Consider the following 112,679-nt stretch of genomic DNA (forward strand, 5'->3'; position numbering starts at 1 on the left):
CGCTCGGGTAGCGCCTCGATCCGCGCTACCGCCTCTTTCCGCGTCATCCCCATGGGAACCTCAACGTGCGCACCGGCTTCCATCGTGCCCTCCCCTTGCTCGAACCGGAAAGAGCTTGCCACGGGGGTCTGACATCAGGCCGGGCGCCGGGCTGCCTGCCGGCGGGCCGACCGGCGCAACCCGGGCAACTTCCTCGGCCTTCCGCTGTTGCGGGGAGACGACGGAGGTGTCGATGCATCGGAAGCCGGGCCACGGGCGGCGGGAGAGCAGCACGCAGCAGGTGTCGGCGCGCGAGGTCGAGGTCCCCGCCCCGGAGAGGGGGGCTCGACAGGACGCGCCCACCCCGCTATACCCCGACGCTCAGCCTGAACGGATGGTCACGTACATGGAGCCCGATTCGATCCTCATCCGCGGCGCCCGCGAGCACAACCTCAAGGACGTCACCCTCGAGATCCCCAAGAAGAAGCTGGTGGTCTTCACCGGCGTCTCGGGCTCGGGCAAATCCTCGCTCGCCTTCGACACGCTCTACGCCGAAGGCCAGCGCCGCTACGTGGAGAGCCTCTCCTCCTACGCCCGGCAGTTCCTCGGGCAGATGGAGAAGCCGAAGTACGACACGATCCGCGGCCTCTCCCCCACCATCTCGATCGAGCAGAAGGCGGCCTCGTCCAACCCGCGCTCGACGGTGGGCACGATCACCGAGGTGCAGGACTACCTCCGCGTGCTCTTCGCCTCGATCGGCGTGCAGCACTGCCCCACCTGCGAGCGACCGGTGGGCAGGCAGTCGGCGCAGCAGATGGTCGAGACCATCCTCGAGATGCCCGCTGGCTCCAAGGTGCAGGTCCTCGCCCCGCTGGTGCAGAACCGCAAGGGCGAGTACCGCGAGGTGATCGAGGACGCGAAGAAGCGGGGCTTCACCCGCATGCGCGTCGACGGCCGCGTCGTGGACATCACCGCCGAGAAGGTGGTGCTCGACAAGAAGAGCAAGCACGACCTCGAGCTCGTCGTCGACCGCCTGGTGGTCAAGCCCGAGATCCGCACCCGCCTCACCGACTCGGTGGAGACGGCGCTGCGCGAGGGCAAGGGTCTGATGATCCTCGCCGACGGCGCTGCGGAGAAGGCGAACGACCGCTTCTTCAGCGAGCACAACGCCTGCCACCACTGTGGCCTCTCCTTTGGTGAGCTCTCGCCGCAGTCCTTCTCCTTCAACTCGCCGCTGGGCTTCTGCCAGGCCTGCAACGGCCTCGGCTCCAGGCCCGAGATGGATCCGGAGCTCATCGTCCCGGACCAGAGCCTCTCGATCCACGGCGGCGCGGTGGCCCCCTGGGCCAGCGGCGTCACCCGCGGCGAGGGCTGGACCGCCGATCTGGTCGAGCAGCTCGGCAAGGCCTTCGACATCGATCTCGACAAGCCCTGGGAGAAACTCCCGAAGAAGCAGCGCGACCTCGTCCTCTACGGCACCGGCGGCAAGGAGTTCACCGTCACCTGGAAGGACGCAGCGGGCTCGGGCCGGTACAAGATCGACTGGGAGGGCGTGGTCAACCAGCTGATGCGCCGGTTCAAGAACACCGCCTCGGAGCAGATGAAGCGCTACTACATGCGCTTCTTCAGCGACAAGGCGTGCTCGGATTGCGGCGGCGCCCGCCTCAAGCCCGAGAGCCGGGCGGTGAAGATCCACGGCCTCGCCATCCACGAGCTCGCCCGCCGCACCATCGGCGAGGCCCACGGCTGGGTGAAGGACGTGGAGCTGGTCGGCGCCGAGGAGCAGATCGCCAAGGAGCTGCGCAAGGAGATCCTCGCGCGGCTGGGCTTCCTCCTCGACGTGGGTCTCTCGTATCTGACCCTCGACCGGCCGGCGGGATCGCTCTCGGGTGGCGAGAGCCAGCGCATCCGGCTCGCCTCGCAGATGGGCTCCGAGCTCACCGGCGTGATCTACATCCTCGACGAGCCGTCGATCGGCCTCCACCAGCGCGACAACGGCAAGCTCCTCGCCACCCTGAAGCGCCTCCGCGACATCGGCAACTCGGTGATCGTGGTGGAGCACGACGAGGAGACGATGGAGGAGGCGGACTGGATCGTCGACTTCGGTCCAGGCGCGGGCGAGCTCGGCGGCCAGGTGGTGGCGCAGGGCACGCCGCAGCAGCTGATGCGGGACGAGCAGTCGATCACCGGCGCCTTCCTCTCCGGCCGCCGCGAGATCGAGATCCCGGCGCAGCGCCGGCCCGGCAACGGCAAGTTCATCCAGGTGCTGGGCGCCGCCGAGCACAACTTGAAGGGAATTGACGTCGCCTTCCCCCTGGGCCAGCTGGTCGCCGTCACCGGTGTCTCCGGCGCCGGCAAGTCCACGCTGGTCAACAAGATCCTCTACCCGGCGCTGGCCCGCTCCCTCCACGACGGGCGCACGCACCCGGGCAGGCACAAGGCGATCACCGGCCTCGAGTACGTCGACAAGGTGATCGACATCGACCAGAAGCCGATCGGCCGCACCCCGCGGTCCAATCCGGCGACCTACACCAAGATCTTCGACTCGATCCGCAACGTCTTCGCCGAGACGCCGGAGGCCCGCGCCTTCGGCTACACGCCGGGCCGCTTCTCCTTCAACGTGAAGGGCGGTCGCTGCGAGTCCTGCGAGGGCGACGGCGTGAAGCTCGTCGAGATGCACTTCCTGCCGGACGTCTACGTGACGTGCGAGACGTGCAACGGCAAGCGCTTCAACGACGCCACCCTGCGCGTGCGCTTCAAGGGGAAGAACATCGCCGAAATGCTGGAGATGAGCGTGCGCGAGGCGCTCGAGCACTTCTCGCTCCACAAGGAGATCGTCCGGGGGCTCACCACCCTGGCCGACGTGGGCCTCGGCTACGTGAAGCTCGGGCAGCCCTCCCCCACCCTCTCCGGCGGCGAGGCGCAGCGGATCAAGCTCGCCCGGGAGCTGGCGAAGGTCGGCACCGGCCAGACCATCTACATCCTCGACGAGCCCACCACCGGCCTCCACTTCGCCGACATCGAGAAGCTGCTGCAGGTGCTCCACCGGCTCACCGACGCCGGGAATACCGTGGTGGTGATCGAGCACTCCCTCGACGTGATCAAATGCGCCGACCACGTGATCGACATCGGTCCCGAAGGTGGCGAGGGGGGCGGCACGCTGGTGGTCGAGGGCACGCCGGAGCAGGTGGCGGCCTGCCCCGAGAGCCACACCGGCCGCTACCTGGCGCAGGTGCTGGAGAAGCACGCCCGGCGGCAGAAGCGCAGGGCCTGATTGCGCGTCGGAAGGAAAGCGCCGGCAGCGGTACGCCCCTGTCGATGGCGCTTCCCTCGGGCTGCTACGAACTAGACACAAATCGGGGCTTGACCCAGCGCCGCGAACCCCGGGGCAGTCGATGACAACGCTGATCTGGCACGCTCGCCTATTGCGCGGCCGCGGGGAATCTCACTCCGCGGCCGCGCAGACGCAGGCGCTGACGCGACACGCCGCCGCGAGCAACGGGCACCACCGTGGTTGGTCTTACCGCAACTCGAGCAGCCCCTCGCCACCGCGCGAGTGCGAAGCGTAGTCGCGAGGACTTGGACAACGACGACGCACGCCGCACTCACGGCCGCGTTAGCTCCTACCGAAGCACAGGCAATTCCTAGAACCGGTTTGGCGACGGGCGGCGCGGCACCCGCTTGGGGCGTTGCGCCGTGTCTTACGCCAACTCTACAAGGGAATGGTTGCTTCACAAAGACTCAGAGGCCAACACAGCCTCGAAGTTCGTAGGGGATCCGTGCGCTCAAGCATCCATTTAGCTGCGGTCGTCGGTTGTTTGGTGGCTCCGGCAGTCGCACATTCAGTCGGTGGGGAGCGCTCGTCCGCTTCCGGTTAGCGACTCCGCGAACCTCGGACCGGCGACGAACCCGGCGCTTGGGATGATGGAAAACAAGCCAGGACTTGCGTTCGTCGACTCGGCAACAAACGAGAACCTGCTCTGGGACCCGGCGTCCGCGACCTTTCGGCCGTTCCCAATCACCCTCGATCGCGCGGCAGCACGTTGCGTCTGGGGCGGGCAAGTCCTGTTCTGCGAGGACGATAATGACTCCATTCCGGGTTACCCGCTCGACGGTGTGCAGGCGTACGACTTCTCTCAGGCTGTGACTCAGGCGACTTGGGCGCTACAAGGCAACGGAGCACCGCAGGGGCTGGTTGAGGCTTCTGGAGACGCAGCAGTGCTGGCGCCGCCTGGCACCGGTGAAATCCGCCACCTTTCGTTCGCGTCCTCGGGCACTGCACTGCAGAGCTCCGTGGTCGCCGGGAGCTCGCGCGATGCTCATCCTGTCGTTGGCGACAACTACGTCTTCTACCAGGAGAAGGACAGCACGAATGGCGTTTGGTATCTGAAGGCTTGGGAGGTCGCGACGGCAGCCACTACGTCGGCAACTCTGGCCGAGGCTGCAACTCCGACCGACGTCGTATATGACCTCGTCTTCACAGAGACAGCTGGCGAGCCGAGCTCTCGTGACGCCGGATTCCTCTGGAATCCGATCTCGCTGCCCTTCGACGCCCCTTCTCAGGGTTGCGCTGGCTACCATGACATGAAAGTGGGCCTCAGCAACGCCGGCCACACTGGGTTCCCTGCATCCGACTTCGTGGTGGTGCGGGCGTCTGGATGCGCTGGCGGCGACAAGCTCATCGCGTTCAACAGCCTCAGCTCGTACAACCGCGCGTTTGACGTTGGTACGATCTCCTCGACGAATCCGGAGTTTGCAGTCTACGAAGACCAGATCGCCTGGATCGATCCGCTCGGGGATCTGCGATGGGTTCGGGCCGACATGGGCCAGCTCGCGGTCCTGACGAACGAGTCGGAACCCAACGACACCATCCTCATTCCCAACGCTCTCATGCCGTCGTGGTTCGGGCAGGGAATTGCAGGCAATGCCGACGTCGACTACTGGAGCTTCGAGGGTGAGGCGGGTAAGCACTACGACGTGATGACGTCGACGCAATCGCCTCGAGAGTGGTGCCAGAGCTACCCCGCTGGTGATACCTACATCACGGTCTTCGATCCGCAAGGCTACGAGCTCTTTTCGGTCGATGACGGTAACGGCTACTGCGCTGCAGCTGATTTCATTGCTGCCTCGGATGGTACCTACTACGTCGCGGTCACTGCATCTCCCAACCATACGACGACCTACACTACGGGTACCTACTATCTCACGGTTGACGTGCTGTAGCGTCTGCCAGGCGTAGGCCCGGCTTGAGCTGGGTCTACGCCTGGCTCGTCATTCGCCGAAGGGAGCTGAAGATGCCTCGCCATCCCGGCCTTTTGATCGCCCTGGCAGTCGTCCTTGGTGTCGGCTGCAGCAGCCCGCGTGAGCCCATCGACGGCTTGGCGGGTTCCGGTGGGAGTGGTGGCACCGCCGGGCATCCTGCTGGTGGTTCGGGCGGAGGAGGGATGGGCGGTGGTGGCTCGGGCGGAGCAGGCGGTGCTGGTGGAGCCGGCGGGATGATCGAGCCCTGTGGCAATGGGCAACTCGATGCGGGGGAGGATTGCGACGGCGATGACTTCGCCGGCGTCACCTGCAGCTCGCTCGGCTTCGATGGCGGCGAGCTCGCCTGTGCAACCGACTGCTCGTTCTCGACTGCAGCGTGTACTCGCACCGAGCGGTGCGACTCCGGCGTGGACGAAGACGGCGACAGCCTCGTCGACTGCGAAGACGACGATTGCTTTAATGACGCAGCCTGCCCCCGCTGCGGCGACGGCAGAATCAACCAGGACAGCGAAGAATGCGACGGCACAAACGTGCCCGCCTACTGCGCGGACTTCGGACACACGCTCGGCCGCGTGACGTGCAACGACGATTGCACCCTCGATACCACCGGTTGCGGCGACCCGGAAAGTTGTGGTTCCGGTACGGACGAGGACCGGGACGGTCTCGTTGATTGCGAGGACTCGGATTGCTCGCACCGATACGAGTGCCCGGTATGCGGAAACGGTGTGGTACAGCAAGGTGAGGGATGCGATGGATCCTTTACCGCCAGCTGCACGGAATTCGGCTTCGACGGCGGGGCGCTCGTCTGCGGAAGCGACTGCGAGTTCGACACGAGCGCCTGCCGCGACGCCATCTGTGGCGACACGCTGATCGAAGGCGCGGAGCGGTGCGACGACGGCAACACGTTGGACGGCGACGGCTGCAGCAGCGTCTGTGCGATCGAGGGCGACGTTTGCGCCGAGGCGCTCGCGCTGGCCCCCGATGCCACCATCGGCGGCTGGTCCCTCGACGGGACGACAGCGGGGCGGTTTGCCGATTATCCGGCAACCTGCGCAGACACCACCGGCGTGCCGGATGCGGTCCTCTCCTTTACCGCCCCAACCGACGGCCGCTACTACGTTGCTGTCGAGGCGGCGTACGACATCGTGCTCCGTGGCTGGCAGGACGCCTGCGACGGCCAGGTGCCGCTGCGCTGCATGAACGAAGAGGGGCCAGGCGTTGCCGAGGGCATCGAGGTCGAGATCGCCGCGGGCGAGACGGTGTACTTCGTGGCGAGCGGTATAGCCGGGCTCCCTGAAGGCGTCGCGAATAGCGGACCGTTCCATGCCACGGCAGTGCAGGTCACCTGCAACGACGGCATCATCGAAGGCTGGGAGCAGTGCGAAGACGGAAACACGGTCGCCGGCGACGGATGCAGTCCGCTCTGCCGCTGGGAAGGCGACACCTGCGCAGACGCCGTCAATCTGAATGTCATCGGCGAGGAGGAGCCGGGCACGTGGTTCTGGCGATCGACGACCCAACGCTTCTGGCCCGACTACAGCGGCAGCTGCAATACAACCGCAGCGAGGGATGGAGTCGCGCGCTTCGAGGCGCCGGCTTCCGGCCTGTATCGCTTGATGCTTCTCCCCAGCTTCGACGCGTCGCTCTACCTCTGGGACGGCGCTTGCACCCAGGCAGCGTCTGAACTTGCATGCTCCAGCGTCTCTCCGGCGCCGCCGCCCACCGGGCAGTTTGGTCCAGTCATCTTCCTCGACGTCAACCTCGCGGCCGGCCAGATCATCTATCCTGTCGTAGACGGCAATTCGACCAGCGACGATGTGTGGGGCTGGTTCATGCTTGCGATCCAACCTGTTGCATGCGGCGACGGGGTAATCGCTTACCTCGAGTCATGCGACGATGGGAACAACGTAGATGGTGACGGCTGCTCTTCTAGTTGCAGCTTTGAAGGGCAGAGTGAGACCGAGCCGAACGATTCGCTTGCGACAGCCGACCTGCTGGCGGTGGGCGAACTCGGCATGGGGACACTCGAGCAGCCCCCCGCTGTCGACGCAGACTATTGGACCTTCAACGCAACCGCTGGGCAGACGTACGACATCTGGACACGAGACAGATTTACGGGCGCCTGCGCCGAGCCGGAGCGCAACGACACACATTTGCGCCTTTACGATTCCGCCGGCGCATTCGTCGCCGAAAACGATAACATCAGTGTTACCAATCGCTGCTCGCGTATCATCTGGACGCCCCTGATATCCGGCCAGTACTTCGTCGAAGTCACCACTGCCGGCACCCCGACCATGGTCGGCCCACTCGTTGCTACCACCAGGACGTTCTACGTCCTATCTATGGACGAGCAGTGAGGCGCTGCGCGGGCCTGCACGTCGCCGCAGCGGCGCCGGGCCCGCCGTCCACCGAGAGGCCGGGCCTTGGGCGCCCTGCAAGGTGCGGCTGCGTCGGAAGGTGCCCCCGTGGGCGACCGGGCGCGTGCTGCAAGGTGGCTGCAGGTGATCACCTTCGAGGAGGAGGTGATCACCATGGCCAACGAAAACCAGCAGCAGGGACGGCCCTCGCGGGCCACACCGGAGATCCGGCAGCAGCGCCACGAGTCGCGCGCCGGCTCGACCTACAAGGCCTTCATCAAGGAGCTCTGCGCCATCGGCAACCTCGACGAGGAGTTGGCGGAGTGCGCGGCGGTCTCCGTGCTCTGCGGACTCGAGCAGCGCGTGATGGGCGAGGAGGCGGCGGACCTCGAGGCGCAGCTCCCCTCGAAGCTGCGGGAGCTCGTCACCCGCTGCGCCTTCCACGAGGGCAAGCCGCGGACGAAATTCGGCAGGGACGACTTCTTCCAGATGGTCGCCGACGACCTGAAGAAGAATGTGGACGAGGTGGAGCCGATCGTCCGGGCGGTCCTCACCACGGTGCGCGCGCAGGTCTCCGAGGGCGAAGCCGAGGACTTCGGCAACATGCTCCCCCCCGATCTGCGCTCGCTCTGGGCGCGGCCGTCCTGACGTCCCTGCGGAGGCGCCAGGTACTTTCCCGACGGCAGGAGCGGCCGCTGCGGTAGATTCCTCCGCCGTGCGTCGCTCCTCCCTGCCCCTGCTCCGCTGTCCCCGCTGCCGCCGCGGCCCGCTCCTCGCCGAAAGCGACGGCGAGGCGATCCACTTCGGCCCGGCACGTTGCGCCAGCTGCGCTGCGGTCTACCCGATCGCCGAGGGGATCCTCGACCTCGCCGGGGGCGAGACCAGGCCGAGGCGCTCCCTCGCCCAATGGCTGATGGAGTCGACCGTCGTCGCCCGTGCCTACGAGCGCAGCGTTCGCCCCTTCTTCGCCGGGCTCGACGCCGAGAGCGAGCAGCTCCTGCTCCGCGCCCTGCTCGCCCCGCAGGCCGGCGAGGCGATCCTCGATCTCTCCTGCGGCTCCGGGATCCACGCCTGCCGGATGGCCCACGACACGGGCGAGCTCCGCGTCCTCGGCCTCGACCGCTCCGCGCCGATGCTCCACGAAGCGGCCCACCATCTCACCGAGGCGGGCACCACCGTCGATCTGATCCGCGGCGAGGCAGCGGACCTGCCCTTCGGCGATGCGAGCCTCGACGCCGTGCTCAACGTCGCCTCGCTCCACCTCTACCCCGATCCCGCCGCGGTGCTGCGGCAGGTCGCCAGGGTCCTCGTGCCCGGTGGCCGCCTGGTCTGCGCCACCCTCCTCCCGGAGCGGCTGCAGCCCCTCGACCGCCTCGAGGCCCGCGCCGGCGTCCACCGCTACGACGAGACGACGCTCCGCTCGCTCTGCGAGAGCGCCGGCCTGCAGCGCTTCGAGCGGATCCGCCTCGCCCCCTGGATCGTCTTCCGCGCCGAGCGCGCCTGATCCCACCCATTGCAGCAGCTCTGCTGATGCCGCGGTGCGGCAGCGCAATGCCCTGTACCTCGGGGAGGGAAGGTGTATTGTGCGCGACACTTAAGGGGTGCCTACACACGAAGTCGTCGGTACCCCAAGCGAACGCACATCCTGAGAGGCGAAGCAGATGGCCACGAATCTGGGAAGCGGCGGCAGGATCAAGCGGCAGGACGCGCTGGACTACCACTCCTCCGGAAGGCCCGGAAAGATCGAGGTGATCCCCACCAAGGCGGTGAGCAGCGCCCGCGATCTCTCCCTGGCCTACTCGCCCGGCGTCGCCGAGCCCTGCCTCGACATCGCGAAGGACGAGGACCTCTCCTACAAGTACACCGCCCGCGGCAACCTCGTGGCGGTGATCTCCAACGGCACCGCGGTCCTCGGCCTCGGCGACATCGGTCCCCACGCGGGCAAGCCGGTGATGGAGGGCAAGGGCGTCCTCTTCAAGAAGTTCGCCGACATCGACGTCTTCGATCTCGAGATCTCCTCGAAGTCGGTGGACGAGATGTTCCAGGTGATCAAGGCGCTCGAGCCCACCTTCGGCGGCATCAACCTCGAAGACATCAAGTCGCCTGAGTGCTTCGAGCTCGAGGAGCGCCTCAAGGCGGAGATGAACATCCCCGTCTTCCACGACGACCAGCACGGCACCGCGATCATCTCCGGCGCCGCCCTCCTCAACGCCCTCGAGCTCACCGGCCGGAAGATCGAGGACGTGCGCGTGGTGGTGAGCGGCGCCGGCGCCTCGGCGATCGCCTGCTCGAAGTTCTATTTCTCCCTCGGCGTGCGGCGCGAGAACCTCATGATGGTCGACACCAAGGGTGTGATCTTCGAGGGCCGCACCGAGGGCATGAACGAGTACAAGCGCCAGTTCGCGGTCCACACCGACTGCCGCACCCTCGCCGACGCGATGAAGGGCGCCGACGTCTTCCTCGGCCTCTCGGTGAAGGGCCTCGTCGACCAGGACATGATCCGCTCGATGGCGAAGAACCCGATCGTCTTCGCCCTCGCCAACCCCGATCCGGAGATCAGCTACCCGGAGGCGGTGGAGGCCCGCGACGACGTGATCATGGCCACCGGCCGCAGCGACTATCCCAACCAGGTGAACAACGTCCTCGGCTTCCCCTTCATCTTCCGCGGCGCCCTCGACGTGCGCGCGAAGGCGATCACCGAGGGGATGAAGATGGCCGCCGCCCGCGCCCTCGCCGAGCTGGCGCGGCAGGAGGTCCCCGAGACGGTGCTGCGCGCCTACGGCGGCGAGCCGATCTCCTTCGGCCCCCGCTACATCATCCCCACGCCCTTCGACGATCGCGTGCTCCTCTGGGTGGCGCCCGCCGTAGCCGAGGCAGCGATGAAGGACGGCGTCGCCCGCATCGAGCTCGACCTGGAGGAGTACACCGAGCGCCTCCGCCGGATGCAATCGCGCTCCTACGGCGTGATGCGCGCGGTGATCGAGAAGGCGAAGAAGCAGCCGGTGCGCCTCGTCTTCGCCGAGGGCAACACCACCAAGGTGCTGCAGGCCTGCTCGATCCTCGCCGAGGACGGGATCTGCGTGCCCGTCCTGCTCGGGCCCGAGGACGAGATCCGGCAGATGATCCGGGACCAGAAGCTCGAGGAGCTCGAAGGCGTCACCGTCGTCGATCCCGACCGCTCGCCCGACTTCGACCGCTACGTCGACACGTTCTGGAAGCTGCGCGAGCGCAAGGGGATCAGCCAGCGGGTGGCGAAGAAGCTGGTGCGCACCCGCTCCACCTTCGGCTCGATGATGCTCCTCGACGGCAAGGCCGACGGCATGGTCATCGGCCACACCATGGCCTACCCGGAAGCGATCCGCGCGCCGCTGCAGCTCATCCGCACCGCCGAGGAGCGCACCGCCGCCGGCGTCTACGTGGTGGTGACCAACACCGGTTTCAAATTCTTCGCCGACTGCACGGTGAACGCCGACCCCACCGCGGCGGAGCTCTCCGACATCGCCGAGCGGACCGCGGAGCTCGCCCGCTACTTCGACGTGGAGCCGCGGATCGCGATGCTCTCCTACGGCAACTTCGGCTCCTCGCCGAGCGAGAGCCCGCGGAAGATGGCGGAGGCCACCCGGCTGCTCAAGGAGAAGCGCCCCGACCTCATGGTCGACGGCGAGATGCAGGTGGACACCGCCCTCGTGCCCGAGCTGCGCGAGGAGCTCTTCCCCTTCTCCACCCTGGAGAGCGAGGCCAACGTCCTCGTCTTCCCCAACCTCGACGCCGCCAACATCGGCTACAAGCTCCTCGCCCGCATGGCCGGCGCGGAGCTGGTCGGCCCCATCCTCCTCGGGATGAACAAGGCGGTGAACGTGCTGCAGCTCGGCGCCAGCGTCAGCGACATCGTGAACCTGGCGGCGATCACCGCGCTCAAGGCGCAGGGGCAGGACTTCAAGTTCTGATCCCGACCGCCGGCCTTTCGGCGAGAGGACGCGCCCGCAGTCGAACGGCTGCGGGCGCGTCTCGTTTTTCTGCCCGGAAATCGCATGCTTTCTTGACCCGGCGGGATCCACCGCCTAGCGTCGTGGGATCGATGAGCAAGAAGGACGTAGACGCACGCAAGGCATTGGAGATCCTCCAGGACGCAGCCCTCGATCTGCGGGCGGTGGCGGAGCGTCTCTGCGTCTCGCCCGAGGCGGTGGACGAGGCCCGTTACCTCGCCGACGAGATGGAGCAGGCAGCGGTCGACGCGATCCTCGCCATGCCCCCGGTCCTCGGCCGCGCCCTGCTCTGGGCGTCGATTCCGCGCAGCAGGCAGGACGTGCTCGCAGCGGCGGTCGCCGAGGGCGAGAAGGAAGTGCAGCGCGAGGCCAAGCGCATCGCCCACAACCTCAAGCAGAAGGGCGTGGAGATCGCGCTGCCCACGAAGGCCGTGGAGCAGCCCCGCCCCGCGGCGGAGGCGCCCGTTGCGGAGCCGCCGGTCTTCCTCTCCAGCCTCGACGGCAACGGCGAGCGCGCGGTCTTCTGGACCCGCAACCTCCCTGGCCGCGGCATCGAGCTGGCCCAGCTGGTGATCTCCGACGAGCGGGGCATCGTCGACCTGCTCCTCGGCGAGCTCTCCCGCAAGCGCTTCCGCGAGCTGGTCGACGAGCTGCCCCGGCGCGGCGGCGTCACCATCCGCGAAGTCTCCCGCGGCGACGCGCGGCAGGTCCTCGACCGCGCCCGGGTCGCGGCCCGGGAGACCGGCAACGTCCCCGCCCACTATCCCGCCTGGGCAGCGCAGGTGCTGGGGCCGGCGCCCGCGTCGGCGCCGCCGCCGCTGGCGCCGAAGGGCGAGGGGCAGCCCCTGCCCGATCCCGCCGTGCTCGGCGAGCTGGTCACCGAGAGCCACGAGCTCTTCTCCGAACCCGAGCTCGCCCGCTGGTCGCCTGGCGATGAGGCCCTCCGCAGCTGCGCCGCTGCGGTGGAAGCCGCCTCCTCGTCCAACCTCTACCTGGACGACGTGCAGCGGCAGGAGGGCGTGCGCGCCGCGATCGAGCGCTGTGCCGAGGGCTTCTTCGACGGCCGCCGCCGCACCATCTGGGCGGCACGCCTGCTGGACACCGGCAGGCTCTTCGAGGAGACGGGGCGCAACCACGCGGCGAAGATCGCCTCGGCCACCGCCCGCATCCTCGTCTCCGGCGCACCGCTCGCCGGCATCCCCTTCGCCACCCAGCTCTTCGCGCGGCTCTTCCTGAGGCAGCGCCCCGCGCAGCAGCAGCAGAGCGCGAGCTCCGTCCTGCTGCCGGGCGAGGCAGGGGTCGGGGCACCGGAGCGCACCGGCGAGACGGAGACGCCCGCCGACATCGTCATCCCCGACTGATCAGCGGTACCAGGTTTCGCCCGGCGCCCAGGAGAGGAGCAGGTCCAGGTTGTCCCGCTCCCAGGCCCTCGCGCTCTCGTAATCCGGGTAGCCCTGCTCGTCCGCACAGAACTCCAGCGTGTGCACGCACCGCTTTCCGCCCCGGCGGCTCACGCCGTGGCGGTGGTGCAGCATTTCGTGGAAGACGATCCAGGCCACGAAGAAGCGCGGCACCGCCGCCTGGTCGAGGGCCGGGTGGATCCGGATCAGCCGTGCGTCGGCGGAGTACGATCCCAGCTTGATCGATTTGCGCGGCAGCGCCGCCCGGGGCGCCGGCCCCCAGGTGATCGCGCAATCGATCTTCCCCTCGAAATGGCGCTCGTTCAGCGCCGCGAGGATCTCGTGGAGATCATGGTGGCGCCCGCGCGGCCGGATCCGCACCCGCTGCCTGCGCACGTGGGCGGGCACCCGGCGGATGAGCCGGCGGTGCCGCTGGATGAAGCGATCGAGCGCAGAGGAGGCGTCCGGATCCGATCCACGGATGTAGCGGGCGAGCGCCTCCACCACCGGGTCCGGGGCGAGCAGGAACATGTGGTGCAATCGCACCTCCAGCACGCCGTCCTGCCGGGAGAAGGAGAGCATGGTGTGGACGTTGTCGGTCACCCGCACCCGCAGCGCCTGCGCCACCCTGCCCCGCAGGCGGCGCTGGAGCGCCTCACGCCACATCGCCTCCAGGGGCGCGCCGAGAATCGCCCGCGTGCTGGCGGTCGCGCGTGCGGTGCGGCCCGGGGCTGCCGGCGCCCGGCGCCTGCGCTGCCCCCGATCTGGACGACCCGACCGTGCCATCCCTCTCCTCCATCCCCTGGAAGAAAGGGTAGGGATCGTGTCGTTCGTGCACAGCCACCTGCGCGACGTCCTCCCGCTCGGTGCCCTGTCTCCCCACCGGCCTGGCGAATGACGCCCCCTTGGGGGAGAGGGGTAGGACGACGTGGAAGGTGGAGCCCCTTCCCTCGACGCTCTCCGCCCAGATGCGGCCCCCGTGCCGGTCGACGATCTCCTTGCTGATGTAGAGGCCGAGCCCGAGGCCCCCGTAGGAGCGCGGCGTCACGTTGCTCGCGTGGAAGAAGCGATCGAAGAGGCGCGGCAGGTCGGCAGCCGGGATGCCGATCCCGTGATCCGCCACCGAGAGGTGGGCCTCCTCCCCCTTCCGCTCCAGCGCGACGGTGATCGCCCCACCTGCCGGGCTGAAGGTGAACGCGTTGTCGATCAGGATGTCGACGACCTGTGCCAGCCGGTTGCGCTCGCCTGCGACGACGAAGGCCGACGGCTCGAGGTCGAGCGTGAGGTGGTGGAGCGTCGAGCGGTCCCGGTACCCGCCGGCGGCATCCTCCACCAGCGCCCGTAGATCGACGAGCTCGCGCCGGGTGGCGAGGCGCGCCTCGCGGATCCGGGAGACGTCGAGGAGATCGTGGATGAGGCCGGTGAGCTTCTCCAGCGAGCGCCTCGCCCTGGCGAGGGCTTCGGGATCGATGCGCTGGCCTGCAGCAGCCCGCCGCTGCAGCGCCTGCAGGCGCATCGCCAGCGGCGTGAGCGGCGTCTTCAGCTCGTGGGAGGCGATGGTGAGGAAGTCGTCTCGGATGCGGATCGCCTCCTGCGCTTCGTGCAGCGCCCGTTCGCGCTCCTCCTCCGCCTCGATCCGCTCGGTCTCGTCCACGATCTGGCCGACCCACTCGCGCACGGTTCCGTCTGCCGCGCGGATCGGCACGCCGATCGCGACCATCTGCCGCCAGGCCCCATCGTGCCGGCGCAGCCGGTACCGCGCACGCGCCGGTGTCCCGTCGTGGAGCGCGCGGCTCCATACCTGCGCCAACGGCCCCACGTCCTCGGGATGCACCGCCTCCATCCAGCGGAGGCTGTGGAACGTCTCGGCGCTCTGCCCGGTGAACCGGCACCACGCCGCTTCTCCGAGCACCGGGATCCCTTCCGCATTGGTGGTGTAGATGATGTCGGCGGTCGATTCGGCCAGCACCCGCAGACGCTCCTCGCTCTGCCGCAGCGCCGCCTCCTGGCGCCGGCGCTCGGTGATGTCGGCGACGATGGCCGAGACGCCGAGTGGCGGCCTGCCTTCCGCTGCGATGGGGAAGTAGGTGACCAGCCAGACGCGGTGCTCGCCGGAGCCCGGGGTCTTCCCTTCGACTTCGACGTTGATTTCAGGCTGGCCGGTGAGGAGGGCCTGCTCGAGGTGCCGTTCGATCTCCGCGCCCAGGGTGGATAGCAGCTCCCCGGGCCTGCGGCCGATCATCTCCGCGCTGGGCATTCCGTTGATCGCGGCGAGGGCGTCGTTGGCCTCGAGGAAGCGCAGCTCCCGATCGTGCAGCGCGATCCCGACGGGCGCGTTCTGCAGCAGCGTGTGCAATTGGGCGAGGGCCTCCTCCTTGCGCGCGAAGGCGAGTCGCCGCCCCGCCTCGACCGCAGCCAGGATGAATCCGGAGATCTGGGCGAGGGAGAGGTAGGCCGCCTGGTACGTGATCCGGATCCACGGGGGGCTCTGCAGCACGATCGATTCACCCTCGAAGGTGCGCCACACGATGGCCGCGGAGAGGACGACGATCGTCCAGGCGACGCCCCGCGCGCCGAAGCGGAGGGCCGCCCAACCGATCAGCGGAAAGATGATGCTGCCCAGCAGCACGAGCTGCACGGGCGGCGCCGGGACCATGAACGAGGCGAGGGTGAGGCAGACCGCGACGACCAGCAGGGCGAGCGCCTCCGTCCTCCGCCTCGCCGGAACCCAGCGCTCCCCGGGCAGCGGTGCGGTGAGCAGCAGCGGCGCCATGGAGAGCTGCCCGAGGGCGTACGCCCCGAGCCACCCGGCGGGCCGGAAGATGGGCACCTCCCCTGGCCACAGCGCCCAGGCGACGAGGCAGAGCCCCCCGCCGACGAGCCCGGGGACGAGGACGCCGAGGAGCACCCAGGAGGCGATGTCGCGGAGGCTCTCGAGGTTCGGACGCCCGGTGTGGCGGACGAGGAGCGCGGCGCCCACGAGCGGCGGAAGGATCGAGGAGATCCCCCACAGCGTCGGCGCCAGCGGCACCGGGCCCATCTGCAGGCCGAGCAGGCCGGCGAGGAGTAGGCCGACCAGGAGCGCGCCGAGCTGCGTGCCGAGCAACGCAGGCCAGACCCGCCGGGGAGCCCGGACCAGTATGCCGAGCACGAGGCCACCTGCAGGGGCCCAGAGTGGCACGATCTCGCCCGGACGATAGGGGCCGGCGAAGGCGAAGAGGGTCAGGAGGACGTACGCCAGCGCGAAGGCGCTCGCCCTGGCCACCAGGCCCCCTCCTTCCCAGCCTCGTCTCTCCATCACCCCCCACCTGCCCGCCAACGCTATGCACGGGAGACGGCACGCGTTTCCTGCCGGAGCTCCCCGACCAGGACCGGCACGGCGGCGGAATGGACCTCCATGCTCAGCTCGTGGCGAGACTCGTCGGTGGCGCCTGCAGTTCCTCGAGCAAGGGAAGCGCCACGAAGAACGTCGAGCCCCTGCCCGGCTCGCTCCGGAGCCAGATCCGCCCGCCGTGGTTTTCCACCACGTCGCGGGTGATGTAGAGCCCGAGCCCCAACCCCCCGTACGACGAGGCGCTCACGTTCTCCGCCCGGAAGAAGCGCTCGAAGATGCGACCCTGGTCCGCAGGCGGAATGCCGATTCCCTCGTCGGATACGGCGAGGATCGCCTCACGTCCCTCCCGAGCGAGCGTGATCCCGACGCGCCCGCCGCCGGGGCTGAACTTGAAGGCGTTGTCGACGAGGATGTCGAGGACCTGGACGATCCGCTGGCGATCCCCCGCGACCAGCAGCGCCTCCTCCGGCACCTCCACCTCGAGCCGGTGCGCTTCGTCGTGTTCCCGGTAGGCGTCGGCCACCTCGCGAACCGCTTCGGCGAGCGCGAAGGGTTCCCGGCGGACGGCGAGCCGGGCGGCAGCGCGGATCCTCGAGACGTCGAGCAGATCGTCGATCAGATCCTTCAGGCGCTCCAGCCCCGCACGCGCCTTGGCGATGGCGGCGAGATCGATCGGCTCGCCGGCGACCGCGCGGCGTTCCATCGTCTGCAGCCGTGCAGCCAGGGGCGTGAGCGGCGTCTTGAGCTCGTGGGAGGCGACGCTGAGGAAGTCGTCGCGGATGCGGACCGCCTCCTGCGCTTCGGCGAGGGCCTGCTCGCGCGCCTCCTCCGCAGCGACCCGATCGGTCACGTCGACGGTCATCCCGACCCACTCCCGGATGCTGCCGTCTTCGTTGCGTACGGGCACACCGCTCGACTCGTGGGTGTGCCACCTGCCGTCTACCAGGATCCGGTAGCGGTAATTCCGGTAGGGCTTTCCCTCTCGGAGCATGATCCGCTGCTGTTCCACGGCGCGGGCCAGGTCCTCCGGCGGCATGTAGCGGACCCACCTTCCCGTCTGGAAGTCGTCGAGGGTGTGACCGGTGAGGGCCGTCCAGGCCTCCCCTCCCGACAGGGGCGCGAGGTGGGGATCGGTCACCCAGACCACGTCGGAGGTCGCCTGCGCGAGGCGGCGGAAGCGCTCCTCGCTGTGCCGCAGCTCCCGCTCCTGCCGCCGGCTCTCGCTGGCGAGGCGATCCTGCTCCGCCGCTTCTGCGATGCGAGCGGCGAGATGGGCGACGGTGGTGCGGGCCTCCGGATCGAAGGTGCCCAGCTCTGCCGGCGCCTCCACCTCGATCCCGCCCTCCTCCACCGCCCCGTGGAAGCGTTCGACGAGAACCTCCGTCGCATGCGAGGCGCTGCTCTCGTGCGGGGCGACGAATTCGCTGCCATCCAGCCGGATGACGCAGCGACGCGCAAGCAGGCGGACGATGCACGCCGCGGCCTGCTCCAACCGTTCGGGCAGGGCCGTGCGCGCGGAGAGCGCGAGCCCCACCTCGAGCACCAGGCGCTGGCGATCGGCGGCGCGCCGCCGCTCGGCGGCAAGGGCGGCGAGCAGCAGCGCGCCGATGGTGACGAGGGAGAAGTAGGCCTGGGTGTAGAAGGCGCGCATCGCGGGGAGTTCGGCGCCCGGCTCGGCGAAGGGACCACCGCCTTCCAACGCTTGCCAGCCTGCGAGAGCGCCCAGGCAGGCCATCGCCCAGGCTGCGCCGCGGGGGCCGAATCGGAAGGCAGCCCAGGCGAGGACGACCGTGCTCGAGCCGCCGAGGGCGAGCAGCTGCAAGCCGCGGGTGGGGAGGGCAAAGGTCCCCCAGGTCGCGACGAGCAACGCCACCAGCAGCAAGAAAACCTCGGGGACTCGATGGACGAAGGGGCGAGGCCACTCGCCCCGGACCGGCGCGGTGAGCACCAGCGGCGAGATGGCGAGGAGGCCGAAGGACTGCGCCGCCCACCGCTGCAGGGGCGCGAGCGGCGGCGCGTCCGCGGGCCAGATCGGCCAGACGAGCAGCAGCAGCAGCGTCGCCAGCAGCGAGGTCAGCAGCACGCCACCCGCGAGCCAGAGCAGGACCTCGCTCACCCGGCGCAGCGAGAAGGGCCGCCCACCTGCGGTGCGCATCACCCACGCACCGACCGCAGCCGGCAGGGTGTTGGCGAGCGCCCACACTGCCGCCACCGGCGCAGGCAGCGCCGGGCCCGCCAGGTGGGGCAGGCGTGCGAGGCCGAAGACGACGGCGGCCAGAGGGAGGAGCAGCACCGGCCAGGCGCGCCGTGGCGCGCGGACCAGCGTGCCCAGCGCGAGGCCAGCGGGAGGCCACCAGAACGGCGAGATCTCCCCGGCGGCGTAGGCGGTTTCGTAGGCCAGCAGCTCGAGCAGGACGTAGCCCACGACGAAGGCGCAAACCTTCGCCACCAGGCGCCATCCTGCCCAGCCTGCTTCCCGCATCGATCCCCCACCGGCCCATCGGCCGGATTGGGGCAAGCCTAAGCACGGCGCTCGGAACGGGAATCAGTACGTGTAGAAGCCCTCGCCGCTCTTCCTGCCGAGCTTGCCGGCGCGGACCATCTGCTTGAGCAGCTGCGGCGGGCGGAACTGGCTGCCGCCGAGCTCTGCGTAGAGGTACTCGCCGATGGCCATGCGCACGTCGAGGCCCACGAGATCGGTGAGCTTGAGCGGGCCCATCGGGTGGCCGTAGCCGAGCTCCATCGCCTTGTCGATCTCGGCGGCGGAGGCGACGCCCTCCTCGAGCATGCGGATCGCTTCCATGCCGAGGGCGATGCCGAGGCGCGAGGAGGCGAAGCCCGGGGCGTCCCGCACCACGATCACCTCCTTGCCCAGCTTCTCGCCCACCGCGCGAACGGCGGCCAGCGTCTCCTCGCTGGTCTGGTAGGCCTTCACCACCTCGAGCAGCTTCATCAGGTGCACGGGGTTGAAGAAGTGCATGCCGATCACGCGCGCGGGCCGCGGCAGCGCCGCGGCGATCTCGGTGAGGGCGAGGCTCGAGGTGTTGGAGGCGAGGATGGCGTGCTCGCCTGCGTGCCTGGCGCTCTCGCCGAGGACCTGCACCTTGAGCGCGAGCTTCTCGGGCACCGCCTCGATCACGAGGTCGGCGCCGCTCGTCGCCGCGGCGAGATCCATGCTGCCGGTGAGGCGCGAGAGCGCCGCGTCGCGGGCCTCGGCGCTGACCTTGCCCTTCTCCACGCCCTTGGCGAAGTTGGCCTTGATCTTCTGCAGGCCGTTCTCGACGCCTGCGGCAGCCACGTCGAAGAGCCGGGTCTCGTAGCCCGCCGCCGCTGCAACGTGGGCGATGCCGTGACCCATGGTCCCCGCGCCGAGGACGGCGATGGTGCGGATCTCGAAGGTGCTCATCCTCAGCTCTCCTTCCGCTTCTTCCGCTCGAGGAAGGCGGTCATCCGTTCGAATTTTTCGGCGCTCTCGAAGAGGATCGCCTGGCCCAGCTTCTCGATCGGCTCGGGATCGTTGCCCCGGGCGATGGCGTTGAGCGCCGCCTTGGCGACGCGCACGGCCAGCGTGCCGTTGGCGGCGATCTGCCTGGCGAGGATCCCGGCGTGGCTCTCGGCGTCACCCTCCGGCACCACGTGCTCGACGAGGCCTACCTGCATCGCCTCGTCGGCGGTGAGGACCCTGCCGGTGAAGACGAGCTCCTTCGCCTTGCCCAGCCCCACCAGCCGCGGCAGCCGCCAGGTCCCGCCTGCGGCGGGGAAGATGCCGAGGCCCACCTCGGGGAAGCCGAGCTTCGCGGTGACGCCGGCGATGCGGATGTCGCAGGCCATGGCGAGCTCGCAGCCGCCGCCCAGGGCGTAGCCCTCGATCGCCGCGATCACCGGGTGCGGGAAGTCCTCCACCCGCTGGAACATGCCCGCGTTGATCGCCCGCATCGCGTCGAGGCTGCGCCGCTCCCGGAGCTGGCCGATGTCGGCGCCGCCGGCGAAGGACTTCCCCTCGCCGCGGAGCACGAGCACGCGCACGGCGGGATCGGTGCCGAGCTGGTCGAGCGCTGCAGCGACCTCCTCGACCATGTCGAGGTTGATCGCGTTGCGGAGCTCCGGGCGCGACAGGGTGAGCGTGGCGACGCCGTCGTCGGCGACGGCGACACGGATGGTGCGGAAGTCGGTCACGATGCCCTCCCCGATCTCGGAAGGCTTCGTTTCTCGCACAGGGCAGGCGATCGATCCAGCGAGGATCGGGCGCCGGGAGCGCCGGTTATTCGAGCCCCCGCGCCCGCAGATCGGCCTCGTCCTCGCCGGCGAGATGGCCGACCTCGTGGAGCAGGGTGATCCGCACCTGCTCGCGGAGCTCGTGGAGATTGCGCGCAGCCCGGCGGAGGTTCCGGTCGAAGAGGAGGATCTCCCGGGGCTCCTCCGCCGCGATCCCGAGGGGCGGCCCGCGGAACATGCCCACCGCCGTGGGCGAGAGGGGCGGGTCCTCCGCCCGGAGATCGGCGATGTCCGGAAGCGGCGCCACCCGCACCGGCACCCTTCCCTTGCCGAGGAGGCCGCGCTCGCGCTCGGGCAGGGCCGCCACCTCCGCGTGGACGAGGGCGGCGAGCCCCTCCCCGTCGACGGCGACCGGCGGGGGAAAGCCCGCGGGATCGAGGGCGGTCGCCCTGGCGAGATGCTCTTCGGCCTCGGCCAGGCGGCCCTCGATCCGCTCGAGGGAGAGGCCGAGCAGGTGGTGCGCCTCCGCATCCTCCGGGTTCGAGGCGAGGGTCTTCTCCAGCACCTGCGCCGCCTCTTCGAAGCGGGTGAGCTCGTAGAGCGCCCTGCCGCGGATCACCTGCGCGTCCCGATCGCCTGCACGGAGGTGGAGCGCCACACCGGCGTGGACCAGCGCCGCCCGGTGGTTGCCCAGATCGGCCTGCGCCCACGCAGCGAGCCGGTGGAGCTGCACCTGCAGATCCGTCTCGGCGGGTGGGAGGTGGACGAGGCCGCGCTCGGCCCAGGCGAGGGCGGCGAGGGTGCGATCCCGGCGGAGGGGCAGGTGGTTGGCGTAGAGCTCCGCGGCGCCGGCGAGCACCCAGGGATCGTTCGGCGCCAGGGCGAGCGCGAGGGTGAAGGCGTCGGCGGCGTCGTCGAGGCGGTGGAGGTGGAGGAGCGCCTCGGCACGGAGGTGGGCGGCGACGGCGTCGTCCTCGACGATGCGCAGCGCCTCGTCGGCGCAGGCGAGCATCCGGGCGGCATCACCCTTCGCCTCCGCCTCCAGCGCGCGGTTCTCGAGCTCCTCGAGGTCGCGCTGCACCAGCGGTCCGTCGTCCTCGACGCAGCGGACGAGGAGCGGGGGCTCCTCCTGCGTGGCCTCTTCGACCGGCGCCGTGGACGGCGCTGCCGGCGCGGCCACCTGCGCCTGCTGGGGTGGACAGGCCTGCGGCGCCTCGAGCTGCGGTGGCGGCGCCTCGGTGCAGGCGGCGGCGCAGAGGAGCGCTGCGAGAAGAGAGCGATGCGGCAGGTGCGGCACGCCGCGAGTGTAGCGGCAGCGACGGTGCGATTCCACGACGACGCAGCGTTTAACGCTCGTCGTCGAGAGGCTCCTTCGCCAGCAACTCGGTGAAGGCGGTCTCGCCGGTGCGCAGGGCCCGGCGCAGGTAGGCGACGCACCAGCCGCAGTGGGTGCCGCAGCCCTCGCGGCGGGCGAGCCCCACGAGGTCCAGCCCCTCCCGCGACGCGGTGGCGATCAGCTCGGCGAAGGGCTTCTTCTCGCAATAACAACGGTCGACGTACGCCACCCCTCACCTCCTGCCAGATCGCTTGCCCGATGGACAGGGGCATGCTTGGTTGCCCCCGGTTCCCGGGAGCCGGGGCATCCGAGCGAAGGAGCAACGAGCATGCGCGCAATCGTCTTCCGCCGGCACGGCGGGCCCGAGGTCCTCGAGGAGGCGGAGGTCGCCACGCCGCACGTGGGCGCGAAGGACGTGCTGGTCCGGGTGAAGGCCACCGCCCTGAACCACCTCGACATCTGGGTCCGCAACGGGATCCCGACCATCCCGGTGGAGTTCCCGCACATCCTCGGCTCGGACGTCGCCGGCGTGGTGGAGCAGGTCGGGCCCGAGGTCCCCGCGGGGATCGCCGCGGGCATGGAGGTGATCGTCCAGCCCGGCGTCTCGTGCATGCGCTGCGCCGCCTGCCTCTCGGGCCAGGATCACGCCTGCAGGCAGTACCAGATCCTCGGCGAGCACCGGAACGGCGGCTATGCCGAGTTCGTCTCCGTGCCCCACCACAACATCGTCGCCAAGCCGAAGAACCTCTCCTGGGAGGAGGCGGCCTCGGCGCCGCTCGTCCTCCTCACCGCGTGGGAGATGCTGGTCCGACGGGCGCAGCTCCTCGCCGGCGAGACGGTCCTGATCCAGGCGGCGGGCTCCGGCGTGGGCTCCGCCGGCGTGCAGATCGCCAGGCTCCTCGGCGCGCAGGTGATCGCCACCGCGGGATCGGACGAGAAGCTCGAGCGGGCGAAGGAGCTCGGCGCCGATCACGTGATCAACTACGAGACCGCCGACTGGGTCGCCGAGGTGAAGCGCCTCACCGGCAAGGCCGGGGTCGAGGTGGTCTTCGACCACGTGGGCGACAAGACCTGGGACGGCTCGCTCCGCTGCCTGCGCAGCGGCGGCCGCCTGGTCACCTGCGGCGCCACCACCGGCTTCCAGGTGGGGATCGATCTGCGCCACCTCTTCTACCGGCGGCTCTCGCTCCTCGGCTCGACGATGGGGAGCAAAGGCGACCTGATCCGCATCGTGCAGCTCCTCGAGCAGGGGAAGCTGCGGGCGGTGATCGATCGGGTGCTCCCCCTCTCGCAGGCGCGGCAGGCCCACGAGCTCCTCTCGAACCGGGCGCAATTCGGCAAGGTGGTGCTCGTGCCGTAGGCCCTCGCCTTTCGGGCGAGCGGCGGGATGAGGATCGAGCCCCCGGGCGTTGGCGGAGCCGATGGACACGGAACGAGCGGCAAGCGAGCGGTTGCGTCTCCGCCTGGCACGAGCCGGGGCGGTGGCTTCGCTCGCCGCGGGCACGCTCGGCCTCGGCTTCTGGCTCGGCGGCAGGGACGAGCCACCCCCGGTGGTCGTCGAGATCCCTGCGCCCGCGCCGGAGCCCGAGGTGCCCCGCGGCCCCAGGGCGGTGGCGCTCCCTCTCGATCAGGTGGGCCGGCTCGTGCCCATCGGCGGCGCGGAGGCGTGCGCCCTGGGCGGCAGGCGGCTGAGCTGCACCACCGACGGCGGCAGCAGCTGGGGCGAGCCGGTGGAGCTGCCCGATCCACCCCTCGCCGTGGTCCGCTTCGCGGAGAGCCTGCTCGTCGCTGCGGTGGACGGGATGGTCTACCAGCTGCGCGCAGGGGCGGAGGCCGAGATCTGGGCGGCGCCGCCAGGCGACGTGGCGGTGGTCGACGCGACGGCACGGGACGGCACCCTCTGGCTCCTGGCCCACCGCTACGATCCGCCTGCCGACGAGCTCCATCTGCCCACCGTCGCGGAGACGGTCGTCTACACCGTGGGCGGGAGCGGCTCCCTCGAGCGCCGCGGGTCCCTCGCCGGCTACGGTGGCGAGCGCATCCTCGTCGAGCCGGACGGCGCCGTCGTCACCTGGGCGCCCTTCGATCTCCGGGCGTGGCGCTCGAAGGACAGCGGCAGGAGCTTCCGCCGCCTCTCCGCCGCGCAGCGCTTCGGCGCCGACTTCGGCGGGCTCCAGGTGGCGGTCGAGCGCAGGGCCGACAGGCTGCCGGGGCCCGGGCGCAAGGCGCGCCCCGCCTCGGCCCTCCTCGTCTCGCGGGACGGGGGCAGCTGGGAGACGGTGCTCGAGACGCCCGGCGAAATCCTCGTCGACTTCGCCGACGCCGCCACCGGCGCGGTGATCGCCAGGGGCGAGGGGCTCGCGCAGATCACCCGGGACGGCGGGCTCAGCTTCGAGGAGCTCTGGCGCGACGACCGCCTCGACGAGGCGACGGCGCTGGCCCACGTGGACGGCAGCTTCCTCGCCGCCACCGGAAGCGGCGTGGTGCTGCTGCTGCCGATCGACGAGACGAAGTAGCGCAGGGCCCTGTGGATCAGAGCAGCTGCTGGAGCGCCGCCGCGGTGGCGGCAGCTGCCGCCAGGCCGAGGATCCAGGGCGAGAGCTTGCGGCGCCAGTAGCGGCGGCGGGAGCCGACCTCGAGGGCCTCGACGTCGCTGCTCGTGAGGAGGACGGGGCGCAGCGGCTCCCGGGCCAATGCCACACCCATGGAGCTGCCCGCCCAGGCGAGGGCCTCGAGGAGATCGTCCATCGAGGCGTAGCGGTCCTCGGGATCCTTCTGCATCGCCCGGAGGATCACGCGCTCGAGCGCCTCGGGGATGTCGCGGGCGACGAGGCGCGGGGGTTTGGGCTGGGCGCTGGCGTGCTCGAGGAGGACCGCGATCGAGGACTCCGCCGTGAAGGGCGGCCTGCCACAGGCCATCTCGTAGAGCATCACGCCGAGGCTGTAGACGTCGGTGCGCGGCGTCGCCGGCTCGCTGCGCACGAGCTCGGGGGCCATGTACTGCGGCGAGCCGAGGAAGGCGCCGGACTGGCTCAGCTCCCCGTCCCCGCCGAGGAAGAATTTGGCGAGGCCGAAGTCGAGGACCTTCACGAAATCCGGCTCGTCCTCGCGGGCGAGCAGCATCACGTTCGACGGCTTGAGGTCGCGGTGGACGAGGCCGTTGCGGTGCGCTTCCCTGGCCGCGCGGGCGATCTGGTTGGCGATGCGGAGCAGCCGCGGCGCCGGAAGCGCCCCCTCCTCCTCGAGGAGCTGCGCGAGGGTCCGGCCCTCGAGGTACTCCATCGCGATGTAGAAGATCCCGTCGTCGGTCCTGCCGTAGTCGTGGATGGTCACCGTGTGCGGATGGCCGAGCCGCGCGGTGACCGAGGCCTCGAGGCAGAAACGCTTCACGAAGGCGAGGTCGCGTCCGTCGGCGAGGCCAGCGGAGAGCACCTTGAGGGCGACCTCGCGATCGAGGCCCGTCTGCACCGCGCGGTAGACCTTGCCCATGCCGCCGGCCCCGAGGGGCTCGACGATGCGATACCGACCGTCGATCACGCGGTCGACGAGGGGATCGTCGAGGCGGATCGGCGCGGCGGTGGGGCGCTGGTGCGGGAGAGGCATCACCACGAAGCATCCCGCCGTTCTGCACCCGGATGCAACCGGGAGGGCGAACCCGGACGGGTTCGAAGCGCCGAACCCTTCACGGCTCCTCCGCCGCCGCCGGCTTCCGCGGCCTGGCCCGGCGTCGTTCGGGGCCGAAGGCGAGGCCCATCTCGCCCTGGGCGACGAAGCGGTAGAGGCGCGCGGGCCTGCCGACCGCCACCCGCCTGCCGGGGGCGAGGGCCAGGGTCCCGGAGGCGAGCATCTTCGAGCGGAAGTTCCGTTTGTCGAGGCGCTTGCCGAGGATCACCTCGTAGACCCGCTGCAGCTCGGTGAGGGTGAAGGCCTCGGGGAGGAGCTGGAAGGCGATGGGCACGTGCTCGAGGCGGGCGCGGATCCGGGCCACCGCGTGGCGGAGAATCTCGGCGTGGTCGAAGCCCACCGGCAGCTTCGGCACCTCCTCGCGGACCGAGAACCAGCGGGCGTCGTCGGCGTGGATCGCCGCTGCGGCGCGGGCGGAGGCGACCAGGGCGTAGTGGGCGACGCTCACCACCCGGGCGCGGGGATCGCGGCCCACGTCGCCGAAGGTGTGGAGCTGCTCGAGGTAGACGCCCTTGAGGCCTGCCTTGTCCTGGAGCGCCCGCCGGGCTGCGGCGTCGAGGTCTTCGTCGACGCGGACGAGGGTGCCGGGCAGCGTCCAATGATCGCGGAACGGCGGCTCGCGCCGCCTGGTGAGGAGGACTTTGAGGTCCTCGTCCCGGACGGTGAGCAGCACCACGTCGACGGCGAGCGTCGGCTGTCCGCTGGCAGCCATCAGACCGCGAGGTGTACCACAGCCGGGGCGCGACTGTGGAACCCTTGACGCACGACGAGCTTGGCCGCTTGCATTCTTCGCAGCGGCCGGCTCAGCGACCGGTGAAGGTCGCCTTGCGCTTCTCGAGGAAGGCGGCCACGCCCTCCCGCCCGTCGGCGGTGGCGGCGCTGTCCGAGATGTTCTGGCGCTCCTCCTCGAGGGTCGACTCCAACGAGTCGTAGCGCCAGACCATGCGCTTGGCGACGGCGAAGGCCCGGGTCGGGCCGCGGGCGAGCTCGGCGGCCAGCGCGACCGCCTTCTCGTCCACCTCCGCCGCAGGGGCCACGGTGTGGACCAGGCCGTGGGCCTTCGCGTCCGCAGGGAGGAGGGGCTCGTTGCGGAGGATGTGGGCCATCGCCCGGTGGGGCCCGAGCGCCCGCGTGAGCTGGAAGGTGAGGCCGCCATCGGGCGTGAGGCCGATGGCGGTATAGGCGGAGACCAGCTTCGCGTCCTCGGCGCAGACGAGCAGGTCGCAGGCCAGCGCCAGGGAGAGGCCACCGCCGCCGGCGGCGCCCTTGACCGCGCCGATCACCGGCTTGGGCATCCGGGTGATCGCCGAGACCACGCCGTGGAGACCGAGGGTGAGCTCGCGGAGGAAGACGTCCACCCGGTCGCCGGCCTCGCGCATCGCGGGGATGTCGCCGCCGGCGCAGAAGGCCTTGCCGGCCCCGGCGAGCACCACCGCACGCACCGCGCTGTCGCACTGCACCTCGCCGAGGCGGGTGGTGAGCTCGCGGCAGAGATCGATGGAGAGGGCGTTGAGCGCCGCAGGTCGGTCGAGCGTGAGCCTGGCCACGCCTTCGGCGGGAAGGTCGACGAGTACGAGCGGTGCCGCTGCCATCTTGCGCTCCTGCGCCGCTGGGGGCGCGTCACTTCACGGTGAAGGTGCGCGCGGTGGGGCCGAGACCGCCGTTGCCCACCGGCGCGCCCTTCTCGTCTACCAGATCCACTTCGATCTCGTGCTCGCCAGGCGCCAGGTTCTCCCACCAGAGCGGCTGCCACTCGGTGGCGAGGTGCTCCTCGCCGTCCAACGTCCAGCGGACCCGGTAGCCGCCTTGCGAGAGCCGCACGTTGGTGAGGTAGTAGTCGAAGAGGATCCGCTGCGCCGCTTCGCCAGCGTAGCTTCCCTTCGGCCGGGACCAGGTGAGGAGCGGCGCCTCCGGATCGACGGCGTATCTGCCGTCCTCCATGCCGACCACGAAGCGGACCATCACAAAGGCGTCCGGGCTCGCCTTGATCGACTCGTGCCTGGGGCGCGACGGGAAGGCGCGGAGCAGGTGGGCGCCGGGCGCCACGTCCTCCAGCACGTAGCCCGCTCCGTCGTAGACCGCGATGTAGGGCTGGTCGTCGAGGACGAGGTGGATGTGGGCGCCGTCCTGCCAGACGGCATAGTTCTCGAGATCGAATTTCACCCGCACGTCGCCGGGCGGGACCACCTCGTTCCAGGTGGGCGAGGTGATGTCGAGCTTCACGTCGGAGAATTCTTCCGCCCAGCCCCCGAGCTCGGGATCGAGGATCTCCGCCTGGATCTCCCCGCTCGGTTCGTCGCCGGTGCCGTCGACGCGCTGCTGGCTCGCGCAGGCGGTCGAGAGGACGAGGACGGCGAGGGTGATTCCTCCCCGCTGCACGGTGCACCTCCATTCGGATGAAGATGCGACCGTGGGCACTGGGGGCTGCGGATGCAATGGCTCGGCGTGGGGTCAGCCGCGGAGCCCCACGGCGAGGCCGGCGAGGCCGGCGCCGACGAGAACGAGCGCAGCTGCCACGGCGCAGGAGTGGAAGAGCGCCAGCGAGGCGGCGACGCCGACGGCGACGCCACAGCTCGTGCAGCACGGCACACGCCAGCGGCTGCGCGGCGTCGCTGCCTCGCTCTCGATCGGCCCGTCCATCTTGCGTCCCCCCTTCTTTGGAGAGACGCGCGAGCCGGAAATTTTCCTTCGGAGGACGCTTCAGCCGTGGTGCGGCTGGGTGCGGCGGCGGTTCTGGAGGCGCTGCTCGCGGCGGGCTGCGGCGGCTGCCTGTGCGTCCCGCTCCTCCTGCGTCTCGAGGAGCAGCGGCGGCACGCTGGTGGGGCGGCCCTCGCCGTCCAGGGCGGCGAAGGTGAGGAGCGCGGAGCAGGTGTGGTGGCGCTCGCCGGTGATCGGCTGCTCCGAGTAGACCTCGACGCCGATCTCGAGGGAGCGCTTGAAGGCGGCGTTCACCCGGCCCTTGAGGTGCACCACCTCCCCCACGCGGATCGGGGCGTGGAAGTGGAGCTCGTCCATCGACGCGGTGACCACCACCTTGCGGCAGTGGCGCATCGCCGAAACCGCGGCGCAGACGTCGATCCACTGCATCACCTTGCCGCCGAAGGCGGTGCCGAGGGCGTTGCCGTCGGACGGCAGCACGATCTCGGTCATCTCGGTGATCGATTCGGTCGAGGACTTGGCCTGCTCGGAGATCTCCACCCTGCACTCCCGGTGAGAGGCCGGCGCGGGGCCGGCGGTTGCGGGAGCTATCTACCGTCCCGCTCCCGCCGGCGCTCGCCCTTTCTCGTCAGCGCCCCTTGAACTGCGGCGCGCGCTTGTCGAGGAAGGCGGCGAAGCCTTCCTTCGCGTCGTCGCTCTGGAAGAGCTGCTGCTGCAGCTCGCGCTCGAGGGAGAGGCTGCTTTCGAACGACATCTCGAGGCCGGACTGCACCGCCCGCTTGATCGCGCCGACCGCCTTCGCCGCGCGGCCCGGGGGCACGAAGCGCTTCGCGTAGGCGAGCACCTCGCCGAGGAAGGCGGCGGCGTCGGCTGCCTCGAGCTGCTTGTTGATCAGGCCGAGCTTCTCACCCTCGTCGAAGGAGAGGTTCACGCCCTCGACCATGAGCTCGATCGCCTTCGTCTTGCCCACGAGGCGGGCGAGGCGCTGGGTGCCGCCGGTGCCGGGGAGCACGCCGAGGGCGACCTCGGGCAGGCCGAGCTTGCCGCCGCCCCTGCGGGCGATGCGCAGGTCCGCCGCCATGGCGATCTCGAGGCCGCCGCCGACGCAGTGGCCGTTGATCGCGGCGATCACGAGCTTGTTGGTGTTCTCGAGGCGATTCAGGGTCTCGTTGGCGTGGAGGCAGAAGTTGTACTTGAAGTAGGGATCCACGCTCTTGAGCATGTCGATGTTGGCGCCGGCGCAGAACATCTTCTCGCCTGCGCCGGTGACGACGATCACGTGCACGTCGGCGTCGAAGCGGGCGCGGAGGATCGCGTCGTCGATCTGCCGGAACATCGGGTAGCTGTAGGCGTTGGCGGGCGGATCCTGCAGCGAGATCACCGCCACGCCGCCCTCGGCGCGGTAGCCGACCAGCTGCTCGTCGGTGGGCTTCGTCCAGTCGCGGGTGCTCATCGGCCTCTGGCTCCTTCGTGGATGCGGAAGGCCCGGTTCGTAGCACATCCCGCCGCCCGGCGGCAGCGCCGGGCCCAATGTCAGACCCCCCTGCTATGCGTGGAGTGGACGCTGGACCGGGGGGAGCAGATGGTACGAAACGGAGTCGGAACCAGGCAGCCGCCGGGGGAGGGATGAACCATGCCGTCCCTCGAGCACGAATCACTGGTGCAGATCTTCCGCAACCGGCCCGCGCTGGCGGCGGAGTTGTTGCACGCCGTCTCCGGCGTGCCCTTGCCGCGCGACGAAGCGCGGGTCGTCGAGGCCGACTTGAGCCAGGTCGTGCCCACGGAGTACCGGGCGGACCTGGTCGTCGCGCTCGGTCGCGAGCGGCGCATCATCGTCGAGGTACAACTCCGCAGGGATCCCACCAAGCGGTGGACCTGGCCGCTCTACGTCACGGCGTTGCGCGCACGTGACCGCTGCCCGGTCCACCTGCTGGTATTCACCCCGGACGAATGCGTAGCGGCGTGGGCCCGCCAGCCCATCGAGCTGGGGTTCCCCGGATCCCGGCTCGTCCCCCTCGTAATCGGCGCGGATTCACTGCCGCGGATCACCGACGTCGACAAGGCCCGCGTCGAACCCGAGCTTGCCGTGCTGTCGGCCCTCGCCCACGGCCATGAGCAAGGTGGCACGGAGGTGGCCCTCGCTGCGCTGGCTGCAGCGGCGGGCCTCGAAGACGATCGATCGATATTCTATGCTGACCTCGTCCTGCGCTCCCTGGGCGCGGCGGCACGCAAGACGCTGGAGGACTTCATGAACAGCGGGCGCTACGAGTTCCAGAGCGAGTTCGCTCGCAAGTACATCGAGGAGGGCAAGGCCGAAGGAAAGGCCGAGGGCAAAGCGGCAGGACTCGCCGAAGCCATCCTTGCAAACCTGACCAACCGGGGGCTGGCCCTCTCCGAGGAACAGCGCGCGAGGATCGCCGGCTGTTCCGACCTGGCGACGCTGGGACGATGGCTCGCCGCCTCCCTGCACGTGAACTCCGCCGACGATCTGCCGGACTGAAGTGGTGCACGTCGAGCGGCCGGGAAATGGCGGGCAGGCAGCGCCGCTGGTCAGAAGCTCCAGACGCCGTAGAGGTCCCTGCACGTGGGGCCGCACGGTCCTTCCTCGCGTTCGAATGGTCCGACGCGGGCCGTGGCAACCTGCGTCCACTCGTGCAGCGCTACGAGGTCGACCGAGTTGGCAGGACTCGAAATCCAGAGGAAGGTGGGCCGGCCCTTGGCAATGCCCACCTTCATGTCGGCGCATTCCGGCTCGCCGGACGCGGTCGGGAGCGTGACCTCGCAGGAGGAGAGAACCCGATCCCCGTGCTGCACCTCGAAGCGCCAGAGCCCCGGCTCCCACTCCGGCCGCTCGAGGTCGACCCAGGCCATGCACGACGACCCCGATGCCAAGAGCGCACAGCCCCTGGGGGCCGATGGTACCGGCTCGGCTCCGCAACCTGGAACGAAGAGCGCACCGGCAGCAACCAGCGGAAGAACCCGGCGCAGGACGAGGGAAGGCATGCAGCTTCGATGTCCGCTGCGCTGGCGGCGGATCAGGCGCGAGTGCAGATTCCGGTCGACCTGGGATGCAGACGGCGCAGCCCTCGCCCACGGACCCGCTCGTCGTCACGCTGCCGCAGGTCAGCAGCCCCCCGCGGGCCCGGATCAGAAGGCGAAGATGGCGTCGTCGTTCTTGCAGGTGCCGCAGCCCTCGCCGTTGGGCTCGGTGGTCTCGTAGTGCGGGTGGATGGAGGTGCTGCCGATCTCCACGCCCTCCCGCTCGACGAGGATGTGGACCTCGCTCGGCGAGCCGGTGATCGAGAGGACCGCGTGCCACTCGCCGGCGGCCCGGTGGTGCGGCCCCCACCCCGGCGAGGTGACCTTGTCGCTGTCGCAGGCGAGGGTCTCCCCTTCCGCCAGGGGCAGGTCCGCGGTGCAGCGCACGTGCTCGCCGTCGAGGGAGAAGCGGAAGGTGTAGGCGCCCGGCTCCCAGCTCTGGTGCACCAGCGCCACGTCGAGCGCGCAATAGGGCAGCATCGCGTTGCAGCTCTGGCCCCCGCAGCCGGACGCCGCCGCTGCCACCGCCGCGATGGACAGGCCGAGAACGACCCCGATCATCCGCTTCATCGTCTTCCTCCCGTGACCGTCCATGTTGCGCCAGCCGCAGGCGGATCAGAAGGGCGCGCCAGCACCTTCCGTATCCCTCCCCGAATACACGAACGCCCGCGCCGGCTGAAACCGGCAACGGGCGTCCGTGGCGCGAGCGGCGTCGTCGATCAGGTGAGATCGATCCAGACGCTCTTCAGCTCGGTGTAGTTGTCGAGGGCGTGCATGCCGAGCTCGCGGCCGAAGCCGGAGTTCTTGAAGCCGCCGAAGGGCATCGCCGCGTCGAAGACGTTGTAGGTGTTGACCCAGACGGTGCCGGCCTTGAGCGCCTTGGCAGCCCGCAGCGCCTTCTTGATGTCGCGGGTCCAGATTCCTGCGGCGAGGCCGTAGTCGTTGGCGTTGGCCAGCGCCGCCGCCTCCTCCACCTGGTCGAAGGCGATGGTGGAGAGCACCGGCCCGAAGATCTCCTCCCGGGCGATGCACATGTCGTTGACCACGCCGTCGAAGATCGTGGGCTTCACGAAGAAGCCCGGGCCGGCGTCGGTGTTGCGGCCGCCGCCGAAGACGAGCCTGGCGCCCTCCGCCTGGCCCTTCTCGATGTAGCCCAGCACCTTGTCGAGCTGGTTCTGCGAGATCTGCGGCCCGAGGCGGGACTTCGGGCTGAGCGGATCACCCTGCGCCGCCAGCATCTTCTCGGCGCGGCCCTTCACCTTCTCGAGGAACTCGTCCTTGATCGAGCGCTCGACGAGGAGGCGCGAGCCCGCCGAGCAGACCTCGCCCTTGTTGTAGAAGATGGCGTTGATCGCGCCGCGCACCGCTGCGTCCATGTCCGCGTCGGCGAAGACGACGTTGGGGCTCTTGCCGCCGAGCTCGAGGGTGAGGCGCTTCAGGTTGCTGGCGGAGAGCTGCATGATCCGCTGGCCGATCTTCGTCGAGCCGGTGAAGCTGATCTTGTCGATGCCCGGGTGGAGCACCATCGCCTCGCCCGCCTCGCCGCCGGTGCCGGGGAGCACCTGGAGCACCCCCTCGGGCAGCCCTGCCTCGAGGGCGAGCTCTGCGAGCTTCATCGCGGTGAAGGGGGTGAGCTCCGACGGCTTGTGGATCACCACGTTGCCGCAGGCGAGCGCCGCCGCGATCTTCCACGTCGACATCAGCAGCGGAAAGTTCCAGGGCGTGATCACACCGACGACGCCCACCGGCTCGCGCAGCGTCATGTTGAGCATGCCGGGCTTCGCGGGGATGGTCTCGCCGTGGATTTTGGTGGTCCAACCGGCGAAGTACTGGAAGATCTCCGCGGAGAGCGGGATCTCGATGTTGCGGGTCTCGGCGAAGGGCTTGCCGGTGTTGACGGTCTCGAGCTCGGCGAGCTCGTCGGCGTGCTCACCGATCAGCTCCGAGAGGCGCCAGAGGATCCGGGTGCGCTCCGCCGGGCTGATCTTCGTGGACCAGGGGCCCTGCTCGAGGGCCTGCCGGGCGATGCGCACCGCGCCGTCCACGTCCTCCGCGGAGGCGCCGTGGAAGCTGGCCACCTTCTCGGCGTTCCCGGGATAGATCACGTCCATCGCCGTGTTGGACCGGCCTGCGGTCCAACGGCCGCCGACGAGGAGCTTGCCCTCGGGGATCTTCGCGTGCTGGAGCTTGAGCGCCACGTTCCGCCTCCTGCGCGCCACCTTGCGGGGCGCTCGATGCATCGAGGTCGCTGGCGCACCGCGCCAGACCAGTCCCCCTGCAACGTTCGAAAAGGCGGGCATGCTAGCGGTCGCCCCCCACACGGTCAACGCGATGTCCAAGGCATTCGAGAGCTTGCAGAAGGAACTGGTGGCCTGCGGCCGGTGCGACCGGCTGGTCGCGTGGCGGGAGCAGGTGGGCGCCGAGAAGCGCGCCGCCTTCCGGCACGAGACCTATTGGGCGCGGCCGGTCCCCTCGTTCGGCGATCCCGCCGCCAGGCTCCTCGTCCTCGGCCTCGCCCCTGCCGCCCACGGCGCCAACCGGACCGGCCGCGTCTTCACCGGCGACGGTGATCCCCAGTGGCTCTTCCGAGCGCTCCACAGGGCCGGCTTCGCCTCGCAGCCCTTCTCCCGGGACCCGCGGGACGGCCTGCGCCTGCACGACTGCGTGGTCACCAACGCCGTGCACTGCGTCCCGCCGGGCAACCGCCCCTCCGCGACGGAGCTCGCGATCTGCGGGCGCTCGTTCCTCGACCGGGAACTCGCCGCCCTGCCCCACCTCCAGGTGGTGGTCGCCCTGGGAAGGCTCGCCTTCGACGCCTACCTCGCCGCTGCGGCCCGCCTCGGCCACCAGCCGAAGCCCCGCCCCCGCTTCGGCCACCTCGCCGCGGTGGAGGAGGGACTGCCCCACGTGCTGCTGGCGAGCTACCACCCGTCCCGCCAGAACACGAACACCGGCTTGCTCACCGAGCCGATGTTCGATCGGGTCTTCACCGAGGTGCGCCGCCGCCTGGCGTGACGGTGGTGTGCAGCACGCCTTCCGGGAAGCATCGTTTCCGGGATGCGACACGCCGGGCGCAAGAAGCCGATCGACGCACAGACCCTCGTGATCACCGGCGCGTCCAGCGGCATCGGCCTCGCCACGGCGCAGATCGCCGCCCGCAGGGGCGCCCGGGTGGTCTTGAGCTCCTTCGATCCGAAGCCCCTCGAGGAGGCGACCGAGGCGCTGCGCGACGAGGGCTGCACCGTCGCCAGCTTCGTCGCCGACGTCTCCGCCCGCACGGCGATGGAGCGGCTCGCCGCCTTCGCCACCCGGACCTTCGGCCGCATCGACACCTGGGTGAACAACGCCGGCGTCCACGTCTTCGGCAAGAGCCTGGACGTCGATCTCGAAGACGCCCGCCGGGTCCTCGCCGTGGACTATTGGGGCACGGTCCACGGCAGCAGGGCCGCCCTGCCCCGCTTGCGCGAGAGCCGCGGCACCCTCGTCAACGTGGGCAGCGTCCTCTCCGGCCGCGCGGTGCCGCTGCAGGGGATCTACAGCGCCTCCAAGCACGCGGTGAAGGCGTGGACCGACGCCCTGCGGATGGAGCTCGCGCTGGAGGGCGTGGCCGTCGCCGTGACCCTGGTGCAGCCCTCGGCGATCGACACGCCGATCGTGCGCCACTCGAAGAGCCTCATGCCCTTCCGCGTGCAGCTGCCACCCCCGATGTACGCGCCCGAGGTGGTGGGGCGCGCCATCGTCCGGGCGGCGCAGCGACCGCAGCGCGACGTCACCGTCGGGGGCGCCGGGATCTTCGCGAGCATCGGCGAAAAATTCGGCCCGAAGACCGCCGACGAGGTGATGCGCTTCAGCTTCTTCCGGCTGCAACGGGCGAGGGGGCCGGCGCGCGGCGTCGACGCGCTCCACCGCCCGCTGGGTGAAGCGCCCCGGAAGCGAAGCGGCGACGGGCGGGTCGTCCTGCGCCACAGCGCCTGGACGTGGGCCCGGCAGCATCCCGCCGTCGGCGGTGCGGTGGCGGCGCTCCTCGGCGTCGGGCTCGTCGCAGGGGTCGCCGGAAGGGAGGGCTGAGGCGATGTCCCTGAACGGCCGCAGGATCGTGATCACCGGCGCCACCAGCGGAATCGGGCTCGCCACCGCGCGCCTCGCCGCAGCACGCGGCGCCAGCGTCTTTCTCGTCTCCCGCAACGAGGAAGACCTGCGCCACGTCGCCGGGCAGATCGGCAGGCGGGGCGGCAAGGCCGCGTGGGCCCGGGCGGACGTCGCGGTTCGCGCCGAGGTGGAGGCAGCAGCAGAGCGGGCCATCGAAGCCTTCGGCGGCATCGACGCCTGGGTCAACTGCGCGGCGACGGGGCTCTATGCGCCGGTCGAGCAGTCGGACCTCGCCGACGACGAGCGGCTCTTCGAGGTCGACTTCTGGGGCGCGGTGCACGCCACCCGCACGGCGCTCTCGCACATGCGCCGGCACGGCGGCGCCATCGTCACCGTCTCCAGCGTGCTGGCCACCCGCAGCGTTCCCTGGCAGGGCGCCTACGCCGCCTCGCAGCACGCGCTCAAGGCCTGGACCGACGCCCTGCGGATGGAGCTCCGTCACGATCGGGTGCCGGTGCGCCTCACCGTCCTCCAACCGGGCGGCGTGGATTCACCCTTCCATGCCCACGCCCGAACCCCCTTCGGCAGACAGCCCATTCTGCCGAAGCCCGTCTACGCACCGGAGGTGGTGGCCAGAGCGGTGCTCCGCTGCGTGAAGCGGCCCCGACGGGACACGGTGATCGGCGGCAGCGGGCTCGTCCTCCTCGAGAAGCTCGCCCCGGCCACTGGCGACCGGCTCCTCCAGCGGGCGGTCGCGCTGCAGCTCCGGCGCGATGCAGCCGTGCAGGCGCCGGGGGACGGGCTCCACCTGCCGCCACCGCGCGAGGGAAGGGAGCGGGGCTCGGATCGCCGCGTGCTCCACCGCAGCCCGCTGGCAGCGCTCGCGCTCCACCCGATCCTCGGGCTCCTCGGCGGCGCCGCTGCCGTCGGCCTGTTTCGATCGCGGTAGGGGCCTGCGGCCCTGCCACCCGAGCGAGCAGCGCGGAGCGGAGCCCCTATCGTTTCCCCAACGGGAATCGAAAGCAGCGAAGGGGACGCACCATGAAGAAGCTCGACGAACAGACGATCGTGATCACCGGCGCCTCGAGCGGCATCGGCCTCGCCACCGCCCGGATGGCTGCGGCGAAGGGCGCCCGGGTGGTCTTGAGCTCGCGCAACGAGCCGGAGCTCCGCCGCCTGGTGGACGAGATCCGGCGCGAAGGCGGCCAGGCGATCTTCGTCGCCGCCGACGTAGGCGACGAGGAGGCGCTCCGCCACGTGGCGGACGCGGCGATCGAGGCCTTCGGCGGCATCGACACCTGGGTGAACAACGCCGGCGTCTCCATCTACGGCGGGACCCTCGAGGTGTCGATCGATGATCAGCGCAAGCTCTTCGAGACGAACTTCTGGGGCGTGGTGCATGGCTCCCGGATCGCCGTCGGCCACCTGCGCCGCAGGGGCGGGACGCTGATCAACATCGGCAGCGTCGCCTCGGAGCGCGCCCTCCCGATCCAGGGGATCTACAGCGCCACGAAGCATGCGATGAAGGCCTGGACGGACGCGCTGCGCACCGAGCTCGAGCACGAAGGCGCACAGGTGGCGGTGGTCCTGATCGAGCCCGCCTCGATCGACACCCCCTACACCGAGCATGCGCGCAACTACATGGATCGGGATCCGCAGCTGCCGCCACCGCTCTATACGCCCGAGGTGGTCGCACGGGCGATCCTCGCCAACGCGCAGCGGCCCCACGCCCGGGTCACGGTCGGCGGCAGCGCGCCGGGGCTCACCTCGCTGGGCAGGATTGCGCCGCGGCTGGGCGACAAGATCATGGGCTCGAAGGCGATGTACGAGGGGCAGCGGACCGAACACCAGGCGGGCCGCGCGGACGCGCTGTGGGGACCGCCTCGGAGCGAGGGCGAGGTCCGGGGCTACAACCACCGGGCCCTCCACCACAGCACCTATACCTGGGCCGAGATGAACCGGGGCAAGGTGGCGCTCTTCGCGGCAGCTGCGCTGGGCGGCCTCCTCGCCGCGCGAACCGCGCGATCCGCGCGAAGCTCGCGATCGGCGCCGCGCGCCGGCCGCACCGCCGGCAGCTACCGTGCGGCCCCAGCCCGCGAGCGTCCGACCGCCGCCCCCGCGGATCTCTGGCGGAGCACCTGGCACTGAAGCCGGCGCAACGGGGGGGGGGACGGCGGCGGCGCTACCTGCGTGGAGAGGGAGCGGTCGGGATCCTCCCGAGCGAGATGCCAACCCGGCGGCCCCACCACGGGGGCCTTGCGCCCGCCGAAGCGAAGTGGAGCACGGCCTGCGGCGAACGCAGGCCGTGCCTTACCATCCATCGAATGGATCACACGCGGCCCAGCGCACGGGAGCTCGAGGTGGCGGCTGCGGCGCAGCCTGCGCCGAGGCCCGCCCGCACCGCCCCCGCAGGTGAGGCTGCGGCGATGCTCCGCCGCCGCGGCTTCGCCACCACGCCGGGCGAGCTGCTCACGCCCTTCCCCCCCGATCTCGACGGCCCTGCAGCCGACCGCCTCGCCGAAAAGCTCTCCCACTACGCCTTCCGGCTCTTTCTCCGCGGCGCCCTCCACTGCGGCCCCATCTTCGACGCCACGGAGGCGACCCGCTACCTCGCAGGCCACAAGGCACGGGAGCAGGCGGAGACATTGGTGGAGCTGGGGCTCGCGGTCCACGAGGGCGGCAGCCGCTACCGCCTCCTCCACCCGGTGCCCTCCTTCGGCGGCACGCTGGAGTGGTACGTCGCTCGTGAGCTCCGGACCCGGCTCGGCTTCGACGTCGCCGTGAACCACAAATTCCGCGCCCCGGGGGTCGGCGGCGATCTCGACGTGGTCGCCGCCGCCGAGGGCAAGCTCGTGCAGATCGAGCTCAAATCCTCGCCCCCCAAGCATCTCTCGATGGAGGAGGTCCGGGCCTTCTTCGATCGGGTGCAGGCGCTCCGGCCCGACGTCGCCCTCTTCGTGGTGGACACGGCGCTGCGGCTCGGCGACCGGGTGGTGCCGATGCTCACCCAGGCGCTGCAGGATCGCCGCAGGGACGCGCCGCCGCCGCGCCGCATCGAACGGGAGCTCTGGTCCTTCGGCCCCCACCTCTACGTGGTCAATGCCAAGCCGGACCTGGTGGCGAACGTGGCCCGCTCGATCGCCGAGGGGCTGCGGGCGCTGGCGCCGTCGATCGTCTGACGGCAGCGCCCCTGCCGCGGCAGTGCGTCCCGCTGCGCGCTGTTGCAGATTGGGGCCATGACCGAAACCGACCTGACCGAGACCGAGGCATTGGCCGAACGGCTGCGCAGCGCGGACGTGGGGGAGCTCGCCCCGGAGGTTGCCCGCGACTTCCGCGAGCTCCTCGAGGACGTCCCCTGGCTGGTGGCGGAGATCCGCAGGCTCCGCCTCGGCCCGGGCAGGCTGGGGGCCCTGCTCCGCCACCGCCGGGTCGAAAAGGGCCTGGCGGTGGAGCAGGTCGCCAGGGAGGCGTCGCTGCAGCCGGCTGCGGGCTCGGTGGCGATCTCCCCGGAGGAGGTCCGCGCCCTCGAGGAGGGGATCCACCCCACCGGCCCGCGCTGGCCCGACATCCTTCGAGCCATCGCGGCGGTGCTGGGGATCCCGGCGGCGGATCTGCCGCCGGCGTGAGCCCCGGGCCGCGGGATCAGACCCGCTCGACCAGCGCCGCCACGCCCTGGCCGACGCCGACGCACATCGAGGCCACGCCGCGCCTGGCGCCCCGGCGCTTCATCTCGTGCACGAGGGTGGTGAGGATCCGGGCGCCGGAGCAGCCGAGTGGATGGCCGAGGGCGATCGCGCCGCCGTTGACGTTCACGCGGTCCGGATCGAAGCCGAGATCACGGACGCAGGCGATCGACTGGACGGCGAAGGCCTCGTTGAGCTCGACGAGATCGACGTCCGCAGCGGCGACGCCGTGGCGGACGAGGAGCTTGCGCACGGCGGGCACCGGGCCGATGCCCATGTAGCGCGGGTCGACGCCGGCGGAGGCGCCGCCCACGAAGCGGGCGATGGGGGTGAGCCCCAGCTCCTTCGCCGCCTCGGGCGAGGCGAGGAGGAGCGCCGCGGCGCCGTCGTTGAGCGAGGAGGAATTGCCTGCGGTCACCGAGCCTCCCTTGCGGAAGGAGGCCTGCAAGGTGGCGAGCTTCTCGGGGGTGGTGTCGGGCCGGGGGCACTCGTCCCTGTCGACGACGAGGGCAGGCCCCTTGCGCTGCGGGATCTCCACCGGGATCACCTCGTCCCGGAAGGCGCCCCGCTCCCACGCCGCCACCGCCTTGCGGTGCGAGTCGAAGGCGAAGCGATCCTGCTCCTCGCGGCCGATCCCGTACTTCTCCGCGACGTTCTCGGCGGTCTCGCCCATCTGCTCGAGGGGGAAGAGCGCCTCCATCTTCGGGTTGGGGAAGCGCCAGCCCAGCGAGGTGTCGAAGACCTGGCTGCCGCCGGTGGGGAAGGCGCCGTCGGGCTTGGGCATCGCCCAGGGCGCGCGGGTCATCGACTCCACGCCGCCTGCCACCACCACCTCGGCCTCACCCACGGCGATCATCCGCGCCGCCTGGATCGCCGCCTCGAGGCCGGAGGCGCAGAGCCGGTTGACGGTGACGCCGGGGACGCTCTGGGGCATCCCCGCCAGGAGCAGCGCCATCCGCGCCACGTTGCGGTTGTCCTCGCCGGCCTGGTTGGCGCAGCCGAGGATCACCTCGTCCACCCGGGCCCCGTCGACGCCTGCCCGGCGCAGCAGGCTGCCGATGGCGTGGGCGGCGAGGTCGTCGGGGCGGACCGACTGCAGCGCGCCGCGAAGCTTGCCGATGGGGGTCCGAACCGCTGCGCAGATCAGGGCTTCACGCACGTCATTGGCTCCTTGGACGAGGCAGGAGCCGGTTTTCTTAGCCCAGATCCATCCGGCGGGAAAGGCGCCACCGAGGCGGCCCGCCGCTCCCGTTCTGCAGGAGCGATTGAATCTTTTCCCCGCTTCGTGCTGTCAGAGGGCCATATGAGCCTTCGCGCGCTTGCCCTCCTCCTCCTCCTCCTGCCCGCAGCGGCCTCCGCCGCCGAGCTGCGGGTCGGCACCTCCATCGACGAGGTGACCGTCCATCCCAGCACCGCCCAGATCTCCCGGCACGGCAGGGCACAACTCCCCGCAGGCAGCGTCCGGCTCCTGGTCGACGAGCTCACCCCGCAGCTGCAGGACGACACCCTGCGGCTCTTCGCGAAGGGTGGCGCCAGAGCCCGGATCCTCGGGGTTTCGGTGGAGATGCAGCCCCAGGCGGAGAGCACTTCACCTGCAGTGCAGGCCGCCGAGGAGAACGTGCGGGACCTCGAGTTCCGGGACCGCGCCCTCGCCGACCGGCTCGAGGCCGCAGCGGAGCAGAAGAAATTCCTCGACGCGCTGCGGGCCACCTACGCGAAGGAGCGCTCGGACAACCTCCCGGTCCGGCAGGTGAACACCTCGGAGTGGTCGGCGATGGTCGACTTCCTCGGCAGGGAATATGCCGAGGTGAGCGCCACCGTCCGCACTACCACCCGCGAGCGCCTGCAGCTGCAGAAGGAGCTCGACGCCGCGCGCCGGGAGCTCGCGCGGCTCCAGTCGAAGGGCAGCCGCAGCTACAAGCGGGCGGTGGTCGATCTGCTGGTGGAGCGCGCGGGCTCCATCGACCTCGAGCTCACCTACCTCGTCCACGGCGCGAGCTGGCAGCCGGTCTGGGACGCGCGCCTCGACCCCGACGACGAGCGGCTCGACCTCGGCCTCCAGGCCCGGGTGCAGCAGCGGACCGGCGAGGATTGGGAGAACGTGCAGCTGGTGGTCTCCTCGGCGGAACCGATGCGCCGCACCACGCTCCCCGAGGTCCATCCCCTCTACCTGACCCGCAGGCCGCCCTCCCCGCCGCCCTACGCCAGCCGCCAGGCGGCCCCACGGGCCAAGGCCGAGTCGCTCTCCGAATCCGCCGGAGCGATGGACGAGGCAGAGGCCTTCGAGCCGATGCCGGCGCAGGTCCGGGTGAACCTCCTCTCCACCAGCTACACCGCCCCGGCTCGCGCCACCATCCCGAGCACCGGCGAGGCCCGCAAGAGCTTCCTCGCCTCCCATCCCCTGCAGGCGAAGCTGCGCCGGGTGGTGGCACCGTCGATCGAGGCGAAGGCCTACCTCACCGCGAAGGCGAAGAACGAGAGCGGCGCGCCCCTCCTCGCCGGCCCGATCGAGCTCTTCGTCGAAGGGGCCTTCGTGGGCAGGAGCTCGATCGGCCAGGTGGCGGAGGGCGACGAGCTCGAGCTCGCCTTCGGCCCGGACGAGCGGATCCTCGTGGAGCGCGACGTCCTCGAGCGCAACCGCGACGACTACGGCGTCTTCTCCAGGCGCGAGCGCTACACCTACAAGATCCGGACGAAGGTGAAGAACCTCTACCGCGAGCCGGTGCAGATCGATCTCGTCGAGCAGCTGCCGGTGAGCCGCGACGAGGACATCGAGGTGAAGATCCTCGAGGGCACCACCGCCGGCGGCAAGGGCGACGAGCAGAAGCCGGGCGTGCAAACCTGGACCCTCGACCTGAAGGCAGGCCAGGAGCGCGTGATCCAGACCGCCTTCGAGGTGAGCTATCCGAAGGGTGTGCCGATCTTCAACCTGCCCTAACGAGCCTTCTCGCTGGTGACCACGACCACCTCCGACTCGAGGGTGCGGTGGACGGGGCAGCGGTCGGCGATCTCGAGGAGCCGCTTGCGCTGCTCCTCGTCGAGCGGGCCCTGGATCTCCAGGGTCCGCTCGATTCGATCGATGCGGCCGGTCTGGGTCTCGCAGGTGGCGCAGTCCTCGGCGTGGACCTTTTCGTGCTTGAGCTCGACCGCCACGCGCTCGAGGGGCCAGCCCTTGCGCTCGGCGTAGAGCCGCAACGTCATCGCGGTGCAGCTGCCGAGGCCGGCGAGGAGGAGGTCGTAGGGCGTGGGGCCGGTGTCGTTTCCCCCAAGCCGCTCCGGCTCGTCCGCCTGCAAGGTATGCCGGCCCGCGCGGATTCGCTGCGCCAGCCTGCCGGCGCTGCTCTCCTCCACCCGGATCCGATCGGGCGCCACCTCCTCGCCGTCCGCCGGGGTCGGCTGTGCCGCGTGCACGCCCAGGTAGCGGCTCGCCCAGGCGGCGATGACGTGGGCCACGTAGATGCCGTCCGCGTGATCGGTGAGGAGATGGTCGGCGGTGTCGAGGGAGATGAAGCTCTTCGGATGCTTCGCCGCGTCGAAGATCCGGCGGGCATTGTCGACACCCACCACCCGATCGAAGGGCGCGTGGAAGACGAGGAGCGCCCGCTTCAGGCCGGCCACCTGCTCGAGCACCTGCTGCTCCTCCAGGTCGCGGAGCATCTCCCGCCGCACCCGGAAGTGGCGCCCGCCGATCTGCACCTCCGCCTCTCCCTCCGCCTCGATCGCCGGCAGCTGCCCGACGAAGAGGTGCTGCACGTGGGCCGGATCGCTGGGCGCGTTGATCGTCGCCACCGCCTTCACCTCGGGGATGCGCCCCGCGGCGGCCAGCACCGCCGTGCCGCCGAGGCTGTGCCCGACGAGGAGGGAGGGCCCCTCGAGGCGGGCGCGCAGGAAGTCCGCGGCAGCGACGAGATCGCCCACGTTGGACGAGAAGGTGGTGTTCTCGAATTCGCCGTCGCTGTGTCCGAGCCCGGTGAAGTCGAAGCGCAGCACCGCCATCCCCAGCTCGGTGAGCGCCGCTGCGACCCGGCTCGCGGCGAAGACGTCCTTCGAGCAGGTGAAGCAATGCGCGATGATCGCGCAGGCCACCGGCGTGCCGTCGGGGAGATCGAGCCGCGCGGCGAGCTCGTCGCCATGGGCTCCAGGGAAGGTTGCCTTCTCCGTGCGCATCCGCCGCTACCTCCTCAGCCTGCCTGCCCCCTCCACGGGAGAGGGGGCGGCGGCCTCTTTCCACGGAGCTTGTGCGGGAAACGCGCTCCACTACAATCGCGCGGTTTCGGGAGACGACCATGATTCGACGCATCCTGCTCGGCACCACCCTTGCGGCCCTCGCCGGCTGCGGCGAGCCCCCCCTCGGCGACGACGCCGTGGTGGCGCAGGCCCTCGGCGGGATCCAGCCCTCCCTCGAGGCGCAGAACGCGCTCCTCGTCGCGATGGACGACTGCCCGAGCTGCGCCAACCTGCAGGAGCTGGGCAACTACCTCGGCGCCACGCTGGGGAGCTGTGCCCGCGTCGAGGCGGTGTCGAAGGCGGAGAGCGCCTGCACGAAGATCGCGGGCAGGAGCGCCGCCAGGGTCTCCCTGAACGGCTGCGACTTCGAGCTGGGGCGCCCGGTCTCCGGCACCCTGGTCGTCACCCAGGCCGACGGCAGCGTGATGCGCTACTTCGAGACCGACCTCTCCACCGGCGACCACGGCGTGGTCTCGTGTGGCGAGGTGAGCGGCGCCGGCGGTGGCCACAGCCTCGCCTTCGACGCGGTGGCCCACGGGCCCACCGGAGGCGACGTCCTGCTCTTCTGGTCGGGGCCGACCTCCGCCGACGCGCAAGGGACCTTCGTGCGCAGCGGCAGCGTGAACCTCCAATTCACCGGCGGCGACGGCGTCGGCTACATCGTCGAGGCGGAGGCGAGCCAGCTGAAGCGCGCCGCGGGACAGTCCCTGCCCCACGCGGGCTCGATCGCGTTCCAGGGCCTCGAGGGCATGGCGAAGATCGAGTTCGGCGCCGAGTCGCCCACCACCGGCGGGATCCGGCTGACCCGCTCGAACGGCGTGGTCGAAACGGTGGTCGTCGCCCGCTGACGGGTAGGATGGCTGCCATGCACCCTGCCCTCACCAGCGCCTCCTGCCCCGGCTGCAACCGCCCCCGGGGCGACGGCCCCGAGTGCCCGCATTGCGGGCTGATCTACGCGCGCTGGCGGCAGCGGCCGGTGGCGGAGGAGCTGGCGGAGCGGCGGGTCCACCTCTCCCTGCAGCAGCGGCAGCGGCTCTTCCTCGGCCTGGCGGAGGCGATCCACGCGGGCCTCGCGCCGCTGGCCTTCGTCGAGGCGGCAGCAGGCGCGCTGCCCGCGCAGCTGGTCGCCTCGCTGCGGTCGGAGTTCACGGTGGGCACGCCGCTCTCGGCGACGCTGGGGCGCCTCGGGATCCTCGCCGGCGCCGACCTCGCCTTCCTGCAGGCAGGGGAGATCCAGGGGACGATGCCCGCGACCCTGCGCCTCCTCGCGCAGCGGGCGGCGGAGCGGAGGCGGGAGCGCGGCAGGGTGCTGCTCGCCCTGGCCTACCCGCTGCTGCTGGCGATCGGCGCGGTGATCATCGTGCCGGCGCCGCTGATCTTCCGGGAGGGCGTCGGCGCCTGGGCGGCGCGGGTGCTGCCGCTCCTGGCCGGCATGGGCGCCGCGGGCTTCTTCGCCCTGGTCCTCGTGCCGCGGATGCGGCCCGACGCCGGGCCGCGGCGCTTCCTCCGCAGCGCAGGCCTCGTACTGCCCGGGTCGCGGCAGGCGCTGCGCAACGGATCGATCGCCACCTTCCTCGAGGTGCTGGGTTCCTGCGTGGCCGCCGGGATCGCGGTGCGGCAGGCGCTGCCACTCGCGCTCGACGCGGCCCCGCACCCGGCCTTCCGCGCCACCGGCCCGCAGGAGCGGCTCGAGGCCGGCGCGACGCTGGCGGAGGCGGTGGCGACGATCGCGGTGGTGCCGCCGGCGACGCTGGCGCAGATCGCGCAGGCCGAAGTCACCGGGACGATCGATCGGGTGCTGCCGGCGCTGGTGGCGGATCACCGGCAGCGGGCCCGGGTGGGGACGCTCGTGGCGGTGGTGCTGCTCGGGCTCGTCGCCGTCGGGGTGGTGGTGGGCACGCTGGCGTGGTCGGTGATCGAGGCGTGGCTCGCCTACTTCCGGCAGGTGGAGCGGGCCGGCGGCTGAATCTTGCCGTGCACCACGGAGAATACGGCATTGCCCGGCGTCGCTGTCGCGGCGCGAGCCGTCACGGGTGGCCGATTCCCGTGCAGACGTCGCTTCCCGCACGGGCACGGGTCGTGCTTCGCTGGAGCGCATGGACCGAATTCATCTGCATGGGCTCCTGGCGTTTGCGCTCGGGCTGGTGCTCGCCGCCTGCGGCGAGTCCGCAGGGGAGTCTGCCGGCGCATCCGGTGACGGCGGAGGCGGCGGCCTCGGCGGCTGCACCCGCGACGCCGACTGCCCCGCGGGGCTGGTCTGCAACGCCGAGGCGCGCTGCGTCGCGAGCGACGGGCTGCCGCCGGAGGAGGAGGAGAGCCGGATCGCCGCCCGCCCCGCCGCCTCGGCGGAGCGGCTCTACGTGATCGCGCCGTTCGCCGACGCGGTGACGCTGATCGACCCCGAGACGCTGGCGCTGGAGTCGGTGCCGGTCCCCGAGGAGCCGGTCGATCTGGCGGTGCTCCCCGGCGAGGACGCGGCGCTGGTGCTCTCGCGGAGCGGCAGGGCGATCTCCCTCCTCGCCAGGCAGGGCGGGGTGGTGGGCCTGCAGGTGGCGCCGCTGGCCCGTCGCTTCGGCGCGGTGGCCCTCGCGCCGGACGGCGCCTGGGCGCTCCTCTGGACGCCGGAGGGCATGCTCCCCGACGCTGGCGCCGAGGGGATCGTGGGGCTCGTCGACGTGGACGCCCTGCGCGCAGGCCTCGAGGGTCCGGTGGCGGATTTCGCCGCAGGCCGCCGGCACACGGCGGTCCACTTCCGCACCGTCGCAGACGATGCGGTCGACGCGGTGGTGGTGGGCAAGGTGGAGATCGCCGTCTTCCCCCTCGGGGCGGAGGATCCCGCCCCGACCCGGATCGCGCTGCCGGCGCTCTTCGCCGAGATCGCCACCCGCGAGGTGGTGGCGGCGCCGGACGGCTCCTTCCTCCTGCTCCGCTCCCTGGCAGCGCCGGAGCTCGCCGTCTTCGACGTGGAGGCCCGCACCCTCTCCACCTTGCCCCTGCCGGCCCCCGCCAGCGATCTCGACGTGACCGCCGACGGATCGCTGGCGGTGGCGGTGCTCCGCACCACCAGCCAGGTGGCCTGGTTCCCGCTGCCCGCCGCCCTCGGTGATCCGGCGGCGGTGCAGGTGGCGACGGTGGAGCTCCCGGCGATCGGCTGCGAGGAGGTGCCCTGCCTGGCGGCGCCGGGCCAGGTGGCGCTGGCGCCGGACGGCAGCTTCGCCGTGCTCTTCTCCAACGCCGCGCCCACGGAGAGCCTCGGCATCTTCGACCCGGCGGATGGCTCCACCGCGATCTTCTCGGCCCTCGAGAAGCAGGTGCATTCGGTGGCGCTCTCGCCGGACGGCACGCAGGCGCTCGTCTTCCACCTCGCCGATCCCGACTCCACCGCCGCCGATCTCTACGAGCGCTGGGTGGATCAATCCGAGGGCTACGCGGTGGTCGACCTCGAGCGCGGCATCGCCCAGCTCAAGCTCACCGACAGCCTCGTTCCCCGGGAGGCGGTCTTCGCCACCGGCGATCGCTACGCCGGCGTCACCCTGCGCGACGACGAAGCGAAGCGCTTCGGCCTCGACGCGATCGATCTCGAGACGCTGGTGACCGAGCCGCTGCAGCTCGCCTCGGCGCCGGAGTTCGCCGGGCCCCTGCCCGCCTCGACGCCGGAGCAGCACCATCGGATCTGGGTGACACAGGAACATCCCGCCGGCCGCATCGGCATCGCTCGCCTCGACGAGCGCACGGTGCGCACCATCACGGGCTTCGAGCTCGAATCGGAGGTGCGTTGATGCGCCGCCTTCTCTTTTCCCTGCTCGCGCTCGCCACGGTGGCCTGTGGCAGCCGCGGCGCCCGCTGGGACGAGCCGCTGGAGGCGGAGGGTCCCTTCGTCGCAGCCGATCGGCTGGTGTGGCTCAATCGCACCGCCTCGCTGCTCGTGGTCCTCGATCCGCAGGGTGGCGACGGTGCCCGCGCCTTCGACGTGGTGGGGAGGATCCGCGGCGCCGCTCCCTGGTCCGGCGGGATGGCGATCCTCGGCGGCAGAGGCGACGCCCCCACGCTCGAGATCGTGCGCCTGCCAGGTGGCGAGCGGCGGCGGATCGCCTTGGGCGCTGCGTGGGACGAGATCGCGGTCGCGCCGGACGGCACGCACGCGGTGCTCCGCTTCGATCCCGACGTTCCGCCCGCCGCCGGCGCGCCGCCGGTGCGCAACCTGAACGAGATCGGCGTGGTCGATCTCGCCGCGGGCAGCGCCACGACGGTGGTGCTCCAGACCGAGGCGCTGGTGCCGCGCGCGGTGGTCTTCCAGCCCGGCGGCACCCTCGCCGCCCTCCTCTTCGACAACGCCATCGCCCTGGTCGACACCGCGGCGCCGGCGCGCCGGGTGCAGGTTCCCCTCAAATTGCGGGACGGCACCGCGCTCCGGCCGGCGGAGGCGCTCTTCTCGCCGGACGGCAGCTTCCTCTTCGTGCGGGCCGTCGGCTCCGAGGACGTGCTCACGCTGGAGCTCCTCGAGGCGGCCGGCGCCCTCGACGTCTCGATCAACTTCCTCTTCGTCGCCGGGGGCCGGTCGCTGCAGGACATCGCCGTCGCCGAGGCGCTGGGCAACGCGGTGGTGGCGCTCTACGCCAGCCACGTGGCGCTCCTCGACGCCACGGGCGACAGCGGCGCGACGCACGTGGCGGCGCTGGAGCCGGATCTCGATCGGATCACCGATCTCGGCGACGGCCTGCTCCTCCTCACCGCGCAGGGCTTCGCCACGGATCGCCTGTCCGTAGCCGCCTGGGATCCGGCCGCTGGCCGGCTGGTGGTCGATCGCCTCGAGCGGCCGCTTGCCGGCGCGCCGGTGGTGGCGAACGGCGAGGCCTTTCTCCCGCAGCAGGGCGGCACCACCGGCGCGCTCACCGTGGCGCGGGTGGAGCGGGATCCCGCCAGGTTGCGGCTCGATCTGCAGGCGCTGCAGGTGGCCGGGCAGATCACCTCCACCGCCGTCGACGGGGCGAGCGGCGTGGTCTTCCTCGGGCTCGATCTCCAGCGTCCGGCGACGGTGGACGATACCGCCACCGGCGGCGTCGCGGCGATCACCGCCGGCAGCCTCGCCAGCGATGGCCTGCTCCTCGACGCGCCGGTTCGGCAGGTGGGCGTGGTGGGCGGCAGCATCTACGCGCTGCACGACGATCGACTGGGCGACGTGACGCTGGCGCCGCTGCGCTCGTTGCGCCGCGAGGACGCGGTCCGCTACGAGGGCGTGCTGCTCGGTGGTCTCTTCGACCGGGGGGAGGAGTGATGAGCGTGCGTGCCCTTTTCGCTGCGTGCTGCGTGTGGCTCGCCGCCACGCCGGCGCTCGCCGACGTGCACCTCTTCACCCGCGTCGGATCGATTTGGATCACCGATCCCTCCTTCGATCTGGTGAGCGGTACCGACGCGCTCCCCAACGTGCTCTTCGGCGCGGGGTGGGAGGCAGGGCGCGGCTCGCCCCTCGCCTTCGAGGTGGCGTACGGGCTCGCCGGCGCCAGCGACGAGGTCTTCGAGGCGATCGACACCAACTTCCTGCTGCAGCAGCTCCAGGGCGCGGCGATCTACCGGCGGCCCTTCTCCGAGCGCTGGCGCTGGTTCGCACGAGGCGCTGCGGCGCTGGAGCACGCGAGCCTCGATCTCGGTGCCTCGCGGATCCTCGAGGCGTCGGCCTGGGGGCTGGCGCTGGAGGGAACGCTGGGGACGGAGCTGCTCCTGCCCATCGCCGCCGACGGCGACGAGTGGGGGGCGAGCCTCGGCCTCTCGGTGGAGGCGGGCTACGGCCTGCGCCCCTTCGGCTTCGACTTCGCCGAGGCCACGGTGGAGGGGGACGACGAGGCGGAGCCGCCGCCGACGGCGGCGGGGCCGATCGACGTCGGCACCCTCGACGCGTCGGGGCCGATCCTGCGCTTCGGGCTCTCCCTGCGCTTCTAACGGATCCCGGGGCGCTCGCCCTTGCGCCACACGCCGACGAGGCGGACGCCCTCCTTTACCCGCTGGCTCAAGGGGTAGAAGCAGTGGCGCGGGATGAAGTACGCGTCGACGGCGCAGCCGGCGATCGGCAGCGGCGGCGTGGTGATCAGGGTGGCGTCGAAGGACCAGACGCTCTGGTTGCCGTCGGGCGGGAGGCCGAGGTCGAGGGTGGCGAGGCTCTTCGCCCGCTCGAGTGCCGCGCGATCGTAGGCGGCGTTGCCGCTGGAGCGGTGGAGGCGCACGTCGGCGACGTTGCCGGTCTCGTCCTGCACCAGGAGGACGAGGGCGCTGCGGCTCTGGCGGTAGGCGGTGCGCTCCATGTCGACCGTGGGCTCGACGCGGTCCGGAAGCTCCACCGGGACGGCGTTGTCGGCGAGCTCCCTGGCGCCCGGGACGAGGGGGCCCTCGCCGTAGGGGTTGCCGGTGGCGGCGTAGCGCTCCGCCTGCTCCCGGTAGCCCTTCCAGGCTTCCTCGACCGGGATGCCGAGGCCGCGGGTGGGGCCGTCGCGGAGCAGCTCTTTCGGCACCTCCCAGCGCCGCTCCAGCTGCTGGCGCAGCTCCGACCAGTAGGTCTCGACGCGCTCGGTGGCGCGGCGGACGGCGCGATCGTCGGCGAGGCGGTCGGCGAGGCCCGGGGCGGGCTCGGGCTCCTCGGGGGGCGGCACGGGGATCTCGAGGGTGCCGGCGAGCTCGTAGCGGTCGGGGAGGAGATCGAGGCGGCGGAAGGTGGGATCGACCCGCCGCGGCTCGGTCAACGGCTCCGCCGTGGGGGCCGGCGCCGGTGTGGCGACGCTCCCGCGCGGGGCTCTCACCGGGGGTGATTCACCCGGAGTGCGCGGCGGCGGCTCGTAGCGAGGCGGCGGTTCGGGCGCGGGCTGAGGTTCCGGCGGGGCCACCGGGATGATCTCCAGCTCGATCGGCGGCTCCCGATGCTGCCGCTCCGGCTCCCTCGCCAGCAGGAGCAAAGCCAGATGCGCGGCGACCGAAAGGCCGACCGCGACGCCCCAGCGCATCGTTGGCCGCTTGCTCCCCACGGGCCAGATCTCCCACCGCCGGCGCTGCCGGCGCAACCATCCCCACCCGGGCCGCCGGGCGCTTGCCTGCCTGCAGGGCGCTCCCCAGCCTTTGCCGGGGCGCAGAGGGATTGGGCCTCTGGCTCGAGCGAAGGGGCGGCGATGATGGTGGAGGTGCTGGCACGGCGGGCAGAGGTCCGCCGACTCTCGGTGCAGGAGGCGCGGGACGGCCTCGTCTCCTGGTTCATGGAGCGTGCGGAGCCCCAGGTGCGCAGGGGGATGAAGTTCACCTCGCCGCACGCCAACGCCGAGGAGATCCAGCGGGTCCTGCAGCAGCGGGCGCGGACCTTCTTCCACCGCCTCGCCTCTACCTGGGAGGAGCCGACCTGGGCCGATCTCCGCCGGGTGAAGACCCGGATGCAGACCTACCTGCTCCCGCAGCGCGAGGTGCTCGAGGTGCTCGCCCACGAGATCGATCTCTGGGACTTCATCCTAGCCGGCGGCGCGCGGCCCGAGGCGCGGGCCTGAGCGCCATTCCCGGCTTGCAGCCGTTGCGATCCCGCACCCGGAGGGGCTAGGGTCCCCCCGTGACGCCCCGCCCGCCCAGCCTCGCCGAATTGAGGAAGCGCTACGTCGACGAAGCGCGCCCGCTCCCGCAGGTGCTCGAGCAGGCCTTGCGCAACGACGTTCGTGCCGGGGCGAAGGCCCTGCTCGCCGCCATCGACAAGCGCCGCCACGCCCACCGGGCCGAGGGGCAGCGCCTGCGCCACATGCTCCGCTACGAGCAGGCGTTCTACGCCGACGGGATCACCCTGGTGGCAGGCGTCGACGAGGCGGGGATGAGCCCCCTCGCAGGGCCCGTGGTCGCAGCGGCGGTGATCCTGCCCGTCAACGCGCGCATCGCCGAGGTCGACGACTCCAAGAAGCTCGACGCCCCCACCCGCGAGCGCCTCGCGGCGGAGATCAAGGCGAAGGCGGTCTGCTGGGGCGTGGGCCTCGTCGAGCCGGCGGAGATCGACAGCGTCAACATCTACCGCGCGGGCCTGCTCGCCATGCGCCGCGCGGTGGAAGCCCTTGCCCCCTGCCCCGAGGCCCTGCTCATCGACGCGCGGCGCCTGAAGGAGCTGCCCATCCGCCAGGAGGCGATCATCAAGGGCGACGCCAAGAGCCTCTCCATCGCCGCCGCCTCGATCATCGCCAAGACCACCCGCGACGCCCGCATGGCCGCCTACGACACGGAGTTCCCCGGCTACGGTTTCGCCAGGCACAAGGGCTACCCGGTGAAGGAGCACTACGAGGCGCTGGAGAAGCTCGGCGCCTGCGCCATTCACCGGCGCTCCTTCGCCCCGGTCCGCAAGGTCCTCGGCCTCGATCCCCTGCAGACCGACCTCTTCGCCCCGCCGCCGGACGCGGACGCCGCGCCCGAGGACGAGGGCTCTCACGAGGCGTGAGAGCGCCTCCGCGTTGCGAGGAGCAGCGTGACGAGCGCCGCACCGGACCAGGCCCGTGGGCCGCTCGACGTGCTGCAACCGCCATCGTCCCAATCGTCGCCGCTGCAGATGTAGCCGGCGTCGAAACCGAGTGCGACCGCATCGTCGGCGCACGTTGGCGAGAGCGCCGCGGCTTCCACGTCCTCGAGGGGCGCAGCGCCGTCACAGGAGACGGCACCGTCTTCACCTACCGCGAAGCTCCAGCGCACGGCGAGGTCGCGTCCCTCGAGGATCACCAGGTATCGCTCTTCTCCTGCACCGGCCAAGCCGTAGAGGACGCTCCCGACTTCGACATCGCTCGCCAGTGGTCCGGAGATCCGCTCGACCAGATGGAAGCTTTGCGTACCCGTCGAAGCGCGGGACGTCACTGCAACGCCCCACAGCTCCGTTTGCACCTGGCTTCCGCAGAGCAGCGAATCGCAGGGCATCGAGCAATCGGCCGCTGCGGCAGTAGGAGCGCAGACAGGCAGGGACGCGAGCATGATGGCGATGGGTGCTTTTATGTCCGGCACGCCGGGGGGGACCCGCCACCGCTGCAGCGCACCGTACGTGGCGCTGCGAGTCGCCTCCCCCCGGTGCGTGGGGCCTGGGCAACTGAACCGGTAGGAAGCGCCAAAACGCCGCTTGGCGAGCAGCGCCGCGAACAGAAGGCCGGCGGTTGCGGCCGCACCGGCATCGGCAGGTCCCGTCGCGCCGGTTGTGCTGCAACCGAAGGGCGCATCGGCGCACGATCCGGAGAGCCCTGCCTGTGCGGTTGCGCGGCCGCAATCGCTGGAGAGGAGCGCATCGATGGCGTCATGCCGATCGGCGATCCCCGACGCGCCCATACACGCGACCCGGCCACCGTCGACGACCTCGAGTCCGGCGGCTGCGGTGCCGCTCCCGCTGAGCACGAGCAGCGCCTCGTCGGTTGCCGTCTGCCACGCCTCGACCGCCAGACCCACCTGCACCTGCGCAGCGCCGGGACCGCCGAGGACCTTCGTGACGACGTAGCTCGATGCTCGGCCGTTCGGCCCGGGTGCGCCTACCCGCTCCGCCTCCACGAGAGTCCACGCCTCCTCATGTCGGATCGGGTCACAGATGACCCAGGAACAGGAGGGTGCACAGTCCGCCGCCGCTGCCGCGGGCAGCAGCATCGCCACCAACGCAGAGGCGATGCCTCCCAACCAGCATCTGGCTGCGCTCATCGTCTCCACCGCGGCAGCACGAGCGTGATCAGTGCCCCGACGACGCCCCACCACGGCGCACCGCCGCCAGCACTGCAGCCGACGATGTGCTCGGTGTCGTCGCATTCCGCGCCGCTGTCGTAGCCGCTCTCGAGCGCCCGATCCTCGCAGTCGGGCGCGACGGCGATCGCCAGCGCCTCGTCGAGGTCGATGGCCTCGCCGTCGCACCGCACCTGCCCGGCCTGGTCGACGGTGGCGATGGCCCGGGCGGAGCGCTCCGCTCCCCACTGCTCCACCGCCACCAGCACCTCGGTGTCCGGACCCGGAGCGTCGATCACGTAAATCTCGAGCGGCAGCTCCGTGCCGACGGAGATCTCGCTCGCCAGCGGTCCGTGGACCTGGTCCAGACGAACGGTGAGGGCCTCCCCCTCCAGCACCGTCCCCCGTGCGGCGCCCCACGCCTCGGCCCACTGCTGCATGCAGAGCTGCGCGGCGCAGGAAGGAGCGCAATCCGCCTCCGCCTGCGCGGGCACCAGTGCCACCCACCCGACCGCCCCAAGCAACGTGAACCACCGCATTCGCCCCTCCGAGCCGGCGCTCTCCCACGCCACGACTTGCAACATACGAGGTCCCCTCGCCCCGCTGCGAGCGAGCGCCGTGACTTCCCGTATCCGAGTTGGAATACGGCGTGCGACTACGCGGCGCCTCGTCGCCACCCCACCTGCAGCAGCCATGTTCGTGGCTCGAGGAGAGGGCGATCGCTCCCGGCGAGCCGCATCGTGCGGGGTACGTGGTCGGCGGGGCCGGCGGCGTAGCGGTCCATCGTGACGGGCTCCAGCTCCTCGCCGCGCTCGAGCAGGTGCTTGCGGGTGTTGGAGAGCACGTAACGGATCGCGTTGCGTACCTGCGTGGGCGTGCGGAGCACGGCGGTGTGGTAGCGGTCGGCGACGACGCGGCCCTGGCGGCGCATGAGCTGGTTGAGGCCGCGGGCGATGCGGATGGAGATGGAGCGCATCGCGCGGCCCAGGTTCTGGCGGCTCTCCACCTCGAGGATGAGGTGGAGGTGGTTGCCCTGCACCGAGTAGTGGGTGAGGCGGGCGCCCGTCTCGCGCGCCGCCAGCAGGGCGCGGGAGAGCACGTTCCAGGCGCGGTGGGTCCGCAGGTTCCAGACCTCCGGCATCATCCGCACGGTGACGTGGACGGGGTGCCGCCGCTCGATCTCCCCGCGGCGCAGGTGCGGCACCGCGGGGCGGTCGCCGAGCGGACGCGGGCCCTTCGGCTTGCGGCCGGCGCCTTTGCGCGCGCCGCCCCAATTCCGCTCCGGCAGATCGAGCTCGGCCTGGGTCCCCATCTTTGGCTTGCGCGCCATCGTCTGCCCCCTCGCGCTGGAGCCAGACCACACAAATGTGCTGCCCGGCGACCAGCCACTTGAAAAGCGTATGTGGTTTTCATGCTGGTTTCTACGGCCCGAGTGGGTTCTCCCAATCGCTTCTGGATCTACGGATTCCAGGAGAGACAAGTCGGTGCTTCCAACAAGCCGAGGAGCCACCGCGAGCGCCCCGCAGTGCACGCCAAGGCACCGCGCACGAAAACGCCCGGCCACCTCCCCAGGTGCCGGGCGCCTCGTTCACGGCACGGCGGTGGACGTTACTCCTCGTCCCCCTGCCGCAGGTTGGCCAGCACGTTGAGATCCTCGAGCGTGGTCACGTCGCCCTGGCTCTCGCGCCCCGCCGCCACGTCCCGCAGCAGCCGCCGCATGATCTTCCCGGACCTCGTCTTGGGCAGGGCCTCCGCGAAGCGGATCTCGTCGGGCCGGGCGATCGGGCTGATCTCCTTCGACACGTGCTCCTTGAGCTCGTTGCGCAGCGCCTGGGTCGCGGGCACGCCGTGCTGCAGGGTCACGAAGGCCACCACCGACGTCCCCTTCACCTCGTCGGGCCTGCCGACCACCGCCGCCTCCGCCACGTTCTCGTGGGAGACGAGGGCGCTCTCGATCTCCATCGTCCCCAGCCGGTGGCCGGCCACGTTGATGACGTCGTCGACGCGGCCCATGATCCAGAAGTAGCCGTCCTCGTCTTCTCGCGCGCCGTCGCCGGTGAAGTAGCGCCCGGGGAACTCGGAGAAGTAGGTCTGCAGGTAGCGCTCGTGATCGCCCCAGATCGTGCGGGCCAGCGAGGGCCAGGGCCTGTCGACGATGAGGTAGCCACCCTTCCCCGCGGGCACCTGGTTGCCCTCGCGGTCGACGACCTTCGTGGCGATGCCGGGGAGCGGCAGGGTGGCGGAACCGGGCTTGGTGGGCGTCGCACCCGGCAGCGGCGAAATCATCATCGCGCCGGTCTCGGTCTGCCACCACGTGTCGACGATGGGGCAGCGCCCCCCGCCGATCACCTCTCGGTACCACATCCACGCTTCGGGGTTGATCGGCTCGCCCACGGTGCCGAGCAGCCGCAGCGAGGTGAGGTCGTGGCGGTTGGGCCACGACTCGCCCATGCGCAGGAAGGTCCGGATCGCGGTGGGCGCGGTGTAGAGGATGCTGACCCGGTGCTTCTCGACGATGCGCCAGAAGCGGTCAGGCTGCGGGTGCATCGGCGCGCCCTCGTACATCACCACGGTGGCGCCCAGCGCCAGCGGCCCGTAGACGACGTAAGAGTGGCCGGTGACCCAGCCCACGTCGGCGGTGCACCAGTAGGTATCCTCCTCGCGCAGATCGAAGACCCAGCGCGTGGTGGCCGCTGCAGCGACGAGGTAGCCGCCGGTGGAGTGGACCAGCCCCTTGGGCTTTCCGGTGGAACCGGAGGTGTAGAGGATGAAGAGCGGGTGCTCGGCCTCCACCGCCACCGCGGGGCAGTAGTCGCTCTCGGAGTCGACGAGCTCGTGCCACCAGCGATCGCGCCCGGGGATCCAGGCCACCTCGTTGCCGGCGCGCCGAACCACCAGCACCCGGCGCACGGAGGTCCCGCGGACCGCCGCGTCCACCGTCTCCTTGAGCGGGGAGACGTTGCCCTTGCGGAAGGTGCCGTCGGCGGTGATCACCACCTCGGCGCCGGCGTCGTTGATCCGGTCCCGGAGCGCTTCCGCGGAGAAGCCGGCGAAGACGAGCGAGTGGGTGGCGCCGAGCCGCGCGCACGCCAGCATGGCGATCGCCGCCTCGGGGATCATCGGCAGGTAGATGCAGACCCGATCGCCCTTCTTCACGCCCTGCTTGCGCAGCGCGTTTCCGAAGCGCCCCACCTCGCGGGCGAGATCCTGGTAGGTGAGCACCCGCTCCTCGCCGGGCTCGCCCTCCCAGATGATCGCCGCCTTGTTGCGGCGCCAGCCGGAGAGGTGGCGATCGATGCAGCTCTCCGACGCGTTGAGGGCGCCGCCCTCGAACCACTTCACGTCGGGGAGCTCGCCCTCGATCACGGTGCGGAAGGGCTGCTGCCAGACGACCAGCTCCCTGGCGAGATCGCCCCAGAAGCCCTCGGGATCGACCTCCGCCCGCTCGCGCATCCGGCGGTACTCGTCGAGGCTGCCGATCCGCGCGGCTTCGGCGAATTCCTTCGGCGGGGGAAAGACCCGGCGCTCCTGCAACAGGGAATCGAGGGCGGTCGACGGGTGGGTCGGGTTCACGGCCATTGCTCCTCCTGGAGGTTGCCCCGACCGTAGACACCGCAGCTGTGCACAAGCAACCCGGCGAACGAAAGCCGTGTTCAATCGCCGATCTTCGCCGCGTCGAAGTCGACCTCGACGATGCACGCCGGCAGGCATTCCGGCTGGGCTTCCGGCCTGCGGGTGTAGTCGATGCGGAGCCTGCCGGTGAAGGACTCGTCGTCCCGGACCCGGGCCTCGATCGACGAGTGGGCGAAGACGAAGCAGGAGAAGCCCTGGATCTCGCGGACCACGTCGAAGGTGGCGTCGGCGATGAAGCGCTCGACCTCGCGGTCCGGCAGATAGCGCCCGATCAGCGCCTTGTCGCCGCTGGCGCCGGTCAGCCCCGGCACCAGGGGGCCCTCGGCAGCGAACTCGAGCCGGATGGAGTCGCCTGCGCTCTCGACCTCCGCTTCCGGGAGCGGCAGCGTGGCCTCGGGCTCCACCGAGCAGCTGTCCTGGCGGATGCCGGTGGTGGTGAAGGCGTAGGTGCCGTTTTCGAGCCCGCGGCCACACGCCGGCAGGGCGAGGAGGACGGCGCAGGCGAGGAGCTTTCGAGCGAGCAGGCACACGCCGGCATGGTAGCCATCGGCGCCGGCGATGGGGAGAATCCCCGGCCAGCCTCGAGGATCACGCCATGCCCGAATACCGGAACCCGAAGCCCACCGTGGACCTCTTCATCGAGCTGCCGGACGGCCGCTTCGTCCTCGTCCGGCGGAGCAACCCGCCCCACGGCTGGGCCCTGCCCGGCGGTTTCGTGGACGAGGGCGAGCCGCTGGACCGGGCGGCGATCCGGGAGGCGAAGGAGGAGACCGGCCTCGACGTCGAGCTCCGGGAGCAATTCTTCACCTACGGCGACCCGAGCCGCGATCCCCGCCAGCACACCCTCTCCACGGTCTTCCTCGCCAGCGCCGAGGGCGAACCCCTGGGCGGCGACGACGCGGCGGAGGCCAGGGCCTTCCGCCCCGACGAGCTTCCCCCGCTGGTCTTCGACCACGCGACCATCGTCGCCGACGTCCTCCGCTACCTCCGGACCGGCGAGCGGCGAAAGCTCTAGCGCCCACGCCACGGACGAAGTCCAGGTCCTCCGACCTCCGAGAAAATCGGGGGTGGCACGTGCACAAGCGCGAGACGGGTCTACGGGAGCTGAGGCGGGCCGGATCCCCGCCCAAGATCCCGGAGATCCAATGCTTTTCAACCAGACGGCCGAATATGCGCTCCGCGCGATGGCGCACCTGGCCCTGCTCCCGGAGGGGACCTCGGTCCGGGCCAGGGACCTCTCCGCCGCGACGGGCATTCCCCCCGACTACGTCTCCAAGGTGCTGCGGCGGATGGTCCGCGAAGGCCTCCTCCTCTCCCAGAAGGGCCACGGCGGCGGCTTCCGACTGGCCCGGCCCCCGGCGGCGATCCGCTTCGCCGACGTGCTCGCGGCCCTGGACGAGGGGCTCGACCCGGAGCGCTGCGCCTTCGGCTGGGGTGCGTGCGGCGGCCATGCGCCCTGCCCGCTCCACAACGCCTTCTCGAAGCTGAAGGCAGCGGTGAACACCTGGGCGAGCGAGACGACGCTCGCCGACGTGGGCGACGGGACGGTCCAGCTGCCACAGGTATCGGCAGCTGGCTGAAGGAGGCATGCCGTGATCGACGTGAACTGGCAGTTGGAGCTCGAGCGCGAGCACGTGGAGCAGAACGATCAGATCGAGCAGCTGGTCACCGCGCTGCTCTCGACCCCGCCGGACCTCGATACGGCCCGCAACATCGTGCGGGCGATCGACCGGGAGCTTCCCGATCACCTCGGCCGGGAGGAGGCGGTGATGGCCCCCTGGCTGGCGAAGGTCCTTCCCGAGGCGCGGGAGGAGCTGGCCCTCCTCGAGCGGCAGCACGTCGAGCTCTTCGCGCAGGCGACCGCCGCGCGCTACGCGCTGGCGGGCGTCACGCCCGCGGTGGACTACGGGGTGGCGCTGCGCTTCGCCCGGAAGTTCGCCGATCACCTCGAGAGGGAGCGGCGCCTCGTCGAGCGCGCCATTGCCTCGAGCTGATCCCTCGACGGACCGGCGCGCAACGACTCCCGCAGCGGCGCATCCTCGATGCTACATCGAGTGTGATGAAGGTGGACCATCGACTTGGCCCCGCTCGGGGGATAATGGTCCTCGTTCTTGCGGGGGGTGGAACGATCCCGGCTCGATGACCCACGAGGTCGGTTTCCACCCGGGAGACGTTCGCAATGCAGCAGGTCCTTGCAGTTGCACGGAGCGCATTGGGCGCGATCTGCGTCGTCGGTATCGATGGGCGGATCCGCTACGGCAACGCGGAAGCGGAGCGGCTCCTCGGCATCCCCGCAGCTTCGCTGATCGACGCCTCCTGCCGGTCGGTCTTCGGCGACGACTGCGCCTGCGGCGACGCCCTCGAACGGGCCCTGGCCGGCGAGGTGGTGGAGCCCTTCGACCTCCACCTGGTCCGGCCCGAGAGCGCGGGTACGGTGCTGGTGGCGATCCCGCTGGCGGTGCGCGACACGGAAGACGGTGCGGTGGTACTCACGCTCTTTCCCCGGCGCAGCGACGGGGCGAAGGTCCCGGCGACGCTGGGCGAGCCGCCACTCACCGCCCGTGAGCTCGAGGTGCTGCGCTACCTGCTCGACGGCTGCGACACCGAGACCGTGGCGCAGGCGATGTCGATCACCCGCACCACGGTGCGCAACCACGTGCAGCGGCTGCTGCGCAAGCTCGGTGCCCACAGCAAGATCGAGGCGGTGGCGATCGCCTCCCGCGCCGGGCTGCGCGGGATGGCGCGCGAATAGGCCCGTCTATTCGAGCAGCCCGAGCAGATCCTCGCGGGTGAGCGCGAGCGCCTGATCGCCGGCCCCCAGCGCTGCCTCCGCCAGGGCCCGCTTGCGATCCTGCAGCGCGAGGATCCGCTCCTCCACCGTGTCCTCCGCGACGAGCCGGTGCACGAGCACGGGCTTGTCCTGTCCGATGCGGTGGGCGCGATCGGCCGCCTGATCCTCGACCGCCGGGTTCCACCACGGATCGAGCAGGAAGACGTGATCGGCAGCGGTCAGGTTGAGACCGGTGCCGCCGGCCTTGAGCGAGAGGAGCAGGACCGGCGGCCCGTCCTCGCGCTGGAAGGCGTCGACGACGCCGCCGCGATCGACGGTGGAGCCGTCGAGGCGGAGGAAGTCGATGCCCGCCTTCTTCAGGTGGGGCTCGACGCGATCGAGGAGCGAGGTCCACTGCGAGAAGACCAGCGCCTTGTGTCCCTCCGCCACCGCCTCGTCGAGCTGCTCGAGCAGGAGCTCCACCTTCGAGGAGTGATCGGCCCGCTGGCCCGGGACGAGCCCGGCGTGGCAGGCCGCCTGTCGGAGGCGGAGCAGCGCCTCGAGGGCGGCGAGGACGTTGCCGCCCTTCTGCAGCTGCTGCACCACGTCCTGCAGCGTGGAGGCGCGGACCGCGTCGTAGACCTTGCGCTCGCTCTCGCTCAGCGTGCAGCGCAGCACGATGTCGGTGCGCGGCGGGAGTTCGGGCGCCACCTCGCGCTTCATGCGGCGGAGGACGAAGGGCTTGATCCGCGCCCGCAGGCGCTCCGCGGCGCCGGGCACGCCGCCGGCGATCGCCTTGGCGTAGCGCTCCTGGAAATCCTTGCGCCCGCCGAGCAGCCCGCGGTTGAGGAAGTGGAGCTGGCTCCAGAGCTCCTCGAGCCGGTTCTCCACCGGCGTACCCGAGAGGCAGACGCGGAAGCGCGCCGGCAGCTGGAAGGCGGCCTGCGCCACCTGGGAATCGGGGTTCTTGATCGCCTGCGCCTCGTCGAGCACCACCGTCTCCCACTTGTGGGCGGCGAGGAGCTCGGTGTCGAGGCGGAGGATGGCGTAGGTGGTGAGCACCACGTCCGCATCGGGGTCGAGCGAGCGCTGCGGACCGTGGAAGACGGCGACCCGCAGCGACGGGCGGAAGCGCGCAATCTCGTTCGACCAGTTGTGGATCACCGAGGTCGGCGCCACCACCAGGGTGCGCCCGCGGATCGTGCTGATCGTCTGCAGCGTCTTGCCGAGGCCCATGTCGTCGGCGAGGAGCGCGCCGAGGCCCGCCTCCTGGAGGAAGGAGAGCCAGGCGACGCCCTGCTTCTGGTAGGCGCGGAGCTCGGCGCGCAGGTCCTGCGGATAGGCGGGCGAAGGCAGGCCGCTGAAGTCCTCGAGGAGCGGGCGCAGCCTGTCGAACTGCGGCGGGGGCGGCTGGTCGAGATCGTCGCAGAGCCTGGCGAGATCGGGGATCGCGCAGGCGGGGAGCTCGCCGCTCCCGTCGCGGGCGGCGAGCAGATCCGCGATGCGGTTGCCGAACTTCTCCAGCCAGTCGGTGGGGATCGGCGCGATCCCGCCGCCGATGAGCGGCGCGAAGGCGGAGCCGTCCTGCCACGCACGGAGCACCGCCGCCGCATCGGCCCTGCCCCTGCCGCCACCGGCGGTGGTGAAGGAGACGTCGAAGGCGCTGCCGTTCACCGCGAGCTGCGGCACGAGGCGCGGCGCGAGGAAGAAATTCTCAAGCCCCTTGCCGTCCACGTCGCCGGAGAAGGAACGGACGCGGTCGGCCATGGCCACCGCCTCCTCCCCGCGGAAGAGCGCCTTCTTTCCCGGCGCGAGACCCAGGTCGCTCTGCAGCTGGCGGACGAGGCGGCCTTCCGCCTCTTCGTTGCGCAGCGGGATCACCGGATCGTCGCCGAGCAGGGTGAGGTTGCCGCCGTCGACCCGCGCCACCGGCGGATCGCCGTAGACCACGGTGGGGAAGACCACGAGCGCGTCGCCCTTCTGCTCGGTCTGCACCAGCATGCGGAGCCGCTGCTTGCTGGTGCGGGGAAAACGCTTCGAGCGGATGTGGACGTCGATGCGCTCCTGGAGCGAGGGCACCACGCGTGTGACCAGCTCCACCAACTGGCTCGCGGGAAAGGGCCTGCCGTTGCGGAGCTCGGCGAGCTCGCGGGCGGTGAGCGGCGGCTCGCCGAAGGGACGGATCACGTCGCCGTCGCAGCGGGCGATGCCGTTCGGGAAGATCTCGCGGATCGCGGGATCCTTCTCCATCCGCAGGAAGAAGCCGTCGCCCTGATCCTCGACCACGGCGACCATGCCCACGCGGGCCTTGGCCACGCGCACCGGCGTGCCGTCGAGGCGCACGTCGTCGGCGCCGGCCAGCGTCTCCAGCAGCGCGTGCATCACCTCCCGCGGAAACCAGCCGCGGCGCTTGGTGCCGAGGGCCACCTCGAAGGCGAGATCGACCGGGGTGGTGAGGATCTGGGGGCCTTCGACCCGACCCGAGGTGATCGCGGCGAGGCTGGTGGCGAGCGGCGCCTCGCTGCCGTCCTTGACGAGGACGCGATCGATTCCGAGGCCTGCGGTCGTGCGCTCGAGGCGGTAGCCGACCCGGGCGACGCTCACCTTCGGCGCGGGCAGCGCCTCGCCCGCTTTGTTCGCCCGACGCATGGCGATCGCCGCTGCGGCCACGTGGATGCAGACATCGTCGGCGACGTGGCAGTCGCACGACCAATCCTCGTCGTCCACCGCGAGCACCACGGTCCGCGCCACCTTCTCGGCGGGGGTCGTCACCCTGCAGATCACCTGGTCGTTCCCGGCGCGCTCACCGAGCACGGCGCCGGCGCGGGCGAGCTCCACGCCGCGGGACCAGGTGGCACGGGAGCACGACTCGCGGATCGCTTCGAAGAGTTCCTGCATGTGGTCCTTCTCGCCCCATCCGCCTCGCGGAGGCAAGGCGTTCGTTCGGAGAGGAACGCCGGAATGCGGCAGGTTCTTCTCCTCGCTCGTCATCGGCGCTCCTCTCGGATCGCCGCGGCACGGGCTCGGCGGCCTGCCGTGCTTGACAGCGGCGGGGACGATGCGTCCGATGCCGCCCATGCTCAAGGGGCTGCTCGCACTTCTCCTCTTTCTCGTGGCAGGGGAACTCCTCCGGGCCCTGCTCCACCTGCCGATTCCCGGCAACGTGATCGGCATGCTCCTGCTCGCCGCCGCGCTCGGCACGGGGCTGGTCTCCGTGGAGACGGTCAAGCCCACCGCCGATTTCCTCGTGCGCAACATGGCCCTCTTCTTCGTGCCCGCGGGCGTCGCCGTCGTTCGTCACCTCGACGCGCTCCGGGCGTGGTGGCTGCCCATCGTCGCCGCAGCGATCCCCAGCACCTTCGCCGTGCTGGCGGTGGTCGGCCTGCTCCAGCAGCGGGGCCGGCGATGAGCGACGCCCTCCTCTGGCTCACCGCGACGCTCCTCGCCTACGCTTGCGGGCGGTGGCTGCAGGAGCGGACGGGTCAGCGCTGGATCCACCCGGTGCTCGTCGCCGTGGCCCTCCTCGCCGCCGTGCTCCTCGGCGCCGGCGTCCCCTACGAGCGCTACGCCACGGGCGGGGATCTCGTCGGCTTCTTCCTCGGGCCGTCGGTGGTGGCGCTCGGCGTCTCGCTCCACCTCCAGCTGCGCGCGATCCTCCGCCGGGGCAGGACGCTGCTCCTCGCGATCGGTGTGGGGAGCGTGGTGGGGGTGGCCAGCGCCGCCGGCGCGGCGTGGTTCCTCGGCGCCCCCGCCTCGATCGTCGCCTCGGTCGCGCCCAAATCGGTGACCACGCCGATCGCCATCGCGGTGGCGGAGCAGAACGGCGGAATCCCCGCCGTCGCCGCGGTGCTGGTCATCGCCGTGGGGATCTTCGGCGCGGTGGCGGGGCCGCCGTTCCTGCGGGCGATCGGCGTCCGCGATCCGGAGGCGCAAGGCCTCGCCCTCGGTGCGGCGGCCCACGGCCTGGGTGCGGCGAGGGCCTTCGAGGAGGGAGAGCGGCAGGGCGCGAGCGCGGCGCTGGCGATCGGCCTGCAGGGCGTCGCCACCGCGCTCGCCACGCCGCTGGTGCTGTGGCTGCTGGGGCTTCTCGGCTGAACGTGGTGCGGGGGCGCATTCCTCGCGTAGCATGCCCGACCCCATGGGCCTGCTCGTCTCCGTCTGCGTGATCGCCCTCTGGTTCGGCCACCTCGCGTGGGCGCTCACCCGCCTGCCGGTGGCCGCGGCCGATCCGCTCGTCTGGGCCCACGTGCTCCTGCAGGGCTGGCTCACCACCGGCCTCTTCATCGTGGGGCACGACGCGATTCACGGGACCGTCTCGCCGAGCCCGCGGGTCAATCGGGCGATCGGGCGATTGACGGCGCTCCTCTTCGCCGGCCTCTCCTTCCGGCGCCTCGCCGCCAACCACCACCGGCACCACGCGGCACCGTGCAGCGCCGACGATCCCGACTTCTGCACCCGCTCGCAGAACTTCTTCGTCTGGTGGGGAACGTTCCTCTGGCGCTACGCCACCGTGGGGCAGCTGCTCCTCATGGCGGTCGCCTACAACGTGCTCGAGCGCTTCTTCGCCGAGAGCGCCCTCTGGGCCTATTGGGTGATCCCCGCGCTGCTCGGCTCCTTCCAGCTCTTCGTCTTCGGCACCTTCCTGCCCCACCGCCTGCCGCACGACGAGGTGATGGGCCCCCACCGGTCCCGGTCGCAGCGCCGCCACCACCTCTTCGCCCTGCTCAGCTGCTGGTTCTTCGGCTACCACCGGGAGCACCACGAGCATCCCGGCACACCCTGGTGGCAGCTCTGGCGCAGGAAAGCCTAGATTGCCGGGATGCCCACGCCCTTGCGGATCGTCAGCTACAACGTCCGGTACTTCGGCCACGCGGTGCGCGGCCTGGCCAGCACCCGGGCAGGTAAGCGGGGGATCGCCACCGCGCTGGCGCAGCTCGATCCCGTCCCCGATCTGATCTGCCTGCAGGAGGTCGAGACCTCCTCGATCCGCAGCAACCTCGGGCGCCCGCGGGTGAAGGCGGATCAGACGCAGCTCGAGTCCTTCATGGAGAGCCTCGAGCTCGCCTACCAGGCCCGCGGGATGGAGCTGCCCTTCGAGGCGCTCTACTTCCGGGCCCATACCTACAAGCTCGGCGACGTATCGCTCTACACCACCGGCCTCGCGGTGCTGGTCAACCTGGAGACGCTGCGGGTCGACATGCACAACGCCGAGGCGCCCACGGGGATCACCCACTACCACGTGGCCCGGTGGAAGGACCGCAAGCAGAGCCGCATCTGCGCGCACCTGCAGCTCGCCGACGGCGAGGGGCGGCCGCTCCACCTCTTCAACACCCACCTCAGCCTGCCCACCCCCTTCGCCCGCGAGTATTGGTCGGTGAAGGAGAAGATGGGCCACGGCGTGAACCAGCTCCACGAGGCGAAGCGGCTCGCAGAGTTCGTGCGCGAGCGCTCGAAGGGCGAGCCCTTCGTGGTCTGCGGTGATTTCAACTCGCCGCCGGGCTCGCCGGTCTACAAGCTCCTGCGCGAGGAGGCGGGCTTCGTCGGCGTGCAGGAGCAGCTCGGCCAGATCCACCCCGGCACGCCGCGCGCCTTCCCCACCGCGGGCTTCATGCGGCTGCGGATGCACCTCGACCACCTCTTCTGCAGCAGGGACGTCCGCTGGCTCGATCTGGAGGGGACGCATCCCTTCGGCCAGGGCCCCTTCGCCGGCCTCTCCGATCACATGCCGCTCATCGGCCGCTTCCGGATCGAGCACCCCGTGCCGGCGGAGCTGGGGCCGGAGACGCAGCACCGCTGAGTTTGACGTCCCGGGCAGGGGCGGATCGCGTAGGGTGGCGCCGCCATGGCCGATACCTGGACCGACGATCTCGTCGCCGCGCTGCGCCCGCTCCGCTTCGGACCGCCGGTGACCCATGTCTACAACCCCCTCGAATACGCCCGCGCCCCCTGGGATCGCTACGTCGAGCGCTGGGGGGCGGGACGGCGCGAGGTGCTACTCCTCGGCATGAACCCCGGCCCCTTCGGCATGGCCCAGACCGGCGTGCCCTTCGGCGACGTGGGCATGGTGCGCGACTGGCTCGGGATCGAGGCGGCGGTCGGCAAGCCTGCGGTGGAAAATCCGAAGCGGCCGATCGTCGGCTTCGCCTGCCCGCGTAGCGAGGTGAGCGGCACGAGGCTCTGGGGCTTCTTCCGCGAGACGTTCGGCACGCCGGAGCGCTTCTTCGCCCGCTTCTTCGTGGCCAACTACTGCCCGCTCGTCTTCATGGAGGCGTCGGGCCGGAACGTCACCCCCGACAAGCTGCCCGCGGCGGAACGGGCGCCGCTCTTCGCCGCCTGCGACGAGGCGCTGCGCCGGATCGTAGACGAGCTGCAGCCGCGGCTGGTGATCGGCGTCGGCGGCTTCGCCGAGAAGCGGGCCCGCGAGGCCCTCGGGGGCAGGAACCTCCAGCTGGGCTGCATCCTCCATCCCAGCCCGGCGAGCCCCGCAGCCAACCGGGGCTGGGGCGAGGTGGTGCGCAGGCAGCTCGCCGGCTACGGCGTGGAGCTCCCGCCGCCTGCGGCGTAGGCACCGACCCGGGAAGTGCGGTAAGAGGCGCCCCGATGGATGCGATCAACGACACCCTCGCCGAGGCCCTCCTGGTCTTCACCCGCGCCTTGCTCCACGCGACCGTGGAGGGCGGTGCCGCGCCGGCGACCTCCCTGCCGGAGACGGCGGTGGGCGGCCTCTTCGTCACCCTCTACGACGAGGCGGGCGAGGTTCGCGGTTCCCGGGGCACCACCGCCCCCCCTTCGATGCCGCTCGCGGAGCTGGCTGCGGAGGTGGCGAAGGGCGCCGCCTTCGACGACCCCCGCTTCCCGCCGATCGAAGCGGCGGAGCTCCAGCGCTGCAGGATCGCGGTGACGGTGCTGGGACCGCCCGAGCGGATCCGTTCGCCGGAACCGATCGAGCCCGGCGTCACCGCCCTCAAGGTCACCGGCGACCTCTTCTCGGGGACCACCCTTCCCGAGGTGGGCTGGGGCCGCGGCTGGGACGCCGCGACCTACCTGGCCTTCGCCTGCCGCAAGGCGGGCCTCCACGCCCTGGCGTGGGAGCGGGAGGAGACGGAGGTCCTCGCCTACCGCTCCTCCCGCGCTGCAGAGCCCTTTTAGTCGCCGCGATCAGCCGGCAGGGCTGGTCTGGGGCTGCCGGGCCTGCAGCTGGTACTGCAGATCGTCGTATTTGCTCTGGGCGGCGATGACGCTGCGCTCCTTCTCGGCGAGCTGGCCCTCGAGCTTCGCCTCCGCCGCGCGCCTGTCGGCGATGGCCTGATCGAAGCGGGTGGGGTCGATGTCCGCCACGCGGGTGTCGCCCTGCGCCCGGAGCGTCTCGTACTCCGCCCGGCTCACCATCACGTCGCGGGTCCCGAGGCGGGCCTCGGCGAGCTGGTGCCGGGTCTTCGCCGCGTCGACCCGGGCCTTCTCCATCTCGACCCGCTGCTCGGCGGCCTGCGCTGCGAGCTTGCGATCCTCGAGGTTCCGCTCCGCCTCCTGGATTCGCATCTGGTCGCCGGTCTGCTTCGCCGCCTCGACCTGCGATTCCGCCGCCTTCACCTGCGAGTCGGCTGCAGCGACCTTCGACTCCGAAACCTTCAGCTGGTTCTCGGCGTCGCTCACGTCCACCTGGGCGCGGTTGACCTCGTCCTGGGCCATCCGCCGCTCCGTCCGGGCCTGCTCCACGTTGCCGAGGTCCTGCGCCGGCACCCGGGCGAGCCACGAATCCTCGATCTTCGGGGCCTCCGCCATTTCCGGCCCCTTCTGCCCGCCGGCGCAAGCGCCGAGCAGCAGGGCACCACACACCACCGATCCGAACACCAAATGCCTGCGATCCATACTGCACCTCCCTTGAGCGAAAGCTGCACACGCGCCCGGAGGGCAGGGAGTCCCTGAGCATTGGGGCGCATGCTACCTTGCCTGGAAGGGGAGGACCGCCTTGAACCTACTCGTTGCCATCCTCGTCTTCGGCCTGCTCATCGCCATCCACGAAGCAGGTCACTTCCTCGTCGCTCGCTGGGCCGGCATGCGGGTGGAGCGCTTCTCCATCGGCTTCGGTCCCGCCCTCGCCACCTTCCGGCGGGGCGAGACCGAGTGGCGGATCGGCATCCTCCCCATCGGCGGCTACGTGAAGATCGCCGGGATGAACCCTGCCGAGGAGGCCGAGAGCGATCCCGGCGACCCCGCCTCGTACGCCAACAAGCCCGCCTGGAAGCGGCTGCTGGTGATCCTGGCGGGCTCCTTCATGAACTACGTGCTCGCCTGGGTCCTGCTGGTGGGCCTGCTCCTCGCCGGCGCTGCGCAGCTGCAGCTCGACACCACCGAGGTCGGCGCGGTGATGCCCGACATGCCCGCTGCTGCGGCAGGGCTGCAGGCAGGCGACGAGATCGTGGCGGTGGACGGCAAGCAGGTGGAGGATTTCCGCTCCGTGGCCGAATCCCTCGCCGAGCGCAAGGCGCAGAACGTGTCGCTCACCGTCGAGCGCGACGGGCGCCGCTTCGAGCTGCCGGTGGTGACCAACGAACTCGGCCAGATCGGCATCCGCCCGCCGGAGACGATCGTCTCCTATGGCGTCGCCGAGGCGGTCCAGCGCGCGACCACCTTCGTGGTGGTCGGCTCCCTCGCCATCGTGCAGGGGATCGTCGACCTCGTCCGCGGCGAGGCGCAGGGCGGCCTCATGGGCCCGGTCGGCATCGCCAGCGAGGTGGCCCGGCAGGCGGAGCGGGGCATGCGCTGGCTCCTCGGCATCGCGGTGAACCTCTCGATCGCCCTGGGCTTCTTCAACCTGCTCCCGATCCCCGCCCTCGACGGCGGCCGCGCCGCCTTCATCCTCGTCGAGATGGTCCGCCGCAAGCCCGTCGACGCCCGCGCCGAGGCCTGGGTCCACCTCATCGGCTTCGTCGTCCTCCTCGGCCTCATCCTCGTCGTCACCGTCGGCGACGTCGGCCGCCTCACCGCCCAGTAACCCCCCGTCCCACCGCCCAGCCCCCCACCGCAGCACGCACCCCGCCCTTCCCGCCACCGCTCCGGCCCCCCGCCAACTCAGCCCGCCAACCGGGCGAAGCACGCCAACTGCCCAGCCACCAAGGCGCCGCGCCGACGGGACCGCGCGATCCGGCGGCGGCTGGGGACGGACCACGTCCCGCCAGGGACGTGGTGGGGCCCCTCTCTCGCCGCCCGGGAGCGCGGCCCGGCGGCAGCGCGGCGCCGTGCCGGCTGCCCCGTCCCGCGCGCCCTGCTCAACCGGCGAACGCCGCAGCGCGCCCCCCAAACGCGAACGCCGCCGAGCCCAGGAGGCCCGACGGCGTTCGCTACCATCACAGGACGTTGCTACCGCTTACGGCCGCGGCGTCGCCGGCTGCGCGCCGCAGACCAGTTCGTCAGTCGCCGTGTCCAGGTAGTAGCGCGGCTGGCACACCGACGAGTAGACGCACATGTACTGGTCACGCATCGTCTTGCCCTGGCGCACGAAGTTGCCCTGCGCGTCGGACGAGGGGCACTCCACCTGCACCGGCGTGCCGGCGCCGGGGAAGGAGCTGCCCTCCGGGGTGGCGCCGCAGCGGTAGACCGGCTCCGGCGGTGCGCCGGGGCCAGGGGCCACCAGGTTGCCGAACCACTCGCACGAGCCATTCGTACCGCAGCCGTCGTTGGCGGCGCAGTAGCGGGCGGTACGCTTCTCGAAGCTGTCCGGCGTGCCCGGGTCGGTGGCGGCGGTGGCGATGCCGGCGTTGCAGGAGAAGCCCGCACCGCAGGCGCCGGTGTCGGAGCACTCGCAGACCTTGAACGGCGCCGCATCACCCCAGTTGGTGAAGCGCCGGCCGCCGACCTGCGGCTCCACGCAGCGGTTGCCCGTGCCGCAATCCGCATCGGCCTCGCAGATCTTCAGGCCGTCGCAGCCGAGCTCGAGCCCAGCCGAGGAGCAGGTCCAACGGCCCGGGCACTCGGCGCTGTACTCGCAGCCCCAGTTGCAGCGCGGCTGGTTGTCCGGGTGGACCATGCAGATGCCCGGCGTGTCGGTATACGAGTAGGGACCGTCGACGCAGTCGTCGTTCGAGCCGCAGCCGGTACCGCACCAGCGGTCCAGCGGCGTGAGGGCGTAGCACTCACCGGGCGGCACGTTCTCGGGAGGCGTGACCGGGGTCCCCTCCTCCTCGCCGGTCATCATGTTGAGGAGCGGCTCGCCCGCGCAGAACTCGCCGAGGCGGCAGCCGTTCGCCGCACCGCCGTGGTCGATGCAGTTCTTCTCGACGCACTCGCCACGGCCGGTACCGCCGCCCGCGACGCACTTGTAGTCGGCGTTGCAATCCTCGTAGGGCTCGTCGGCGCCGCAGCCGGCCCGCGGGTCGATGCCCGGGCGGCAGGTGTCGGTGACGCAGCTGTTCTGCGTGTAGTCGGCCTTGATGTCGCAGTAGCCGAGGAAGACGCCGCCCTCGGGGCACTCCTTGTCGTCGAGGCAGCCTGCGGGACGGCAGCGCTTCTCGGGGCTGCCCGCCTCCTGCTTGCAGACGAAGCCGCCGCTCTCGTCGTAGGCGAGGCAGTCCTGGTCGGTCTCGCACTGGCTGCCGCACTGGCCCTGGCCGAAGAGGCCCACGGTGGAGCAATCGGCGAGCAGCTCGGGGTCGAGGTTGCCCGGGGTGGCGTGGCAGACCTCGTTGGGCGCGCAGCCCTGCGAGCGCTTGATGTCGAAGTCGTATTTGCAGCCGGGGATGCAGATCTGGCGGGTGCGGTCGCAGATCGGCGCCTCGGGGTTGCCGGCGCAATCCTCGTTGGTGACGCAGGGGCTCATGTCCGAGCAGTCCTGGGTCTGCGGCACGCAGTAGCCGGCGAGGTGCGGGTGCGTCTCCTGGTTCGCCGGGACCATGCCCGCGGGGCAGGCGCCGGTGCCCTTCTTGGGCAGGCAGACGTTGGCGTCGCCGTCGTCGTACGTGTAGGTCTTGCACTCCGCGGGCTGGTTGAAGATGACGCGATCGGGACCGCAGTCGGCGCTCGAGTTGCACGGCGAGCAGAACGGGGTGCGGCGGCGGCAGACGCCGGTCATGAACTCGCCCACCGAGTCGTCGGGGACGCAGACGCAGACGCCGATGTTGTCGCAGTACTCGTAGCCGGCGGTGGTGCCGCAGGTCACGTCACCCTGGCACGGCTCGCCGGGGATGCAGCGACCGTAGGTCTCGCTCTCGGCGTCGTCGTCGCAGCGGGTGCCGTTGTTGAAGCCGCAGTCCGAGTCGATCTTGCACATCGGGCGGCAGGCGCCCTCGATGCAGATCTCGTCCTCGTTGCACTCCGAGTCGATCTCGCAAGGGCGATTCTCGCAGAGGTTCGTCTCGAGGTTGCAGCGCTGGCCGTTGTCACAGTCGGCGTCTTCCTCACAGCCGGTCTGGGTGCCGCCCGTGCCGCCGGTACCGCCGGATCCACCGGTGGCACCGCTGCCACCCGTGCCGCCGGTGCCGGGTACGGTGCCCGGGTCGTCACTTCCACAACCGGGCGCGAAAGCGGCCATGCCAGCGATCAACAGAGCGATCAGCGGCAGAGCGCGCGAGATAGGGGGAGACTTCATTCGCGACTCTCCTGCGAAATGCGAAAGCCCGGACCCGCCCCGGGCGTACGAATGGAAATGCGGCGGAGTGTGCCACGGCTGGCAAATGGCGGGCAACCGTTCGGCGGATCGGTGTCCAATGGGAGTTCCGTGCAGGCGGGACGATGTATAGAGCGGCCCATGCGGATCACCGTGCTCTACTTCGCCGCCGCCAGGGAGGCGGCTGCGACCGACAGTGAAATCATCGAACTGGCAGCAGACGCCGACGTGGCGGCGCTGCTCTCTGCTCTCGGCACCCTGCACCCTGCCCTGCTGCCGGTGCTGCCCCGCTGCAGGGTCGCCATCGGCCACGACTTCGCGCCGGCGGACGCGACCCTCGCCCCTGGCGCCGAGGTGGCGATCATTCCGCCGGTGGCAGGGGGAACCGCGCCGATCTGCAGGCTCTCCGAGCAGCCCCTCTCCCTCGACGAGGCGGTGGCGTCGGTCCGCGGCAGGGATGCGGGCGCCATCGTCACCTTCACCGGCCAGGTCCGCGAGGCGAGCCGCGGCCGCGAGGTGGTCCGCCTCGACTACGAGGCCTTCGGCCCCATGGCGGAGAAGCAGCTCCGCGCCATCGCCGCCGAGTGCGGGGCGAAGTGGCCGGGCAGCAGGGTCGCCATCCTCCACCGTACCGGGACCCTCGAAATCGGCGCGATCGCCGTGGTCATCGCAGCGGCGGCGCCCCACCGGGCCGAAGCCTTCGCCGCCTGCCGCCACGCCATCGAGCGCCTCAAGGAGGAGGTGGCGATCTGGAAGAAGGAGCACTTCACCGACGGCACCGAATGGGTGGGGCTGGGGCCCTGACTCGGTTGTCCCCCGGGCGTTCCGTGCCGATCTTCCCCGAAGGAGGCGGCCATCCGCTCCATGGGGCCGCCGGATGGAGGGCGAGATGGGGCGTCACTACCCAGACATGCAGGCGGATCCGGTCAAGCAGCACGGCTACTACTACTCGAAGAAGGCCCACAAGCTCGCGCGGCTCAAGGTCGGCGACAAGCTGCCGCGGCACATGGGCCCCTGGGAGTTCATCGCCAGGGACGAGGAGGGCACCTCCTCCGAGATCCTGCAGCGGCTGCGCCGCATGCACCCGGAGGTCGATCCCTACCGGCTCTCGTTCGCCACCTCGACGCCCGTCGACATGGGTCACATGGCCCGGAAGCGCTGGATGGCGCGGTGGGGCTGGATGGCCGCCGGCGCCGCGGCCCTCGGCGTCGGCCTCTGGCTCGGCTCCCGGCGCCTGCGCCATCGGTGAAAACAGGTCCGGTTTCGTGACCGCGGGCGAGGGGTGGACTACCATCGCGGCGATTTGCGCCCGGCCACGCTGCCGGGTGCGTTCGCCCCGTCGGAGACCCCCGTGAAGATCCTCATTGCCGACGACGACGATTCCGTGCGCCGCCTGCTCGCCCTCGAGGTCCGTTCGCTCGGGCACGAGGTGGTCGAGGCCAGCGATGGCGCCATGGCGGTGGAGCGCGCCTTCGAAGTCCAGCCACAGGCCGTCTTCCTCGACGTGCTGATGCCGCGGCTCAACGGCTTCGACGCCCTGGCGCAGCTCAAGGAGCGCGGCTTCGGCGGCAAGGTGGTGATCATCACCGCCCTCTCCTCCACCACCACCGAGCGGCTCGAGGCAGGCGCCGCCCCGGACGCGATGCTGGCCAAGCCCTTCCGCAAGAAGGACGTGGCCCGGGTCCTCGAGCAGCTCGTCGCCGGGGGCTGAGCTTCGCCGGATGAAGAAGCTCCTCGCCTTCGATCTCGACGGGACCCTCGTCGACTCCCGCCACGACATCGCCGCCAGCGCCAACGCCGCCCTCGAGGCGGTGGGCCTTCCGCGCCGGCCGGCGGACGAGATCGTCCGCTTCGTCGGCGGCGGCGCCCGCAACCTCGTGGCCCGCTCGGTGGAGCCGCACATCGAGAAGCTCGAGGCGGCGCTGGAGGCCTGGCACCGGCACTACTCCGCCCATCTCCTCGACACCACCAGGCCCTACCCCGGCATCGCCGCGCTGCTCGACGAGCTCGCGCCCCGCTTCCTGCTCGCCGTCGCCACCAACAAGCCGGGGCGTTATGCCCGCACGATCTGCGAGGCGCTCTTTCCCGGCCGCTTCGTGCAGGTGATCGGCGGGGACGAGGGGCCCCGCAAGCCGGATCCGGCCCTGCTCGATCGGATCGCCGCCGCGCAGGGGATGCCGATCGCCGCCTACGTCGGCGACATGCCGATCGACCGGCAGACCGCAGCGGCCTACGGCTGCCGTTTCGTCGGCGTCACCTGGGGTTTCGGCAGCTTCGACGCTGCGTGCCCGGTCGCCGGCGATGCTGCAGCGCTCCGCGACCTGCTCGCAGAAGGTTACATGGGGCGCCCCTGAGGAAGGGCGGGCCTCCCATGAACGCAGCCGGAGGGGCTCCCACACGCCTCCCGCCGTCATGGTACGCCCTGCAGGGCTCCCCCTGTGCGTTCTAGGCGGGCTACCTCGGATCTCGTAGCGTCACCTCGCCGAATTTGCGGCTTTCCCAGAAGTTGGATCTCAAGGCGCCTGCTGCTGCTGAGCAGGCGCGCGGGGGACGTGTATGCGTACGCACTTCGTTTTGGCGGCAGCGCTCGCTGCCGCGCTGGCTGCATGTGGCGGGCAGGAACCCGGCACGCCCGACTCGACCGGATCGCGGGAAGCAGGGGTCCGGGGCGGCAACGGCGCCCCCTCTGGAGGCCATTACACCCTCAACCTGATCGGCGTGCCGGCTGGGAACCGGCCCGCGGAGATGAACGACAACGGCTCGCGGATCTTCGTGGCGCTGGAGGGCCGCACGAAGATCATGCTCTCGGAAGGGGACTTCGGGGTGGTCGACGCCAACGGGACCGACGGCAGCGCCAGCTTCCAGCTGCCGAGCCCCGGCGACGGCGAGGATCCCGCCTATACCGTCTGGGTGCGGCCCCTGGGACAGCCCGGCGGCTCCGCCCACATGACCACCTGCGCCACCTACGACGACGGGACGACCACCACCGAGTACTGCAACACCGGTTTCACCGTGCAGGTCGAGACCGGCAAGGGAAGCAAGCGTTTCACGGACGTGAGCCGAGACCTGCTCTACGTCTGGGTCGATCTCGACGGCGATGGCAGGACCGAGCGTTACCCGCTCTTCGACGAGGCGCTCGAAGACTACCTCTGGCAGTACGACAACTACGGCCTGAAGCTGCTCCAGATGCGCTTCTACGAGTAGTCGGCAGAGCACCCGAAATCAAAAACACCACCCGTGGCCCGGAGCCACGGCCTGTATCGTCGCGCCCTCGTTGCAAAGAAAAGGAAGACACAATGCGTGCACTGCCTGCGATCGTCGCCCTTCTCGCCGCCTTCGTCGCCACCGAAGCCACTGCCCAGTCCGCCAAGTCGAGCGTCCAGGTGGGCAACCTCTCCCTGGTCGGGGTTCCCAACACCGCCGCCACCACCGACGGCTGGACCAACATCCTCGCCACCACGATCCACACGTCGCAGCAGAAGGATCTGGTGATGGATGTCTCGCTGGAGGCGGGCCTTTTTACCGACACCCTCGTCTCCAGCAGGAAGGGTCGTTCGGATACCTCCTTCGCCGAGGCGATGATCGAGGTGCGCGTCCTCGTCGACGGCCTGGCCGCGATGCCGGCGTCGGTGATCTACGCCAGGCGGGCGCAGACGCTGATGGCGTCGTTCGGCGGCGTCCTCGAGTATTGCGACGACGAGAACGACGACGGCATCATCGACGGCGAGACGGAGTGCGAGTTCAGCGACGAGCAGCTCCAGCTCGTCCTCGACACCATGGGCGCCCACTCGTTCAACTTCCTGCTCGACGACGTCGGCTCCGGCAGCCACTCCATCGTCGTGCAGGCGAAGATTACCACCGACAGCAGCGCGCAGGAGGGCGCCGCCTCCGCCCGCGCCGTCCTCGGCAACGGCTCCCTCGTGGTCGAGGAGGTCCGCCTCGTCAACGGCGCCTCGATCAGCCTCTGATCAGCTGCCGGGGACCGACGCCGCGAGCGCCGGCGCGAGCAGCGCCCGCAGCGTCGCCTCGTCGAGCGCACCGAGGTGCGCGCCGGCGACCCTTCCGTCCCTGCCGATGACCACCATCGTCGGCAGGGCGGTGACCGAGAAGGCCCTGGCGGCGCTGCCGTCGTCGAGGGCGACGGAGAGCCCCTCGAGCTGGTGCTTGCGGAGGAAGTGGCGCACCAGCTCCTCCCGGCGCTCGGCGTCGTCGCCGTTCACCGCCACCGCCACCACCCCCTCGTCGGCGAGATCCGCCGCCACCTTGTGGACCACCGGCATCGACTCCACGCAAGGCGGGCACCAGGTCGCCCAGAAATCGAGCAAAACCACCTTGCCCCGCCACGCGGCGAGGTCCACCGGCTCGTCGCCGTCGAGGAGCGCGAAGGCGACCCGGGGCGCATCGCTCCCTGCGGAGGGTAGCTGCGGGCGCTGCATCCACTCGATCGCGACCAGCACGCCGATCACGGCGATGGCCACCAGGATGAGGCGGCCCCAGGGATCGCGCGGCTGTCTGGGCAAGGCTTCGGTCATGGTCGCTCCCTCGTGCGCAGCATCGCTACCACGAGCCCCAGCGCCTGGCGAACGAGGCGGGTGCAGCGTGGTCTCCCGACGAGGAACCGGGCGAGCCCCATTCCGTTCCGGTAGTAGGCCCGCACCAGCAAACGGCCCCAGGCGTGCCGCCCCAGCCTGCGATCCCGGAAGCGTCGGAGGACGGCGAGCTCCGGCGCCCCCGGGCCATAGACCGCCGTGGCGACGAAGCAGGCCTGCCGCGCCACCAGGTGGATCCGCGTTCCTGCCGCCCGGTCGACCACCTCCCGGAGCACGCCCCTGGCGTCGTGGACGAGGAGCACCCCACTGCCCGGCGCCGGCGCGAAGCGGGCGCCGCTCGCGTCGGTGAAGGCGAAGGCCGCCAGCTCGCCCCCCAGCCCCCGGGCCTCCAGCCGGTAGCGCCGCACGATCGCAGCGCCCTCCACCGCCAGCGCCGCCACCTCGCCGAGCCAGGCGGAGAAGGCGGCCCCGCAGGCCACGCAGCGGAAGCCGTGGCCCGCGCATGCAGCGATCCACGCGTAGCCGTGCTCCGTGCCGCAACGCCCCTCGGGACAGCGCAGGCGCACCACCGCCACCGGCCCCTGCGCCTCGTAGCGCAGCAGGGGCCCGGGGCTCGATCGAGCCCGCAATCTGCCGAGGATCCGCCCTGCCATTCCCGGGAAGCTATGGCGCGCCCGGCGGCCCGGCCTCTCCACAGGTGGGGAACTCGACTGCGGGGGCTGCTCGCACGAGGATGCCCCCCATGTTCGGCTTCCTGAAGTTCCTCTTCCTCTGCGCACTCGCCATCGTCGCCGGCGTCGCGGCGGTGGCCATCCCGATCGAAGGCAAGACCGCGGCGGAGCACGTCCGCGCGCTGGTCGAGGAGCAGCTCGCCGGCGGACCCGCGCCGAAGAAGCCGGCGCAGGGGGCGCCGCCCCGGATGGCGCGGCAGCGGCCCAGCCAGCCCGAGCGCGCCCCTGCCGACGACCACACCGAAGAGGATCGCAGGGCCCTCGACCAGCTGATCGGCCAGAAGGTTCGCTGACCCGGCCTGCAGGCTGCCCGCAGGCCCCGCCCTGCAGGGGCACGCCCTACGAGGGTGTCGTTCCTGCACAACCCCCGTGTCGTCTGTGCGCTTCGTGCTCACCCTGATGCGCAGGGGGATGGAGGCGCGATGCGGCGAATCGAACGAGTGGCTCTCCTGGTGGCGGTGGCGGCCCTCCTGGCAGGGCCCGGCGCCGCTGGCGCCCGGGGAACGGCGGACAAGAGCATCTGGACGGAGCTTCCCGCCGAGCCGACGGCGGCACCGGCCGCCTCGACCGACCAGGGGCTGCCCAACCTGTCGGCGCTCGTGAAGCGCGCGGCGCCCGCGGTGGTCTCGATCATCGTCGAGGAAGCCGCGCCGGTGGAGCTCGATCCCAGCGATCCGCTCCACGATTTCTTCGAGCGCTTCTACGGCGACGAGCCTGCCGAGGGGCTGGGTACCGGCTTCATCATCCACGCCTCGGGCCTCATCCTCACCAACTCCCACGTGGTGGAGCACGCCTCGAAGATCCGGGTGATGCTCGAGGACCAGGGCTTTCCCCAGGAGTACGTCGCCACCGTGGTGGGTCGTGACTCGGCCACCGACCTGGCGCTGATCCGGGTGAAGGCCGGCAGGAGCCTTCCGGTGCTCCCCCTGGGCGACTCCGACGACATCGAGATCGCCGACTGGGTGGTGGCGATCGGCAATCCCTTCGGCCTCTCGCAGTCGGTTACCTTCGGGATCATCAGCCAGACCAACCGCACCGACATCACGCCGCAGGGCCGCGACGGCTACTTCGACTTCATCCAGACCGACGCCTCGATCAACCCGGGCAACAGCGGCGGCCCGCTCCTCAACCTCCGGGGCGAGGTGGTGGCGGTGAACAACGCGATCAACGCCTCCGGCCAGGGCATCGGATTCTCGGTGCCGATCAACATGGCCAAGCGGATCATCCCGCAGCTGGCGAACGACGGGAAGGTGACCCGGGCGTGGATCGGCCTCTCGATCCAGGACGTCACGGTGGAGTACGCCCGCTCCCTCGGGATGAAGCGTCCCGCCGGCGTGGTGGTGAGCGACATCTCCGGCGATGGCCCCGCGGCGAAGGCGGGGATCGAGGTCGGCGACGTGATCCTCAGCTGGGACAACCAGCCGGTCCGCGGCGCCCACAGGCTCCGCTGGGACGTGGCCTGCGCCGCGGTGGGCGGGAAGATCCCCGTGGAGCTGGTGCGCAACGGCAAGGTCCGCAAGGTCTCGGTGGAGCCGAAGCTGGCGCCGGAGAAGGAGCATGCCTCCCTCATCCTTCCGGCGCCGACCGAAAGGCTGGGCCTTCGCCTCGGCGAGCCCGATCCCGGCGCCGCGGTCCTCGCCGGTGCGCCGTTGGGCGCCGGCGTGGTCGAGGTCGTGCCGGAGAGCCGCGCCGCCGTCGCCGGCCTGCAGGCGGGCGATCTCATCGTCGCCGTCGGCAAGGATGCCGTGGCAGGCGCCGACGAGCTGCTCGCGCTGCTGCAGCAGGCAGCCCCCGGCACGCTCCTCGAGCTGCAGATCCGCCGCAGCGGCGAGAACGTCTACCTGCCGCTGCGCCTCCCGGCGCAGTAGGCGCCTGCAGCGAAGCGATGCAGACACGAGGGCCTGGCACTGCAACTGTGTCAGGCCCTCTTGCCGCTCTCGCCCCGCTCCACCGCGGTGCCGATCAGGTGGGCGAGGCGCAAGGGCTCGGGGACGTTGCCCCGGTCGGTGATCCGCGCGAGGGCCGGACCGATCGCCTCCGGCGTCGCCCCGTGCACCTGGAAGGTGAAGGGCGGGTGGTGGTGGAAGGGCCCTGCCCGCCGGAGGATTTCGAGGCGCCGCTCGGCGTGGGGCAGGCGCCGGAGCGCGCGCTCCACCGCCGGCATGTCCGGCCGCCTCCGCATCACCGCGACGCACGGCAAGCCCAGGCGCCGCGCGAGCAGCGGCAGGTCGACGACGTTGAAGCCGCCGAGGGTAATCCCGTCCACCAGCACGAGGTGGAGCTGCTCCAGGAATTTGCCCCCCTCGAGCAGCCTGCAGAGGGTGTCGGTGGCGCGCCAGCCGTCGACCTGGAGCTTGCCCCAGACCATCCCCTCGAAGCGCGTCCCCGCGCAGACGATCCCCGCCACGTGGGCCACCGCCCCCCGCCGCCGCTCGAAGGGCGCGTCGTCGAAGCCGATGGCGCGGAGCGTCTTCCGGGGCGGCGGCAGACTCACGGCACGGGCAGCGTGAAGCAGAAGGTGGTCGTCCTGCCGGGCTCGCTGGTGGCGCGGATCCTGCCGCCGTGGGCCTCGACCAGGCCGCGGGTGATGTAGAGGCCGAGGCCGAGACCGGCGACCGGCCCCTCCCGCACGCTGCGGGCGCGGTAGAAGCGGGCGAAGAGCTGCGGCATCTCCTCCGCCGGGATCCCCTTGCCCTGGTTGATCACGCGCACCGCCACCTCCCGGCCCTCCTGCGCGATCGCCACCTCGATCGGCGCGCCGGCAGCCCCATATTTCGCCGCGTTGGAGAGGAGGTTGGCGAAGACCTGTTCGAGCCGCACGGGGTCGGCCCAGGCCATCTGCACGTCGCCGTCGGCCCGGACCTGGACCTCGTGTCCGGCGAGCTCCTCCGCCATGCGCTCCGCCACCGCGATGGCGAAGGATTCGAGCTCCACCGGCTGGCGATCGAGGGTGAGGCGGCGCGCCTCGATCCGCGAGACATCGAGGAGGTCGCCGATCATCCGGTTGAGCTGCCGGGCCGACGCCAGGATGTGCTCGAGCTTGGCGGTGAGCTCCGGCGCGGTCTTCGCCGCGCGCCTGGCGAGGAGCTGGGCCTGGGCGTTGATCGAGGTGACGGGCTGGCGGAGGTCGTGGGCCACCACCGAGGTCCACTCCTCCCGCAGCCGCTCGAGGTCCTTGAGCCGGGTGATGTCCTCGAAGACCGCGACGGCGCCGAGGTAGTCGCCGGCCTCGTCCCGGATCGGCGCGGCGCTCACCAGGGTCGCGAGGATGCGCCCATCCTCCTGGGCGATGCAGATCTCCTCCGCCTGGAGCACTTCACCGTTCATCGCCCGCACCAGCGGCATGCCGTCGGGCGCGATGGGATCACCCTCCGCGCCGCAGAAGCGCACGTCGATCTCCTCCGGCTTCGTGCCGGCAGGCAGCGTACCGAGGAGATCGTGGGCCCGCTGGTTGGCCCGCATCCTTCCCTTGTGATCGATGAGGAGGATCGCCACGGGCGAGCGCTCGATCAGCGTATCGAGCCAGGTCCGCTCCGCTCCCAGCGCGGCGACGAGCTCCTCGCGCTCCCGCTCCGCCTCCCTTTCCTCCGTGATGTCCTGCACCACGCCCAGGACCCGCACGCCGGAGGGATAGCGGGTGGCCGTTCCCCGGGAGTGGACGACCCGGACCGCGCCGTCGCGGCAGAGGATGCGGTGGTCCACCGAGAAGGAGCCCTCGACCTCGACCGCCGCCCAGAGCGCGGCGCGGGTCGCCTCCAGGTCGTCCGGATGGATCGCCTCGATGAGCTGCTCCCGGGTCACGAAGCCCTGCTCCGCAGACCACCCGTAGATCCGGAAGGCCTCGGCAGAGGCGTAGACCCGATCGGCGGCGAGATCGAGCTCCCAATGGCCGACGTGCGCGATCGCCTGCGCCTCGGCCAGCTGCTGCTCGCGCCTCCGCAGCGCTTCCTCCGTCCTCGTGCGCTCCGTCACGTCGCGGAGAATGGCGAGATGCAGGCTGGGCGCGAAGTTCGCCCGTGCCGAGAACTCGAGGACGCGGAGATCGCCACCGCCGTCCCGGATGCGGAGATCACCGGTGCGCGAGCCCTGCTCGCGCAATTCGCCCCACGCCTGCCGCAGGTCGAAGTCGACGAACCTGCTCCGCAGCGCTTCGAGGCGGTGGCCGACCAGATCCTCGCGCCGCCTCCCGAGCAGCTGGCAGGCTGCCGCGTTGGTGTCGACGAAGCGCGCCTCGTCGTCGAGGATGATGATCGGATCGAGCGCCGCGTCGAAGAGCCCGCGAAACTTCGCCTCACGCTCGCGCAGGGCCTTTTCGAGCCGGCGCTGCTCGGTGATGTCCTGGACCCGGGAGATGAAGTACCAGGGCGCGCCGCGTGCATCGCGGACGAGCGAGACGCCGAGGAGGACGAGGACCTCGGCCCCGTCCTTGCGGAGGTAGCGCTTCTCCAGCTCGTAGCGTGCGATCCTTCCGGCGACGAGGCGCGAGACGAGGTCGAGATCGGTCTCGAGATCGTCGGGGTGGGTGATGTCCTGCCAGCGGCGCTGCAGCAACTCGCTCTCTTCGTACCCGAGGATCGCGCAGAGCTCGCGGTTCACCCGCTGGTAACGTCCGGTGAGCGAGACCAGCGACATCCCGATCGGCGCCTCCTCCAGCACGAGCCGGAAGCGCTCCTCGCTGTCGCGCAGATCCGCCTCGACCCGGCGGCAGCGCACGATCTCGTCGCGGATCCGCTCCATTTCGCTGCGGGGGGAGGTCTCGTGGGGGAGATGGACGCTCTCGACCGCCCGCACGAAGAAGCCGCAGAGGGCGCCCATCACCTCCTCCTCGCTCGGGTCGAGGTCGGTGGCGCGGCCGAATGCCAGCACCGCCCGGCGCTCCGAGGGTACGAGCGGCAGCGCCACCACCCCGGGCAGCTTCGCCTCCTCGACCAGCGCCCGGCTCCAGGCGAGCGCGGGGCCGAGCTCGTCGGCGCGGAAGCAGAGCCTTCGCTGCTGGTGCACCGCCTCCGTCTCCACCGCCGGCGCGTCGAGGGGAACGTGGGCGAGCCGCCGCGCCGACTCGGGAGGAAGGTCGGCCGAGGCCACCAGGCGCAGCTCGCCGTTCTGCCCGAGAAGGAGCCAGGCCGGAACGTCACCCAGGACGAGGCGCGCCGCCTCCAGCACGCCAGCGGCGACCTCGGCAGGCGCCAGCGAGGGCTCGAGCAGGCGCGCCAGGCGCAGCACCACCATCGCCGGCGTTGCGCCAGCCCCCCATCCCGGCGCGGTACCGGGCGTCTCGCCTCCCCCGCCGATGGCCCACCCCCGTGGATTCGGTGCAGCCCCTCGCTGGAAATCCAGCCCCGCCCGAGGAGGATGCGGACGTCGGCGCCGGGGTGCCAGCCAGGTTGTGCGCCACGACACATCCGGGCACCCGCCACGGGTGGCGCGCGCCGGCAGCCGGGGTCATTCTTCGCGCCTTCTCCGCAAACGAAAGGCCGAAGGAGGCTACGAAACGATGGGCCAGTTCTCCGATTTCCTGAGCGAAAAGGGCATCGAAACCAAGCGGCTCCTGCAGGTCTCGCAGCGACTCGAGCGGGTCGGCAACGCGGACCGGGATCTCATCCGCAAGCGGGCCGAGAAGCGCCGCAGGAACCCCGGCCAGTCCTACGCCGACGCGAACCTCGGCAAGCCGAAGAGTGGCAGGTCGCTCCGCCCCGGCCACATCGAGGCGGCCATGCAGGACAAGCCGGTCCCCGGACCGGTGCGGAGCAAGATGGTGCGCGCGGTCAACCGGCTCCTCGAGAAGAAGGGGCAGGATGCGGTCACCGCGCCGAAGCTCTTCGGCGCCGTGCCGGGCAAGCAGGGGAAGAAGCCCCGGTAGGCCCGCCGCCTGCTGGCGCCCGGGCCGGTAGCGACCCGGGCGCCCGCTCCCCTGCCCCCCACGAAGCGTTCGCGGCGTGATAGATCGGGCGATCCATGTACCGCCCCACTCGACGCGAAATCGTGCGCTGGGGGATCGCCGCGGCGATCCTCGCCTTCGCCTTCCTCTCGCTGCCCCGGCTGCAGGAGGAGGCACGGACCGCCACCGTCTCCGCCGCCCTCGACGAGGCGGTCGCGGAGCTGGACGAGAAGCTCGTCACCGAGCGTCCCGACCTCCGTGGAAAATTTCCCGCCCGCCTCTACCTCGACGGCAAGATGGCCCGGGACGTGGAGGACGTGGTCCGCAGCAGGGTCGGCGCCGCGCCCCACCTCCATCTCTCCGCCAGCGGAAGAACCCTCCACGTCTTCGTCTCGGAGCGGGCCGACGGCACGATGGAGGTCGCCCTCGGCTACGACGAGCTCTCCGTCCACCCGGTGGGCGTGACCACGAGCCGGGCGCCGATCCGTCCCTGGGCGGTGCTCCCGCCGCTCCTCGCCATCGTCCTCACCTTCGCCACCGGCAGGCTCGTGCTCTCGCTGGTCCTCTCGATCGTGGTCGGCGCCGGCCTCGCGGTGGGCTGGAACCCGATCGCCTTCGTCCCCCATGCCCTCGTCGACTACGGCTGGAAGGCGACCTTCAGCGACGCGTTCAAGATCTGGATTTTCGTCTTCACCACGGCGCTCATCGGCCTGGTGAGCCTCGCCACCCGCGCCGGCGGCGTGCAGGGCGTGGTGGACCGCCTCGCCCGGGTGGCGAAGGGCCGCCGCTCGGCCCAGGTCGTCGCCTGGCTGATGGGCGTGGCGATCTTCTTCGACGACTACGCCAACACCATCCTCGTGGGCAGCACCATGCGGCCGCTCACCGACCGGATGCGGATCTCGCGGGAGAAGCTCGCCTACCTGGTCGATTCCACCTCGGCGCCGATGGCGGGGATCGCGGTGATCTCCACCTGGATCGGCTACGAGGTCGGCCTCCTCGGCGATCTGGCGCAGGGCCTCGGGCTGGGGATGGACGGCTACGGCATGTTCTTCGCCGCCCTGCCCTTCCGCTTCTACTGCATGTTCACGCTGATCTTCGTGGGCGTGCTCGTCCTCTCGGGCCGCGACTTCGGGCCGATGCTCCGTGCAGAGCGCCGGGCCCTCGAGACCGGCGCGGTGCTCCGGGACGGCGCCACCCCCCTCACCTCCGCCGGCTTCAAGAGCACCGAGCCGAAGGAGGGCGTGCCCCGCCTCGCCCACGTGGCGGTGGTGCCCGTCGCCGTGGTGCTGGCGGTGACGGTGATCGGCTTGCTGTGGGACGGCGGAGGCCTCTCGGCCATCGCCGCCTCACCCGCGGCGCTCTTCTCCTTCTCGATGTGGCGCGACGCCTTCGGCGGCGCCGAGAACTCGACCCTGGTGCTCGGCGTCGCCTCCCTCACCGGATCGGCGGTGGCCTTCGCGCTGGTCCTCGGGCGGCGGCTCCTCCCGCTTCGCGACGCGGTGCTCGCCTACGGCCGCGGCATGCAGGCGATGTGGCTGGCGATCGTGATCCTCACCCTCGCCTGGGGGATCAAGGCGGTCTGCGACGATCTCGGCACCAGCCACTTCCTCGTGGCGGGCCTGCGCGACGTGATCCATCCGGCGGCGCTGCCCCTGGCGATCTTCTTCCTCGCGGCGCTCATCGCCTTCGCCACCGGCACCTCGTGGGGAACGATGGGGATCCTGATCCCCACCGCGGCGCCGCTCGCCTTCCACCTCGCCGGCCCCGAGATGATGTTCCTCTCCCTGGCGGCGGTCCTCGACGGCGCCATCTTCGGCGACCACGTCTCGCCGATCAGCGACACCACGGTGATGTCCTCGATCGCCACCGGCTCCGATCACCTCGACCACGTGCGGACGCAGTTCCCCTACGCGACGGTGACCATGCTGGTCGCCGCGGTGGCAGGCTACGGGCTCAACGCGCTCGGCTACGCCTACGCCTTCAGCTGGCTGCTCGGGCCGGTGGCGCTGGTGGCGGTGATCTTCGCCCTCGGCAGGAAGGTCGAGGGGCGCAAGGCCGAGGCCCCGGCGCCGCAGCTCGACCCGCAGCCCTGACCGAAGCTCAAGGCCCCTTGCGCTGGGGCACCGGGACGAGGCTCCGCTGCACCTGCTTCACCGCTGCGGTGAGGAGCTCCACCTCGCGTTTGGTGGGCTCCCCGCGGACGAGGAGGCGGCGGAGCTCGGCGAGGATGAGGTGGGGTTGCTGCGGGTTGAGGAAGCCCGCGTCGAGCAGCATGGTCCGGGCGAAGTCCACCAGCCGATCGACCGATTCCCTGCTCGCCATCGTCGCCTGCTGGCGCGGCAGCCGCTCCTGCCGCTGCGCCACGTGGAGCTCGTAGCAGAGGATCGCCGCCGCCTGCGCCAGGTTGATCGAGGGCTGCTCCTCGTCGGTGTCGATCCGGCAGATCGCGTCACATCGATCGACGTCGGCGTCGGTGAGGCCGTGGTTCTCGCTGCCGAGGACCACGCAGACCGTGCCGCCTGCCTGGACCCGGCGGAAGGCCTCCTCCGCCATCTGCCTGGGTGAGAGCGCAGCGCGGCGGCGGATCACGCGGGAGGTGGTGCCGCAGACCCAGGTGAAGGGCGCCACCGCCTCCTCGAAGGTCCGCGCGATGTAGGCGTTTTCGACCACGCGCTCCGACTTCACCGCGGTGCGGGTGTCGAAGTGGTAGGTGGCGGGGTCGGCGATCACCATCCGGTCGAAGCCGAAGTTGACCATGGCACGGGCCACGCCGCCGACGTTGTCCGCGATCCGCGGCTTGTAGAGCACGATTCCGACATCGCCAGCCATTTCCCGTTATCCTCCGCGCCGATGCGCGTCGCGACCTACAACATCAAGCATGGCGGCCTCAAGGGGCCCGAGGCGATTGCCGGGGTGCTTTCTGCGATCGACGCCGATCTCGTCGGCCTGCAGGAGGTCGACGTCGGGGTGCGCCGCTCCGGCGGCATCGACGAGGCCGAGCTGCTCGCACGGCTCGCCGGCCGGGAGGTCGCCTTCGGCGCCGCCTTCCCCTACGAGGGCGGCCACTACGGCGTGGCCCTCCTCTCCCGCTGGCCGATCCGCTCCGTGGAGACGCTGCAGCTGCCCTCCCTCGCCGAGCAGCGGGCGCTGCTGGTGGCGGAGGTGGCGCATCCGGACGGCCTCGTCACCGCGGCGGTGACCCACTTCGGCCTCGATCCGGTGGAGCGGCTCCGGCAGGCCCGCACGGTGGCGGAGCGCCTGCGCGGCCTGCCCCGCGTGGTGCTCTTCGGCGATTTCAACGCCAGCTACAGCGAGCCCTCCCTCGCGATCCTCGCGGCGGAGCTGCGCGACAGCGCCACCAGCGCGGGCCTTTCGCCGCTGCGGAGCTATCCTGCAGACGCGCCCACCATCGGCATCGACCACATCCTCGTCGGCGGCGGCCTCGGCCAGCCGCTGCGGGTCGAGGCGGTCGGGGGCGATGCATCGGATCACCTTCCGGTCGTGGTCGATCTCGGGTAGAAGGCCCGCGAACCTCTGGTCCCAAGGGCTTCGATGCCCTTCGAGGAGTCGCCATGGTCGCCGACGACGTTCTCCACCAGCAGCTGCCCCAGACCCTTCGCGAAACGAACCTCCCCCTGCCCGGCAAGCGCCAGGGCAAGGTCCGTGACACCTACGACCTGGGTGACGAGATGCTCCTCGTCGCCACCGATCGCCTCTCGGCCTTCGACGTGGTGCTCACCACCGTGCCCTTCAAGGGCCAGATCCTGAACCAACTCGCCGCGTGGTGGTTCGAGCAGACGAAGGAAGTGGCCCCGAACCACGTGATCAGCCAGCCCGATCCCAACGCGCTCCTCGCCCGCAAATGCGAGCCGCTCCTGGTCGAGGTGGTGGTCCGCGGCTACATCACCGGCTCGCTCTGGCGCGATTACACCGCGGGCAAGGCCGGGGTCTACGGCATCGACTTCCCGAAGGATCTGAAGAAGGACCAGCCCTTCGCCGAGCCGATCATCACCCCCTCCACCAAGGAGACGGATCCCGGCAAGCACGACGAGCCGATCTCCTCCGCCGAGGTGGTGAGCCGCGGCCTCTGCCCCGCCGGCCTCTGGGAGGAGGTGCAGAAGCGCGCCATCGCCCTCTTCAAGCGCGGCCAGGAGCTCGCCCTGCAGCAGGGGCTGATCCTCGTCGACACGAAGTACGAGTTCGGCCTCTACAAGGGCGAGCTCCTCGTCATCGACGAGATCCACACGCCGGACTCCTCGCGGTATTGGGAGGCTTCCGAGTACCAGCAGCGCTTCGAGGCTGGCGAGGAGCAGCGGATGCTCGACAAGGAGAACATCCGCCAGTGGCTGATCAAGGAGCGCGGCTTCCAGGGCCACGGCACGCCGCCGGAGATCCCGGGCGACGTGCGCGTCGATCTCGCCCAGAAGTACGTGATGAACTACGAGCGGCTCACCGGCGAGGGCTTCCAGCCTGCGGCGGGTGATCCGACTTCGCGCCTCGAGGCGAACCTGCGCAAGGCGGGGATCCTGAAGTAGTCGATCCGCGTTGCTGCGAAACCGAGGCCCGCCGGCGGATGCGCCGCGCGGGCCTCGTTCGTTCCTACTCGGCGGCACAGCTCGCGCTGCAGCCGTCGCCGCTCGTGGTGTTGCCGTCGTCGCAGGCCTCGCCGGTGTCGACCGTTCCGTCGCCACAGCGGGCGGGCTGGCAATTGGTCCGGCAGCTGTCGGGCCGGACGTCGCTGTTGCCCGTCTCCAGCGGCGCGACCAGGGGATCGGTGCCGCCGGCCCAGCAGATGAGGCCGAAGTGCGGGTAGTAGGCCTGCCCGCAGATCGCCCCGGCGCCCCACCGCGGCAGCGCGAGCGCCGAGAAGCGGAGCTGGTTCGGCCCCGCCGCACCGGCAGGCGCCGCTCCCCAGCAGACCACGTCGTCGTTGAGACCGAGGGCGCAGGTGAGGTCTCCGCCTGCGTAAATCTCCTGGATGAATTGCGCAGGCGGCGTCGCCTGCCCTGCGGCGTCATCGCCCCAGCAGACCGGCGGGCCGCTGAAGGGATGGCTCGCGCAGGCGTGGCTGCGGCCGGCTGCCAGATGAGAGGCGAGGGTACCGGATGGCGGGCTCGCCTGCCCGGCGCCATTCTCGCCCCAGCACGAGACCTCGTCGGCGGCGCCGATGGCGCAGAGGTGACGATCGCCCGCGGCGAGACCGCGCCAGGTTCCCAGGGAAGGGGGCACGAAAGGCACGTCGCCCCAGCAGGAGATTCCCGTCCCGTTCGTCGGCCTGCCGCAGGTGAAGTCGCTGCCCGCCACCAGCTCCACGAAGGTGCCGGAGGGAGCGGTGGTCTGCCCGAGGTCACCGGCCCCCCAGCAGGAGACGCCGGTCGGCTGGGTGGCGCAGGCATGGCGCTGTCCCACGGCGAGGAGTTGGAACTGGCCGGCGGGGGGCGTGGCCTGGCCCGCGCCGTTCTCCCCCCAGCAGTCGAGATCGCCGCGGGGCGCCCGGACGCAAGCGAAAGCGTCACCCCAGCGGATCTCGGCGATCGAGGAGGCGCCATCGTCACAGCTCTCGTGGTCCTGTTGAACGATGCCGTCGCCGCAGTACGCGCGCTCGCCTGCGATGGACTCGCAGGTCTCGTCGCAAACGGTGCAGGCACTCACGCGCCCGTAGGGGCAGCGCTCGGTGATCGTGTTGCCGTCGTCGCACCCTTCGCCGCTGTCCCAGACGCCGTCGCCGCAGCTCGCGGGCTGGCAATCGGTCCTGCATGCGTCGGGCAGTACGTCGGAGTTGGTCGGCGAAACGGCTGCCGCCGACCCCCAGCAGCTCACCATGCCGTCGATCCCCAGGGCGCAGGAGCCGCCGGCGCCTGCGTCGACGGCGCGGTAGACACCGTCGGCGGTCTGCGGCGCCCACGGTCCCAGGCAGGTGGCGGAGCCGCTCCGGTCGAGGACACAGACGGTATCGCCCCACGCGGAGAGGGCCACCACCGGGAAGCCAAGGGTGTAGCCCGCGGCCTCCTGGCCCCAGCAGCTGAGCATCCCCTCGCCATCGATCGCGCAGCGCAGCGTGTCGCCGACGGCCACGGCGACGAAGGTGCCTGCAGGCGGCTCGAGATCCCGCGCGCCGGCGCCCCAGCAGGCGATCGCGCCGGCAGCGTCGAGGGCGCAGGCGCTCTCGTCGCCCACCGCCACCGCCGTCCACCCGCCGCCTGCGGGTGGCGGGTCGATCGTGCCCCAGCAATGGAGCGTCCCCTCGCCATCGAGGGCACACGCAGCGGCAGGTCCAGCAGCGAGGCCGTGGAAGCTTCCCTCCGGTGGGGCCGGAACGGCCCCCCAGCAGCGGATCGCGCCAGCCTCGTCGAGGGCGCAGCCGAAGTCGCTGCCCAACTCAATCTCTGCGAAGCTGCCTGTGGGCACGCCGGCGAGGGCCCCGTCACCCCAGCAGCGCAGCCTCCCGTCCTCGAGGATCCCGCAAGCGTGGGGACCGGCGGTGCTGACCACCCGGAACGCCCCGCTGCGCAGCCCGTCGTCGCAGGACTCGCCGGCGCCTGCGTCCACCAGGCCGTCACCGCAGCGGCTGGCCAGCCCCTCCACCAGCCTGCAGGTGGCGCCGCAGACGAGACAGCTCTGCCCGTAGCCGCAGTTGGGATCGGCGGGCCCGTCGTCGCAGGCCTCGAATCCGGGTTGGAGCACGCCGTCGCCGCAGCTGCCGAGCCTCGTGCAGATCGCGCTGCATCCGTTTCCATCGTCGACGGAGTTGCCGTCGTCGCACGCCTCCGCGGGATCGATCACGCCATCGCCACAGCGAGGGAGGCTGCAGTCGCTCCTGCAGGTGCCGGCGAGGCCGTCGGTGTTGCCGATCCCCGCGGCGTCGAGCGGCTCGCCCCCCCAGCAGATCGCACCGCCGGCTCCGATGCCGCAGATCCGGCCTGGAGCCACCTCGAGCCGCTCGAAGGGACCTGCCGGCGCCGGGATCCAGGGGGCGAGATCGCCCCAGCAGTGGGGTCGGCCGTCGTCGTCGAGAGCGCAGGCGAGGTCGCCAGCGGCGGCGAGCGCGTGCAGCCGTAGCTCCGGCGCGGCGAGCTGGCCGTTGCTGCCATCCCCCCAGCAGACCGCCCTTCCGTCGTCTGCCCCGAGCGCGCAGGCGTGGTGCGTTCCCGCGGCGATCTCCGCGAAGGTCCCGTCCGGCGCGTCGAGGACGCCGAAGGTCGAGGCGCCCCAGCAGAAGGCGTGGCCTGCAGGTGAGATCCCGCAGCTGAAGCCGTGGCCGGAGGCGAGGTGGCTCCAGCCGTAGCGGGCCGTGGGCAGCTCGGTGATCTGGCCCCAGCAGACGAGGAAGCCGTTGGGGCGGAGGCCGCAGCCGTGGCCCGGGCCCAGGGCAATCTCGCCCCAGACGCCCTCCGGCGGCGCGAGCAGCCCGACCCCGGCGGGATCGTCGCCCCAGCACCGGGCCGCACCCTCGCCGTCGATGGCGCAGGCGGCGCTGGGGCCGGCAGCGAGCCGCACCGCCCCCGCGGAGGCCTCGGCGGGAACCGCCGCCAGCGCCTCTCCGACGCAACGCACTTCGCCGCCCTCCGCCAGGAAGCAGCCGCCCGCCTCTGCGAGCGCCACGCCGGCGACGGCGAAGGCGCCGTCGTCGCAGGACTCGCCGGGATCGATCCTGCCGTCGCCGCAGAGCGGCAGCGTGCAGTCGGCGCGGCAGGCGGCGTCGAGCTGCGGCTCGCAGGCCTCGCCCGGATCGAGGATGCCGTCGCCGCACGCAGGCAGACTGCAATCGGCCCGGCAGGCGCCCGCGCCCGGTGGCTCGCAAGCCTCGTCCCCGTCGATCACGCCGTCGCCACAGCGTGGGAGCTGGCAGTCGAGGCGGCATGCATCGGGAGTGGTGTCGTCGTTCGCCTCGCCCTCGTCGCAGGCTTCGCCTGCATCGGCGTCCACCGCGCCGTCACCGCAGCGCCGCGCCACCTCGACGAGCTGGCAGGTGGCGTCACAGACGGAGCAGCGCTCGCCGTAGGCGCAGGATTCGGTCACCGCATTGCCGTCGTCACAGCCCTCGTGCAGCGGGTCGATGCGTTCGTCGCCGCAGCGGCTCGTCTCGCCCGGCACCAGCTCGCATGTCGCGCTGCAGACCGTGCAAGAGGCCTCGTTCCAACGACAGGTTTCCGTGCGCGTGTTGCCGTCGTCGCAGGCCTCGCCGGGAGCGAGGCGCCCGTCGCCGCAGACCTGCACGCCGAGACCGCGCTTCGGTACATCGAGACCGTCGCCGCACCCCGACGCGAGACCGAGGACCAGCACGAGCGGGAAGAGACGGACGAGCATCACGGCTCCTTTCGTGTCTTCGTTCTTTCTACCCCATGTGGAGGGAGCCGCTCCCCGATCATTCGACGGCACAGCTCGCGCTGCAGCCGTCGCCGCCCAGTGCATTGCCGTCGTCGCAGCTCTCGCCGGAATCGACCGTTCCGTCGCCGCAAGCCGGTGCGGCGCAGTCGGGGCGGCAGCTGTCGGGCACGTCGGCATTTCCTGCAGGCGCCGGGGCGCCGGTGATGCCGGTGCTACCCCAGCAGGCGAGATGGCCTGCCGTGCTGCCACGCTCGATCCCGCAGGTCCGGTCGTGGCCCCAGATCCCGGCGGCGAGGCGGTCGAGCAGCAGCGGCGGCGCGTCGAGGACGCCCTCGACGTTGGAGCCCCAGCACACCACGCCGGCAGGGCCCGCGGCGCAGCTGTGATCCCTGCCGGCGACCGGCACGCCGGTGGTGCCAGCGGGAACGGTCGACTGTCCCTGCGAATCGTCGCCCCAGCAGGTGATCGCGCCCCCGGCGCCGACGCTGCAGCTGTGGCGCGCGCCGGCGCTCACCAGGGAGGCGACGTGGCCCTGGGGCGGCGTGGCCTGGCCGTGCTCGTTCGCGCCCCAGCAGTGCACCTCGCCCGTTCGCCAGTCGGTGGCGCAGAGGTGGCGATCACCCGCAGCGATCGTTCCGTAGGTGCCGGCGGGAGCAGACGCCGGCACGTTGCCCCAGCAGTGGATCCCGAACCTGAGATCGAGGCCGCAGGTGAAATCGCGCCCAGCTGCCAGCGCGACGAACTGCCCGGCGGGCGGTGTCGCCTGCCCGCTCTCGTTGCGGCCCCAGCAGTCGACTTCGTAGGTCTGCCAGCGGATCGCGCAGGCGTGGTGCGCGCCCACCGCGAGCTCGCGGAAGGTGAGGTTGGCAGGGGGCGAGGACTGCCCCCACGTGTCGTCGCCCCAGCAGAAGGCGGCGCCGCGCAGGGCGCAGAGGAAGCCATCGCCCCTGCCCACGCGGGTGACGAGGCGCTCGCCCTCGTCGCAGGCCTCGCCCCCGGCGGCATCGATCACGCCGTCGCCGCAGAAGGAGACCGTGGCGCCGTCGGCCCAGCTGCAGGTGGCGTCGCAGACGGAGCAGTAGCGCTCGCCGTAGGGGCAGCTCTCGTGCTCGAGGTTGCCGTCGTCACAGCTCTCGCCGTCGTCGCGAACGCCGTCGCCGCAGGTCGCGGGCTGGCAATCGGTGCGACAGGCGTCGGGCCGCACGTCGTCGTTGGCTGGCGGGAGGAAGCCGCCGCCGGCGAAACACTCCACCCTGCCGTCGGGGCGCAGCCCGCAGACGGCGGCAGGTGCCGCAGCGAGGCTCGCCCAGCGCCCAGCCGGCGCGGTCAGACCGGTGGCGCCGAAGCAGGTCCCCTCGCCCCTTCCGTCGAGCACGCAGCTCGCATCTCCCGAGGCGATCACCGAGGAGAAGAAGCCCGGCGGCAACCGCGGCGGCTCCTCCCCTTGCCAATGCCCGCCCCAGCAGTGGAGCTGGCCGTTGCGATCGAGGCCGCAGAGGTGCGCGGTCCCGATCGCGACCTGCACCAGCGACGCGGGCGGCGGCGCTTCGGGAAGGGGACCGCCCCAGCAGTGCAGCGTCCCGTCGACGCGCAGGCCGCATGCCTTCGCGCCGCTCGCCGCGACGAAGCGCCAGTCGGCGCCGTCGGGGCGTGCCCGCGGTCCCGCCCGATCCCAGCAGCCCAGCGCCCCACCCTGCTCCACGCCGCAGACGAAGTCGTCGCCGGCGTCGATCGAGACGAAGCGCGCAGCCGGTGAGGGGAAGGGGCCGGCGGCAGCGGTGCCGAAACATTCGACCGTGCCGTCCGCAGCCAGGGCGCAGGCGAAGTCGCGCCCGACGTGAACCTCGGTGAAGGCGCCCGGGGGCTCCTCGATCGTCCCCACCAGGAGCCCCCAGCAGCGCACCCTGCCGTCGCCGCGAATCCCGCAAGCGAAGTTCGCCCCGAGATCGAGCTGGAGATGGGCCACCGCCCCGTCGCCGTCGTCGCACCCCTCCGGCGGATCGATCCTGCCGTCGCCGCAAAACGAGGTGCTCCCCGGCCCCTCGACGCATGCCGCGGTGCAGACGGTGCACCGCTCGCCATACGCACAGACCTCGGTGACCGCGTTGCCGTCGTCGCAGCCCTCCACCGCCTCCTGCAGCACGCCGTCACCGCAGAAGCCGGTGCGGACGCAGGTGGCGCTGCAACCGTTGCCGTCGTCGGTGGTGTTGCCGTCGTCGCAGTCTTCGCCGGCGTCGATCACGCCGTCGCCGCAGCGGGGCACGCTGCAGTCTGCCCTGCAGACGGCGCCGCTCCCGTCGCTGTTGGTGGGCAGGTCGAGCGATGCGCCGGGTGCGCAGTGCACCGCGCCGTCTCGGTCGAAGGCGCAGCGCTCGCCCTGGACGAGGCCGACGAAGGGCACCGGCGCCGCAGGGACGCGGTCGACACGCTCGCCCCAGCAGCGGACGCTGCCGGCCTCGGTGAGGCCGCAGCTCCAGCCTTCGCCCACCGAGAGCTGCAGCATCGGCTCCGCCGGCGCGTCGCTCACCTGCAGCGCGCGGTCGTCGCCCCAGCAGACCGGATGGCGATCGCTCTTGCGCAGGGCGCAGACGTGGGTCGGCGCGGCGGCCAGATCGACCACCCAGATCCCGGGCGACTGGAGCTCGCCGAGGGAATCGCCGCCCCAGCAGGACATCGGACCATTCGGCGCGCGCACGCAGGCGAAACCATCGCCTGCGACGACCTCGGCGGCAGCACCTGCAGGGCGTTGGGTGCCGGGGAGGTGGCCCCAGCACACGAGGCGATCCCGGTAGTCGATCGCACACGCGTGGAGCGAGCCGGCGGCGACGCTGGTGAAGACACCCGGCGGCGGCAAGAGGGGGCTCGAGGCGAGGGGCGAGAGCAAAGGCTCGTTGCCCCAGCAGATGATCGCCTGCTCCTGGTCGATCGCACAGGCGAAGCCCTCGCCCACCGCGAGATCGCGCGCCGGCGCGTCCTGCAGCGCCGCCGGGATCTGCCGCAGCGCCGCGAAGGGGCCCCAGCAGTGGATGGCGCCGTCGACGGAGAGCGCGCAGCCCGCGGCGCCGCGGGCCTCCGCCTTCGCCACCGGCCAGGGCCCCGCGTCGCAGGCCTCCGCCCGATCGTGGATCCCGTCGCCGCAGGCGGGGAGGCTGCAGTCGGTGCGGCAGGCGTCGGGGCGGTCGGCATTCGCAGCGCCCTCGTCGCAGGCTTCGTCGGGGTCGAGCCTGCCGTCCCCGCAGCGCTCCAGGGTGCAGTCGGCGCGGCACCCCCCCGCTCCCGGTGGATCACATTCCTCGTGGACACCGGTAATGCCGTCGCCGCAGGTGGGCGCCCGGCAATCGCTCCTGCAAGTGGCGGAGCGATCGTCGTTCGCCGCCCCCTCGTCGCAGACCTCGCCGTCGGCCTCGTCGACGACCCCGTCGCCGCAGTGGCGCCTGGGCAGCTGCGCGAGGTTGCAGCTCGCGTCGCAGACGGTGCAGGCGGCGCCGTAGGCACAGCCCTCGGTCACGGCGTTGCCGTCGTCGCAGCCCTCGTGCATCGGATCGAGCACGCCGTCCCCGCAGAGGCTCGCGACGCCGGGGACCTCGCGGCATGCGGCGTCGCAGACCGTGCACGCCGTCTCGCCGTACGGACAGCCCTCGGTGCGGGCGTTGCCGTCGTCACAATCCTCACCGCGCTCGAGCGCGCCGTTGCCGCAAAGCTGCAGGCCCAGCCCCTTCTTCGGCGCATCCAACCCCCCGTCGCAGGCGGTGAAGAGCGCGAGAAGCAGAAGCAGGAAGGCACGCAAGGACATCGGCACGTCTCGCAAGGCAGAGGCGGGGCCGACGATAGCCCCTTCCCGAGGGGATGTCCCGGCAGCACGGGGTGGATCACCCCGGTGGGCCCTGGCGGGCGCGGTGCCTACCTTGGCCGCCGGAGGCCAGGCATGCGGCAGGTGATCGTCCAGGTCGAGGCGGGGCGTGGCGGGCAGGTCCAGCGGCTCGCCGCCGCCCGCGGCGCAACCAACCAGGCGTGCTGGGCGGCGGAGGGCGCAGACGGGCCCTGCGACGTGGTGCTCCTCCACCTTCCCAACCACGAAGTGGGACCGCTCATCGATGCGCTCGACGAAGCGATCGGGGGCGCGCGCGTGAGCCTTCTCCCCCAGGGCGCCTTCGCGCTGCGCCCCCCGCCGGACGAGGCGCCGCAGCAGGTCCTCGACGTGCAGCCGCGCAGCCCCCTCGAGATCTTCCTCTCCGGCCTGCAGAGCGTCGGGAGCTGGAAGGGCTTCCTCGGCTTCGCCGCTGCCGCGGGGGCGGTGGTCTGGCTCGGCCTGCTCACCGGCACCTGGTACCTGCTCACCGCGGCGATGCTCATTGCGCCCTTCGCCTCGCCGGCGATGAACGCTGCAGTGGCTGCAGCCCGTGGCGACGGAAGCCTGTTGCTGCGGAGCCTCGGTCGCTACGCTGCGAGCCTCGCCACCACCATCGGCGTGGGGATGCTGCTCACCTGGGTCATCGGGCCGGAGGCGCCGACCGAGATGATGCGGCGCACCGCCTCGATCTCGAATGCGACCGCGCTGTTGCCGCTGGTCGCCGGCGCTGCAGGCGCGCTCCACCTCGCGCAATCGGAGCGCAGCAGCCTCGTCAGCGCCGCCGGCACCGGCATGCTCGTCGCCGCCTCCCTCGCCCCGCCCGCCGGCGTGGTGGCGATGGGCCTCGTCCTCGGCGAGTGGATCCTGGTGCGCAGCGGCTTCTTCCTCCTGCTGCTGCAAATTGCCGGGATTCAACTCGCCGGCGCGCTCGTCTTCCGGCTCGTCGGCCTCTCGGCGAAGGGCGCCCGCTTCCCCGCCGGCAGAAAGGCGCTGGTGCCGATCGCGTTCGTCGGGGCGGCAGCCGCCTTCACCGCCCTGCTCTTCTGGCAGCTCGGCGATCCACCGGCCCTGCAGCGCGCCAGCGTGGTCTCCACCGCGCAATCCCTCGTCGCCAGGGAGCTGCGCGGAGCCGATGTACCCGTGCTGCTCGAGACCCGGATCCGTTTTCCCCAATCGGGCGGCGCGGGCAACCGGCTCCTCACCGACGTCTGGGTGCTGGCGGGGCCCGACGAAGCGCCGGGGCTCGAGGAGCGGATCGCCGCGCTGCTGCGCCGCGAGCTGGACGGCGTGCAGCCGCTGGTGCAGGTGCATCGCCTCCAGCCTTGAATCAAGGCCGCCATTCCTCGCGGAGCAGGCCCCAGTGGACCAGGTCCTCGGGCACGCCGAAGCGCAGCACGTGGCGCCGCAGCGTGCCCTCGTGCCGCATGCCGAGCTTCTCGAGGACGTGTCCCGAGGCGGGGTTGCGCCCGAGGTGGCTCGCCCAGATCCGCCGCAGGCCGAGGTCGAGGAAGCCGCGGCGGATCACCGCGCGGCCCGCCTCGGTGGCATAGCCCTTTCCCCAATGCTGCAGACCGAGCCAATAGCCCAGCTCGGCCTGCGCGTTGGCCTCGTCGCGGTGGAGCCCGATGCTGCCCACCAGCGTGCCGCCGCTGGTGATCGCGAAGACCCGCTGGTGCGACGGATCGATCGACCCGATCCAGGCTGCAGCCATCCCCGCCTCGAAGGGGAAGGGAATGTCGGCGGTGGCGCCGGCGACCTCCCGCGCCGCGACCAGGCGCTGCACCTGCGGCGCGTCGGCGGGGGTGAGGGGCCGGAGGACGAGGCGATCGGTCGCGAGGATCGTTTCCATCGCCATCGGTCCAAAGCACGAACGCCGCCAGGGGGCCAGCGGCGTTCGTCGCGGTCTGCTACTGCGCAGGCGTCGTCGGGGTGGCGGCGCCGGGCTGCGTGGGCTGAGGCTGCCCCGGCGGCGAGGGCGGCGGCACACCCTCCGGCGCCTGCGGCACCGAGCCGGGCGGCGGGAGCTTCGCGCCCACCTGCTGCAGCGCCACCTGGCCCTGCCGCGCATAGTCGATCGACTCGCCGAGGATGCGCACCGCCTCCTGCGGCGCGTGGAAGCCCATCGAGTTCTCGGCCTCGACGAAGTCGAGGTAGAACTGCGACTTCCGCTGCATCTGCCAGGCGTCGGCGAGCTGCTCGTCGGCGAGCCCCTGCTCGCGGGCTGCCTCGATCCCGGTGATCAGCTCCACCAGCGCGTCCATGGCGCGGTTGCGCATGTCGAAGGTCCGGGTCTGCAGCGTGATCGCGCGCTCCATCAGCTCCTGCTCCGAGGTGCGGTGGCAGGTCTGGCAGGCGCGGTTGATGTTGAGGAGCGGGCTGCGGACGTGGTGGTCGCTGACCTTGAGCGCGCCGACGCGCTCGTAGGGCATGTGGCAGTCGGCGCAGGCGACGCCGGCGCGAGCGTGGGTGCCCTGGTTGAAGGTTTCGAACTCGGGATGCTGCGCCTTGAGCACCGGCGCGCCGGTGTCGGCGTGCACCCAATCCCGGAAACCCTCCTCCTGGTAGTAGGCGTAGATGTCGTCGATCCGCAGGCCCTTGTGCCAGGGATAGGTGAGCCGCTTCTCGGGACCACGGAAGTAGTACTCGACGTGGCACTGGCCGCAGACGTAGGTCCGCATCTCCTGGCGGCTGGCGTCGCGGTTCACGTCGTAGTTCTCGTGGCCCTGGAGCTTCTTCACCCGGGCGATGCCTTCCATGAAGGCCGGCCGCGTCACCCGCAGCTGCATCGTGTCGGGGTCGTGGCAATCGATGCAGGCGACCGGATGCTCGGCGAGCTTCGCCGCCTCCTGGTAGGGCATCTGGTTGATCTTCTCGAAGCCCGCGACGAGGTCGCCGTCGCCGAGCTCCTTGTAGATGGTGTACGTCGAAGCGTGGCAGTTGATGCAGGTGCCCGGCTGCTTCGTGTGCTGCTGCCGCTCGGTGTAGAGCTGGTCGAGGAACATGTAGGCGTGGCCGCGTTCCTCGCGGAAATCGGTGGAGAAGGCGTAACCCGCCCACATCGTCTTGAGCCGCGGATCCTCCTCGAGGCGCGAGTTGGCCACGATCGAGCGGGGATCGGCGTCGGTGGGGGTGCGGGGGACCGCCTCGCTTCCGCCGTAGCGGGTGCGCACCTGATCCACGGTGCGCCGGTAGCTGTCGTATTGCAGGGGGAAGTTCTTGCCCCAGACCGCGGGGTCGACCGTGTCGTCGGTGATTTCGACGACGCGGAAGAAGGGGTCCTGCGCCTCCTGCTTGCGCTCGAAGATGTTGACGAGCAGCGCCGCCACCGCAGCGGTGACGACCGCCGCCGCGATCGCCACGAGCAGGACGGTTCGGGCACGAAAACGGCGGGGGGATTCGGCGTCCGGGTGGCTCATCGGTCCTCGCTTCTTCCTTTGGTCGATCGACGGGTGGCGTGCCGGATCCGGAGGGTGGTTACCGCGAGGGATGGCCCACGGAGCCGTGGCAGCGGATGCAGGAGAGCGGCTCCCTGCCGCCGGCGCCGGCGTCCATCGCGTGCACGAGGTCGCCGTGGCAATGCCTGCAGGTCGCCTCGGTCACCTCGCGGTTGTCCTTCGTGATCCGAATCGGCTCTTTGAACGTGCCGGTGGTGAAGTAGTACGAGTGCCAGAAGCCGTTCTTGGCCTTGACCATGTACTTGCCCACGGTGTCGTGGGGCGTGTGGCAGTCGTTGCAGCCGGCGACGGCGCGGTGGCTCGACTTGATCCAGCCGCTGTACTGCTCCTCCATCACGTGGCAGTTGGCGCAGGCCGACGGATCGTCGAGCAGGTACGAATAACCGCGCGCGTAGGCGAAGGTGTACAGCCCCAGGCCGACCGCGAGCCCGACGAGGACGGCGAGCCCCAGGCTCGAGAGGAGGATGGTCCTGCGACGGATCATGGGGCCCTAGATCGGATCTTCGGGGCGAACCAGCAAGGGGTTTCCCGCCGCGAAGGTGGAGCAGCAGGTCGGTTGCCCAACAAAAAACGGCCCGCGCCGCGAGGGCGCAGGCCGCTTTCGCCTGGCAGCAGCGCTGCCGATCAGCTCCTGCCGAAGACCCGGCGGAAGATCGTGTCGACGTGCTTGGTGTGGTAGCTCACGTCGAAGACGCCGCGGATCTCGTCCTCGGAGAGGTGCTTGCGCAGATCCTCGTCGGCGAGCAGCGACTCGAGGAAGTCGGCGCCCTCCTCGTAGAACTTCATCGCGTTGCGCTGCACGAAGACGTAGGCGGTCTGGCGGGCGATGCCGCGGCGGGCGAGCTCGAGGAGCAGGCGCTGCGAGTAGACGAGGCCGCCGGTGATCTCGAGGTTCTCCTGCATGCGCTCCGGGTAGACGCGCATCTCGGCGACGAGGCGCGTGAAGCGGAAGAGCATGAAGTCGGCGAGGATGGTGGCGTCGGGGCCGATCACCCGCTCCACCGACGAGTGCGAGATGTCGCGCTCGTGCCACAGCGCCACGTTCTCCAGCGCGGTGACGGCGTAGCCGCGGAGCAGGCGGGCCAGGCCCGTCATGTTCTCGGTGAGGATGGGGTTGCGCTTGTGGGGCATCGCCGACGAGCCCTTCTGGCCGGCGGTGAAGGGCTCCTCCGCCTCGCGCACCTCGGTGCGCTGGAGGTGGCGGATCTCGACGGAGCAGCGCTCGATCGAGGCGCCGAGGAGCGCCAGCGCGTTGAAGTACTCGGCGTGGCGATCGCGGCTCACCACCTGGGTGGAGACGGGATCGGCCTTCAGGCCGAGCTTGGTGCAGACGTGGGCCTCGACCGCCGGATCGACGTTGGCGAAGGTGCCGACCGCGCCGGAGATCTTGCCGTACGCCACGTTCTCGATGGCGGTGGCCAGGCGGGCACGATCGCGAGAGAGCTCGGCGTGCCAGTTGGCCAGCTTGATGCCGAAGGTGATCGGCTCGGCGTGGATGCCGTGGGAGCGGCCGATCATCGCGGTGTTCTTGTGCTCGAAGGCGCGCTTCTCGATGGCGGCGAGGGAGGCGTCGAGCCCCTGCAGGATCCGCTCGCCGGCCTCTTTGAGCTGCAGCGCCAGCGTGGTGTCGAGCACGTCGCTCGAGGTGAGGCCGAGGTGGAGCCAGCGCGCCTCGGGTCCGACCTGCTCCTCCACCCAGGTGAGGAAGGCGATGACGTCATGCTTGACGACCTTCTCGATCTCCTCGATCCGCTCGGCGTCCTGCGCGGTCACCTGCTTCGGCGCCTTCTCCTGCAGGCGCTTCCACTCGTCCTGCGGGACCTCGCCGCGGGTGGCCATCGCTTCACAGGCGGCCATCTCCACCGCGAGCCAACGCTCGTAGCGGGCTTCGCTGGTCCAAAGGGCGGTCATCTCGGGGCGGGAGTAGCGAGCGATCATGGCCTTACGAGCCTCCGTGCGAAGTGGCGGCCCGTATAGTCGAGCAGGCGACGCCGGGCAACCGTCGGCTGGCCCGGGGCGTCCTGGTGGGTCCTCAGCTCTGGCCCGTGTGCCCGAAGCCGCCGGCGCCGCGCGCAGTATCGTCGAGGGCGTCGACCTCGCGCAGCTGCACGCGCTCGAAGCGCGCGATGACCAGCTGGGCGATTCGCTCGCCCCGCGGGAGGTGGACCGGCTCCCGGCCGTGGTTGATCAGGATCACGCCGCACTCGCCGCGGTAGTCGGCGTCGATCGTGCCGGGAGCGTTGAGGGTCGTCACGCCTCGTTTCAGCGCGAGCCCGGAGCGCGGGCGCACCTGGCCCTCGAAGCCCGGCGGGATCGCCACGGCGATCCCGGTGGGGACCAGCTTCCGCTCGCCCGGCTCCAGGGTCACGGCCTCGTCGGCGCGCAGATCGAGGCCGGCGCTGCCGTCCGTGGCGTAGGTGGGAAGCGGCAGCGGCTCGCCGCGGCTCCCCATTCGCTTGATGTGGATCTCCATGCTGCCTCCTCGGGGAGAAGGCGCGCATGGTTCCCGCAGCTGCACGCCGGGTCAAGGCGCGCGGGCTCAGCTCCGTGGCAGCGGCACCACGTGGCCGGCGGTGCCGTCGCTCCACACCAGGCGCTCCCCGACGAAGAGGAAGCTGTCGACGCCGGTGGCCACCTGCCACGACGTGTCGCGGGCCAGGTCGGCCAGGCGGAGCGATCCGTCGCGATCGATCCAGGCGACGAACGCGCCCCCGTCGTCCACCACCGGGGCGATGGACGAATCGTTGCCGGCGAAGGCGTCGCCGTCGACCTCCACCCGCACGCCGCTCTCCGTGTCCTGCAGCCAGAGGTGGCGCCTGCCGTCGGCGAGCGAGCGCTCCACCCACGCGACCGCACGCTCGTTCGGCGAGAAGCCCACCGCCTCCACGAAGGCGAAGCCCTGCGAGAGCTCCACCGGCTCGCCGCCGTCGCGCAGCAGCAGGAGGTGGTTTCCGTCCTCGGCGTCCTGCACCTGGTAGATCAGCGCGTAGCCGGAAGGAGAGAAGCGCCACGGCTGCCCGGAGACCCAGCCTTCGGTGAGCGATCGCTCGGTGCCGGTGAGCAGGTCGGCGAGGAGCAGCTGCCCGGAGGCGCCATCTGGGGCGACCACACGGTCGAGGCGGGGCGAGGCGAGGAAGCTCCCGGTGCCCGCGCCGACGATCTGCTGGGCGCCGCTCGCCAGGTGGGTCACGCCGACGCCCACCTGCTCGGTGCCCGGCGCGGTGACGAGGCTGCCGCAGTCGCGGGAGAACCAGGCGAGCCGCTCCACCGACCAGCCGTCGCAGCTGTCCCCGAGACCGACCCACTTGCCGGTGGAGATCTGCTGCGCGCTCATCCAGGCGCAGTTGGCGAAGGTGCCGCCGCCGTGCCAGCTCCACAGCCAGTCGCCGCAGACGCCGAACGCAGCGCCGCGGGCGTCGCCCAGCACCTGGGTGGTGGCGCCGCTGTGGACGTTCCAGCGCTGCAGCACGCCGACCGGCTCGCCGCGCACCGTGGGCGCCGTGCCGGTGGGCTCGAGGTAGAGGACCACGTCGCCGGCGGGGTCGACGGCGACGGTCTCCGCGAAGACGCCGGAGGCGACCGCCTGCGCCTTGCTGCCGATGGGGTGGAAGAAGAGATCCCCCTTCTCCCCTTTGCCGCCGCGGAAGCCCAGCAATGCGTCCGTGCCCACGGCGTGCAGCGGCCTGCCCACCGTCCCGAGGCTCTCGATCGCCTCGCAATCGGGCAGGCTGCAATCGCTCTGCGCCACCGGCGCCGCCTCTTCGCCGCCACAACCAGCGAGCGCCCACGCGCCCAGCACCACGACCAGCTTCTTCAAGACACGCCTCCCTGCCGAGACCGGATGGCCCAGCCTACCCCGGAAGGGAGGACAGATGTAAATACTGAAAGCCAGGCGCAGGGCGCCCGCCCCTGGTCAAAGCTGCTGGGACGGCGGCGGTTCGGGCGGCAGCGCCGCCGTCCTGGCAGCGGCCTTCGCCTTCGCCCGGCGAACGAGGCCGTTGGAGGCGAGGGCTGCGACCAGCCAGATCACCGCGAGGAGAACGGCGAGGAGCGCCACCGGCTGCTCGAAGAGGCCGGCGAGTCCGGCGATGGCGTCGGCGGCGACCACCACGCCGGCGAAGACCGGCGCGGTGGAGGACTCGGCCTTCGCGCGGAGGCGGCGCACGGCGCGGTGGATCCCGGCGAACGGGGAAAGCAGGAGCACCACCGCGAGGCAGACGGTGACGAGCAGCTGGTAGTTCTCTTCGCTCACTTCTTCGTGCCCTTCTTCGGCGCGGGGGTGGCCTTCTTCGCTGGCGCCCGGGCCGTCCTGCCCGCGGGCTTCGCGGCAGGCGCCGCCTTCTTCTTCGCCCCGGCGGAAACCCGCTTCGGCGGCAACGGCTTCCCGGCCTTGCGGGCCCAGCCCCGCTCGATCATCCCCGCTGCGTCGATCGTCTCACACGAGGTCTCGCCGTGATCGACCTCGACGTGGCCGATGCGCGCCGCAGCAGCGAGGGCAGGCCCGCGCAGCGCCTCGTTGCGCAGGCCGATGGCGGCGACGAGCGCGAGCATCCCATCGCGCACGCGGTTCTTCGCGCCCTGCACCTCGCGCTCGATCCGCGGCAGGAAGGCGAGCCATTCGTCGTCGGCGATCGGCAGCTTGCCCATCGCCAGGTGCGTGAGCGTCGACCAGCCCGCCCGCTCGATCCACTCGCCGTCGGCGTCGATCCACGTGCGCGCCCGCTCCCACGCACCCGGTGCAGGCGCCGCCACGTGTTTTACGAAGATGTCGGTGGAGAAGTAGTTGTCGAGGGCGGCGGCCCAGCGCTCCAGCGGCGCCGCCGCCGGGTCGGCGATCATCGAAGCGAGGAGCCGCGCGTCCCCGTTGCCCGTGGCCCAGAGCGCGTCGGCCAGCGCCTGGTCGCGCTTGATCGATTTCTGAAGCTTGCCGAAGACGGCAAAGCTCACGCCGAAGAGCGGATCGGGCATGCCGTGGCGCCGGTAGATCTTCCGGTTCTGCTCCGTGCCCGCCGCTTCCAGCGCCGCCATCGCCTCAGCCAGCTGCATCGCATCCTCCCGGGGAAGTCGGGCGAAGTCTCGCCCGACAGACGTGCCGCGCTCAAGGCCCCGCAGACTGCGGGTGTATACAGAATCGTGTCACCGACTGCTTCCCCGACGACTCCGCTCCTGCATCATGGAGTCGGCAGATCGCTTCGGCGCCTGCCAGGGAGGGCAGTACATGATGTATCGGAGTATTCTGGTTGCAGCGATGTTTCTGGCGGCGTGCGGTACCGGCGAGAGCGGTGCCGACACGGATCTCGAGGACAGCGGGCCGATCACCGGCGGCGGTGGGGACGGCGGCACGGGTGGCGATACCGGCACCGGTGGCACGGGCGGCACTGGCGGCGACACGGGCACCGGCGGCGTCGGCGGCGGGGGCAGCGGTGGGTCGGGCGGCGGCTGGAGCGGGCAGGGAACGGCGCCGCGGATCGGCATCGCCTGGCCGGCGCACGACGGCAACGGCAACGTGATCTACGGTACCGAGCTCCTCGCCGCACCGGCGCTGGACGTGAGCTACCTGCCGGCGACGATCGCTGCGCCCGCGTGGCTCCAGCCGGAAGTGGGCTACTCGTGGGCGAGCGGCATGATCCTCGCGGTGGAAGACGCGAACGGCGACGGCACCTTCGCCTTCGACGGCTACGACGTCGCGCCGCCCGACGTGGGTGTGGGCATCGCCCTGGATCACCTGCTCCTCTTCATCGAGGCGGACGTGGGCGCCACGCAGCCGGCGCCGCTGCCCGACGGCATGCACCTCATCGAGTACGACATGTGCGGACTCGACGAGAGCATGCTCACCGTCCCGCTCACCACCACCGGCGTGCCCTTCGAGGCGCCGCCGCCGGGCACCACCCTCGTCGAGCACATCTACGACGTCTGCGAGCCGGTCCCCGCCGGCGACGGCCCCTGCTCCACGGATCCGGGTGGCGCCTCCTGCGCCAGCTGCCTCGAGGCAGAGGAGGGGCGGTGCGTCGAGCAGGTCTGCACGGTGGAGTTCGCCGCGATTACGACCTGCGGGCAGCAGAACGGCTGCGTCTCCGAGGAGCAGTACGACGATGCCTGCCTCTGGGAGCATTGCGAGGCGGCGGTCCTCGACGCCAGCAGCTGCTACCAGGCCTGCTTCGCCCAGAGCTCCTGCTACTGAGCGGGCGTTGATCGACGCGGGGCGATCCGGCAGCGCCGGGTCGCCCCGCTTCCGTTCCTACCGTCACTTCGGCCGGCGTCGACGTCGAGGCGCACGTGGTGTTCGGCCTCGCCTGCTACCGATGCCAGCCGGTGCGCAGCGGCACGGCGTGGAGCATGCCGCTGCCATCGGTCCAGACCAGCCAGTCGCCGACGAAGCGGAAGTCGACGACGTCGCCGCCCACCAGCAGCGGCTCGAAATCGAGGGGGAAGTCGACGAGGCGGAGCGCACCCGTCTCGTCGATCCAGCCGATCCGATCCTCGTCGTGATCGACGCGCGCGAGCCGGGGCGCGCTGTCGCCGAGACGGTAGTGGACGCCGCTCTGCGGCTGCCACGCGTCGAGGCCCGTGCCCCCGCCCTCGCGCTGTGCGGCGAAGAAGATCCAGCCGGAGCGACTGAAGGCTTCCCGGCGCCTGGCGAAGGGCGCCCCACCCCGCTCGCCGACGAAGGCGAGGGCCGGCGCGGCAAACTCGATCAGGCTGCCGGTTTGCGTGGCGACGACGCGGATGCGGTTGCCCTCGACCGACTGCCCCTCCTCGATCCACGCGAGCCATTTCCTCTCGGGCCAGAAGGCGGTGTCGCCCATCTCGACGTCGGCGGCCACCAGCGCCGCAGGCTCGCCGAAGCCCCGTGCCCAGTAGAGGTCGGGCGCTCCCGCGTTGTGGGTGCGCAGGTACAGAAGATCGTTGTTGTCCCCCAGCGCAAGCGGGACCACCTCGCGAGGATCACCGTCAATGGGATAGGGGTGGCCCGTCGACACATCGATCCGCGCGAGGGCGGTGTCGAAGAACGCGACGAGCCGGTAGCCGTCCTCGTCGACGAGGAAGCCTCCGCCGTACCTGCTGCCGAGGCGGCGCGCCTCGCCCGATTCGACGGAGTAGGCGGTGATCCCGGTGTAGTCCTGCTCCCATACGCTCCCGGCGAGGATCACCCGGCTGCAGCCGGTCGAGAAGAGAGCGAGCTGCTCGACGGTGCCGTAGTCACAGGCGCTGGCGACGTCGACGCTCGTCCCGCTCGCGCCGTCGTAGACCGCCAGGGTGCCGCAACTGGCCGCGGCTCCCTCGCCGTGCCAGGCCCAGGCGTTGCCGCCGCAGCTGTCGTACTGGCCAGGTCGGACGTCGTCGAGGAGGACCGCATCCCTGCCGGTGCGGGGATCCCACCGGTGGAGCACGCCGCGCAGATCGTCCCAGCGCGCGCCCTCGGCGAGCTGCGCCACCTCGAGGTAGAGCACCGTCCCGTCGGTGGCGACCCGGACCGTCGCCGGGTGGATGCCCACGCCAATCCGCGTCTCGGCGGCATCGACGAGCGAGAGGTGCCAGAGCTCCACCCCGCTCCAATCACCGCCGAACGCGAAGCTGCGCCGTGCGAAGACGATCCCGCCCTCGGTCGTGCCGAGGAGCGCGTCGGCCCTGCCGAGGAGCTGCGCCTCGTCGCAATTCGGGAGCGTGCAGGTCGGCACGGCAGCCTGCCGCTCCTCCGCACCACCGCAGCCCAGCGACGAGACAAGACCAAGCCCTGCGAGAAGCCAGCCGCGCATCGTTTCCCCCTGTGGGCGATGAATGGCGACGCTAACGCACGACGGGTAGCAGGGCAATGCACCGAGCGATGGTGCCTCAGGCCCGCAAACGGGCACCGCCCTCGAGCTCCCGGGCCACCCCGCGCAGGAGCGATCGGCGGATCGCCCGCGAGAAGGGGCCGATCACCCGGAAGTAGCGGCGGAAGCGCAGCCACGAGAGGTCGTCGGTGGCGTCGACACGTGCCTCGATCGCGAGCCTGCTGCCGCCTTCGTGCCGCGTCACCCGCAGCGCCCAGGCCACCTTCACCCAGCCTGGCTCCGCGAAGGCCTCCCAGGCGGCGGCGTCCACGTGGAGGAAGGGGATCCGCGCCCGCCACACCTTGCCGATCGCCCCCACCGCCGCCTCCCGCCCCGGCTCCTCGAGGAGGAGTTGGAAGCCCGGCCGCTCGGGCGACGAGCGCATCTCGTCGATCCGCAGCCGCAGATCGTCCCCGTGGCCGAGGAGCCGCTCGGGGATGGTGCGGAGCGCGAAGAGCAGCCGGACGAAGCCCGCCCCGCCGATGCTCCCGTGGCGCACCGCCGCCCAGACCGCCTGCGCCGGCGCGTCGATCACCACCTCGTCGATCTCGACGAGCGGCGCTCCGGGCAGCAGGCGATCGAGCAGTTCCACCATCCCCCCCTGCGCAAGAAGGTGTGTCGCCCGCGCGAGAAAGACGAAGGGCGGGCCCGCCACCCAAGCGAGCCCGCCCTTCGTCATGTCACGCTGGCGCGTGGATCAGGCCTGGGCCTGCCCCTCGCCACCGGCCTCGCCGCCCTCGCCGCCGCCGGCGGCGCCAGCGAGCGCCTCCTTGCGGGAGAGGCGGATCTTGCCCTGGCGGTCGACGGAGATGACCTTGACCATCACCTCGTCGCCCTCGTTGAGCACGTCGCTGACGCTCTTGACGCGCTTGTCGGAGAGCTCCGAGATGTGGACGAGGCCGTCGGTGCCCGGGAAGATCTCCACGAAGGCGCCGAACTCCACGATGCGGCGCACCGTGCCCATGTAGACCTTCCCGATCTCCGCCTCCTGGGTGAGGTTGCGGATCATCTGGATGGCCTGGTCGACCTTGACGCTGTCCGACGAGGCGATGTTGATGGTGCCGTCGTCGTTGATGTCCACCGAGCAGCCGGTGCGGGCGATGATGTCCTTCACCACCTTGCCGCCGGGCCCGATGACGTCCTTGATGCGCTCGGGGCGGATCTTGATCGAGGTGATCCGCGGGGCGAACTGCGAGATCTCCTTGCGGGACTCGGGCAGCGCCTCGAGCATCTTGCCGAGGATGTGGTTCCTGCCGTCGCGGGCCTGGTTGAGCGCGCGCTCGAGGATCTCCCGGGTCACGCCGGTGATCTTGATGTCCATCTGGATGGACGTGATCCCCTTGGCGGTGCCGCAGACCTTGAAGTCCATGTCGCCGAGGTGATCCTCGTCGCCGAGGATGTCCGAGAGGATGGCGATCTTGTCGCCCTCCTTGATCAGACCCATGGCGATGCCGGCCACCGGCGCCTTGATCGGCACGCCGGCGTCCATCAGCGCGAGGCAGCCGCCGCAGACCGTGGCCATCGACGACGAGCCGTTCGACTCGGTGATGTCGGAGGTGATGCGGACGACGTACTGGAACTGCTCCTCGCTCGGCATCACGTAGCGCAGCGCGCGCTCCGCCAGCGCACCGTGGCCGATTTCGCGGCGGCCCGGCGAGCGGAGGAACTTCACCTCGCCCACCGAGTAGGGCGGGAAGTTGTAGTGGAGCAGGAAGCGCTTGAAGTGCATGCCCGTGAGCATCTCGATGCGCTGCTCGTCGTCACCGGTGCCGAGGGTCGCGGTGCAGATCGACTGCGTCTCGCCACGGGTGAAGATCGCCGAGCCGTGGCTGCGGGGAAGCGCACCCACCTCGCTCCAGATGCTGCGGATCTCGTCGTGCTTGCGACCGGCGATGCGGACGCCCTCGTTGACGATCATTCCGCGCATGTAGTCGTACTTGAAGTCCTCGAAGTAGCCCTTGAGCTCCTTCTCGCGGGACGCGTACGAGTCGCCGAGCTTCTCCTTCATCGCCGCCATCGCCTGCTTCTTGGCGACGGAGAGCGCCGCGTAGCGCGGGCCCTTCTCGGCGTTGCCGTAGGCGGCCTTGATCGGCTCCCAGGCGATCTCCTTGAGCTGGGTCCGCAGGGCCTCGTCGACCTTCGGCGGCTCGAAGGCGCGCTTCTCGGTCTTGCCGAGCTCGCGGGTCAGCTCCTCCTGCACGCGGAGCAGGTTCTGCACCGCGGCCTGGCCGAAGAGCAGCGCCTCGACCATCACGTCCTCGGGCACCTCGGCGGCGCCACCCTCGACCATCGTGATCGCGTCCTTCGACGCGGCCATGATGATCTCGAGGTCGGCGCGCTCGCGGTCCTCGTGGCTCGGGTTGGCGACCAGCTGGCCGTCGATGCGGCAGACGCGCACGCCGGCGATGGGGCCGTTGAAGGGGATGTCCGAGCAGGCGATCGCGCAGGACGCGCCGGTGAGCGCGAGCACGTCGGTGTCGGCGTTCGGATCCCAGGAGAGCACGGTGGCGATGACCTGGGTCTCGTTCTGGTAGCCCTCGGGGAAGAGCGGCCGGAGCGAGCGGTCGATCACGCGGGAGGTGAGCGTCTCCTTGTCGGAGGGGCGGCCCTCGCGGCGGAAGAACGAGCCCGGGATCTTGCCGGCTGCAGCCAGCTTCTCCTGGTAGTCACAGGTCAGGGGGAAGAAGTCGAGACCCTCCTTCTTCTCCTTGGCGCTGACGACGGTGACGAGGACCATCGAGTCGCCCTGGCGGACGATGACCGAGCCGTCCGCCTGCTTGGCGATCTTGCCGGTCTCGATGGTGATCTCCTTGCCCTGGAGATCGGCCTTCTTGACGATGTGGTTCATGCTGCCTCTCTATTTCCCGTGCCACACACGGCGCGGGGGTTGGCGGCCTCGCCGGAGAGGGGGCTTTGGTCCCTGAGCCGAACCAGCGAAGGGATTCGCTGGCTCGAGTCGGAAACCAAAAGCCCCTTTGCACCACCCTCCGGTGCGAAGGCCTCGATACGCGAAGGGCGCCCCCGGGATGGGAGCGCCCCCGTGTCGGAGCCGGACTACTTCCGGATTCCGAGCGCGTCGATGACGGTCTTGTAGCGGCTCACGTCCTTGCGCTTCAGGTAGTCGAGAAGACGCCGACGCTGGCCGACCAGCTTGAGCAGACCGCGGCGCGAGTGGTGATCCTTCGCGTGGGTCTTGAAGTGCTCGGTGAGGTAGGTGATGCGCTCGGAGAGGAGCGCGATCTGCACCTCGGGGGAACCCGTGTCACCCTCACCGCGGGCGAACTTCGAGACGAGCTCCTGCTTCCGGTCCTTGAGCAATGCCATTTGCTTCATCCATCCGCTCCCTCCCCATGGCCGGGATGGCCAGGGGTGGGCCTCGTATGCCCCAGGTCCGCGGAGCGGTGCAGGCGGGGCGGCCCAATACGTCGAGCCCACGAACCGCCAGGGTCCGTGAGTCGGCGCAAGTTACCGACACAACAACGGGTGGTCAATCACCATTCAGGAGCCGAGCAGGTCCTGCGGGGTGACCAGCACGCGCACGTAGCGCAGCGTGCCCTGCCGCTGCTCCGCCACCGCGAGCAGGCGCCCGCCGGGGCCGGTGATCCGGACCCGGACCCCCTCCTCCTGCCGCGGCAGCCCGCTCTCGGCGAGGTCCCTGGCCCCGAGAACCATGCCGTAGGCCACCTTGCGCGCCCGCGTCTCGTCGAGCCGCGCCTCGGGCAGCTCCGCGAGGGCCTCGGACATCGGCACCACGAAACGGGCGATCTCGTCCTGCCTGCCGGAGGCCGCCAGGTCGAGGATCACCGGCAGGGGCACCGCGCGATCGAGGGAGAAGGGGCCGCTCCGCAGACGCCGGAGCGCCATCAGGTGGCCGCCCACGCCGAGCGCCTCGCCCAGCTCGTGGGCGATCGAGCGCACGTAGGTGCCCTTGGAGCAGTGGACGAAGATCGTGGCGGCGCCGGTCTGCGCGTCGTAGCGGGTGAGCTCGATCCGCTCGAGGTTGACCTTGCGGGGCTTCCGCTCGATCTCCTCGCCCTTGCGGGCCAGCTCGTAGAGCCGCTTGCCGCCGACCTTCACCGCCGAGAACATCGGCGGCGTCTGCCAGTACTCGCCCTGCATCGCGGCGACCGCCCGTTCCACCTCGGCGGGCTTCACCGCGGCGATGGAGCGCTCGGCCACCACCTTGCCGGTGGCGTCGTAGCTGTCGGTCTCCACCCCGAGCTGGACGACGCCCTCGTACTCCTTGTCACCCTCGGTGATGAAGGAGGCGATCTTGGTGGCGTCACCCAGGCAGACGGGAAGAACACCGGTCGCCATCGGATCGAGCGTGCCGGTATGTCCTGCCTTGCGGCCGGAGCCCAGGGCGCGGACGCGGCGCACCACGTCGAAGGAGGTGGGGCCGATGGGCTTGTCGACGATGAGGACGCCGTCCACGGGTACACCGATCTCGGGTTGGGGAAAGCCCTTCAGCTCTCGTTCTCGCCACCCGGAACGCCGGGGGCTTCGTCGTCGCTCGTGCGCGCCGCCTCCTCCTCCTTCACCTGCCGGAGGAGCCTGTCGATGCGGTCGCCGCGATCGATCGCCTCGTCGTAGACGAAGCGGAGGTCGGGGACGTAGCGGAGGCTCAAGGCCGAACCGATCTCGCGCTTCATGAAGCCGGTGGCTGCCTTGAGGCCCGCCGCCGTCTCGTTCCGCTGCGCCTCGTCGGCGCCGAACATCGACCAGTAGACCACCGCCTGTCGCAGATCGGGGCTCACCTTCACGCCGGTGAAGGTGACGAAGCCGATCCGGGGGTCCTTGAACCCCTTGGTGACGAGGCGGCCGAGCTCTTCCTGGATGAGCTGCCCGACGCGCTGCGGTCTGTCGTGTGCCACTTGGAATCCTAGCGGCGCCGGCCCTTCGGCCCGGGCGCCTGGTACGAGGCCGCGGCCTCTTCGAGCTCTTCGAGGGAAGGATAGTCCTCGTCCCCCGCCCCCTCGTCCCCGTCTTCGAAACCGAAGGGAGGGGCGAGTCCCTCCGCCTCTGCCAGCGTCCGCTCCGAGTGGGAGCGGCCGCCGCCGTACATCTCCGAGAGGGTGAGGATCTCGAGCTCGTGGGAAACGACGAAGGCCTCGGCGCCGCCCTCCTCCACGGAGCGCAGCACCTTGTCGAGGACCTCGTTGACGAAGGCGCGGTCGTTGCCGACCGCCGCCACGCCGATGGTCGCCTTCTGCCAGAGGTCGTTGTCGCCGACCTCTGCTATCGCGACGTTGAAGCGGGCCCGGACCCGGTCGATGACCTTGCGCATCACGTGGCGCTTGGCCTTGAGCGACGCGGATCCGGGGATCTGCAACACGAAGCGGAGGGTGCCGACGACCATCTCTCCCCGCACGGCCAACGGGCTGCAGGCCGAAGGCCGGAAGCCGCGAAGCCCGAAGGGCGTAGCCAACAAGAAGGTAGCGCCTGCTCCCGCGGAGCGGGAGCATCCAGCGGTTCGCCCGGGCGTTAGCCCGGGCGGGCCGCTGGACTGCGCTACAGCGACTGGCGGATCTGCTCGATCTCGAAGACCTCGAGGGTGTCGCCGACCTGCAGATCGTTGAAGCCGTCGAAGCCGAGACCGCATTCGAAGCCCTGGGCAACTTCGCGGACGTCGTCCTTGAAGCGGCGCAGCGATGCGATCTTGCCCTGGTGGATCTGCTTCCGCTCGCGGAAGACCCGGGCCATGGCGTTGCGGACGATCTTGCCGTCGGTGACGGCGGAGCCGGCGATGATGCCCTTCGGCGTGCTGAAGATCTGGCGGACCTCCACCTTGCCGATGGTCTTCTCGCGGGTGAGGAAGCCGAGCATGCCCTCCATCGCGAGGCGGACGTCGTCCACTGCCTCGTAGATGATGGAGTAGAGCCGGACGTCCACGTCGAGGCGCGCTGCGGCGTCCTGCACCTTGCTCTCGGGCTTCACGTTGAAGCCGACGATCAGGGCGCCGGAGGCCTTGGCCAGGTTGACGTCGGATTCGGTCACCGCGCCCACGGCCTTGTGGATGATGTTCACGCGGACCTTCTGCGTGGACAGCTTGAGCAACGCCTGGGCGACGGCCTCGGACGAACCGCCCACGTCGGCCTTGAGGATGACCTTGAGCTCCTTCTGCTCGCTCTTCCGGATCGAGGCGAAGAGCTCCTCGCGGGAGGTGAGCTTGGAGGTCTTGGCCATCTCCTTCTTGCGCTCGACGAGCTCGCGGTTCTTCGCGACCTCTTCGGCGGCCTTGATGTCCTTGACGACGTGGAACTCGTCACCGGCGGTGGGGACGCCCGAGAGGCCGATGATCTCCACCGGGAAGCCGGGGAGGGTCTCCTTGACCTGCTTGCCGCGGTAGTCGTTCAGCGCACGGAGCTTGCCGTACTGCTGGCCGCACACCACTGCGTCGCCGGCACGGAGGGTACCCTCCTGCACGAGGACGGTGGCAACCGGGCCACGGCCCTTCTCGAGCTTCGACTCGATGACGATGCCCTTGGCCGGCTTGTCCGGGTTGGCGGCGAGTTCGAGGACCTCGGACTGCAGCGCGATGTTCTCGAGCAGCAGGTCGAGGTTGAGCTTCGCCTTGGCGGAGACGGGCACCATGATGGTGTCGCCGCCCCAGTCTTCCGGAACGAGGCCGTGCTCCGCCAGCATCTGCTTGACGCGGTCGGGGTTGGCGTCGGGCTTGTCCATCTTGTTGATCGCCACCACCACCGGGACTTCGGCGGCCTTGGCGTGGTTGATGGACTCGATCGTCTGGGGCATCACGCCGTCGTCGGCAGCCACCACGAGCACGGCCACGTCGGTGGCCTGCGCGCCGCGGGCACGCATGGCGGTGAACGCCTCGTGGCCCGGGGTGTCGAGGAAGGTGACCGGGCCCTTGGCGGTGTTCACCGAGTAGGCGCCGATGTGCTGGGTGATGCCGCCCGCCTCGCCGTCGGCGACGTTGGCGGAGCGGAGGGCGTCGAGCAGCGAGGTCTTGCCGTGGTCGACGTGGCCCATGATGGTGACCACGGGCGGACGCGGCTTGAGATCCTCGGCGCGATCCTCCTCCTCGGAGATGAACTGCGACTCCTCGTAGCCGGCCTTCTCGACCGTGTGGTCGTAGTCGGTGGCGAGGAGCTGGGCGGTCTCGAGGTCGAGC

At 71.1% G+C, this 112,679-nt stretch carries 101 protein-coding genes and 2 pseudogenes (2 of these 103 cut by a window edge); 51 read left to right on the forward strand and 52 right to left on the reverse strand.

The window, feature by feature from the left end; all coding sequences use genetic code 11:
* A protein-coding gene (locus ACESMR_RS05815) for a Uma2 family endonuclease (protein ID WP_373045874.1) crosses the window boundary here: on the reverse strand, positions 1–47 show its start. 523 nt of this gene lie to the left of the window's left edge; only the first 47 of its 570 coding nucleotides appear in the window; its start codon is at positions 45–47; its stop codon lies off the left edge, out of view.
* Positions 48–385: 338 nt separating this feature from the next.
* On the opposite strand from ACESMR_RS05815, the gene uvrA reads away from it, so the two are divergent.
* The 8 genes and pseudogenes from uvrA to ACESMR_RS05855 all read left to right on the forward strand — a co-directional run bounded on the left by uvrA (position 386) and on the right by ACESMR_RS05855 (position 12,945).
* Positions 386–3,253: an excinuclease ABC subunit UvrA gene (gene uvrA / locus ACESMR_RS05820; RefSeq protein WP_373045876.1), complete on the forward strand. Its 2,868-nt coding sequence runs from the start codon at positions 386–388 to the stop codon at positions 3,251–3,253.
* A 650-nt stretch (positions 3,254–3,903) separates the two neighbouring features.
* Positions 3,904–5,202 (forward strand): PPC domain-containing protein, encoded by a 1,299-nt coding sequence (locus tag ACESMR_RS05825; RefSeq protein ID WP_373045878.1) that lies wholly within the window; start codon positions 3,904–3,906, stop codon positions 5,200–5,202.
* 272 nt (positions 5,203–5,474) lie between these two features.
* A complete protein-coding gene (locus tag ACESMR_RS05830; protein WP_373045879.1) occupies positions 5,475–7,598 on the forward strand; it encodes a DUF4215 domain-containing protein in 2,124 nt (707 codons plus the stop codon).
* A gap of 144 nt (positions 7,599–7,742) precedes the next feature.
* Complete coding sequence (locus ACESMR_RS05835; RefSeq protein ID WP_373045881.1) at positions 7,743–8,246, forward strand: DUF2267 domain-containing protein; 504 nt, start codon at positions 7,743–7,745, stop codon at positions 8,244–8,246.
* A 67-nt stretch (positions 8,247–8,313) separates the two neighbouring features.
* Positions 8,314–9,102, forward strand: coding sequence for a methyltransferase domain-containing protein (locus ACESMR_RS05840; protein ID WP_373045883.1), 789 nt, complete (start codon positions 8,314–8,316; stop codon positions 9,100–9,102).
* Positions 9,103–9,259: 157 nt separating this feature from the next.
* A pseudogene (locus ACESMR_RS05845) lies at positions 9,260–10,543 on the forward strand (malic enzyme-like NAD(P)-binding protein); the annotation flags it as partial.
* A 30-nt stretch (positions 10,544–10,573) separates the two neighbouring features.
* Positions 10,574–11,545 (forward strand): annotated as a pseudogene (locus tag ACESMR_RS05850) (phosphate acyltransferase); the annotation flags it as partial.
* A gap of 131 nt (positions 11,546–11,676) precedes the next feature.
* Positions 11,677–12,945, forward strand: a complete 1,269-nt coding sequence (locus ACESMR_RS05855; RefSeq protein WP_373045886.1) for a hypothetical protein — start codon at positions 11,677–11,679, stop codon at positions 12,943–12,945.
* Here ACESMR_RS05855 and ACESMR_RS05860 read toward each other — a convergent pair whose 3' ends face one another.
* The 7 genes from ACESMR_RS05860 to ACESMR_RS05890 all read right to left on the reverse strand — a co-directional run bounded on the left by ACESMR_RS05860 (position 12,946) and on the right by ACESMR_RS05890 (position 22,098).
* A complete protein-coding gene (locus tag ACESMR_RS05860; protein ID WP_373045888.1) occupies positions 12,946–13,650 on the reverse strand; it encodes a hypothetical protein in 705 nt (234 codons plus the stop codon). It abuts the gene before it with no gap.
* Positions 13,640–16,249: a PAS domain S-box protein gene (locus ACESMR_RS05865; RefSeq protein ID WP_373045890.1), complete on the reverse strand. Its 2,610-nt coding sequence runs from the start codon at positions 16,247–16,249 to the stop codon at positions 13,640–13,642. The genes ACESMR_RS05860 and ACESMR_RS05865 overlap by 11 nt, the downstream gene beginning before the upstream one ends.
* A 136-nt stretch (positions 16,250–16,385) precedes the next feature.
* The gene (locus tag ACESMR_RS05870) at positions 16,386–18,767 is read right to left on the reverse strand and encodes an ATP-binding protein (RefSeq protein ID WP_373045892.1); all 2,382 of its coding nucleotides are present in this window, start codon (positions 18,765–18,767) and stop codon (positions 16,386–16,388) included.
* A gap of 96 nt (positions 18,768–18,863) precedes the next feature.
* A complete protein-coding gene (locus tag ACESMR_RS05875) occupies positions 18,864–19,724 on the reverse strand; it encodes a 3-hydroxyacyl-CoA dehydrogenase family protein (RefSeq protein ID WP_373045894.1) in 861 nt (286 codons plus the stop codon).
* A gap of 2 nt (positions 19,725–19,726) precedes the next feature.
* A complete protein-coding gene (locus tag ACESMR_RS05880) occupies positions 19,727–20,494 on the reverse strand; it encodes an enoyl-CoA hydratase/isomerase family protein (protein ID WP_373045896.1) in 768 nt (255 codons plus the stop codon).
* 85 nt (positions 20,495–20,579) lie between these two features.
* Positions 20,580–21,866, reverse strand: coding sequence for a metallopeptidase family protein (locus tag ACESMR_RS05885; RefSeq protein ID WP_373045898.1), 1,287 nt, complete (start codon positions 21,864–21,866; stop codon positions 20,580–20,582).
* A 13-nt stretch (positions 21,867–21,879) separates the two neighbouring features.
* Entirely contained in the window at positions 21,880–22,098 is a 219-nt protein-coding gene (locus ACESMR_RS05890; protein ID WP_373045900.1) for a hypothetical protein, read from the reverse strand.
* A gap of 99 nt (positions 22,099–22,197) precedes the next feature.
* On the opposite strand from ACESMR_RS05890, the gene ACESMR_RS05895 reads away from it, so the two are divergent.
* Positions 22,198–23,229, forward strand: a complete 1,032-nt coding sequence (locus tag ACESMR_RS05895) for a zinc-binding dehydrogenase (RefSeq protein WP_373045902.1) — start codon at positions 22,198–22,200, stop codon at positions 23,227–23,229.
* Between the two features lie 121 nt (positions 23,230–23,350).
* Positions 23,351–24,385 (forward strand): hypothetical protein, encoded by a 1,035-nt coding sequence (locus ACESMR_RS05900; RefSeq protein WP_373045904.1) that lies wholly within the window; start codon positions 23,351–23,353, stop codon positions 24,383–24,385.
* Positions 24,386–24,401: 16 nt separating this feature from the next.
* Here the strand turns inward: ACESMR_RS05900 and ACESMR_RS05905 are convergent, their stop codons facing one another.
* The 7 genes from ACESMR_RS05905 to ACESMR_RS05935 form a co-directional block, all read right to left on the reverse strand.
* Positions 24,402–25,472, reverse strand: a complete 1,071-nt coding sequence (locus ACESMR_RS05905; RefSeq protein ID WP_373046415.1) for a serine/threonine-protein kinase — start codon at positions 25,470–25,472, stop codon at positions 24,402–24,404.
* A 79-nt stretch (positions 25,473–25,551) separates the two neighbouring features.
* The gene (locus ACESMR_RS05910; protein WP_373045905.1) at positions 25,552–26,265 is read right to left on the reverse strand and encodes an NUDIX hydrolase; all 714 of its coding nucleotides are present in this window, start codon (positions 26,263–26,265) and stop codon (positions 25,552–25,554) included.
* Positions 26,266–26,356: 91 nt separating this feature from the next.
* Positions 26,357–27,145, reverse strand: coding sequence for an enoyl-CoA hydratase/isomerase family protein (locus tag ACESMR_RS05915; RefSeq protein WP_373045907.1), 789 nt, complete (start codon positions 27,143–27,145; stop codon positions 26,357–26,359).
* Between the two features lie 28 nt (positions 27,146–27,173).
* Positions 27,174–27,932: a hypothetical protein gene (locus ACESMR_RS05920; RefSeq protein ID WP_373045909.1), complete on the reverse strand. Its 759-nt coding sequence runs from the start codon at positions 27,930–27,932 to the stop codon at positions 27,174–27,176.
* A gap of 72 nt (positions 27,933–28,004) precedes the next feature.
* On the reverse strand, positions 28,005–28,193 hold the full coding sequence (locus ACESMR_RS05925) for a hypothetical protein (protein ID WP_373045911.1): 189 nt from the start codon (positions 28,191–28,193) through the stop codon (positions 28,005–28,007).
* Between the two features lie 60 nt (positions 28,194–28,253).
* Positions 28,254–28,703 carry an acyl-CoA thioesterase gene (locus tag ACESMR_RS05930; protein WP_373046416.1) on the reverse strand — a complete coding sequence of 150 codons (450 nt, stop codon included), beginning with the start codon at positions 28,701–28,703 and terminating at the stop codon, positions 28,254–28,256.
* A gap of 136 nt (positions 28,704–28,839) precedes the next feature.
* Positions 28,840–29,664, reverse strand: coding sequence for an enoyl-CoA hydratase/isomerase family protein (locus ACESMR_RS05935; protein ID WP_373045913.1), 825 nt, complete (start codon positions 29,662–29,664; stop codon positions 28,840–28,842).
* A gap of 207 nt (positions 29,665–29,871) precedes the next feature.
* On the opposite strand from ACESMR_RS05935, the gene ACESMR_RS05940 reads away from it, so the two are divergent.
* Positions 29,872–30,711 carry a hypothetical protein gene (locus ACESMR_RS05940; protein WP_373045915.1) on the forward strand — a complete coding sequence of 280 codons (840 nt, stop codon included), beginning with the start codon at positions 29,872–29,874 and terminating at the stop codon, positions 30,709–30,711.
* A 50-nt stretch (positions 30,712–30,761) separates the two neighbouring features.
* On the opposite strand, the gene ACESMR_RS05945 is transcribed toward ACESMR_RS05940, so the two are convergent.
* From ACESMR_RS05945 to ACESMR_RS05955, 3 genes are all read right to left on the reverse strand, one after another.
* The gene (locus ACESMR_RS05945; RefSeq protein ID WP_373045917.1) at positions 30,762–31,082 is read right to left on the reverse strand and encodes a hypothetical protein; all 321 of its coding nucleotides are present in this window, start codon (positions 31,080–31,082) and stop codon (positions 30,762–30,764) included.
* Positions 31,083–31,358: 276 nt separating this feature from the next.
* Positions 31,359–31,820, reverse strand: coding sequence for a hypothetical protein (locus ACESMR_RS05950; protein WP_373045919.1), 462 nt, complete (start codon positions 31,818–31,820; stop codon positions 31,359–31,361).
* 149 nt (positions 31,821–31,969) lie between these two features.
* Positions 31,970–33,448 (reverse strand): aldehyde dehydrogenase family protein, encoded by a 1,479-nt coding sequence (locus tag ACESMR_RS05955; protein ID WP_373045921.1) that lies wholly within the window; start codon positions 33,446–33,448, stop codon positions 31,970–31,972.
* Between the two features lie 133 nt (positions 33,449–33,581).
* Here ACESMR_RS05955 and ACESMR_RS05960 point away from each other — a divergent pair, with 133 nt between their 5' ends.
* The 6 genes from ACESMR_RS05960 (at position 33,582) to ACESMR_RS05985 (ending at position 38,965) form a co-directional block, all read left to right on the forward strand.
* Complete coding sequence (locus tag ACESMR_RS05960; RefSeq protein ID WP_373045923.1) at positions 33,582–34,265, forward strand: uracil-DNA glycosylase; 684 nt, start codon at positions 33,582–33,584, stop codon at positions 34,263–34,265.
* 42 nt (positions 34,266–34,307) lie between these two features.
* Positions 34,308–35,318: an SDR family oxidoreductase gene (locus ACESMR_RS05965; protein WP_373045925.1), complete on the forward strand. Its 1,011-nt coding sequence runs from the start codon at positions 34,308–34,310 to the stop codon at positions 35,316–35,318.
* A 4-nt stretch (positions 35,319–35,322) separates the two neighbouring features.
* Entirely contained in the window at positions 35,323–36,288 is a 966-nt protein-coding gene (locus tag ACESMR_RS05970; protein WP_373045927.1) for an SDR family oxidoreductase, read from the forward strand.
* Between the two features lie 92 nt (positions 36,289–36,380).
* Positions 36,381–37,487 (forward strand): SDR family oxidoreductase, encoded by a 1,107-nt coding sequence (locus ACESMR_RS05975; protein ID WP_373045929.1) that lies wholly within the window; start codon positions 36,381–36,383, stop codon positions 37,485–37,487.
* A gap of 176 nt (positions 37,488–37,663) precedes the next feature.
* The gene (locus tag ACESMR_RS05980) at positions 37,664–38,518 is read left to right on the forward strand and encodes a hypothetical protein (protein ID WP_373045931.1); all 855 of its coding nucleotides are present in this window, start codon (positions 37,664–37,666) and stop codon (positions 38,516–38,518) included.
* Between the two features lie 57 nt (positions 38,519–38,575).
* Positions 38,576–38,965 (forward strand): helix-turn-helix domain-containing protein, encoded by a 390-nt coding sequence (locus tag ACESMR_RS05985; RefSeq protein WP_373045932.1) that lies wholly within the window; start codon positions 38,576–38,578, stop codon positions 38,963–38,965.
* 16 nt (positions 38,966–38,981) lie between these two features.
* Here ACESMR_RS05985 and ACESMR_RS05990 read toward each other — a convergent pair whose 3' ends face one another.
* Positions 38,982–40,181 carry a thiolase family protein gene (locus ACESMR_RS05990; RefSeq protein WP_373045934.1) on the reverse strand — a complete coding sequence of 400 codons (1,200 nt, stop codon included), beginning with the start codon at positions 40,179–40,181 and terminating at the stop codon, positions 38,982–38,984.
* Between the two features lie 144 nt (positions 40,182–40,325).
* On the opposite strand from ACESMR_RS05990, the gene ACESMR_RS05995 reads away from it, so the two are divergent.
* A complete protein-coding gene (locus ACESMR_RS05995; RefSeq protein ID WP_373045936.1) occupies positions 40,326–41,960 on the forward strand; it encodes a mucoidy inhibitor MuiA family protein in 1,635 nt (544 codons plus the stop codon).
* On the opposite strand, the gene ACESMR_RS06000 is transcribed toward ACESMR_RS05995, so the two are convergent.
* Complete coding sequence (locus ACESMR_RS06000; RefSeq protein WP_373045938.1) at positions 41,957–43,189, reverse strand: alpha/beta fold hydrolase; 1,233 nt, start codon at positions 43,187–43,189, stop codon at positions 41,957–41,959. The two genes, ACESMR_RS05995 and ACESMR_RS06000, sit on opposite strands and share 4 nt — an antisense overlap.
* A gap of 119 nt (positions 43,190–43,308) precedes the next feature.
* On the opposite strand from ACESMR_RS06000, the gene ACESMR_RS06005 reads away from it, so the two are divergent.
* From ACESMR_RS06005 to ACESMR_RS06025, 5 genes are all read left to right on the forward strand, one after another.
* Entirely contained in the window at positions 43,309–44,097 is a 789-nt protein-coding gene (locus ACESMR_RS06005) for a hypothetical protein (protein WP_373045940.1), read from the forward strand.
* A 17-nt stretch (positions 44,098–44,114) separates the two neighbouring features.
* Positions 44,115–45,215 (forward strand): type II secretion system F family protein, encoded by a 1,101-nt coding sequence (locus ACESMR_RS06010; RefSeq protein ID WP_373045942.1) that lies wholly within the window; start codon positions 44,115–44,117, stop codon positions 45,213–45,215.
* A 130-nt stretch (positions 45,216–45,345) separates the two neighbouring features.
* The gene (locus ACESMR_RS06015) at positions 45,346–47,028 is read left to right on the forward strand and encodes a hypothetical protein (protein ID WP_373045944.1); all 1,683 of its coding nucleotides are present in this window, start codon (positions 45,346–45,348) and stop codon (positions 47,026–47,028) included.
* Positions 47,028–48,524: a hypothetical protein gene (locus tag ACESMR_RS06020; protein WP_373045945.1), complete on the forward strand. Its 1,497-nt coding sequence runs from the start codon at positions 47,028–47,030 to the stop codon at positions 48,522–48,524. The genes ACESMR_RS06015 and ACESMR_RS06020 overlap by 1 nt, the downstream gene beginning before the upstream one ends.
* A 5-nt stretch (positions 48,525–48,529) precedes the next feature.
* Positions 48,530–49,186 carry a hypothetical protein gene (locus ACESMR_RS06025; protein ID WP_373045947.1) on the forward strand — a complete coding sequence of 219 codons (657 nt, stop codon included), beginning with the start codon at positions 48,530–48,532 and terminating at the stop codon, positions 49,184–49,186.
* Here ACESMR_RS06025 and ACESMR_RS06030 read toward each other — a convergent pair.
* The gene (locus ACESMR_RS06030) at positions 49,183–49,980 is read right to left on the reverse strand and encodes an energy transducer TonB (protein ID WP_373045948.1); all 798 of its coding nucleotides are present in this window, start codon (positions 49,978–49,980) and stop codon (positions 49,183–49,185) included. The genes ACESMR_RS06025 and ACESMR_RS06030 overlap by 4 nt on opposite strands.
* 423 nt (positions 49,981–50,403) lie before the next feature.
* Here ACESMR_RS06030 and ACESMR_RS06035 point away from each other — a divergent pair, with 423 nt between their 5' ends.
* Positions 50,404–50,766 carry a hypothetical protein gene (locus tag ACESMR_RS06035; protein ID WP_373045950.1) on the forward strand — a complete coding sequence of 121 codons (363 nt, stop codon included), beginning with the start codon at positions 50,404–50,406 and terminating at the stop codon, positions 50,764–50,766.
* A 59-nt stretch (positions 50,767–50,825) separates the two neighbouring features.
* On the forward strand, positions 50,826–51,689 hold the full coding sequence (locus ACESMR_RS06040) for a ribonuclease HII (RefSeq protein ID WP_373045952.1): 864 nt from the start codon (positions 50,826–50,828) through the stop codon (positions 51,687–51,689).
* Here the strand turns inward: ACESMR_RS06040 and ACESMR_RS06045 are convergent.
* Positions 51,677–52,771: a hypothetical protein gene (locus ACESMR_RS06045; protein WP_373045953.1), complete on the reverse strand. Its 1,095-nt coding sequence runs from the start codon at positions 52,769–52,771 to the stop codon at positions 51,677–51,679. The two genes, ACESMR_RS06040 and ACESMR_RS06045, sit on opposite strands and share 13 nt — an antisense overlap.
* Positions 52,772–52,808: 37 nt before the next feature.
* Here ACESMR_RS06045 and ACESMR_RS06050 point away from each other — a divergent pair, with 37 nt between their 5' ends.
* Positions 52,809–52,943 carry a hypothetical protein gene (locus ACESMR_RS06050; RefSeq protein WP_373045955.1) on the forward strand — a complete coding sequence of 45 codons (135 nt, stop codon included), beginning with the start codon at positions 52,809–52,811 and terminating at the stop codon, positions 52,941–52,943.
* On the opposite strand, the gene ACESMR_RS06055 is transcribed toward ACESMR_RS06050, so the two are convergent.
* The 4 genes from ACESMR_RS06055 to ACESMR_RS06070 all read right to left on the reverse strand — a co-directional run bounded on the left by ACESMR_RS06055 (position 52,912) and on the right by ACESMR_RS06070 (position 57,096).
* A complete protein-coding gene (locus ACESMR_RS06055; RefSeq protein WP_373045956.1) occupies positions 52,912–53,472 on the reverse strand; it encodes a hypothetical protein in 561 nt (186 codons plus the stop codon). The genes ACESMR_RS06050 and ACESMR_RS06055 overlap by 32 nt on opposite strands.
* A gap of 116 nt (positions 53,473–53,588) precedes the next feature.
* A complete protein-coding gene (locus ACESMR_RS06060) occupies positions 53,589–54,263 on the reverse strand; it encodes a hypothetical protein (RefSeq protein WP_373045958.1) in 675 nt (224 codons plus the stop codon).
* A gap of 278 nt (positions 54,264–54,541) precedes the next feature.
* Positions 54,542–56,512, reverse strand: a complete 1,971-nt coding sequence (gene acs, locus ACESMR_RS06065; RefSeq protein ID WP_373045960.1) for an acetate--CoA ligase — start codon at positions 56,510–56,512, stop codon at positions 54,542–54,544.
* Positions 56,513–56,586: 74 nt separating this feature from the next.
* Entirely contained in the window at positions 56,587–57,096 is a 510-nt protein-coding gene (locus tag ACESMR_RS06070) for a hypothetical protein (RefSeq protein WP_373045961.1), read from the reverse strand.
* Positions 57,097–57,161: 65 nt separating this feature from the next.
* On the opposite strand from ACESMR_RS06070, the gene ACESMR_RS06075 reads away from it, so the two are divergent.
* From ACESMR_RS06075 to ACESMR_RS06090, 4 genes are all read left to right on the forward strand, one after another.
* Entirely contained in the window at positions 57,162–57,581 is a 420-nt protein-coding gene (locus tag ACESMR_RS06075) for an NUDIX domain-containing protein (RefSeq protein WP_373045963.1), read from the forward strand.
* 130 nt (positions 57,582–57,711) lie between these two features.
* Positions 57,712–58,146, forward strand: a complete 435-nt coding sequence (locus ACESMR_RS06080; RefSeq protein ID WP_373045964.1) for an RrF2 family transcriptional regulator — start codon at positions 57,712–57,714, stop codon at positions 58,144–58,146.
* Between the two features lie 12 nt (positions 58,147–58,158).
* Positions 58,159–58,560, forward strand: coding sequence for a hemerythrin domain-containing protein (locus ACESMR_RS06085; RefSeq protein WP_373045966.1), 402 nt, complete (start codon positions 58,159–58,161; stop codon positions 58,558–58,560).
* Positions 58,561–58,745: 185 nt separating this feature from the next.
* Positions 58,746–59,318, forward strand: coding sequence for a helix-turn-helix transcriptional regulator (locus ACESMR_RS06090; protein WP_373045967.1), 573 nt, complete (start codon positions 58,746–58,748; stop codon positions 59,316–59,318).
* A gap of 6 nt (positions 59,319–59,324) precedes the next feature.
* On the opposite strand, the gene ACESMR_RS06095 is transcribed toward ACESMR_RS06090, so the two are convergent.
* Positions 59,325–62,234 carry a DEAD/DEAH box helicase gene (locus ACESMR_RS06095; protein ID WP_373045969.1) on the reverse strand — a complete coding sequence of 970 codons (2,910 nt, stop codon included), beginning with the start codon at positions 62,232–62,234 and terminating at the stop codon, positions 59,325–59,327.
* 169 nt (positions 62,235–62,403) lie between these two features.
* Here ACESMR_RS06095 and ACESMR_RS06100 point away from each other — a divergent pair, with 169 nt between their 5' ends.
* The 6 genes from ACESMR_RS06100 to ACESMR_RS06125 are packed head-to-tail and all read left to right on the forward strand — an operon-like array spanning position 62,404 to position 66,485.
* Entirely contained in the window at positions 62,404–62,745 is a 342-nt protein-coding gene (locus tag ACESMR_RS06100) for a CidA/LrgA family protein (RefSeq protein WP_373045970.1), read from the forward strand.
* Positions 62,742–63,431, forward strand: a complete 690-nt coding sequence (locus ACESMR_RS06105) for an LrgB family protein (RefSeq protein WP_373045972.1) — start codon at positions 62,742–62,744, stop codon at positions 63,429–63,431. The genes ACESMR_RS06100 and ACESMR_RS06105 overlap by 4 nt, the downstream gene beginning before the upstream one ends.
* A 43-nt stretch (positions 63,432–63,474) precedes the next feature.
* A complete protein-coding gene (locus tag ACESMR_RS06110; RefSeq protein ID WP_373045973.1) occupies positions 63,475–64,146 on the forward strand; it encodes a fatty acid desaturase in 672 nt (223 codons plus the stop codon).
* A 9-nt stretch (positions 64,147–64,155) separates the two neighbouring features.
* Entirely contained in the window at positions 64,156–65,133 is a 978-nt protein-coding gene (locus ACESMR_RS06115) for an endonuclease/exonuclease/phosphatase family protein (protein ID WP_373045975.1), read from the forward strand.
* 45 nt (positions 65,134–65,178) lie between these two features.
* Entirely contained in the window at positions 65,179–65,901 is a 723-nt protein-coding gene (locus ACESMR_RS06120) for a uracil-DNA glycosylase family protein (RefSeq protein ID WP_373045976.1), read from the forward strand.
* A gap of 35 nt (positions 65,902–65,936) precedes the next feature.
* On the forward strand, positions 65,937–66,485 hold the full coding sequence (locus ACESMR_RS06125) for an AMMECR1 domain-containing protein (RefSeq protein WP_373045977.1): 549 nt from the start codon (positions 65,937–65,939) through the stop codon (positions 66,483–66,485).
* Positions 66,486–66,494: 9 nt separating this feature from the next.
* Here ACESMR_RS06125 and ACESMR_RS06130 read toward each other — a convergent pair whose 3' ends face one another.
* A complete protein-coding gene (locus ACESMR_RS06130) occupies positions 66,495–67,205 on the reverse strand; it encodes a hypothetical protein (protein ID WP_373045979.1) in 711 nt (236 codons plus the stop codon).
* Positions 67,206–67,305: 100 nt separating this feature from the next.
* On the opposite strand from ACESMR_RS06130, the gene ACESMR_RS06135 reads away from it, so the two are divergent.
* Positions 67,306–68,331 (forward strand): M50 family metallopeptidase, encoded by a 1,026-nt coding sequence (locus ACESMR_RS06135; protein ID WP_373045981.1) that lies wholly within the window; start codon positions 67,306–67,308, stop codon positions 68,329–68,331.
* A 372-nt stretch (positions 68,332–68,703) separates the two neighbouring features.
* Here ACESMR_RS06135 and ACESMR_RS06140 read toward each other — a convergent pair whose 3' ends face one another.
* Complete coding sequence (locus ACESMR_RS06140; protein WP_373045982.1) at positions 68,704–70,863, reverse strand: hypothetical protein; 2,160 nt, start codon at positions 70,861–70,863, stop codon at positions 68,704–68,706.
* A 216-nt stretch (positions 70,864–71,079) separates the two neighbouring features.
* Between ACESMR_RS06140 and ACESMR_RS06145 the strand changes: the two genes are divergently transcribed.
* The 6 genes from ACESMR_RS06145 (at position 71,080) to ACESMR_RS06170 (ending at position 74,906) form a co-directional block, all read left to right on the forward strand.
* Complete coding sequence (locus ACESMR_RS06145) at positions 71,080–71,742, forward strand: molybdenum cofactor biosynthesis protein MoaE (protein WP_373045984.1); 663 nt, start codon at positions 71,080–71,082, stop codon at positions 71,740–71,742.
* Between the two features lie 85 nt (positions 71,743–71,827).
* Positions 71,828–72,187: a hypothetical protein gene (locus tag ACESMR_RS06150; RefSeq protein WP_373045985.1), complete on the forward strand. Its 360-nt coding sequence runs from the start codon at positions 71,828–71,830 to the stop codon at positions 72,185–72,187.
* Positions 72,188–72,289: 102 nt separating this feature from the next.
* Positions 72,290–72,649, forward strand: a complete 360-nt coding sequence (locus tag ACESMR_RS06155) for a response regulator (protein WP_373045987.1) — start codon at positions 72,290–72,292, stop codon at positions 72,647–72,649.
* 10 nt (positions 72,650–72,659) lie between these two features.
* On the forward strand, positions 72,660–73,292 hold the full coding sequence (locus ACESMR_RS06160; protein ID WP_373045988.1) for an HAD family hydrolase: 633 nt from the start codon (positions 72,660–72,662) through the stop codon (positions 73,290–73,292).
* Between the two features lie 202 nt (positions 73,293–73,494).
* A complete protein-coding gene (locus tag ACESMR_RS06165; RefSeq protein WP_373045990.1) occupies positions 73,495–74,142 on the forward strand; it encodes a hypothetical protein in 648 nt (215 codons plus the stop codon).
* A 92-nt stretch (positions 74,143–74,234) separates the two neighbouring features.
* Positions 74,235–74,906, forward strand: coding sequence for a hypothetical protein (locus ACESMR_RS06170; RefSeq protein WP_373045992.1), 672 nt, complete (start codon positions 74,235–74,237; stop codon positions 74,904–74,906).
* Here ACESMR_RS06170 and ACESMR_RS06175 read toward each other — a convergent pair whose 3' ends face one another.
* Together ACESMR_RS06175 and ACESMR_RS06180 are read right to left on the reverse strand one after the other, a co-directional pair.
* Positions 74,907–75,470 (reverse strand): TlpA family protein disulfide reductase, encoded by a 564-nt coding sequence (locus ACESMR_RS06175; RefSeq protein WP_373045993.1) that lies wholly within the window; start codon positions 75,468–75,470, stop codon positions 74,907–74,909.
* A complete protein-coding gene (locus ACESMR_RS06180; RefSeq protein WP_373045995.1) occupies positions 75,467–76,141 on the reverse strand; it encodes a CFI-box-CTERM domain-containing protein in 675 nt (224 codons plus the stop codon). Before ACESMR_RS06180 ends, ACESMR_RS06175 begins: the two co-directional genes overlap by 4 nt.
* 89 nt (positions 76,142–76,230) lie before the next feature.
* On the opposite strand from ACESMR_RS06180, the gene ACESMR_RS06185 reads away from it, so the two are divergent.
* Positions 76,231–76,512: a hypothetical protein gene (locus ACESMR_RS06185; protein WP_373045997.1), complete on the forward strand. Its 282-nt coding sequence runs from the start codon at positions 76,231–76,233 to the stop codon at positions 76,510–76,512.
* Between the two features lie 129 nt (positions 76,513–76,641).
* Entirely contained in the window at positions 76,642–78,087 is a 1,446-nt protein-coding gene (locus ACESMR_RS06190) for a trypsin-like peptidase domain-containing protein (RefSeq protein ID WP_373045998.1), read from the forward strand.
* A 50-nt stretch (positions 78,088–78,137) separates the two neighbouring features.
* Here ACESMR_RS06190 and ACESMR_RS06195 read toward each other — a convergent pair whose 3' ends face one another.
* Together ACESMR_RS06195 and ACESMR_RS06200 are read right to left on the reverse strand one after the other, a co-directional pair.
* Positions 78,138–78,713 (reverse strand): DUF99 family protein, encoded by a 576-nt coding sequence (locus ACESMR_RS06195; RefSeq protein ID WP_373046000.1) that lies wholly within the window; start codon positions 78,711–78,713, stop codon positions 78,138–78,140.
* Positions 78,710–81,448, reverse strand: coding sequence for a PAS domain S-box protein (locus ACESMR_RS06200; RefSeq protein ID WP_373046001.1), 2,739 nt, complete (start codon positions 81,446–81,448; stop codon positions 78,710–78,712). The genes ACESMR_RS06195 and ACESMR_RS06200 overlap by 4 nt, the downstream gene beginning before the upstream one ends.
* A 265-nt stretch (positions 81,449–81,713) precedes the next feature.
* Between ACESMR_RS06200 and ACESMR_RS06205 the strand changes: the two genes are divergently transcribed.
* Positions 81,714–82,079 (forward strand): hypothetical protein, encoded by a 366-nt coding sequence (locus tag ACESMR_RS06205; RefSeq protein WP_373046003.1) that lies wholly within the window; start codon positions 81,714–81,716, stop codon positions 82,077–82,079.
* A 95-nt stretch (positions 82,080–82,174) separates the two neighbouring features.
* Positions 82,175–84,190 (forward strand): Na+/H+ antiporter NhaC family protein, encoded by a 2,016-nt coding sequence (locus ACESMR_RS06210; RefSeq protein WP_373046005.1) that lies wholly within the window; start codon positions 82,175–82,177, stop codon positions 84,188–84,190.
* Positions 84,191–84,197: 7 nt separating this feature from the next.
* Here the strand turns inward: ACESMR_RS06210 and ACESMR_RS06215 are convergent, their stop codons facing one another.
* Entirely contained in the window at positions 84,198–84,926 is a 729-nt protein-coding gene (locus ACESMR_RS06215; RefSeq protein WP_373046006.1) for an RNA methyltransferase, read from the reverse strand.
* Positions 84,927–84,947: 21 nt separating this feature from the next.
* On the opposite strand from ACESMR_RS06215, the gene ACESMR_RS06220 reads away from it, so the two are divergent.
* Positions 84,948–85,616 carry an endonuclease/exonuclease/phosphatase family protein gene (locus ACESMR_RS06220; RefSeq protein WP_373046008.1) on the forward strand — a complete coding sequence of 223 codons (669 nt, stop codon included), beginning with the start codon at positions 84,948–84,950 and terminating at the stop codon, positions 85,614–85,616.
* Positions 85,617–85,669: 53 nt separating this feature from the next.
* Positions 85,670–86,632 (forward strand): phosphoribosylaminoimidazolesuccinocarboxamide synthase, encoded by a 963-nt coding sequence (locus ACESMR_RS06225; protein WP_373046010.1) that lies wholly within the window; start codon positions 85,670–85,672, stop codon positions 86,630–86,632.
* Between the two features lie 64 nt (positions 86,633–86,696).
* Here the strand turns inward: ACESMR_RS06225 and ACESMR_RS06230 are convergent, their stop codons facing one another.
* Together ACESMR_RS06230 and ACESMR_RS06235 are read right to left on the reverse strand one after the other, a co-directional pair.
* The gene (locus ACESMR_RS06230) at positions 86,697–90,404 is read right to left on the reverse strand and encodes a DUF4215 domain-containing protein (protein ID WP_373046012.1); all 3,708 of its coding nucleotides are present in this window, start codon (positions 90,402–90,404) and stop codon (positions 86,697–86,699) included.
* A gap of 58 nt (positions 90,405–90,462) precedes the next feature.
* Positions 90,463–94,218, reverse strand: a complete 3,756-nt coding sequence (locus tag ACESMR_RS06235; RefSeq protein ID WP_373046014.1) for a DUF4215 domain-containing protein — start codon at positions 94,216–94,218, stop codon at positions 90,463–90,465.
* 132 nt (positions 94,219–94,350) lie between these two features.
* Here ACESMR_RS06235 and ACESMR_RS06240 point away from each other — a divergent pair, with 132 nt between their 5' ends.
* On the forward strand, positions 94,351–95,601 hold the full coding sequence (locus ACESMR_RS06240) for a DUF389 domain-containing protein (RefSeq protein ID WP_373046016.1): 1,251 nt from the start codon (positions 94,351–94,353) through the stop codon (positions 95,599–95,601).
* 1 nt (position 95,602) lies between these two features.
* On the opposite strand, the gene ACESMR_RS06245 is transcribed toward ACESMR_RS06240, so the two are convergent.
* The 8 genes from ACESMR_RS06245 to ACESMR_RS06280 all read right to left on the reverse strand — a co-directional run bounded on the left by ACESMR_RS06245 (position 95,603) and on the right by ACESMR_RS06280 (position 102,776).
* The gene (locus ACESMR_RS06245) at positions 95,603–96,124 is read right to left on the reverse strand and encodes a GNAT family N-acetyltransferase (RefSeq protein ID WP_373046019.1); all 522 of its coding nucleotides are present in this window, start codon (positions 96,122–96,124) and stop codon (positions 95,603–95,605) included.
* Between the two features lie 58 nt (positions 96,125–96,182).
* Positions 96,183–97,691, reverse strand: a complete 1,509-nt coding sequence (locus tag ACESMR_RS06250; RefSeq protein ID WP_373046021.1) for an ammonia-forming cytochrome c nitrite reductase subunit c552 — start codon at positions 97,689–97,691, stop codon at positions 96,183–96,185.
* 58 nt (positions 97,692–97,749) lie between these two features.
* On the reverse strand, positions 97,750–98,214 hold the full coding sequence (gene nrfH, locus ACESMR_RS06255; RefSeq protein ID WP_373046022.1) for a cytochrome c nitrite reductase small subunit: 465 nt from the start codon (positions 98,212–98,214) through the stop codon (positions 97,750–97,752).
* 140 nt (positions 98,215–98,354) lie between these two features.
* Positions 98,355–99,668, reverse strand: a complete 1,314-nt coding sequence (gene purB, locus ACESMR_RS06260; RefSeq protein ID WP_373046024.1) for an adenylosuccinate lyase — start codon at positions 99,666–99,668, stop codon at positions 98,355–98,357.
* Between the two features lie 94 nt (positions 99,669–99,762).
* The gene (gene dut / locus ACESMR_RS06265) at positions 99,763–100,203 is read right to left on the reverse strand and encodes a dUTP diphosphatase (protein WP_373046026.1); all 441 of its coding nucleotides are present in this window, start codon (positions 100,201–100,203) and stop codon (positions 99,763–99,765) included.
* Between the two features lie 66 nt (positions 100,204–100,269).
* Positions 100,270–101,547 carry a TolB family protein gene (locus ACESMR_RS06270; protein ID WP_373046027.1) on the reverse strand — a complete coding sequence of 426 codons (1,278 nt, stop codon included), beginning with the start codon at positions 101,545–101,547 and terminating at the stop codon, positions 100,270–100,272.
* Between the two features lie 96 nt (positions 101,548–101,643).
* Positions 101,644–101,982 carry a hypothetical protein gene (locus ACESMR_RS06275; protein ID WP_373046028.1) on the reverse strand — a complete coding sequence of 113 codons (339 nt, stop codon included), beginning with the start codon at positions 101,980–101,982 and terminating at the stop codon, positions 101,644–101,646.
* Entirely contained in the window at positions 101,979–102,776 is a 798-nt protein-coding gene (locus ACESMR_RS06280; RefSeq protein ID WP_373046030.1) for a DNA alkylation repair protein, read from the reverse strand. Before ACESMR_RS06280 ends, ACESMR_RS06275 begins: the two co-directional genes overlap by 4 nt.
* 202 nt (positions 102,777–102,978) lie before the next feature.
* Between ACESMR_RS06280 and ACESMR_RS06285 the strand changes: the two genes are divergently transcribed.
* Positions 102,979–103,911, forward strand: a complete 933-nt coding sequence (locus ACESMR_RS06285; RefSeq protein WP_373046031.1) for a hypothetical protein — start codon at positions 102,979–102,981, stop codon at positions 103,909–103,911.
* Between the two features lie 115 nt (positions 103,912–104,026).
* On the opposite strand, the gene ACESMR_RS06290 is transcribed toward ACESMR_RS06285, so the two are convergent.
* The 8 genes from ACESMR_RS06290 to infB form a co-directional block, all read right to left on the reverse strand.
* Positions 104,027–105,487: a hypothetical protein gene (locus ACESMR_RS06290; RefSeq protein WP_373046032.1), complete on the reverse strand. Its 1,461-nt coding sequence runs from the start codon at positions 105,485–105,487 to the stop codon at positions 104,027–104,029.
* A 76-nt stretch (positions 105,488–105,563) separates the two neighbouring features.
* Entirely contained in the window at positions 105,564–106,139 is a 576-nt protein-coding gene (locus ACESMR_RS06295) for a hypothetical protein (RefSeq protein ID WP_373046034.1), read from the reverse strand.
* A 102-nt stretch (positions 106,140–106,241) separates the two neighbouring features.
* Positions 106,242–108,392, reverse strand: a complete 2,151-nt coding sequence (gene pnp / locus ACESMR_RS06300; protein WP_373046035.1) for a polyribonucleotide nucleotidyltransferase — start codon at positions 108,390–108,392, stop codon at positions 106,242–106,244.
* A 206-nt stretch (positions 108,393–108,598) separates the two neighbouring features.
* Positions 108,599–108,868: a 30S ribosomal protein S15 gene (gene rpsO / locus ACESMR_RS06305; RefSeq protein ID WP_373046037.1), complete on the reverse strand. Its 270-nt coding sequence runs from the start codon at positions 108,866–108,868 to the stop codon at positions 108,599–108,601.
* 174 nt (positions 108,869–109,042) lie between these two features.
* A complete protein-coding gene (truB, locus tag ACESMR_RS06310) occupies positions 109,043–109,978 on the reverse strand; it encodes a tRNA pseudouridine(55) synthase TruB (protein ID WP_373046038.1) in 936 nt (311 codons plus the stop codon).
* Positions 109,979–110,010: 32 nt separating this feature from the next.
* On the reverse strand, positions 110,011–110,418 hold the full coding sequence (gene rbfA, locus ACESMR_RS06315) for a 30S ribosome-binding factor RbfA (protein ID WP_373046040.1): 408 nt from the start codon (positions 110,416–110,418) through the stop codon (positions 110,011–110,013).
* 8 nt (positions 110,419–110,426) lie between these two features.
* Entirely contained in the window at positions 110,427–110,903 is a 477-nt protein-coding gene (locus ACESMR_RS06320) for a DUF503 domain-containing protein (RefSeq protein WP_373046041.1), read from the reverse strand.
* 152 nt (positions 110,904–111,055) lie between these two features.
* On the reverse strand, positions 111,056–112,679 hold the 3' portion of the coding sequence (gene infB / locus ACESMR_RS06325) for a translation initiation factor IF-2 (RefSeq protein ID WP_373046043.1). It continues 1,262 nt past the right edge of the window; 1,624 of the gene's 2,886 nt are visible here — the last part of the coding sequence; its start codon lies beyond the right edge, outside the window; its stop codon occupies positions 111,056–111,058.

The organism is Vulgatibacter sp. (assembly GCF_041687135.1).
Taxonomy (GTDB): domain Bacteria; phylum Myxococcota; class Myxococcia; order Myxococcales; family Vulgatibacteraceae; genus JAWLCN01.

What these genes read in the sequence shown, in the direction of transcription:
- ACESMR_RS06200 (WP_373046001.1), bottom strand. Translation starts at nt 81,448, where the DNA reads ATGGTGGTGCTGCGCCTGGCGCGCCTGCTCGAGCCCTCGCTGGCGCCT.
- ACESMR_RS05895 (WP_373045902.1), top strand. Translation starts at nt 22,198, where the DNA reads ATGCGCGCAATCGTCTTCCGCCGGCACGGCGGGCCCGAGGTCCTCGAG.
- ACESMR_RS05950 (WP_373045919.1), bottom strand. Translation starts at nt 31,820, where the DNA reads ATGAAGCGGATGATCGGGGTCGTTCTCGGCCTGTCCATCGCGGCGGTG.
- ACESMR_RS06050 (WP_373045955.1), top strand. Translation starts at nt 52,809, where the DNA reads ATGACCCAGGAACAGGAGGGTGCACAGTCCGCCGCCGCTGCCGCGGGC.
- ACESMR_RS06060 (WP_373045958.1), bottom strand. Translation starts at nt 54,263, where the DNA reads ATGGCGCGCAAGCCAAAGATGGGGACCCAGGCCGAGCTCGATCTGCCG.
- ACESMR_RS06120 (WP_373045976.1), top strand. Translation starts at nt 65,179, where the DNA reads ATGGCCGATACCTGGACCGACGATCTCGTCGCCGCGCTGCGCCCGCTC.
- ACESMR_RS05965 (WP_373045925.1), top strand. Translation starts at nt 34,308, where the DNA reads ATGCGACACGCCGGGCGCAAGAAGCCGATCGACGCACAGACCCTCGTG.
- acs (WP_373045960.1), bottom strand. Translation starts at nt 56,512, where the DNA reads ATGGCCGTGAACCCGACCCACCCGTCGACCGCCCTCGATTCCCTGTTG.
- ACESMR_RS06215 (WP_373046006.1), bottom strand. Translation starts at nt 84,926, where the DNA reads ATGGCTGGCGATGTCGGAATCGTGCTCTACAAGCCGCGGATCGCGGAC.
- ACESMR_RS06150 (WP_373045985.1), top strand. Translation starts at nt 71,828, where the DNA reads ATGGGGCGTCACTACCCAGACATGCAGGCGGATCCGGTCAAGCAGCAC.
- ACESMR_RS06180 (WP_373045995.1), bottom strand. Translation starts at nt 76,141, where the DNA reads ATGGCAGGGCGGATCCTCGGCAGATTGCGGGCTCGATCGAGCCCCGGG.
- ACESMR_RS06100 (WP_373045970.1), top strand. Translation starts at nt 62,404, where the DNA reads ATGCCGCCCATGCTCAAGGGGCTGCTCGCACTTCTCCTCTTTCTCGTG.
- ACESMR_RS06160 (WP_373045988.1), top strand. Translation starts at nt 72,660, where the DNA reads ATGAAGAAGCTCCTCGCCTTCGATCTCGACGGGACCCTCGTCGACTCC.
- purB (WP_373046024.1), bottom strand. Translation starts at nt 99,668, where the DNA reads ATGATCGCTCGCTACTCCCGCCCCGAGATGACCGCCCTTTGGACCAGC.
- ACESMR_RS06205 (WP_373046003.1), top strand. Translation starts at nt 81,714, where the DNA reads ATGGGCCAGTTCTCCGATTTCCTGAGCGAAAAGGGCATCGAAACCAAG.
- ACESMR_RS06095 (WP_373045969.1), bottom strand. Translation starts at nt 62,234, where the DNA reads ATGCAGGAACTCTTCGAAGCGATCCGCGAGTCGTGCTCCCGTGCCACC.
- nrfH (WP_373046022.1), bottom strand. Translation starts at nt 98,214, where the DNA reads ATGATCCGTCGCAGGACCATCCTCCTCTCGAGCCTGGGGCTCGCCGTC.
- ACESMR_RS06080 (WP_373045964.1), top strand. Translation starts at nt 57,712, where the DNA reads ATGCTTTTCAACCAGACGGCCGAATATGCGCTCCGCGCGATGGCGCAC.
- ACESMR_RS05860 (WP_373045888.1), bottom strand. Translation starts at nt 13,650, where the DNA reads ATGTGGCGTGAGGCGCTCCAGCGCCGCCTGCGGGGCAGGGTGGCGCAG.
- ACESMR_RS06175 (WP_373045993.1), bottom strand. Translation starts at nt 75,470, where the DNA reads ATGACCGAAGCCTTGCCCAGACAGCCGCGCGATCCCTGGGGCCGCCTC.
- ACESMR_RS05905 (WP_373046415.1), bottom strand. Translation starts at nt 25,472, where the DNA reads ATGCCTCTCCCGCACCAGCGCCCCACCGCCGCGCCGATCCGCCTCGAC.
- ACESMR_RS05985 (WP_373045932.1), top strand. Translation starts at nt 38,576, where the DNA reads ATGACCGAAACCGACCTGACCGAGACCGAGGCATTGGCCGAACGGCTG.
- ACESMR_RS06235 (WP_373046014.1), bottom strand. Translation starts at nt 94,218, where the DNA reads ATGTCCTTGCGTGCCTTCCTGCTTCTGCTTCTCGCGCTCTTCACCGCC.
- ACESMR_RS06105 (WP_373045972.1), top strand. Translation starts at nt 62,742, where the DNA reads ATGAGCGACGCCCTCCTCTGGCTCACCGCGACGCTCCTCGCCTACGCT.
- ACESMR_RS06055 (WP_373045956.1), bottom strand. Translation starts at nt 53,472, where the DNA reads ATGCGGTGGTTCACGTTGCTTGGGGCGGTCGGGTGGGTGGCACTGGTG.
- ACESMR_RS06220 (WP_373046008.1), top strand. Translation starts at nt 84,948, where the DNA reads ATGCGCGTCGCGACCTACAACATCAAGCATGGCGGCCTCAAGGGGCCC.
- ACESMR_RS05825 (WP_373045878.1), top strand. Translation starts at nt 3,904, where the DNA reads ATGGAAAACAAGCCAGGACTTGCGTTCGTCGACTCGGCAACAAACGAG.
- ACESMR_RS06225 (WP_373046010.1), top strand. Translation starts at nt 85,670, where the DNA reads ATGGTCGCCGACGACGTTCTCCACCAGCAGCTGCCCCAGACCCTTCGC.
- uvrA (WP_373045876.1), top strand. Translation starts at nt 386, where the DNA reads ATGGAGCCCGATTCGATCCTCATCCGCGGCGCCCGCGAGCACAACCTC.
- ACESMR_RS06140 (WP_373045982.1), bottom strand. Translation starts at nt 70,863, where the DNA reads ATGGCCGCTTTCGCGCCCGGTTGTGGAAGTGACGACCCGGGCACCGTA.
- ACESMR_RS06290 (WP_373046032.1), bottom strand. Translation starts at nt 105,487, where the DNA reads ATGCGCGGCTGGCTTCTCGCAGGGCTTGGTCTTGTCTCGTCGCTGGGC.
- ACESMR_RS06000 (WP_373045938.1), bottom strand. Translation starts at nt 43,189, where the DNA reads ATGCGCACGGAGAAGGCAACCTTCCCTGGAGCCCATGGCGACGAGCTC.
- ACESMR_RS06230 (WP_373046012.1), bottom strand. Translation starts at nt 90,404, where the DNA reads ATGCTCGTCCGTCTCTTCCCGCTCGTGCTGGTCCTCGGTCTCGCGTCG.
- ACESMR_RS05910 (WP_373045905.1), bottom strand. Translation starts at nt 26,265, where the DNA reads ATGGCTGCCAGCGGACAGCCGACGCTCGCCGTCGACGTGGTGCTGCTC.
- ACESMR_RS06115 (WP_373045975.1), top strand. Translation starts at nt 64,156, where the DNA reads ATGCCCACGCCCTTGCGGATCGTCAGCTACAACGTCCGGTACTTCGGC.
- ACESMR_RS06245 (WP_373046019.1), bottom strand. Translation starts at nt 96,124, where the DNA reads ATGGAAACGATCCTCGCGACCGATCGCCTCGTCCTCCGGCCCCTCACC.
- ACESMR_RS06210 (WP_373046005.1), top strand. Translation starts at nt 82,175, where the DNA reads ATGTACCGCCCCACTCGACGCGAAATCGTGCGCTGGGGGATCGCCGCG.
- ACESMR_RS06075 (WP_373045963.1), top strand. Translation starts at nt 57,162, where the DNA reads ATGCCCGAATACCGGAACCCGAAGCCCACCGTGGACCTCTTCATCGAG.
- ACESMR_RS06010 (WP_373045942.1), top strand. Translation starts at nt 44,115, where the DNA reads ATGCACCCTGCCCTCACCAGCGCCTCCTGCCCCGGCTGCAACCGCCCC.
- dut (WP_373046026.1), bottom strand. Translation starts at nt 100,203, where the DNA reads ATGGAGATCCACATCAAGCGAATGGGGAGCCGCGGCGAGCCGCTGCCG.
- ACESMR_RS06145 (WP_373045984.1), top strand. Translation starts at nt 71,080, where the DNA reads ATGCGGATCACCGTGCTCTACTTCGCCGCCGCCAGGGAGGCGGCTGCG.
- ACESMR_RS05960 (WP_373045923.1), top strand. Translation starts at nt 33,582, where the DNA reads ATGTCCAAGGCATTCGAGAGCTTGCAGAAGGAACTGGTGGCCTGCGGC.
- pnp (WP_373046035.1), bottom strand. Translation starts at nt 108,392, where the DNA reads ATGAACCACATCGTCAAGAAGGCCGATCTCCAGGGCAAGGAGATCACC.
- ACESMR_RS06090 (WP_373045967.1), top strand. Translation starts at nt 58,746, where the DNA reads ATGCAGCAGGTCCTTGCAGTTGCACGGAGCGCATTGGGCGCGATCTGC.
- ACESMR_RS06110 (WP_373045973.1), top strand. Translation starts at nt 63,475, where the DNA reads ATGGGCCTGCTCGTCTCCGTCTGCGTGATCGCCCTCTGGTTCGGCCAC.
- ACESMR_RS05930 (WP_373046416.1), bottom strand. Translation starts at nt 28,703, where the DNA reads ATGACCGAGATCGTGCTGCCGTCCGACGGCAACGCCCTCGGCACCGCC.
- ACESMR_RS06020 (WP_373045945.1), top strand. Translation starts at nt 47,028, where the DNA reads ATGCGCCGCCTTCTCTTTTCCCTGCTCGCGCTCGCCACGGTGGCCTGT.
- ACESMR_RS05975 (WP_373045929.1), top strand. Translation starts at nt 36,381, where the DNA reads ATGAAGAAGCTCGACGAACAGACGATCGTGATCACCGGCGCCTCGAGC.
- ACESMR_RS05915 (WP_373045907.1), bottom strand. Translation starts at nt 27,145, where the DNA reads ATGGCAGCGGCACCGCTCGTACTCGTCGACCTTCCCGCCGAAGGCGTG.
- ACESMR_RS06190 (WP_373045998.1), top strand. Translation starts at nt 76,642, where the DNA reads ATGCGGCGAATCGAACGAGTGGCTCTCCTGGTGGCGGTGGCGGCCCTC.
- ACESMR_RS05970 (WP_373045927.1), top strand. Translation starts at nt 35,323, where the DNA reads ATGTCCCTGAACGGCCGCAGGATCGTGATCACCGGCGCCACCAGCGGA.
- ACESMR_RS05945 (WP_373045917.1), bottom strand. Translation starts at nt 31,082, where the DNA reads ATGGCCTGGGTCGACCTCGAGCGGCCGGAGTGGGAGCCGGGGCTCTGG.
- ACESMR_RS06320 (WP_373046041.1), bottom strand. Translation starts at nt 110,903, where the DNA reads ATGGTCGTCGGCACCCTCCGCTTCGTGTTGCAGATCCCCGGATCCGCG.
- ACESMR_RS05875 (WP_373045894.1), bottom strand. Translation starts at nt 19,724, where the DNA reads ATGAGCACCTTCGAGATCCGCACCATCGCCGTCCTCGGCGCGGGGACC.
- ACESMR_RS06130 (WP_373045979.1), bottom strand. Translation starts at nt 67,205, where the DNA reads ATGGATCGCAGGCATTTGGTGTTCGGATCGGTGGTGTGTGGTGCCCTG.
- ACESMR_RS06035 (WP_373045950.1), top strand. Translation starts at nt 50,404, where the DNA reads ATGGTGGAGGTGCTGGCACGGCGGGCAGAGGTCCGCCGACTCTCGGTG.
- ACESMR_RS06015 (WP_373045944.1), top strand. Translation starts at nt 45,346, where the DNA reads ATGGACCGAATTCATCTGCATGGGCTCCTGGCGTTTGCGCTCGGGCTG.
- ACESMR_RS06165 (WP_373045990.1), top strand. Translation starts at nt 73,495, where the DNA reads ATGCGTACGCACTTCGTTTTGGCGGCAGCGCTCGCTGCCGCGCTGGCT.
- ACESMR_RS06280 (WP_373046030.1), bottom strand. Translation starts at nt 102,776, where the DNA reads ATGCAGCTGGCTGAGGCGATGGCGGCGCTGGAAGCGGCGGGCACGGAG.
- rpsO (WP_373046037.1), bottom strand. Translation starts at nt 108,868, where the DNA reads ATGGCATTGCTCAAGGACCGGAAGCAGGAGCTCGTCTCGAAGTTCGCC.
- ACESMR_RS06285 (WP_373046031.1), top strand. Translation starts at nt 102,979, where the DNA reads ATGTTTCTGGCGGCGTGCGGTACCGGCGAGAGCGGTGCCGACACGGAT.
- ACESMR_RS06295 (WP_373046034.1), bottom strand. Translation starts at nt 106,139, where the DNA reads ATGGTGGAACTGCTCGATCGCCTGCTGCCCGGAGCGCCGCTCGTCGAG.
- ACESMR_RS05980 (WP_373045931.1), top strand. Translation starts at nt 37,664, where the DNA reads ATGGATCACACGCGGCCCAGCGCACGGGAGCTCGAGGTGGCGGCTGCG.
- ACESMR_RS05830 (WP_373045879.1), top strand. Translation starts at nt 5,475, where the DNA reads ATGATCGAGCCCTGTGGCAATGGGCAACTCGATGCGGGGGAGGATTGC.
- ACESMR_RS06185 (WP_373045997.1), top strand. Translation starts at nt 76,231, where the DNA reads ATGTTCGGCTTCCTGAAGTTCCTCTTCCTCTGCGCACTCGCCATCGTC.
- ACESMR_RS05925 (WP_373045911.1), bottom strand. Translation starts at nt 28,193, where the DNA reads ATGGACGGGCCGATCGAGAGCGAGGCAGCGACGCCGCGCAGCCGCTGG.
- ACESMR_RS06125 (WP_373045977.1), top strand. Translation starts at nt 65,937, where the DNA reads ATGGATGCGATCAACGACACCCTCGCCGAGGCCCTCCTGGTCTTCACC.
- ACESMR_RS05935 (WP_373045913.1), bottom strand. Translation starts at nt 29,664, where the DNA reads ATGAGCACCCGCGACTGGACGAAGCCCACCGACGAGCAGCTGGTCGGC.
- ACESMR_RS06005 (WP_373045940.1), top strand. Translation starts at nt 43,309, where the DNA reads ATGATTCGACGCATCCTGCTCGGCACCACCCTTGCGGCCCTCGCCGGC.
- ACESMR_RS05995 (WP_373045936.1), top strand. Translation starts at nt 40,326, where the DNA reads ATGAGCCTTCGCGCGCTTGCCCTCCTCCTCCTCCTCCTGCCCGCAGCG.
- ACESMR_RS06240 (WP_373046016.1), top strand. Translation starts at nt 94,351, where the DNA reads ATGCGGCAGGTGATCGTCCAGGTCGAGGCGGGGCGTGGCGGGCAGGTC.
- ACESMR_RS06170 (WP_373045992.1), top strand. Translation starts at nt 74,235, where the DNA reads ATGCGTGCACTGCCTGCGATCGTCGCCCTTCTCGCCGCCTTCGTCGCC.
- ACESMR_RS06250 (WP_373046021.1), bottom strand. Translation starts at nt 97,691, where the DNA reads ATGAGCCACCCGGACGCCGAATCCCCCCGCCGTTTTCGTGCCCGAACC.
- ACESMR_RS05855 (WP_373045886.1), top strand. Translation starts at nt 11,677, where the DNA reads ATGAGCAAGAAGGACGTAGACGCACGCAAGGCATTGGAGATCCTCCAG.